Source organism: Specibacter sp. BI4 (assembly GCF_056680095.1).
Window position 1 is genome coordinate 4473788 of record NZ_CM155265.1, and the last position, 115343, is coordinate 4589130.

Here is a 115343-nt window from a genome sequence, read left to right on the forward strand (position 1 = left end):
CAACGACGAGGCCTGGAAATCCCTAGTGCGGGACGTGGCCGGGTACCGCGACCGCTGGGACATCGACAACCCTGCGCTGCACCTCGGGGCACCTCCCAGCGCTACCGAATGGGACCAATCCGACCAGCGAACCCGACTGGCGGCCCGCATCACCGCCGCCAAGACCAGCAACTCCGCGGCAAGCGAGACGCCCAAACCGGCAGCCACGATCCATGCACCCATGCCCGTTGTCGGCCCCTCGCTGTAAAATCGGTCTATAGGCGGAGGTCGAATCATGCGAACGAATCCGATGGTCAAACCCCAGACCGCATCCGGCTGGGCAGTCACACTCACCGTGATCAGCTGTGTCTGCCTCGTTATTGCTATTCGTGTGTTCCGGGTCCAAGCATCGGCCCCAGCAGCAGGACTGGTCTTCGTGGCTATCGCCTTAGTTCTGGCCGGAATCGCAACCGCCATTTGGTACTTCAGGATCCGTCGAACGAAGGCATGGATCGCCAATGCCGTCAAACAGTGGGAACATTTTTTCGCCGTGAAGAAAGGGCTCGGTGTTACGACTGAAGTCACAGTCCTAGACATCCACTCGACGGATCCACTTGGCGCGTGGGTGACCATTCGCTGGGATCATTTTGGCCACGTCCAGCGGGCTTGGGTGGAAGCACTCCCTGATGAAGTCTGGCGCGAGTCAGTTCTTCTGATTTCGCCTGATCCTGCCCAGATTCAGGTGCATGGACCGTGGCCTGAAACCTACTACCTGATGGTGGCGAATTATCACACCTACGCAGCGGCAGCGGCCCTCCCTTACATCACAGATCCAAAGTACCAACCACCCGTACGTGTCAACACGTCTAAAACCTAGCGAGCATTCGACCGATTGTTGCCGATCGCCAAACGGCAGGCATTATATGAGTCAGAGTGTTCCTGTCATCGTGCACCCTGACAAACGTAATGACTGGGTTCCGCAATCAAATTCCTCAATTGTCGTTACCTCGATATATGTTTGTGCATACTAACTAGGGGGAAATCTTGCACTTCGAAATCGTATCGCCAGGCCCACAACTAATGGAGTCCATGAGAGCGGTGGGCTACTCCCTAGAAACCGCTCTGGCCGACATCGTGGACAATTCGATTACAGCTGAGGCGTCTCATGTTGACATCAGATTTAACACCGAGCCGGGACATGCCTATGTGTCAATCAGCGACAACGGTTTTGGGATGGACGCCGCAGGCGTCCGTCACGCAATGAAACTAGCTGGCCACAACGCCCAGAACAGCCGCAAGACACACGACCTAGGTCGATTCGGTCTAGGCCTCAAGACTGCATCTCTATCCCAGTGCCGAAAGCTGACACTTTTCAGCAAAAAAGACAACCAAATTGTAGGTGTTCAATGGGACTTGGACTGCCTTGCAGCAACGGGTCAATGGCAGCTAAAGATCCTTGCAGAGAATGATTTAGCGGCATCTTCCCACGTGGCAGTTTTGGCTGACCAAGTATCCGGAACGGTTGTTCTGTGGGAGAACATCGATGTCTCCGACCCAGAGCATGAGAAATTTGCCGCAGATTTCACCGCTAAAATGGCGTCAGCGAAGAAACATCTTGCACTCATCTATCATCGTTTCTTGGAGGGCGAAGACGGCCGTAAGTTGACCATCAGCCTTAATCTCGATGCCATAAAGGCGATGGATCCGTTTTTGCGTCAAAATAGGGCACATCAACCTGGCCATAGGGAAACCATTCGGGTAGCCGGCGAGGAAATCACGCTTCGCCCTTACACCTTACCCTTTATCAACAAGATGACCCCCAAAGAGCGTGAACAAGCCCAGCTAACCGGTACTCTGCGCGATAGCCAAGGATTTTACATCTATCGAGCCAAACGGCTGGTCATCTGGGGGACCTGGTTTCGATTGGTACCGCGGAGCGAACTGGGCAAACTTGCTAGGGTGCAAGTCGATATTCCTAATACTTTGGATCATCTGTGGGCCTTGGATGTCAAAAAATCCGCGGCAAGTCCTCCTCCGGCAATTCGCCAGGCCCTCAGGCAAGTCGTCGATAGAATTCTGCAGCCAAGCGAACGCGCGTTTAAACATAAGGGCATAGTTGAAAACCCCAAACAGAGTCTGATTCGTACATGGTTGGGGCTGTCGAGCAGGGATGGATTCCACTATGAAATCAATCGTGATCACCCCCTGCTGGAGAACTTGACCGATCAGCTCAATTCCTCCCAACTACGATCTCTTGAAACCGCTTTGAAAGCCATCCAGTCTTCCTTCCCAGTTGCTGACGCGTATCTGAGAATGACAGGAGATCAACCCTTGCAATCACCTGAAACCGGAGAGGCAGCGTTGAAAGAACTGGCCTTTGGATACTGGCAACAATGGTCGGAAAGCAGCGGATCAGCAGAAGATTTCGTCAATGGTTTCAATGCAGCCGAGCAGTTCGCACAAAGCCGTGACGCCCGTGCGCTACTTACCGAAGTCACCCAGATGGAGCAATAACATGTCAACTATTGATGAAACTCGGGCATCCGAGGCTGGCCAGCTGGAGCGCATGCTGAAGGCCCAGCTGATGAGCATTCCCGTCGACGAAAAAACATTCATGAACAATCTGGGCCTTCTTGCCAGCGTTATCGGCAAGAGTCTTACGCCAGAGGATCTGACCTCCATTGCCGCGCGGATCCAAAAAGCGATGGGCATTCGGATGGACCGCGGAGATGTGCTCACCGCTAAAGGCCACGAGCCATGGGTAACCCAGCAGCGCGGACAAATTGACTGGCGGCGCTGGACTGCTTACCAAGACTGGCTAGTCAATAGCCAAGGCATTTCACCCCAAGTGGTAAAAGACATGGGAGTCCTGACCGATGACATCCTAGATCTAGTCGGGGACCCTCAACGTGAGGGCTCGTGGAATAGGGTCGGTCAAGTTCTGGGTGATGTTCAGTCAGGGAAGACCAGTACGTATCTAGGATTGTTCAACAAGGCCATTGACGCAGGATATCGCCTCATCATAGTTCTCGGTGGCCATACTGAACATCTACGTCGCCAGACCCAAAACCGCGTGGATGAGGGTGTGGTGGGAATGACCAAGAGAATGCCCGGATCCAAAATCGGCACCGAAGCTTCGCCGGACCTCAAGGTTGGCATCGGCGTCCAGAACATCGATCTAGTGGGGAAGGTGGCTTCCCGCACGAGTGTCTGGTCCGATTTCAGTTCCGCAACCCAGAAAACCACCAACATCCCACTGGGGCAATCACCCGATCAGACGTTCATTTTCGTGGTAAAGAAGAATAAGTCCATCCTCCAGAGTCTTCTTGCAGAGTTCGAGGAACAGGCGGGTCCTGAAGGAAAGCTCGCGCTGCCTATGATTCTGTTGGACGATGAGTCCGACTACGCCTCAGTGAATACCAAGGACGAGGACAACCCCACGGCTATCAATGACTTGATTCGCCAACTTCTCAAGAAATTCGAGCGCAGCTCCTACGCCGGTTTTTCGGCCACTCCCTTTGCCAATATCTTCATCGATAGCGACGTCGATGACGATCTTTTCCCCAAAGACTATATCTACGCCCTCCAGGCCCCAACCAACTACGTCGGGGCACACACGGTCTTCGGCTCTGACGAAGGTCAGCCGGGTGACCACGTCGTCGAGCTAACGGACGCGGAAGAATCCTTCCCGCCAAAACACAAAACCGGGTGGATAGTACCTGGAATCCCGGAAAGCCTGAACGAAGCAATCCAGGCTTACATGATCGCCAACGCAATTAGGGACATCAGAGGGGACCGAGATTCACGCCGCTCTATGCTCATCAATGTATCCAGGCTTATCAACGTCCAAGAACAAGTACTAACCCATGTCACAGCCGAACTGATACGCCTGCAGAATGCCATTGGTCTCCATGCCAAGACCTATGCGCTGGGAGAGCCCAATGGGGTTTTCGAGAAACTTCACGAAACGTTTACCAAGCACTTTTCGAAAGCCGGAGTCGCTTGGGAACAAGTTGTTAGGGCGCTTCCTGCAGCCGTCATCGATATCAACTCTCGAGTCGTCAACTCATCGTTAGATAAGAAGCTAGCCGCCGAACCCAACGCTGTGCGGCAACTGGATCGCCAAATAGTCGTCGGTGGTGACGTACTAAGCCGTGGACTCACCCTGGATGGGCTCATAGTCAGCTATTTTTATCGTCATGCCACGGCTACCGACACGCTCCTGCAGATGGCGCGCTGGTTCGGCTATCGGGAAGGATACCAAGACCTATGCAGAGTCTGGATTACCCCGGAACAGGCAGATAATTTCGCCTATATCGACCGGTCGATCAAGGAACTCCGTGCAGACTTAACTTCCATGCACAACGATCGCTACACGCCAAAAGATTTTGGTGTTGCCGTGCGTAAGCACCCTGGTGCCATGCTCATTACGGCTAGGAACAAGATGAAGTCTGCCACCGAGTGGAAGGTTAGGGTCTCATATTCTGGCCGCTCCCCAGAAACCACCAAACTCTCATCACGGGCCTCTCACATCAAGGGCAACTACGCAGCCCTGTTGGAGCTCGTAAAGTCCGTGGAGAACGATGAGATGGTTTCATATGTTCCACGGGAGAAATCATTCAGCCATCGCTGGATAAATGTTGACCGCTCGATCGTGGCCGACTTCCTGAGTAGCTTCACGGCCCACTCCCGCGATTTCCAATTCACACCTGCTCTGGAAAGGCATGTCCGCACCGGCTCGAAGCACGGTTTGTGGGATGTCGTGGTGATGGCAGGCAAGGGAAACGCCCCCGTCAAGTCGATAGAAGGAAAATCCGTCAAGCTGAATCAACGCAAGATCGTGCCCACCGATGATGCCTATGCAGTTGCAGGCAGCAATCGCCGGCTTGGCGGACGAAGTGACTTTCGTCTTGTGGCTGATCCGGAAGCTGTGGGACTGATGGAAAAAAACTACGCGGCCACGAATGTAGCGGATAATCCCCCCGAGGACCAATACATAAGGCTCCTAGACCGACCTGTTATTTTCCTTTATGGAATGGATCCAGAAAAGATTGAACCTGAGGGGGCGGATCCTAAGAAACCCAAAGACCCCATTGTTGCCATCAAGCTGGCGTTTCCTCACGCCTCCGATGACCCGGCAGATGAATCAGAGGACGTCGAGTACATGATCACCAAGTCAATGTTGCGCAAGTTGATGGGGCCGGAAGACTTGGACGGTACCTCGGATGAATAGCCAGATTCCTGAAACCGTGGTTTCTTCCTGGGAAGAATTGCTTCGCCGCAAAGAAGGCCATCAAAGACTACTCTCGGTGGCACACCCCCTAAAGATCCACTTCGGGGATGGAGAAAATGGCGAGCCAATTTTTTTCGTCAGATCACGGACACGCCCCAGAAAACCGGAAGTCTCAGCAGCCGTCCAAGTAGTTCTCGGCCAACGGCGCGACGGGGAGTGGGCCCTGACTTTCTCCTTGGCGGACTTGCGTTTTAAGAGGACCTTTATGAGCCTGTGCTGGGATCTTGCCCAGCGCAGCCACGACGCTTCCTCCGAGCAGGACGCCCTGTCCAAGTTCGTGGCTGCACTCGGGGAATGGAAAAGATTGTTGACTTTCCATGAAGGCGACACGTTGTCGGAGCAAGGCGTTCGTGGACTTCTGGCTGAGATCTGGTTCGGTTTCATCTCCGGTCATATCCAAGCACCGGCTGATCAAATCCAGGTCGCATGGCAGGGTCCCTTGGGCAGCGCCCAAGACTACAGCCTTCCCCAACATTCTTATGAGGTGAAGTCTGTCCATGCCGACTCCACCGCGGTGAAGATTTCTTCGGCCGAGCAGCTCGATGCCTCTTCCATGGATCTAATCCTAGTCACGCTCACGGAAGTTCCCGCCGCAGTCGAAGGGTCTTGGACATTGCGGTCCGTCATCGAACACGTGGAGAGTCTGCACGCAAGTGACCTGTCTAGCTTGGAAAATCTGGTCCGAAAGCTCGAACACGAATTGCGCGTGGACAAAACTAACCCCTATTACTCCGAGCATCACTATGTTCCGGTCTCTTACAGCGGGTACCGTGTAGTTGCTGATTTCCCTGCCATCCGGGCAAGCGACCTAAGCCCGGCCTTGACCAGTGTTTCCTACAACATCAAGATCCCTGCGCTGGCAGGGTTCCGACACTTTTCTTTCGATGCAAACCAATCTATTGACGTACCGAGCCAGGGACAAATCGCGTGATGAACATTGAAGAATTCTATGTAGATCTACAGTCGGATGTCCGTGCTCGCGCCGAGGTGGAGAGCGATTTCGCGGCCGGTGCATTTGCAAGCCTGATGGCAGACAGACTTTCGGACGTCGAGGAAGTCGACAATCTTCAGGTGTTTCACTATGAGGGGGTGGGTTCAAAAAGACAGAACCTAGCCGTTGACGGATTCGATTTGGACGACAGCGACGGGCAAATCTCGCTGGCCGTCGTTGACTGGCGCGGATCAGAGGATGTCGCGGTCCTTTCCACGCAGGATGCAAGGAAAAACCTTAAAGCGCTCGAATACTTCCTGACAGAATCGGTTCAGAACTCTTTAGAAGATGCACTGGAGGAAAGCTCCATTGCCTACCAGCTGGCACGTGACCTCCGTTCCCGGGCCCGCAATGTCAGTCGTTATCGCCTCTACCTCCTCACTGACGCCCGTACAAGTGACCGGATGAAAGACGTGATCAGTTCCGAGCTGAACGGTATTCCCATTGAATACCATATCTGGGACCTGCAACGTCTCCACCAAATACAGGAATCCAATAGCGGCCGCGCCGAAATCGAAATCGAACTCGGCCAGTGGCTTCCGCAAGGATTGCCCGTTCTGCGGACGGCCGGCAAGAGCGATGACTTCGTGACATTTTTGGCATCTGTGCCAGGCGAACTAGTCGCTGACCTGTATGGGGTTTACGGAAGTCGCTTACTGGAAAGCAACGTCCGCAGCTATTTGAGTGCCCGTGGCGCAGTCAACAAAGGCATCAAAACCACGGCACTCTCTAAACCTGAAATGTTTCTTGCATACAACAACGGCATCACGGCAACAGCAACGGATGTCGTGGTTGATACGTCTGGCGGCACACCGGTCCTGCGGGGAATCCGAAACCTTCAGATTGTCAACGGAGGACAGACGACAGCTTCGCTCTACAATCTCAGGAAAGAGACGTCCCCCAAGCCCGACCTGACAGATATTTTTGTTCAGATGAAACTTATTGTCGTCAACTCGGCCAAAGCAGAAGAGATCGTGCCCGACGTCTCTCGCTACGCGAATAGCCAAAACAAGGTCAGCACCGCCGACTTCTTCTCGAACAGTCCCTTCCACCGCCGCATTGAAGATCTGTCACGGCGAATAGTTGCCCCAGCGCTGGCTGGGAAGTCATACCAGACGTATTGGTTCTATGAGCGCACCCGGGGCCAATATCTCAATGAAAAGACACGCGGGACCACGGCACAGGCCAAGGCCTTCGAAGCCCGCAACCCGAAGGCGCAAGTCATTTCAAAGACCGACTTGGCAAAATTTGAGGTCTCGTGGATGCAGAAACCACACGTGGTTAGTCAAGGAGCCCAGAAGAACTTCATGGCCTTTGCGAACTCAGTGGCTGACAACTGGGAAAAATCAGAAGCCGACTTCAACGATCTCTATTTCAAGAATGCAGTAGCCCGGGCAATCATGTTCAAGGCAATCCATATGGATATTAGCGATGCGGACTGGTATCGGAGCGACCGAGGATATTTGGCCAACATTGTGACCTACACGATGGCCAAAATCGCTTACGAAATTGAACGGCATGGCCGCGGCCACCTGTTTGACTTCAACAAAGTGTGGACTACTCAGTCACTGCCCCGAGTCGTGCGGGAATTTGCTGTTCATGTGGGCGAGCTCGTTCGCGAGACCTTAACAGGCAACCGGCCGGTCACAAACGTTACGGAATGGGCCAAACGCGCCGAGTGCTGGGAGAGGGTCCAACAGATCAATGCTCCACTTCCGGACTCATTCATGGACGTCCTCGTCTCGCCCACCAAACAAATCAACCGTAGCAAAGAAGCCGCAGCGACCCAAAAAATCGATAACGGGATCAATGCCACCATGACGGTGCTCAGCATCGCGCCTGAAGACTGGGTCGAAGCCATAGCCTACAGTCAGCGACATCGTGTGCTGACGGAAAAAGAAACCAGTCTCCTCAGGCTGGTAGCTAAACCCACACCATCCGTACCCTCTGATCGGCAAAGCGGCATGATCCTCCTAGCCCTTCAAAAACTCTACGATATAGGTTTTACGAGAGTGTGATACGTAGTCTAGAACGAATCCACCACACTTGGATTGGCTTTCAACGATGGAAGACAGTGATGGAGTCGAGGGTGGAGCTATTTGCAAGGATCAGGCGGGACGCAAGAGTCAAGGGATGGTCGATCCGTACGCTTGCCAGGGAACATCATGTTTCCCGCAGGACGGTCCACCAAGTGATCGATCACGTCGTGCCGATCGCAAATTCTTCTGGCCTCTCATCGACAACACCCACGAAATTCAGGGTGTTGCACTCACCACCTGAACTCGCCACACATAGGTTATGAGACACAGCGTCGGATCCAGTAGAAATGTCGAAGGCACTGTCTCAATGGCGGTTAACGATCTGTTTTTGGGGCTGTGCCGCCGACCATGTTGTAGTGAATCTCTACCGCGAGGCTTCAACTGACCTAAATCTGATCACCTTTCCAAAATCAACCAGAGGAATAATCCTGCCTAATCTAGGAGATTAAATTCCTGACGCATGACTCTCGCTAATTTTGGTTCGACACTCATGAAATAATTAATTCTACCTAACATTTGACTTCTAAAATCCTCCTCGTCGAGATTCCTAAAACTCGCCTGAGCTGCAATACCAATTTTACTGCAATAATATAGGTCCTGACGCAAAATCTTCTTCTTTGGCTTTGGAAGTCGAATATGGTCGGAGTGAGCAACCGTGAACCCGGTAACAATTTGCCGGTGTCCCTTGCGTTGAAATCGCACCTTTTTAGTGTTAGTGCGAAATCCGTGCGCGGAAAGTATGGCGCTGATGGCCTCAAGATGTGCGTCGTTAACGCTCTCGCCAGAAAAAGTGAGGTCATCGGCGTACCGTGTATATCTAAGTTCATTGACATTTGCAAAATTTTCGAACTCGTCATCGAGTGGTCGAAACACTAAATTAGACAGCACAGGGCTTGTCGGAAACCCAGTGCAAGGGCACCATCGAAGGTAGTGATATTGGCGATCGCCGCGGCAATCGACTCCCCAGCACCATGCGCCTGGAGAGCAAGTTCGACCTGTTGCCGGTTTATGGACGGAAAAAAATCAGAGATGTCCACTGTCAACAGCGCCCTCGCGCCGAGGTGCGCGCCCGCATTGGTGACAGTTCCTCTGCCCCGGGTAAACCCATGCACGCTTGGGTGGGCAACCAAGATGTGTCGGTCGATAAACTCTTTAAGCCGCTTCTGAAGTCGGACCAATTTCTCATCATTGGCTTGACATACAACCCTGAATCCACCGTGTGACTTTCGCGTGGTGTGGACAAGGATGTCGCTGGGTTCAAGTGGTTTTACAAGCCAATCGATCGCGGAACTAGGCAGTGAAGCTACTACCGTCAGTTCATCCAAACTTCGTACTTTGGAAAGGATCGTCATGGGTGACCTCCACGGGCTCTAGGCAGGGGCGCCACCTCTACAGGACTCAGAGTTGCGGGGTACGGACATCACGCATGAAGGCAGTGCCGACTAGTATGCTTGCGTGTGCGAATCGCACACCCTTGAAATACCGCACCCCGCAGTTCAAGATTGTATCTTATGATCCGCTATTTGGCCACAGGAAGAAATATGGACGCCGGCCATTTCAAAAAAGCTGTGGTCTGACAGCCGGGTCGCCCTATTAGAAATACTCTTTTGAAGGTTGGCCGCAAAAAGTATTGAACATAGCGGTTCAATTGCGGCAAAATTCCGATATTGAAACATTTTGTTCAAAGAACTTGGCTTACAACATGCTTCCATCCATATCTTTGTTATTCCACTAGCGATGGCGATGCAATAGTCAGCAATCGATAGGATTCGATCAAGTTTTGACCCAACAGAAAATGTAACTAAGTCGGGAGATGTCCTCGCCGCAGCAACGGCTGATTGAATTATGACTGGATAATTCGCTTTTAATTTTTCATTTTGTTCAAATATAAATTTAATATTTCGCCCCGGATATTTTTGGAGAATTCCTGTAACAATCCAGCAAAATTGATCTGGCAATATTTCGTATGGATCGTGCCCTGCCCCGAGATTCGAGGAGCACCACCATTCAAAATCCAATTTTGGCAACAAAGATTTGAAGCGCTCCTTTGCGTAAAAATTGTCTTCCACATGGTGGAAACCAATTTCTTCGAACCGTGCGGCGCCGGGTTCAAGTCGGAATGCTGGCTCCAGCATTAGTTCGTGGATCAAGTTTTCTATTTGCTTTGTAACCGACGAGGCATCGCCTACAACCACTGCGCAAGCGGAGGGGAGACGCGCTTTGCCATCGAGGGCGCCCTCGTCTAAGTAGACTTCAAGTGGTTGCATCTAAGCATGCTAGCTGAAGTTTCTCCACCGTTTTGTCAGTGGAGAGTCTGTTCCTCTTGTCCTATTTTCGTTCGCACCACTATCAATGAATTTCAAGCCGACGCCGAGCGAGACTATGGTTTGAGATTGTCGAGCTATCGTTCAGGATGACAGTTCGTTGGTGCTGTGATCACCTTTGACCATCAGCCCGACAACTGAACCATCAACCACCGGTCACATTGAAGCGCAAAATTATTTAGGGTTTCGCCCGGTGGCCGCTCGATCACTCGACGTTCCAGGCATCTTCGATGACTCCTTAGTAATTGCCGGAACTTGTAAGACCCCAAAAATGGCTCGATAATCGCCTAGTAGCGGTGTGCCTGTTCCCGCCCAGTGCAGTCTCGTATCCCTAGGGATACGAGACGCCTCACCAATGAGGAGATCGCTACGGCGACAGCCCTCGAATATTAGCGGAGGCGTGCGAGTTCGTCTGCGACCGGCGATTCTCGTAACTAAGTCTCGAAACTCGCAGGCTGAATCAGCGGGCGATCCGCGGTTAGTTACAAGACACATCATAGCGATCCTTATTGTAGGCGGCAGGCTAATCCCATATTTCGACGAGCCACTAGTCCATTGCCGTTGCGGCGGCTAAGGCTGATGACGTGCAAGTTGTCTTACTACTGTCAGTCGAATAGCCACTGCCCATTTCGGAATCACATTTGCAGACCGTTGGAGCTGGCGCCACCCGCCAATGGAGATGTGGATGGCATTGTCGGTACCCAACCCGAACCATTTTCAATCCTAGGCTCGGATATGGCATGTTCCGGGTTTCCACTGGTTACCGTAGGGATCGGTTTGGGTGTCCGCTCGTAGGAGGTTGTCCCAAACCGCAGGTCTGGGCCGACGACTTCAGCAACAATGCGTCGGGCCTCGTGCTGGGCGCCGTCCTTCTCATAGGACCTGAATTCCAGGTCGCCGGTAACGGTGACAGGGTCTCCCTTCCTCATGGAACGTGAGACATTCTCGGCCAGTGCCCTGAATGCTGAGACGTTGTGGAAGACGGGGGTGCCGTCACGCCAACTGCCGTCGGCTGCTTGGAAGCGCTGGTTGACGGCGACGCGCAGCTTCGCGTGGGCGATGCCGGACTCCCCGTAGGAGAGTTCCGGATCGGCGACGAGGTTGCCGTGGATGCTGACTGGGATTCTGGTGCCCATTTTCTTTCCCTACCTTTCTTGGTCCCGGCCGGTATGCCCGGACGGGTGGCTTGCTTGGCTTATGACGCGTCGATCTTCGGAGAGGTACCTATAGTTCGGTGGCCGGCTACTGGACCTGTGAGGTCGCCTCGTTCGTTAGCGACGGCCACGCCGGGCGTGGCGGGTTTGCCGCCCATGTTGTGTGGCTGTGTGACTTCTAGGATGGAGCGGCTGGCAGATGTTACTCGGGCGAGGGTGGAGCGGGCGATCTCGAGCCTGCTGGCCGGTTTCTTCCCGTTCGGTGGACCCGACAGTTGGGAGTGTTCAACGGCCAAGACTTGGTCGGCCCATCCTGCGAGGTAGCTGCCTGATTGGGCGCTGTGATCGATGCCATGAGCTAGCAACACCGTGTAGGCGACGGATTCGGCTTCAACTTCGGCCAGGCCACGGTGCTCCAGACTGCTTCCGTAGAGCTTCCCGAGTTTGTCTTCGGGGCCGTGGAGGCAGACGTGGCCGAGTTCATGGGCTAGGACGGACAGTCGTTCTTCTCGGTCCAGCCAGACGCCAATGTGGATCTTGCGGCCAGCGAAGTCCGTGTATCCGCTCGCAAGGCCGTATTGACCCATCGATTGCTCAACAATGAATCCTTGGTTCCGCGCGAATTTCACCAACGCCTCCCACAGACCCTTGGGGGAAGTTCCAACATCCACCTTGGGCCGTGGAATGTAGATCGGTTGCCCTTCAGTTTGGGACACATCGAAGACTGCTTGGGCCCGCCATCCAACAATCTTGCGGCGTTCGGCGTCCTTGGAGTAGTCGTCGAGCTGTATTTTATGGGAAGGTGCAGGCTCAGCGTCGGTAGATTGGTCCGCATCCGTGTTTTTGGTTGCTGTCCGTGGCGCGAGGACCCACAGTGCGTGCTCGCCCTTGAGTACATAACGGCCGTGTCGTTCCCACTCGCGAAAACCTGCCACCAAGAGTGGCAACTGTTGCCCGCGTTCCGCCATTTGAGCTATGAGCAGGGCGATGTTGCCGCCGGAGTATCGCCACAGGGTCGCCGAGGTGTCCAGGAGCATGTGCCAGCGTCCTGGCGTGGATATGGCGTTCTCCAACTGGGTCTGCAGTTGCTGGGTCAGCCCGGCCAACCGGTCGTCATTACTCGGACGTGGGCCGGCATTGTGCTGGCCCACTTCCTCCTTGTTGTCCGGGTGTTCGCTTGTTGCAGGGGCCACGGCGGCCGCCTCCCTTACTTCTAAGAGTTATCTCCGTGTTTGCGGTGATACTTATCCATGGCCTGAACTGCCCTCAACTACATGACCGGCGTCGCCTGAATTTCCGGGTGGCATTTGGTGCGGTTCGGTGGTCCATGTCAGAAACTCCGGGGCATCGGTGGGCAGTAGCCGGAGGCGGGTTTCCCGGTGGACTTGGAGTCCCACGCAGCCAATGGTCCTGGTTTCCAGCCTCAGTCGTTCGATGGCCGGGGGCAGCCGTTCGTGGAACCCGAGCGGCCCGAATCCAGGATCTGTTGGCGTGTAGGAGGCCAGTTCAGCTTTTTGCAGGGCGTATAGCTCGGCGACGAGTTCCGGGTGCCGCCACCAGCAATCCGGGACGACCGAGGTCGTCAGCCGGTACGTGGCCACGAACCAGGACACCCACCCGCTCAATGCCCTCCACGCCTTGGGTGCGCTCACCCGGTCAAGATCCCGCCACCTGTAGGTGGGCTCCATCGAACCACCAGGTGGCCTTTCGAGGAGCTCGCCCGTGGCGAGGTCACCGAAGAGCCTGTCCGCGGCTTCGTCGTCATCAAACGGATTCATCACGGATCTCGACCTCCACGATTTGGTGGCGAACATGGCCCCTGGCGAGGGCGTCCTCTGCCTCAATCTTGGAGCGACCCAGTGCGGCCGCATCGCGGCGTTGGTGCCAGCCACGCAGGTCCAACAGGATCGGGCGCGTGCGGCGGCCCAGCATCAGTGCCGTCCCTGCGGGCAGGCGCCGAATTTCGTGCAGGGCAATGACGGGCAGATCGCGGATCTGCTCGCCTTCCTGCCGGCCCTGGGACGACCAGGAGTGGGTCCTGTAGGTATGCCGCCGCTCCCCCAGCAAGGACGCCAGATCACGCAGATCCCGCTCGTCCGAGCCACCGCCGAAAATGACCTTGATGATGGCCGATTCCCAAATGGTGGAGGCTTCCTCGATCGACCAGCCCGAGCGTGCCTGGGAGAGGGATTGGAGTACGACCATGGTGGATATCCCAATGCCGCCGCCGTCGGAGAGCACAATCGGAAGCCCGGGCCAGGGCGAGAGGTTCGCGATTTCATCCAGAATCAGGGACAGGGGCGGATCCAGCCTGCCGCCCGGGGCGGTGAAGGCCATGTCCCTGGCTGCAGCTTCAATGTCATCAATCAAAGCAGAGAGGTATGGTCCCGCGGCTGCCGCCCCTGACTTAGTGCCAATCAGGTACAGGGTCCCGCGGTCACGAATGAAGGCCTGAGGATCAAATTCGTCCCCACGGTTCACCGGGTCCAGGGCCGCGAGCACTCGCGGTGAGGACAGGGGTGCCACGGCAGCGGAAACACCGATCCAGGAGTTTGACGTGTTGCGAGGGTCGTCTTCAAGGATGCCCATCAGATCCGAATGCCAGCCCAACGCTGCCCGTGGCCCATGCAGGATGTCCAAGGCTTCGGTGGCCAAAGTGGGGTTCGATGACCATCGACGGAAGGCCTGGATACCTTCGCCTGAGAGGGCTGCGGCGTGCAGCAGGCATTGCAGGACGATTTGTGCCCGCTTCTGCCAGGCGGCGTTTTCGCCGCTCATTTTCGAATCCGCCGAAATGACCAGTGCCCGCCGGACAGCCACGTCCGGGTCCTCACAACCGCGTACCGGAGACCACCGCAGCGTGGATGTCAGTCCGGACATGCCTTGCGGGTCAAAGACCGTCACGGGGCGCCCGCCGGTGGCCCGGGCTTTCATGGTGACGGCCAGGTTGTCGGCACGGGTGGAGGTCGTCACCACCGCACCCGGTGCATCCAAGATGGCATTGATGACAACAAAGAGTCCCTTGCCGGAGCGCGGGGCACCTTGGATGACCATGGATTCCTCGGTCGAGACGTGAACCTTTGTGCCGCGCGAGGCGCCCAAGGTCCAGGACACGTCAGACAGGCTGGGGTGTTTCAGTCCAGGGCGGGTGATCCTGCCTCGTTTCAGTGCCGCGCGCCGGCCGAACTCGCGTACCACTTCGGCCCGCTGGGCCATGCCGTCTCGGCCGAGGATGTCTTGACGCAGCCACGCCCCTGATTGACGCCAGCTCCGCCATAGGAAAAAGGCAAACAAGACTGCCACCAGCAGCAGGACCAGCACCGGGCCGAGCAGTACCCAGACGGTACCGACGCCCAGCTCACAGCCCTGTGGCGCCTGTCCGATGTCGGAAAAATCCCCGGTGAATAATCCGACGGCGGCCACCGGACTGGGCGGGCCGCTCAACCCCTGCCCACACTTCCATTGGGAAACCACGTTCGCGGCCCCAGCTGTCAGGCCGCTAAATCCGACATACCCCGCCGCGCACAACAGGCCGACAGTGATCAGGGGTGTGGAGTCTGCGTGCACGATACTCATGGCATCATCCGGTGATCGGTACTGAAGACCTTGAGTTCATCGCTGGTGACCTCGTTGGCGACTATAAAGGAACGGTTGCCGACCTTCCACAACCCGACACCCTTGGGCAGTTCCTCCACCTGGCCGCATTCAGCCTCGGTAAGGCCGAGCGCGTCCTTGGTCAGGCTCATCGAGTCGTGCTTTTGACGGTAGATGATCCGGGTATCCGCTTCGGTAAGCAGGCCGAGCGCTTTTTGGCGGTGCCCGCTGGTGCTGTCGCCAATCTCATTCAGATCCGCGACCTTGTGCATGATCAACAAGTTCGAGATGCCATAGGTACGAGCCAGCCGCCACTGCTCGCTCATTTTCACCAACATGTAAGGGTCGGCCAGCATACGCCAGCCCTCGTCGTAGACCACGATGCGCTTCCCGCCGTCGGGATTGGTGATCGCCGCTTCCAGCCACGTAGCCCCGCAGGCGGCGGCCAGGGAGAGCGCCTGTTGCGAGGCGCCGATCAGGGCCGAGGTATCCATGACCATCATCGGCGCATCGGCGTCAAAGGCGACCGTCGAGGGTGCATCAAACATCCCCTCCAGGTCCCCTGACACGGTGCGCCGTAAGGAATGGGCGACGGCCCGGCCACCATCAGGCCCAACAAGTTCCCGAGTCTCCTTCGAGGGGTTAAGTAGGTATTCCAAGACCATGGGCAGTGTCGGTGTCTCATTGGCGGCAACCGCCTCGGTCAACGCCATATCTAGGGCAGTATGTTCGACCGGATGCATCGGTACCCCCTGTCGCATCAGGGAGACGAGGGCTACCAGCAGCTGCCGGCGTCGTTGCCGGACCACGGCCTGCCACTGCGCGTTCGACAGATCCCGGGAGCGTGGACCGGCGTCCAGCGGGTTGACTCTGGCGGACCGGCCAGGGCCTACGGATATGACCTTGCCGCCAACAGCGTTCGCCACCGACACCCATTCCCCTTTCGGATCGGAGGCGACGGCGGCTTTGCGTCCCAGCGTGATGGATCGGGCGACGAGGGACTTCGCGCACATAGATTTCCCGGTCCCCACGGTTCCGATGATCACGATGGAGGGGCCGCTGATGACGCCCTTGTCGTAGAGGACCCAGGGATCGTAGGAGAAGGCGCCGGAGCCGAAAACATCGCTTCCGATATAAGTCCCTTCGTGACCGAGCCCGGATTCGGTGATGAAGGGATAGGCAGCGGCGAAGGTCATGGTGGAGGCCCGATGAGGGGCCGGGTGCAGCCGGTGCGGGCCCTTGAGAGAATGCGGGCCAAACGGCTGCGGGTTTGGAGTGGCGGGTCCTTCCTCGTCGCCGGCCAACAGTCCCAGCTTCTTCCAGAAGGGGTCCTGTCGACCGGCGACGGCTTTCTCCTGCAGCGCCCGGCGTTCTCGCTTGGCGCTGCGGGACTCGTTGCTTGGTATGAAGGCGAAGGCCTGCTGGGTGGTTTTCATTTCAGTCCCCTTCCCAGAGGTAGTCCCCCGGCGATGAAGGCCGGCCATTGCTCACCCACGAGCAGCCGCAGATCGACAAAGGCGCTGGCGGCTGCTGATTCGAGTTCCTGCCGGTGGCTGGAGAGTTCTTCCAGCGAGTCCGCGGTGATGGTGACGTACGCGGAAGGGCGGACGTCACCGTGTCCTGAGACGATTTCTTCCTCGCGCTGGTGGACTTCTTCTTCCTCCGCCCGTTGCTCACGTGTGGTGGGGCGGTCAAACTTGCTGTTGATCCGCCGTCTGGTCTCATGGGCTTCCTGGGCCGATCGGATGTCCTTGAGTGCTTGGTCGGTGGGGATGGCCTTGATGATCTGGGTGACGGTGTGCCGGAAGCCGCCGACGTAGACCAGCGGGTGCAGGAATCCTGGGAAGACCTTTTGGCGGGGCCATTCCGCGATCCAGAAGGTCTGGTGGAAGCCACTGTCGGTGCGAATGTAGGACCAGTGTTCTTCCAAGGCCATGGGGCCGCTTTGGCTCGGGTCCACGCCCTTGAAGTCTCCCGACCTCTGGGAGGTGCGCATGACCGACGCCGGGTCAAACGCTCCGCGCAGGATCGCGGAGAACCTTCTGTCGCCGAGCCATTCCTCCACGATCACCCCGTGAGTTTTGAGCCCGGTACGCAGAGCATTGATTTCTGAACGCAACGTGTGTTCCAGTCCGAGGGCCCCGCCGCCGGCGTCGTGTATACGACGCCGAGCTTTGGCGGAGTTCAACACCAGTGTCAGGAGAATGTCATGGCTCGATGCAGTCCCGGCCGCAGCGATGAGGTCCTTGTAGGAGCTGTCACCCCAGCCGGTGGCGGGGGTTTCTCCGCCTCGGGAGGTCACTTGCTGGTCGTAATAGTCTTGGAGGGCAGTGGCAGGAAACTGGACCGTGTGGTCCTGGATGGCAATCCTGGCTACGACGGGCCGCTTGGCCAGGGCGGCCTGCACTCGGGACCAGCCCTGGACTGCGTAAGCCTTGTCGTCATCATCGAGCAGCGCGAAAGCTCCGGCACGGCAGCGCAGGACGGCGAAGGCCTCGTGGGCTTGGGCGTCCACAATGAAGCACTCACCGTAGACAGTTCGGTGGATGGCCAGGGACGCGAGCCCGCCGGGAAGAACCAGAGTACCGACCGGGATAGGTTCCTCGGTGGGCAGGAAATAGGTGGTTTGCCCGGTCAGCTTCCGGACAATGAACCGGGTCCCGGTCAGCGCCCAGAGGGGATACGGGGTTCTCGCATATTGCAGGACACCAAAGAGTAACAGGAAGATCCAGGCCGGGCTGGAGCCCAAGAATCCGGCTGGGCCACCGATGGCCGAGGACACGCCTGCGATAAGGACCCCTCCTCCGGCGAGGGCGAGTTGGTACCACTGCAACCCCACGATGACGCCGCGGCGTTCGTGCCGGGGAAAGCTCACCGGTTGCAGGGCGTTGCTGTTCTCAGTCATGATGTCCTCCAGTGTGGGGTGGTCTGATGGGTGGGTTGTTGGGCCGGGACGCCGGTGGCCGTGGCTTGGGCCCAGATGCTGGGCCAGGCCGTGTGGTGCCAGGACTCGGAGGGCTGGCTCCTGGGCGCGGCACGCCGGGACTGGTCTGCTGCGGTGGAGCCGGCGTGTTCTTTCCCGCCGGAGTGGGGTTCCCCGTCGGCGGTGGCTGGGGCGCGCGGGGCTGTCCAGATTTCGGTCCTCGCCCTGGAGTTGGGGTCGCCGACGTCTGGTCTGGACCCGGCGCGGAAGGAGATTGTGTGGTCGGAGCCTGCGGCGTCGCCGCCGCACCCGTGCGTTGCTGGATCTTGGGTTTCTCGGGCGAGGATGTCGACCCGGAATCGGCTGGCTTCTTCACTGGAAGCGTCTCCGGTTTGCCACTTGATGGCACCACCTTGGGGCTTTTCATGCTGCTGCCGGATGTGAGCATGTGGTGCCCGCGGAGCTGTTGCCCCAGCTGTCGCCCGGCAAAGTTTGCCCCGGTGTGAGCAAGGTGGCCTCCACCAGCAGTTTGTGCCGCTGCTGCTAGTTCACCACCGGCAAAGCCGACAAGTTTCAGAGCCATCAGCGGTGCCGCACAAGCCAGGGTCATGCCCACAGCGCCGGCAGCCATCCCGGCAAAGGAGGTGGAATTGGCGTACAGCTTGACGGCCACGGCCAGAACAGTCGCGGCTAGCGGTTTCGCGAGCAGCAGGGCAACGACGAGCTCGCACCACCGCCCTGCCCAGGACTTGGTCTTCTCCCACGGCATCAGCATCAGGGCGACCGGGGCGACCGCTGCCAGCACGATCAGGGCGAACGAGCGGAAAATCATCGAGCACATCAGGATGAACGCCAGGACCCAGACAATGAGGGTTGCCAAGACCGTCACGACGATGGTGCCGGTGACTTGGTCCCCTGTCGTGGCCTGCCCGCCTATCGGGCTGACAATCCACGCCTGACCGGACCCAGCCGGGCCTCGTTGGAAGCCAAAGAGTCGCATGAAGACCACGTACGGGTCAGATCCCATCGTGGCCAGCAGTGCTGTCGAGGCGCTGTCGCTGACATGGGTCAGGGCCTGCATCAGATACACGGCACCGCCGACGACGGGGACGGCAACGGCACCGCCGATCAGTGCCCGCCAGATCCGGCGTGGTTGTTGTGAGATGAGGCCCGAGACTAGTTGCAGGATCATGACGGCCACCAACGGTGTCATCATGACCACGATCCACCAGCTCGTCAGTCCTTGGACCGCTGTCCACTGGGAATCATCGACGTTGGAGACACCGAACGCTCCGGAGATGAAGGACCACAGCCAGGAGGCAATGCTCTCCAAGATTCCGGCAAAGAAGCCGTTAATGCTTGAAGTGACGGTGTCTTTGGCCGCGGACACGATGCCGCAGCCCAGGGGCCACCATCCCCCGAAGGTGCACTCCAGCGCTGGCATGACAACAGCTCAGAACCCGAGTTGGAAGGCGGTCTGTGACCACAGGATGTAGCCGTTGATCCCGCCTAGGATCGCGGCGATGGGGCCGGTCCACAGCAGGATCATCCCGCCCCCTGAGGCCAGCCGGGATGATTGGCTGAGTTTGCCGGCCAACAGCATGGCGGCACCGATGATGGCGACTATGGCGATGACGATGAAGGCGCCGACCAGGATTCCTCCACCGATCTGTTTGAGGGAGTCCAAGAAAGGGAAATCTCCGTTGGGGACGATTCCGGGGTCCACTGGCGCGAAATTCATGACACTACTCCATCCGGATGGTAGAGGCAGACCTTGCGTTTGCTTCTTCACTTCCATGGACCCCCGCAGCCAAGCCGTATGACCTGCGTTCGCCGTCGAACATTAGTCGGTCGGTACAGGTCCGAGAAGGGTGAAGTATTGTGATCCGGGATTCCAGCTCACGGGGTGGAGCAGCGTGCCCGTCGAGGGGTTCAAGGCGCTATACATCATCCCTGCCCCCGCGTAAATACCGACATGACCCCAGTGGTTCGGCCCATCCGGGTTCTGGACCACCAGATCTCCTGGCTGCGGCGCGGCCGTGGGCTGCCCTGCCAGCCACTGTTCCGTTCGGGGCAGCGCAATCCCTACCTGGGTGTAGATCCATTGCACGTAGCCTGAACAGTCCCACGCTTTGTACTCCGTGCCGCCCCACACATAACTGCCGCCCACGCCTTCCTGGGCATAGTGGAGAATGGCTTGCCGAGTCGCGCTCAAGTCCGCCGGTAGCGGCGGTGACGACGGGTCCTCCGACGGGGACGCTTGCAGGCAGGTTTGCGGGGTACCCGTCCCGTTGACGGACGCCATGACGGCCAGGGCCGTGGGCGCCCAGCGGTCATAGAGCTCCGGGAACGCGGACACCTGCACAGCCTGGGCTGCCTCGCCCAGACCCATCGACGTCCAACCCGGAATGTCCAGAAGCCCGCGAGGGGACCCCTGGTTGGGCCCCCGCGGACCACCAAAGAACGCTTCGGCATTGTAGGAGGCAGTCATGAGCTCCTGGACGGTCCCCCACCCTGCGCTGGCACGTTGCTGGGCTGACCCGAGGGAATCATGGTCATAACCCAGACCATCATGGGGCATGCTCAACGACTCAGGGACGGCAGGATTGGCCAGCATCCTGAGCCCGGACTCTTGGAGAGCGACCATGATGGCAATCTGGATCCCCCTCTCCGGAATGCTCAGGGATGCCCCCACCGACAGAAAGCTTCCGGCGATGCTTTGCTGCTCGGGGTCAAATGTCAGGGGAACGCCGTCGGGCCCCGGAACAGCCAGGCTCCCAACGCTGTTGCTCAGCGGCACTGCTGGTTGCAATGCCGGTCCGACGAACGCCGATTCCTGGGGTGCCGACGCGCAGGGCGTGCTTGTGCCCGCTATCTGGGCGACAAGGATGCTGGTGCCGCCGAGCAGAGCGGCCATCCCCACGGGGACGACCACGACCAGCGCAGCAAGTACTCGCTTGATAAGTCGCGCTTTCGCGATCGTGACCAGGGCTGCCGCGGGCATCAGTAGACGATTCTGCTGGCCGAGGTATAAAAGCCGGCCAGTGCGCAACGATCTGCCGGAGCCGTCGCCGCCGGCGGGCAGTTCACCATGACACTGACCGGAACACGGTAAGCCGTCTTGTGGGGATCCGCCGTGGAGCGGTCGGTGACGCTGACCGTCATGGTGCAGACATGCAGCCCAACCCACGGGGCCGGGTGGTCCCGAAATTGCGCGAGCGTCTTGTCGCAACTGGACTGGACTACTGCTGCCGTCCGGTACGCCCCATAAGCGGAGAGTTGAGCGAATGCCGCCGAGTTGATGCCGGTTCCCTCGAACTCCTGCGTATACACGGTGAGCGGGTTCGAACCATCAGGCAGGACGACCCACCAGCTGCGCACATGCGCATAGGCCTGTGTATAGCTTGAGGCCCGTGTGTCCCAGGTGTACAGCGCGCGGGCGGTGTCCTCGGCATACGCTTTGAAATCCAGTGTCTGCGGCTCCCCCGGCGACACCGCCACATCAAACGGCGCTATGATCCCTGCGACGGCAGGACCCGGCCCTGCTGCGCTCTGGTTTGCCTGGGGCGGGGATATCGGAACACTCGCGGCCCGTTGGGATGTGCTTGTGCCTGGTGGCAAAAACAACGCGATGACCACGGCCGCCAAGGCTCCCAGTAATGCGATTAGGAACCACTGCCGCCGGGAACGAGGTAGGTGGCTTTTCCATGCTGAAGCTCCATACATTGGAGACCTCCTTTCCCCGTCCATGCAGCCAAGGAGGCAACGGCATATGACCCAGCCGCACCGGATCTACGGCGGCGTCCCAAGCCAGTACACTCCGTCGTGCGCGTCCCAACCGCCTAGTGCTAGCTGTCCCGGTCTGTCCCGGATTGCCCGGTACGGCGCAGGAGCGCTGGGTGCAGCCACGTTCTTGGCTTTGGGACTATCGGGTCATGGCCTGCGTCGGTTGCGACATCCGAAGGACTCTCAGAGCCGCCTTGTACAGATCCCTGGCGCGTCCGGTCTGCACGGCGACGTACCGGGGCGTGACGTTGGTCTTGGCCGCTATGACGCGGAGGGCAGCAACCCTTTCCGCTCCGCCCAACCTGGGAACAACGAGTGTTTCTGCGATGGCGCGGTGCAGCTCGGTGGGCAGGCACTTCGAGGCGCTCATGGCCATCCCATCCCTATTTCCATCGTCCGAGTCCACCACGGCCAGCGCGTTTTTCACCGTGATGGCCATTTGGCGCACAAATTTCAAATCCCTGCGCACTCTGCGATAGGCCGGGGTGTCTGCACGGTCAACAACGGCGGTTGCTGTCCCGTCGCTGTCGTCATAATCATCCAAAAGTAGGAACATTGCTGAGCCCCAGGCTTCTTCGCCGGCACACAGCCGTGTCAGCTTCAGGACATTCAGGGCCCATTCCCGATCGGCAACCCCGGCAGGCTCGGCCACGACTTCCTGCGGCCGATCGAAGGAGGGATGGTCCTCGGATTCATCCGTGAACAGGGGAACGGTGTAGTGGGCGGATGCCTTGGCGATGTGAGCTGTGCAAACGTTTTTGGCAATGCCCTGGACCCAGGCCCCGAAACGGACGCCAGGCAGCGGCTGGTACCGTCCCCGCGACACGCCAGACCACACTGCAATGCGAATGTCCTGAAGTACGTCGTCCAGTTCGTTGGGGCACCCCGCCCGAGCCAGACGTGAACGAACAGACTGGGAGATATCGTCCACTGCGGTCATGACGTCCTCGCCGCGGATGACACCGTGATTGACTGCTAAGTCCGGCTTGAAATCCGCCGGGAGTTGGTCTGTGCGGTGGGCCGTTCGAGCTGATGCATAAGTGACCATCGTCGTCTTCGTTCAAGAAAAACTGCACACTATGGGGTCAGCCCCTGCGCCGCCCGAATGGAGCGACGGCGTTGCGGCCTAAATGGCTTCCAGCACGGGTGCCAGAATCCGAAAGATGATATTAACTAGTGTCATCACACGATTTGCTCATGTCAACGGGGTCTATGTAAATCTGTGGATAAGTGGGGCAGAATAGGGACATGCCTAAGATCACGCACCCGGTAGATTTGGCTTGGACAAACGACGTGGAAGCCTATGTTGAGGCTTTCGGCAATCGTGGGCGCAACGAAATCATTCGGTTCTTGGAGGAACACGGCCCAGTACCGCGTGGCGATATTGTGGACGCCGTCAGTGCCGGTGAAGCAAGCGTTGCCCAGCACCTGATCGCCCTCGAAAAGACCGGCGTCCTCATCGTGGACATCGTTCAGGGGCGCCGGCACGGCAGATCCCCCCGCTATTCCGTCGATGACCACCGGATCACGGTACTACTGGCGGCTCATCAGGACTATCTTCGCAATCACCAACGGTCTCTGCCCCAGGAGGCAAAGGACGAACTCGATTGAGATAGTCGGTGATGGACTCTATCGCCAGTGGTGAAACTTCCCCCAGCGTTTGATCTACGAATGACTTCACCGTGGCCGCCCGCAATGAATGGATAGATTCGCGCTGGTCCCACTCGACTTCGGGAGTTTCCATGTCCTCGACAAACAACAGGTAATCAGGGCGTACGTTGAAATAGTCAGCCAGGGCCGTCAGCAACGGCCTGTCCTGGATCAGCCGCCCCTTGCCATCCTTGATGTAAGACCACCGCGCCCTCGAGATCTTCACGCCCCGGGCTGCCAGTGCGCCACTGATTTCCCGAAAACTCACCCGCTGCCCACGCTCAGCGACAGCAGCGTCCAGAAGAAGCTCAAGCCTTCGGGAAAGCTCACTTTGCGGCGTGAGTCCTGGTCCCTGGGATGAGCTCGGGGTGTCCTGGTCCGCCATCTCTCTCCAATCCAAATCTTGTGGCTCTCTTAAGTATCGTCTCGGATATTGAGTGCGACAAGCCACCAGAGGGTTTGCTGCCTCTGCGAAACAGCAACTGCTCACGACCCAATGTGTAAGTGCATGCTCTGCATCTCCGTTGAGCGAGCTGTTGATAATCCCATCCGTCTTTGAACTGCAGTGACCCTATAGCCGCTGATCATCGGCCTGCCCATGGAAATCTTGGATCTATTGAGGCTCGTCAACGCTGCGCAACTGTAGCCCGAATCCGGATCAATCTACAGCAACAAGTTGACCCGGTCAGCTGAAAATCAGTCAATTGCGGATGCCGCTCAACGCTCAAACTCTCCTGAGTCCCCACCCATAGTCATGCAACTTTGATGGGTATATGCCATGGAATGATGAATGCCGCACAATTAAGGAGACCCCAATGAACGATCAGCCAGCTGATTCAATAACCACCCAAGGCTTCGCTGAAGAGTGGCTGTCCCCGACCGAGATCTGCCGTGAGCTGCAGATCCCGTTGCCAACCTTTTACCAGTGGCGTTCGCGGGGAATTGGTCCACACGCTTACAAGATTGGGCGGCATGTGCGCGTTAGCCGGGCGGATCTCAATGCCTGGATTTCACTCCAATCGGAGACTTGACTGCTATGACAAGGAGCCCATCAGATGAGTAGACAACCCCTCCCCCTCGGTGCATGGGGATCCATCCACACTAAACGCTCGTCAGCCAAGACGTGGCTCGCGGAGACCCGATACCGTGACATGGATGGAAAAGTCCGCCGGGTGCAGGCCCGGGGCCCATCCGCGGCTGCCGCCCGCCGAGAATTGCAACAAAAGCTTGCCAACCGCAAGACCCCACGATTCGGTTTGGTCACCAATACGGACAAGATCGACCGCCTCATTGAGATATTTCTCGTCGATCTGGAAGCGTCCGACAGGGCTGCACGGACCAAGGACAAATACGCCTATTGTGTGAAGAAGTACATCTCCCCCAGGATCGGCTCTGTCAGAATTGGTGAGGCAACCTCGGGCCTTATTGACCACTTCATTCGCTCGATTGTCGAGGACTCGGGGCCATCCACGGCCCGAACTTGTGGCGCCGTGCTCTCTTGGATGTTCAAGGTTGCCCTGCGCCACGACGCCGTCACCGTCAATCCGGTCCTTGGAGTATCAATACCCCGGCTTCGGACGAAGAAACCGCAGGCTCTGGATCCAGTGCAGTATCAGGACCTGCGGAAGAAGCTCATTGCGTGGGAAAAAACTCCGAGGCTCGGCCGGCCGCGTTCGCAGGAACTCCACGAATTCTCGGATGGCATGGTCGCTCTGGGTGTCCGGCCCGGTGAGCTCTTCTCACTGCTATGGGAAGACCTCGATCTGGAAGCCAGCCCGCCCATCATCTTCGTCCACACCACTGTCATCAGGACAACCGTTGGCGGAGTCAGAATCCAGGACCATCCAAAAACCAAGCACAGCATCCGCCAGCTCACGGTCCCCGACTTCCACGTCAAGCAGCTTCGCAAACGCCGCCTCCGACAAACAAAATCAGCAATGCCCAACCCGCTCGGACTGATCTATCCGTCCTCCACCGGCACCGTGATGGATGCAAACAACGTGGGAAAAATCTGGCGCGTGGCATCCGACGACATTGGCTACGACTGGGTGACACTGAAAACCTTCAGGAAAACCAATTCGACCATCATCGCCAGGACCATGGGCCCGGAGGCAGCCGCCTACCAGGCCGGCCATTCAAAGGTGGCCATGACGCAGGAACACTACATTGAAGAGCGCCGCGGGGCTTTGGACACCAGGGCCGCCATTGACGCGTTCAAGCCGAAACGCAAATCTCGAAAAGCCCAACCACCGCATGAACATTCCCAAACAGCTGACGGACCGGCTCCACACACGGAGGAACCAGTCCCCGAATCGGCAGCACCAGTCCCACAGCCGGAGACTGAGGAGTCTCCAGTTTCGAAGGAAACTGAGCCGCCTGAAGACCCTCCAAAAACAGCGGAAACTAGCGGCAAATAACGATAATGGAGAGTTAATCTGGAGAGTTTGTGGAGAGTTAAGGACGAATGGCCCCTTTCGGGGCCATTCTCACATCCAAAATCCCTGTAAATCCGGGCTTTTTGGGCCCCCTATCAGATTCGAACTGATGACCCCCGCTTTACAAGAGCGGTGCTCTGGCCAGCTGAGCTAAGGAGGCAAACGCAATCAAGCGCTAGACAAGGCTACCGTACCCCCCGCGGAAAATGAAAACCGGCCCCTCCCACCGCCACGCGGTGGGAGGGGCCGGCATCATCAGGGCAAATGCCTACTTCTTGGCATCCACCACGGTGTTTAGGAAGGTGCTGAAGTCCTTGACTTGCTCCGGCATCCACTGCTGCCCGTCAACAAAGACAGTGGGCGTGGCATTGACGCCGGCCGAGGAGCCTACGGCTCCCGTGTAGGCAACGTACGGGCGGTACGTCTTGGCATCAACACAGCTGCTGATGTCCGCCGCGCCAGCCTCGGTGGCCAGCTTCCCCAGCGTCGCATTGTCCAGGCCCTTGCTGTTTTCCGCAGGCTGGTTCTTGTACAGGGAGTCGACGAATGCCTTGTACTTCTCGGGTGACTGGTCCACCACGCAGGCAGCCGCGGCGGCCGACCGTGAGGAGTAGTTCGTCCCGGAGGAGAAGCGGTCAAGGAACGGCAGCGGACGGTACTCGACAGTGATCTTGTCTTCGTCGCGCAGCTTGTCCAGCGCGGGGCCGTAGTTCGTCTCAAAGGAGTTGCAGGCCGGGCACATGAAGTCCAGGTAAAGCACCACCTGGGCGGGCTCGCCGGACGCTGACGCCTTGACACCTATCTTGTCGGGCGCCGCCACCGAGGTGGGCGCCGCCGTCGGCATCGGCGGAACCGCGTTGATGTCCACTGTCGTTTCCGTGGTTGTCGGGGCAATTACGGCACCGCCCTTGCCCACCGTCACGCCGCCGTACGAGTTTGCATTGGCAGGCACCGCGCCGGTGTCGGCAATCGGCTCGTTGGCCTTCTGCGTGTTGATGACAATCAAGGCGATAATGACAACCACGGCCACGGCCGCAACCAAAACACCGCCGCGGATCAGCCAGCTGTTGCGCTTTTCCTTTTTCAGCTGGGCATCACGAATAATCTTTGCCTGTGCCCGGGCCTGTGCCGTGCGTTCAGCCTTGGTCAACCGCGGTTCGTTTGTGGGGCTCATAGTTCCTCGAGTCTTTGGACATGAAAAAAGGCCGTTTACCGGCAACTTCTTGACCATCCTAGGGGAGGAACCTTGGAGAACGCCCAAAGCTGGCCGCCGGCACCCCGCGCGCAATGCATTACCTCCACATGACACGGATTACACCCCGCAAGCTAAGCTGGCACAAAGCCGAGATCTACCCATGGGAGTTGCACGTGCCTAAAGAATCGACCGGTAAACCCGCCCTCCACCCTGGCAATTCAGACTTCATTGTCGTGTCCAACCGGCTTCCCGTGGACAGGGTCCCCAAGGAAGAGTCCGACGACGGCTGGCGGCGCTCCCCCGGAGGTCTCGTCACCGCTTTGGCCCCCGTCATGGCAAGCCGAGGCGGCGCCTGGGTTGGCTGGCACGGCGCCCCCGACGAAGTCCTGGAACCCTTCCACCTCGACAACATGGACCTTGTCCCCGTTGCCCTGTCCGAAGAAGAGGTGGCCTTGTACTACGAGGGCTTTTCCAACTCGACCCTCTGGCCGCTGTACCACGACGTCATTGCCCCGCCGGAATTCCACCGCACCTGGTGGGACGCCTACCGCACCGTCAACCAGCGCTTCGCCCAGGCCGCGGCCAACACCGCCGCCCAGGGCGCCACTGTCTGGGTGCAGGACTACCAGCTGCAGCTCGTTCCGCGCTACCTGCGCCAGCTGCGGCCCGACCTGCGGATCGGCTTCTTCAACCACATCCCCTTCCCGCCCCCGGAGATCTTTGCCCAGCTGCCCTGGCGCAAGGAGATCGTCTCCGGGTTGCTCGAAGCCGACCTGGTCGGCTTCCAGCGCGCCAGCGACACCGCCAACTTCCTGCGTTCGGCCCGCCGCTTTGTCGGCGCCGGCGTCAAGGCCTCCCAGGTCCAGACCAAGGACCCGGACGGCGACGTCATGCACATTTCCCGTGCCGCACCGTTCCCGATCTCCATCGACGTCGGCCAAATCCAGGAACTCGCGGGCAATCCGGATGTCATTGCCCGGGCCAGGCAAATCCGCGAGGACCTCGGCAACCCCAAGACCATCCTGCTCGGCGTGGACAGGCTCGACTACACCAAGGGCATCACCCACCGGCTCAAGGCCTACGGGGAACTCCTCACCGAAAAAACGATCAAGGTTGAAGACGCCGCCCTGATCCAGGTCGCCAGCCCCAGCCGCGAGCGCGTGGAAACGTACAAGCAGCTCCGCGAGGACGTTGAAGGCATCGTCGGGCGCATCAACGGCCAGCACGACACCATCCAAAACACGGCCGTGCGCTACCTGCACCACAGCTACCCGGTCGAGGAGATGGTGGCCCTGTACCTGGCCGCGGACGTCATGCTCGTCACCGCCCTGCGCGACGGCATGAACCTTGTCGCCAAGGAGTACGTCGCGGCCCGCGGCGACAACACCGGCGCCCTTGTCCTGAGCGAGTTTGCCGGTGCCGCCGACCAGCTCAAGTCCGCCCTCCTGGTCAACCCGCACGACATCGACGGCCTCAAGTCCACCATCGTGCGCGCCGTCAACCTCTCCCCGGCCGAATCCAGCCGCCGCATGCGCGCCATGCGCCGGCAGATCCTGACCCACGACGTCCAGCGCTGGAGCGAGGATTTCCTTTCCACCCTGCAAACGGAGGCCGAGCCGGTATGACCCTGCCCGCAGGGTTGCACGAGGCCATCCTCCGCATCGCCGGGACGCCGCATCTGCTGCTCGCCCTGGACTTTGACGGCACCATGGCCCCGCTCGTCAGCCGCGCCGAAGACGCCCGCCCGCTCCCCCGGTCCGCCGCGGCACTGGCAGCCCTGGCAACTTTGGAAGGCACGACGACGGCACTCGTGTCGGGGCGCGCGCTGGCCAGCCTGCGTGCAGTCGCCGCCCCTCCGGAACCGACATTGCTGGTGGGCAGCCACGGCGCAGAAACCTGGTGGGGGCCCGACTCCCCCGCGCTCGAACTGACCACAGCCCAACGGGACGCACTCACCCGAGCGCGTGCCGCCGTCGCCCGGGCAACCACGGCGTTCCCGGGGACGGTTGCGGAACAAAAGCCTGCCGGCGTCGTCCTGCACTACAGGTTGGCGGACGACGCTGACGGGCGTGCCGCCGTCGACCTTGTCAACCGGGAGCTGGCGGGAGACCCCGCGTTCCACATCACCACGGGCAAGATGGTGCTGGAAATTTCCGTGCTGAACGCCAACAAGGGCGAAAGCCTGGCCGCCCTGCGGACTTTCAGCGGCGCCACGGCAACGTTTTTTGCCGGTGACGACGTGACCGACGAACACGCCTTTGCCGCCCTCCTGCCCGGCGATCTGGGCGTCAAGGTGGGCCCGGGCGAGACGTCGGCCGCGTACCGCATCCCCGCCGAAAGTGCGCTGCCCGAGCTCCTGGAACTGCTGTTCGAAGCCCGCACAGCGCAGCCGCCCGCAATAATGTGACGCGAATCATGGTGAACATGCGCACCGCGGGGCAAATGTGTCATACTTCATATGACAGCCCACCAACCGCATTGGTGGTTTTTGGGCTGCTGCATTAACAACCATTCACTACGGATCGTTCGGCACGTACCTGCCGATGAAGGGATTTATTGCTGTGGCTACAGTAACTTTTGACAATGCAACCCGAATCTACCCGGGAACCACCAAGCCTGCTGTTGACAAGCTCAACATCGACATCGCCGATGGCGAATTCCTGGTTCTTGTCGGCCCCTCCGGTTGCGGCAAGTCCACCTCACTGCGCATGCTCGCCGGCCTCGAAGATGTCAACGCCGGCCGCATCCTGATCGGCGACCGCGACGTCACGGACGTTCCGCCGAAGGACCGCGACATCGCCATGGTTTTCCAGAACTATGCGCTGTACCCGCACATGTCCGTCGCCGACAACATGGGCTTCGCCCTGAAGATCGCCGGCATCCCCAAGGAAGAGCGCGCCACCCGCGTGAAGGAAGCCGCAAAGCTTCTCGACCTTGAGGCATACCTTGACCGCAAGCCGAAGGCACTCTCCGGTGGTCAGCGCCAGCGTGTTGCCATGGGCCGCGCCATCGTGCGCAACCCGCAGGTGTTCCTCATGGATGAACCCCTCTCCAACTTGGACGCCAAGCTCCGCGTGCAGACGCGTACGCAGATCGCATCCCTGACCCGCCGCCTGGGCGTCACCACCGTTTACGTGACCCACGACCAGGTCGAGGCCATGACCATGGGTGACCGCGTTGCGGTCCTCAAGGACGGCCTCCTGATGCAGGTTGACACCCCGCGCAACCTCTACGACGCCCCGCAGAACGTGTTCGTTGCCGGCTTCATCGGCTCCCCCGCCATGAACCTGCTGGAACTGCCCGTGGTCGACGGCGGTGTGAAGTTCGGTGGCTCGGTTTACCCCGTGCCCAGCGCCGTCCTCGGCGAAGCCGCAGGCAACACCGTCACCATCGGTGTCCGTCCCGAAGACCTCGAGATTGTCGGCACCGGTGAGGGCCTGGCTGTTGAGGCCGACGTCGTCGAGGAGCTGGGTGCCGACGCTTACGTGTACGGCCACTCCATCATCGACGGCAACGAGCGCGACATGGTTATCCGTGTCGACGGCCGCCGCCCACCGATGAAGGGCGACACCATCCACGTCCGCCCGCAGGTCGGCCACGTGCACCTCTTCGACGCCACCTCAGGCGCCCGACTGGGCGAGAAGTCGATCAACCGCGAGGTCTAGTCCCCAGCTCCTCCCTGAATGAATCCGCTGGCGCGTCTTCATTCAGGGGCCCTCGGAGCTGTGGGCCCAACTTTCGCGTGGGCCCAGCTTCAGTTTGGGTTCCCGGATTGTTTTTGTGGCGCGGCCGCTTGTTGGACATTTTCCAGCAGGCGGCCGCGCCGCTCCTTTTAAGAGAGAATTTGTACTATGACTGAGCAACCAGGCGCCAAGTGGAACAACGAGCCGACAGATTTTGAACAGATCGGCAAGCTGCCCCGGCAAAGCGCCCCGCCGCCGCAGGTGATGGGCTCGCTGAACATCACCGCCGCCACCGCCGACCCCGGCCTGCTTGACCTCCCCTGGCACATCACGCTCGAGGAATGGCCCGCCGCCAACCTGGCCGCCCTGCCCCGCGGCATCTCCCGGCACGTGGTCCGGTTCGCCCACATGGACGGCTCCGTCATTGCCATCAAGGAAACGTCCGAGCACGTGGCCCGGCACGAATACCACATGCTGCGCAAGCTGGCCCGCCTCGACGTGCCGTGCGTGGAGCCGGTCGCCGTGATCAGCGGCCGCACCACACCCTCCGGCGCGCCCCTGGACCCCGTGCTCGTCACCCGCCACCTGAAATTCTCGCTGCCCTACCGCGCCTTGTTTTCACAGAAGCTGCGCCGCGACACCCTGACCCGCCTGATCGACGCCCAGGCCCTGCTGCTGGTCCGCCTGCACCTGGTCGGCTTCTACTGGGGCGACGTGTCCCTGTCCAACACCTTGTTCCGCCGTGACGCCGGCGCCTTTGCCGCCTACCTGGTGGATGCCGAGACCGGCGAGCTGTATCCGGACCTGTCCACCGGGCAGCGCGAGTACGACCTGGAAATTGCCCGCGTCAACATCGCCGGTGAGCTCATGGACCTGCTCGAGGGCGGGCTCATTGAGGAAAAGGTGGATCCCGTGGCCACCAGCGAACTCATCATGGAAAGCTACCGCCGGCTCTGGACGGAGCTGACGGAAAAGGAGTCCTTCGAACTGGGTGAGCGCTGGCGTGTGGGTGCCCGCATCCGCCGCCTGAACGAGCTCGGCTTTGATGTTGAGGAATACGCCATCAAGACCACGCCCGACGGCTCCACCATCCAGCTCCAGCCCAAGGTCGTCGACGCCGGACACCATCAGCGCCGCCTGCTGCGCCTGACAGGTCTGGACGCCCAGGAAAACCAGGCCCGCCGCCTGTTGAACGACATGGACTCGTTCCGCAACGACGTGGCGCCGGACAAGGACGAGGAAATCAGCGCCCACCAATGGGTCAGCTCCATCTTTGAACCGATCGTGCGGTCCATTCCGCGCGAGCTCGGCGGCAAGCTGGAGCCGGCCGAGGTGGTCCACGAGGTCCTGGAGCACCGCTGGTACAAGTCCCAGCAGGAGGAACGCAATGTGCCCCTGGCGGAGGCCGTGCAGTCCTATGTGGACACCATCCTGCGCTACCGCAGGGATGAACATGCCATCATGCTCAGCACCGACACGGACACCATCAAGATGCTCGAAGGCGGAGTCCTCCCCGACGCCGCCTTCGAATAGCCCCTCCCCCACCAACCCTCTCGCAGCAATGGTCAGTTTTTTGGCGACGCTATCGCAGCAATTACAGCTTTATCCCAAACCCTCTCGCAGGCACCGTTGGACACACGGCAGTTGCTGCGAGAGCGTTCGCGTAAAAGTAGTCATTGCTGCGAGAGCGTCTAGGAAGCAGGCGGGATGGCCTTGCCCGGGTTCAGTATCCCCTGCGTGTCGAACAGTGCCTTGATGCTGCGCTGGAGGTCAAGCACCTGTTCCGCTTGTTCCAGCGGCAGCCAGCGCAGCTTGTACTGCCCGATCCCGTGTTCGCCGGTAATGGTGCCGCCCAGCTCAAGCGCCTTGTTAATGGACTCGTCCAGGGCGTCGTTAAGTGCCTTGATGCTGATGGCATCCATCCCCGGAACCGAAAACGTGGGGTGCAGGTTGCCGTCGCCGGCATGGGCAATCACCTGCAGGTTCACGCCGTGGCGGACGGCCATTTCCTCCAGCGCGGTGATGTAGTGGACAAGCTGCGACCGCGGAACGGCCACGTCCTCCCCCACCCGGTTTTCGGCGTCCACGTCCAGTCCGCGGTTGTTGCGCCGCAGATCCACCAGCCGTTGGGCTTCGGCCGGGTCCTCGCGGCTGACCTTGCCGCCAATCTCCGCCAGGGCGGCCGCGGCCAGGGTTTCCTCCTGCTCGGCGGCCAGGCCGTCGAATTGCATGAGCAGGAGCGCGCTGCCCCGCTCGGACAGCCTGCTGCCGTTGCGGAAGTCGAGTTCCCGCAACGCCTGCCCGTCCAGCAATTCCAGAATGCACGGCTGCACCCGCGCGGCACCCAGGGCCAGCACGCCGGCAGCGGCCGACTGCACATCCGGGAAGAACACCGCCAGGGTGCGCACGATGGCCGGCAGGTATTTCAGCCGCACCGTGGCACCCACGACAATGCCGAGCGTGCCCTCCGAGCCCACAAACAAGCTCGTCAGGTCGTAGCCCGCCACGCCCTTGAACGTCCTGTGGCCGGTGTGGATCAAGGAGCCGTCGGCCAGGACCACGTCCAGGGCTAGCACGGCGTCCCGGGTGACACCGTATTTGGCGCAGCGCAGCCCGCCCGCGTTGGTGGCAATGTTGCCGCCAATCGTTGAGATCTTGAAGCTTGCCGGGTCGGGGGCAAACATGAGCCCGTGTTCCGCCACGGCGTCATTCAGGTCCCCGTTGATGACGCCCGGTTCAACCCGGGCAATCTCATCGTCGGCGTTGATCTCCAGAATCTTGTTCATCCGGGTCAGCTCCAGCACCACGGAACCCGCCGTGGCGTGGGCGCCGCCGGAGACCCCCGTGCCAGCGCCGCGCGCCACCAGCGGAACGTGGTGGGCAGCCGCTGCCCGCACCACGGCCTGGACGTCGGCAATGCTTTCGGCCCAGACGACGGCGGCGGGTTCGTGATAGTCGGTCACCGGCCCCTGGTCGGTGGCATGGCTCCGCAGATCGTCGGCGCGGGCGCTGAGCTGGTCACCACGCAGGGACTTGCGCAGCTCCGCGGCGAATGTTTCGTAGAGCTCAGGCTCGTGTCCTGCCATGACCGTTGCAGACCTTCCGTCGTTCCCAGTGTGTGCCCCTCCAGTCTAGGAGGCGCACACCCGCAGCAGTCCCACTCCGGCACCACCCGGCCCGTGACCGCCCAGACCGGGGACAGCCCCCGGGCCCGGCAACGGGATCAGTCGGGAATGTCGATCCCGGGCAGCCGCCACACATAGGCGCCGGGCCCGGCCAGGGACAGTCCCGCCGTCGAACTTTTTAGCTCGCCTGTGCTGAATGCCGGTCCGGCGTTGACGGCGGCAATCCCGGCCGCATCAAGCCCCAGCCCGGCACCATCCAGCCCGCCAAGGCCAAGACCGGCAACATCGGCCCGCACGGCAATCACCAGCAGCGACTCCTGGGCCGACTCGCGCACAAAAGCCAGCACGTCGCCGTAGGCCATCAGCCAGCGCATGCCGCCGGCAGCGACGGCGGGGCTGTCATGCCGGAGCCGGGTCAGGGCCGCGTACGAGGCCCGCAAATCCGTGACAATACGCTCCGGCTCGTCCCACGGAATGGGCGTGCGCGAGTCCTCGCCGTTCCAGCCCTCCAGGCCAAACTCGTCGCCGGCAAAAATGACCGGAATTCCAGGCAGCAGCATGGACATGGCCGCGGCAACCACGGGCCCGCCGGGAATCATGACGCTTGCGGCGCGCGCCGTGTCATGGGTGTTGAGCGCATTCATGGTGGCATTGCGCACGGACCAGCTGAACGCGCTGGAGAGGTCCCTGTGCGTGGCAAGCACGACGTCGGCCGCCACCTTGTTGGGGCCCGCCAGCGGGGTGCCAAAAAAGTCCACGCGCGCGCTGGGGTCGCCCAGCCACTGCCACATCGGCCGGGTGAAGTTGGAGTACGTCATGGCGCCCTGCCAGCCGAAGCCGTCGACGTCGGTACCGGCGTCGGAGGTTTCCTCGCCCAGAAGCAGGGCATCCGGGTTGATCTCCAGGATCCGCCGCTGGATGAGGGCGGCGACTTCCTTATTGATGTCCTGTGCGCCCAGGCGGCCGGTCATGTTGCCGACGTCGATCCGCCAGCCGTCTAGATTGAACGGGGGCTTGAGCCAGTGCGCCACCACCGAGTCCTCACCGGTGACGAACGCTTCGCGCAGGGCGGGCGAGGCCCAGTTCAGCTTCGGGAGCGACTTCACGCCCCACCAGCTCTCGTAGTCGCTGTGGTCCTCGTTGAAGTAAAAGAAGCCGGCCTCAACACTGGCCGGGTCCGCCTGCGCCCGGGTGAACCACTCGTGGGCGTCACCGGTGTGGTTTGCCGTGAGGTCGCCCATGACCTTCATGCCGCGGGCGTGGACCGCCTCCACCAGCCTGACCAGTGCCTCGTCGCCGCCCAGCAGCGGGTCAACCTCCATGAACGTTGAGGCGTCGTAGCGGTGGTTGGAGCGACCGGGGAAGAACGGTGTCAGATAAACAATGTCGACGCCAAGCGCCGCCAGTTCGTCCAGCCTGCCGGTGACGCCGTCGAGGTCACCGCCGTAAAACTGCCGGGCCACATCCGGGCCGCTGCCCTCCACCGGCGTGTCCCAGGCGCAGGCCAGTGCCCATTCGGGGGTGGCCCTGTCCGCAGCCTGGGCGGAGCGGGCGAACCTGTCGGGGAACACCTGGTACATCACGGCGTCGCGCGACCACGCCGGGGCGTCGTTGGCCGTGGTGACCCGGAAGTCGTTGTAGTCGGAGGTGTCGCGGTTGTGCAGGCCTGCGTTGTTCAGGTGCCAGTAGCTGGGCCCGTCCGCCTCGGTACCGCCCACCTCGATGACAAATCTGTACAGCGCCACCGGATTGACGTGGAGCATGGTCGCCTCCCACCACACCCAGCCGTTGGTTGCGCCAACAACCTTCGCCTCGTCGTACCGGGGTTCGGCGTCCTGGACGCTGCGCACCCACACCCGCGAGGCAGTGCCCCATTCTTGCGGCACACGCAACCGCAGGGTGCAGCGTTCGCCAAGTTTCGGCGTCGAACTTCCCATGTATAGAGCTGAACCGTCGTGGTGGGGTTGCTGAAAAGCCATGTCTATCCTTTTACTCCGCCTTGAACCAATCCACTGACAATGTACCGTTGAAGGAACAGGAAGAGCGCCATGACAGGCACTGCGGCCAAAACTGCGCCGGCGGAGAAGATGCCCCAGTTCTTGGAACGGGTGTCGGCGACGAAGGAATACAGCCCCACGGCCAGGGTTTGCGAGTCGGGATCGGTGAGCACCACGGAGGCGATGACGAACTCGCTGGAGATGGCGATGAAGGAGAGCAACGCCACGACGGCCAGGATGGGGGTGACCAGGCGCAAGATGATGCCGAAGAAGATCTGCAGGTGGGAGGCACCGTCGATCTTGGCGGCCTCATCCAGCGACTGCGGGATCGTGTTGAAGAAGCCGTACATGAGGTAGGTGTTCACGCCGAGCGCACCGCCGAGATAGACCATGATCAAGCCCAGCTGGCTGCCCAGGCCGAGGGCGGGGATGACGTCGGAGATGCCGCTGAGCAGCAGGAAAATGGCGACGACGGCTAGCAGCTGCGGGAACATCTGCAGCAGGAGCAGGGAGAGCAGGCCCATCCGGCGGCCCTTGAAGCGCATGCGGGAAAAGGCGTAGGCGGCCATGGCCCCGAGGAAGACGGTGGCGGCCGAGGTGACTACTCCGATCACGAGGGTGTTGATGAACCAGCGGCCAAAGGGGCGTGCCGGGTCGTTGAACAGGTTTACGAAGTTGCCGAAGTCAATGCGGGTGAACAGGCCCTTCGTGCCGGCCAGGGTGCCGTTGGAGTTCAGCGCGGCGGAGAGCACATAAAGCAGCGGGAAGATGGCAAAGAGTGTGACGAGCACGCCCACCAGGTGGCGCCAGCCCTTGTCCTTGAACCAGACACCCAGGGGGCGGCGCTTGGCCCGCGGCGGCTCTGTTGCGGTTTGTACCGGAATGGTGGTGGTGCTCATCGGTTCACTTCCTCAAGTGCCTTGGTCTGCTTGAAGCTGATGGCCGAAACGGTGGCCACAATGATGAAGATGACGATTGCCAGGGCGCTTGCCAGGCCGTAGTCGCGCCCGGTGCCCTGCCCGAACGCCACCTTGTACACGAGCGTGATGAGGATGTCCGTGGAGCCGATGTCCCGGGTGGTGTCCTCAAAGCGCGGCCCGCCGCCGGTCAGCATGTAGATGACGTTGAAGTTGTTGAAGTTGAACGCGAAGGACGCAATCAGCAGCGGGGCGATCGAAACCAGCAGCAGCGGCAGCTTGATGGAGCGGAAGATCCGCCAGGCGCCGGCGCCGTCGACGCGTGCCGCCTCGTCGAGTTCGACGGGCAGCGATTGCAGGGCGCCCGTGCACACCAGGAACATATAGGGGAAGCCCAACCACAGGTTCACCACCAGGACGCTGATCTTGGCCAGCACCGGATCCGTCAGCCAGCCAATTTCCGCCCCTCCCAGCAACGTCTGGTTCAACCAGCCAAATTGGGGGTTCAGGATGCCCGACCACACCAGTCCGGACAGGAACGCCGGAAAGGCGTAGGGCAGGATCATCAACACCCGGTAGACTTTCTTGCCGCGCAGGTCGTCCCGGTTGAACGTGATGGCCAGGAACAAGCCCAGGCTGAAGGTCAGGATCACCGACACGATGGCGAAGGTGAACGTCCAGGCAATCACGTTCAACAGCGGTGCGCGCAGATTGGGGTCTGTGAACGCCCTGACAAAGTTGTCGAAGCCCACGTTGATCTTCCAACCCGTGGCCAGCCGCTCCCCGTTCGCACTCGCAAAGGCGCCCTCGCCGTTGTCCGTAAAGGTGGCGCCCGTTTCCGCATCGGTGAACGTGTCGGTGGCCGCGTCGTAGACCATGCTCGGCTTGAACGCGTAGGCGGTGCTGCCGTCGGCCGTGCGCAGGCTGCCCTGGGCCGGGTCTGCGGAGACCGGAACCGAGATGGCCAGAATGTCATTCTGGTTCGCCACAATTTGGGCAAAGTTCAGGGTGTCGTAGCCAGGCAGGGAAACGGCCTTGCCCGTGCCGTCAAGCGTTGCGTCGGTGACGGGCGTCAGCGGGTCCGTGGCGGAACCGACGGTGATGGTGCCGTCGGGGTTGGTGAACATCAGAACCAGCCCGCCATTTTGTTTAAGCACAGTTGTTTTAAATACAGGTGAATCGGGCACCCGCTGTTGCGCCGTCATCTGAATCGCCGAGATGGCGTCGTCCTTGCTGCTGTTGTGCCCGTCGCCGTAATTGGTGAACGCAATGTAGCCGGAGTAGAGGACGACGAAGACCTGGAAGACAACAAGGAAGAAGACGCCGGGGGCCAGGTATTTGGCCGGCAGCCCGCCCTTGCGCAGATAAATCCAGTTCACCACCAGCGTGACAACGGCGGCAATGGCCAGGATGGCCCACGATTCGTTCAGGAACAGCGTGATCATGACGAAGACGGCAAAGGCATCCACCAGGCCCAACAGCACCACCTTGGCCAGGGTGCCGCGCAGTGATTCCATACCGCGGGGCTTCTTCGTTGCGCGCCGTTGCGCCGGTTGCTGGTCGCCGCCGGCCCGGGGTGCGGGTCCGGCGTCGTGGGTGGATTTGGAAACTAACGTCACGTGGCTGTCCTCTTGCAGGGGTTCAAGCTGGTCAAAACGGTGCGTGGCCCGCGGGCTCCCGGCCCGTGCGCCACACACCGCTGCTGACAATGGCGCTTAGGCGCCGATCTTGCCAAAGGCCTCCACGATCGGGTCGGAGGCAGCCTTGTCGAAGGAGGCCTTCAATGCCGGCGGGCGCCCGCCTGCCGTGAACATCGAGTCCTGGGCCTCCTCGGTGGTCAGGTAGTTCGTGACAAACTCCGTCGTGGCCAGCGCATTGGCGCTCTTGGCGCTGATGAAGAAGCCGTTGACGCCGACAAACGGCTGTGCGGGCTTGCCGCCGGCGGTGGGCAGCGGGTCAACGGCCAGCTTGATGCCGGCCTTTTGCAGGTCCGGGACATTCCACGGGCCGGACAGGAAGTACGGGCTCTTGCCGTTCTTGAACTCTTCCTTGGCAATGTCGCCGGTGATGTTGGAGTTCAGGACCTTGGACCCGGAGTCGCCCCATTCCACCAGCTTCTTGGCAAATTCGACGCCGGCCGGCTCACCCAGGACGAGGTTCTTGGGGTCGTAGCCGCCCTCGGCGTCCAGGCCGAACACTGTCGAGCCCATCGAGGTCTGCAGCGGATACAGGTGGTAGGGATCGCCCTGCTTGGGGTCAAGGCCAACGAGGAAGGCGTACTTGGCGTTGCCCGCGTCAACCACGCCCTGACCGGCGGCGATCACCTCGTCAAAGGTGGTGACGGCGGCTGGCAGCAGCTCGGTGTTGCGCAACAGGGCAATGTTTTCAACCGAGTACGGGACGCCGTAAGTTGAGCCCTTGAACGTCATGGCCTTGACGGCCGTGGCGGAGAATGTCGCGGACTTCTCGCCCAGCTCGACAGGTGCGATGACACCGTTTTGCACAAACTTGCCCACCCAGTCGTGCGGGCCGACGATCAGGTCCGGGCCCTTGCCGGTGGGAACCTGGGTGATGAAGTCATCGCGCACAGCGGCGAAGTCCTTGATGACGAGCTTTACCTCGATGCCCGTGTCCGCCTTGAACTTGGCCGCGATGTCCTTCAGCGCCGGGGCGCGTTCGGCGTCCACCCACATGGTGATGGTGGAGGCGCCGTCAGCGGCCAGGTCCTGCGCGGCGGCCGAATCGGGACTTGAGGCCCTGGTGTCACCGCCGCAGGCGCTGAGCGCGAGGGCCCCCACTGCCGTCAGCGCGCCCACGGCAAAGACGCGGAGGCTGACAGGAGTGGCACTTGTATTAGGCAACTTCATTGGTGTCCCTTTCTGTAGCCCGGCGCCCGTGGGGCGCTGCAGGCAAAAAATTACATCAGTGGCTTACCTCACAGCGGGCAGGCATTTCCCAAGATAGATGTAAACGGTTCCAAAAAGAAGTGGCGGCATAGGGTGAAAAGGTTTCGGCTGCTCAAATTGCCGTAGATGCCGCGCCACTGGGCTGCTCCGACAACGGTGACCGCGGCCTGCAGTCGCTGGCAACTTTGTCTTGTCACGCAATTTCCAAGGTTTCTGATGACTTTTTGAAAACGTTTTCATTTTGTGATTCCGTCCAATAGAGTGGTTGTCATGCCTGTCATCTCTACGGACCTCGGTGTCCCCGCCCCCGCGGCTGCTTTCGCAACTTTTTCCGGCCGTTTGACGCCGGTTCATCAGGCCGCGCCCGACGGCGTGCAGCACTGGTCGGCGGACTCCGTGATCTATCAGGTCTACCCGCGTTCCTTCCGCGACAGCAACGGCGACGGGGTCGGGGATCTGGCCGGCATCACCCTTGAGCTGGGGCAGCTGGCCAAGCTCGGCGTCGACGCCGTGTGGCTCTCACCGTTCTACAGTTCCCCGCAACGCGACGCCGGCTATGACGTGTCCGACTACTGCGAAGTTGATCCGCTCTTTGGCACCCTGGCTGACTTCGACCGCCTCATGGACAAGGCAGCGGCCTTGCAGCTGCGCGTGATCATCGACCTGGTGCCGAACCACTGCTCGGATGAGCACGTCCTTTTCCAGGCCGCCCTGGCGGCAGCGCCCGGCAGCCCGGAGCGGGAGATGTTCATGTTCCGGGACGGCCTGGGTCCGGATGGATCGTTGCCGCCCAACAATTGGCAGTCGCACTTTGGCGGGCCTGCCTGGACGCGGATTGCTGCCCAGGACGGCACGGCCGACCAGTGGTACCTGCACCTCTTTGATTCAACCCAGCCGGATTTCAACTGGGACAACGCCGCCGTCCATGCAGAGTTTGAACGCGTCCTGCGGTTCTGGCTCGATCGCGGCGTCCACGGTTTCCGGGTGGACGTGGCCCACGCCCTGGTGAAGGCGGCCGGCCTGCCCGATTGGGGCGGCACGGCGTGGGGCGGCAGCACTGAGGGCTTCCCCGGACATCTTGCCCCCATGTTTGGCCAGCCGGATCTGCACGACATCTACCGCCGCTGGCGCGAGGTCCTGGCCGAATACGGTCCCGGGCGGATCCTCTGCGCCGAGGCCAATGTGGACCCGTTGGAGCGCATGGCCGATTGGGTGCGCCCCGACCAGATGCACCAGGCCTTCAACTTCCCGTACCTGACCACCGGCTTCTCCGCGACTGCGTTGCGCCACGTCGTCGAGGCCTCCCTCAACGCCTTTGATGCCGTCGGTGCCACCAGCACGTGGGTGCTCTCCAACCACGACGTCGTCCGGCACGCCACCCGCTTCGGGTACGACGACGGCGGTCCCCGCGACGGCGACGGCGTCGGTTCTGCCGACGCACAGCCCAACCTTCCGCTGGGGCGCCGACGTGCGGCTGCGGCGTCGTTGTTCATGCTGGCACTGCCGGGCGCCTGCTACCTCTACCAGGGCGAGGAACTGGGCCTCCCGGACCACACCACCCTGCCTGACGAGGCCCGCCAGGATCCGACCTTTGCCCGCACCGGCGGCGACCGGCTTGGCCGCGACGGCTGCCGCATCCCGCTGCCGTGGCGCGGCAGCAGCCAGGCGGCCGGCTTCAGTGACGGCGCCCCTGCCCCGGCCGCCCCCTGGCTCCCCCAACCCTTGGACTGGCAAAGCTACGCCCGCGACACCCAGGCCGGCGACCCGGCGTCGCACCTTTCCCTGTACCGCCAGGCGTTGCGGATCCGGCGCGAACTCAAGCTCGGCACGGGGTCGCTGCAGTGGGCCGAGGAATACTGCACGGGGCATTCGCTGGCGTTCCTCAACGGCAACACCTTGGTGCTCATCAACACCGGCAGCGATCCCCTGCCACTGCCCGCGGGCAGCGTCATCGCCCGATCCCTTCCCGAGCTTGGCGAAAGCTCTCAGCTAGAATCGTCCGAGGCCGTCTGGCTGAAACTCTGACACAAAATCCGAAGGGCAATAAAGTGGCCGGCATCAAAGAGGTTGCGGAACTTTCCGGGCTGTCCATAGCCACGGTTTCACGCGCACTGGGCGGCAGGGGAAGTGTCTCTGCCAAGAGCCGCAAACTCGCCCAGGACGCGGCCGCAGAGCTGGGGTTCGTGTTGTCCTATGCGGCCTCCAGCCTGGCCTCCGGCCGAAACCACAACATCGGCATCGTGGTCCCCGGCGTGAACCGCTGGTTCTACTCCTCCGTCATCGACGGCGCCGCCTCGGAACTCCTCGAGGCCGGCTACGACCTCACCCTGTACACCACCAGCCAAAATGAAAGCCACCGCGCCACCATCCTCACCGACTTCCTGCTGCGGAAAAGGCTCGACGCCGTCATCGCAGTTTCGTTGGAACTCACCGAGGCTGAGGTCGGCCAGCTGCTGGCCATACACCGCCCCGTGCTGGGCATTGGCGGGCCACTCCCGGGCGCAGACAGCCTGCGGGTGGACGATTTTCATCTGGCAAAAAGGGCCACTGAGCACTTGATCGGGCTCGGCCACACGCGTATCGCCCATATTGGCGGAGACCACGAGTACGACGCCGACTTCAAATTGCCCGGGACCCGGCGCAGCGGCTACCAAATGGCCATGCAGGAGGCTGGGCTGCCCACCTCAGAGGCATGGCAGCAGAGTTCCGACTTCACCGTGCAGGGCGCTTACGTGGTTGCGCGTGGTTTGTTGGGGGCTGGATTGGTGCGTCCTTCGGCGGTGTTTGCGGCGTCGGATGAGATGGCTATTGGGGCGATTCTGGCAGCGAGGGATTTTGGGTTGCGTGTTCCGGAGGAGCTTTCTGTGATTGGGATTGATGGTCATGAGCTGGGGCAGGTTTTCGGGCTGACGACCTTTGATCAGAATCCGCGGGGTCAGGGTGCCCTGGCGGCCCGGCGGATCTTGGCGCGGTTGGAGCAGTCTTCCCGGGATGGTGCCGGCGTGTATGTTCCTGTCGCGGAGGAATTCCCGACCCGGCTTGTGGTCCGCAGCAGTACGGCCATTCCGGTCCCGGAGTAAGCGGGTTTAAACAATGATGGCCGCCCGTGTGGGCGGCCGTGGTGTGCTGGTGCCGGCTCTGTGTGTGGTGCCGGCTGTGTGTGGTGCGGTCTGTTGGTTTGTTGGGTTGTTAAATGCAGGGAGGCCCCGCACCTGGTGGTGTGGGGCCTCGACCTGTTTTATGTGTTGTCCGGCGGTGTCCTACTCTCCCACATCCTCACGAATGCAGTACCATCGGCGCTGTGGGTCTTAGCTTCCGGGTTCGGAATGGGACCGGGCGTTTCCCCCACGCTATGACCACCGTAACTCGTTCCCCAGACCAGTCAGCGTGTTGCTGGTGGTTGGGTGGCTTGTTGGGTGTTCTTGTTTGGAACAACAGTATTTTATTATACAAGACATTTTCTACCAGGTGTTACCATTTGTGGTGGTAAAGATGGTGGTGGTGTCTTGCTTTTTTTGTTTCCGTGCAACATACCGGGTGGGTTTGTTGGTTGGGAACCACATAGTGAACGCGAGCATTAATTTTATAAAGTGTGTGTGGTGTAAGTTATCGGCCTATTAGTACCGGTCAGCTTCACGAGTCTTTAGTCCTCGCTTCCACGTCCGGCCTATCAACCCAGTGGTCTAGCTGGGGGCCTCTCACACATAACTGTGTATGGAAATCTCATCTTGAAGCGGGCTTCCCGCTTAGATGCTTTCAGCGGTTATCCCATCCGAACGTAGCTAATCAGCGATGCACTTGGCAGTACAACTGACACACCAGAGGTTCGTCCGTCCCGGTCCTCTCGTACTAAGGACAGCCCTTCTCAAATTTCCTGCGCGCGCAGCGGATAGGGACCGAACTGTCTCACGACGTTCTAAACCCAGCTCGCGTACCGCTTTAATGGGCGAACAGCCCAACCCTTGGGACCTACTCCAGCCCCAGGATGCGACGAGCCGACATCGAGGTGCCAAACCATGCCGTCGATATGGACTCTTGGGCAAGATCAGCCTGTTATCCCCGAGGTACCTTTTATCCGTTGAGCGACGGCCATTCCACAATGTGCCGCCGGATCACTAGTCCCGACTTTCGTCCCTGCTCGAGGTGTCCCTCTCACAGTCAAGCTCCCTTGTGCACTTACACTCGAAACCTGATTGCCAACCAGGCTGAGGGAACCTTTGGGCGCCTCCGTTACTTTTTAGGAGGCAACCGCCCCAGTTAAACTACCCATCAGGCACTGTCCCTGACCCGGATTACGGGCCGAAGTTAGATGTCCAAAGTGACCAGAGTGGTATTTCAACGATGACTCCACCGCAACTAGCGTTGCAGTTTCACAGTCTCCCACCTATCCTACACAAGCCACTCCGAACACCAATACCAAACTATAGTAAAGGTCTCGGGGTCTTTCCGTCCTGCTGCGCGTAACGAGCATCTTTACTCGTACTGCAATTTCGCCGAGTTTATGGTTGAGACAGCGGGGAAGTCGTTACTCCATTCGTGCAGGTCGGAACTTACCCGACAAGGAATTTCGCTACCTTAGGATGGTTATAGTTACCACCGCCGTTTACTGGGGCTTAAATTCTCAGCTTCGCCAACAAGTTGGCTAACCGGTCCTCTTAACCTTCCAGCACCGGGCAGGAGTCAGTCCGTATACATCGTCTTGCGACTTCGCACGGACCTGTGTTTTTAGTAAACAGTCGCTTCCCCCTGGTCTCTGCGGCCCACACCCGCTCATGAAGAGTAAATCTTCTTCACGGGGCAGGCCCCCCTTCTCCCGAAGTTACGGGGGCATTTTGCCGAGTTCCTTAACCATAATTCTCTCGATCGCCTTAGTATTCTCTACCTGATCACCTGTGTCGGTTTGGGGTACGGGCAGTTAGAACCTCACGTCGATGCTTTTCTAGGCAGCATAGGATCACCAAATTCCCCCGTACGGGGGTCCCATCAGATCTCAGAATCGTCATCAAAGACAACACAACGGATTTGCCTATCGTGTTTCCTACGTCCTTAGACCGGGACTACCATCGCCCGGCTTGGCTACCTTCCTGCGTCACACCTGTTAATACGCTTACCTCCCCGGTTCAGGTCCCACGCTCCCCACACACCCTGACCCCGAAGGGTACGCAGTGGTGGTTTGGGTGGTTAGTATCACCGGTTCAATATTGGCGGTTCTTCACCGGTACGGGAATATCAACCCGTTGTCCATCGACTACGCCTGTCGGCCTCGCCTTAGGTCCCGACTTACCCAGGGCAGATTAGCTTGACCCTGGAACCCTTGATCATTCGGCGGACGGGTTTCTCACCCGTCTTTCGCTACTCATGCCTGCATTCTCACTCGTGTAGGCTCCACCGCTAGTTCACACTGCGACTTCAATGCCCACACGACGCTCCCCTACCACTCCAAACCCCTGAACCAAGAAACAAGTCCTTGGTTTGGGTAGTGTTTGAAATCCACAACTTCGGCGGTGTACTTGAGCCCCGCTACATTGTCGGCGCGGGATCACTTGACCAGTGAGCTATTACGCACTCTTTTAAGGATGGCTGCTTCTAAGCCAACCTCCTGGTTGTCTAAGCAATCCCACATCCTTTCCCACTTAGCACACGCTTAGGGGCCTTAGTTGGTGGTCTGGGCTGTTTCCCTCTCGACTATGAAGCTTATCCCCCACAGTCTCACTGCTACGCTCTGACTTACCGGCATTCGGAGTTTGGCTGACGTCAGTAACCTTGTAGGGCCCATTAGCCATCCAGTAGCTCTACCTCCAGTAAGAAACACGCAACGCTGCACCTAAATGCATTTCGGGGAGAACCAGCTATCACGAAGTTTGATTGGCCTTTCACCCCTACCCACAGCTCATCCCCTCCATTTTCAACTGAAGTGGGTTCGGTCCTCCACGCGCTCTTACACACGCTTCAACCTGGCCATGGGTAGATCACTTCGCTTCGGGTCTAGATCACGCCACTAAACTCGCCCTATTCAGACTCGCTTTCGCTACGGCTTCCCCACACGGGTTAACCTCGCGACGTAACACTAACTCGCAGGCTCATTCTTCAAAAGGCACGCCATCACCACAACAACCACCCCACGAAGGGGCGCGGTGGCTCTGACGGATTGTAAGCACACGGTTTCAGGTACTATTTCACTCCCCTCCCGGGGTACTTTTCACCTTTCCCTCACGGTACTTGTCCGCTATCGGTCATTAGGTAGTATTTAGGCTTATCAGGTGGTCCTGACAGATTCACACGGGATTTCTCGGGCCCCGTGCTACTTGGGATACTCACCAGGGAGTGCACTGCATTTCAGTTACGGGACTCTCACCCTCTACGGTCGGCCATTCAAAACCGTTCACCTATACATGCACCATTCCCCTCACTGGTCCGGCAGAACCAATACGGTAAATCCCACAACCCCGCACCATGCAACGCCCGCCGGCTATCACACATGACACGGTTTAGCCTGTTCCGCGTTCGCTCGCCACTACTAACGGAATCACTGTTGTTTTCTCTTCCTGTGGGTACTGAGATGTTTCACTTCCCCACGTTCCCTCCACACACCCTATATATTCAGATGCGGGTCACCACCTCACCTTACGGCGGGTAGCGGGGTTCCCCCATTCGGACACCCTCGGATCAAAGTTTGGTTATCAACTCCCCGAGGCTTATCGCAGATTCCTACGTCCTTCTTCGGCTCCTAATGCCAAGGCATCCACCGTGCGCCCTTAAAAACTTGACCACACACATGCAGTCAACAACGCTATAAAACATTATCGAGAGAACCATGAAAACCAACACCACCAACACCCACCAAAAAGCAGGAATCAACAGCATCAGATCCAGGTTCAATTATCTCAAAGAAATTGCTTCTTTATAAAGATGCTCGCGTTCACTATGTAGTTCTCAAACAACAACCCCACCACACACCTACACCCAGACACGTTCAACACACAAACAAATTGTGTCTCACACCGTGACCGGTTCGGTTATGTGCGGGAAACCAGGCACAACACCACCACCAAACAAATGGTGGTCGTTGTTGCTCCAGGACCCAACAGTGTGCCAAACGCATAACAACCCACACACCCAACAACCCGTACGGCTCGTTCCCCACACCCACAAAGTCGGTGTTGTACTAAAACCAGGTCGCCAGATGCCGATCATCGGCTGTTTTATTGATATTCCACCCTTGAGCAACCCACCCAGGAACATGCGTCCTGGCAATGGGTCTTTACTCCTCACACCACCAACAAACAACTATGCAGTCACCGTTGTGGTGTTTGGTGCTCCTTAGAAAGGAGGTGATCCAGCCGCACCTTCCGGTACGGCTACCTTGTTACGACTTAGTCCCAATCGCCAGTCCCACCTTCGACAGCTCCCTCCCCACAAGGGGGTTAGGCCACCGGCTTCGGGTGTTACCAACTTTCGTGACTTGACGGGCGGTGTGTACAAGGCCCGGGAACGTATTCACCGCAGCGTTGCTGATCTGCGATTACTAGCGACTCCGACTTCATGGGGTCGAGTTGCAGACCCCAATCCGAACTGAGACCGGCTTTTTGGGATTAGCTCCACCTCACAGTATCGCAACCCATTGTACCGGCCATTGTAGCATGCGTGAAGCCCAAGACATAAGGGGCATGATGATTTGACGTCGTCCTCACCTTCCTCCGAGTTGACCCCGGCAGTCTCCTATGAGTCCCCACCATCACGTGCTGGCAACATAGAACGAGGGTTGCGCTCGTTGCGGGACTTAACCCAACATCTCACGACACGAGCTGACGACAACCATGCACCACCTGTAAACCGACCGCAAGCGGGGCACCTGTTTCCAGGTGTTTCCAGTTCATGTCAAGCCTTGGTAAGGTTCTTCGCGTTGCATCGAATTAATCCGCATGCTCCGCCGCTTGTGCGGGCCCCCGTCAATTCCTTTGAGTTTTAGCCTTGCGGCCGTACTCCCCAGGCGGGGCACTTAATGCGTTAGCTACGGCGCGGAAAACGTGGAATGTCCCCCACACCTAGTGCCCAACGTTTACGGCATGGACTACCAGGGTATCTAATCCTGTTCGCTCCCCATGCTTTCGCTCCTCAGCGTCAGTTAATGCCCAGAGACCTGCCTTCGCCATCGGTGTTCCTCCTGATATCTGCGCATTTCACCGCTACACCAGGAATTCCAGTCTCCCCTACATCACTCTAGTCTGCCCGTACCCACCGCAGATCCGGGGTTGAGCCCCGGACTTTCACGGCAGACGCGACAAACCGCCTACGAGCTCTTTACGCCCAATAATTCCGGATAACGCTTGCGCCCTACGTATTACCGCGGCTGCTGGCACGTAGTTAGCCGGCGCTTCTTCTGCAAGTACCCTCAACCAGACAACGTCTGGCCTTGTTCCCTACTGAAAGAGGTTTACAACCCGAAGGCCGTCATCCCTCACGCGGCGTCGCTGCATCAGGCTTTCGCCCATTGTGCAATATTCCCCACTGCTGCCTCCCGTAGGAGTCTGGGCCGTGTCTCAGTCCCAGTGTGGCCGGTCACCCTCTCAGGCCGGCTACCCGTCGTCGCCTTGGTGAGCCATTACCTCACCAACAAGCTGATAGGCCGCGAGTCCATCCAAAACCAATAAATCTTTCAACCAAACACCATGCGATGTAAAGTCAATATCCAGTATTAGACCCCGTTTCCAAGGCTTATCCCAGAGTTAAGGGCAGGTTACTCACGTGTTACTCACCCGTTCGCCACTAATCCCCGACGCAAGCGCCAGTTCATCGTTCGACTTGCATGTGTTAAGCACGCCGCCAGCGTTCATCCTGAGCCAGGATCAAACTCTCCGTTAATAACTAAACAGACACACACAATCACACCGGAAAAAGGTAAATGAAAGCATGCACTAAATTCGAAACCAGCTAAACGATCATGCATCACCACAGGGGCGGCAACACACAACCAAATAACCAATTCAATATAAATAAATTGGTATCAATAAAACTTGGCACACTATTGAGTTCTCAAACAACAACCACACCCAGCCAACACACCCAAACAAACCTTCTTGTCCACGATGATCAGTGCCGAGGCAACTTTTCAAGCTTACCCACAAAGCCCCAACAATGCAAATCCCTCAACCAGCGAACCACACCATCAAAACACGCCAAAACAACCGGCAAAACCGGCCACAAAAACTCAGGATTTCCGTCCCCCCACCACGTGGGGCAACTCGAAAAACAATACACACCTTTCCACGAACACGCAAATCCACGGCACCCACACCCCCACCACCGGCCACACCACGGGCCAACCCACCCAGCTGCAGGCCGCAAGCCGGCCGTGTGTCCGCCATCGCTTGCTGCTATCCGACCGGCATCTGCCACGTCGACCGCTCGGCGCCTGCTCCAGTATCAGAGTCCCAGCCAGCATCCCCTGCACACCTCCATCGTCCCGCTCGTCCCGCTCGTCCCGCCGGCACGGTAAGAGTCAGTGTCTGGCAGGAGCTGCGCGTGCCAGGCACTGGCGTATACGTTGCGCACGCACCGCTTTCCCACCTGACTGCCCGTGGCTTGTTGAGTGCCGGTGGCTCCCACCCCCGGAGGCACTGGCCCCCAACGGCAATATCAGTGGCCCTCAAGGCAAGGCAATAAACGGTGGTCCCAAAGCGTCGAATACTCAGCGAGGGATTTTGGGTTGCGTGTTCCGGAGGAGCTTTCTGTGATTGGGATTGATGGTCATGAGCTGGGGCAGGTTTTCGGGCTGACGACCTTTGATCAGAATCCGCGGGGTCAGCGTGCCCTGGCGGCCCGGCGGATCTTGGCGCGGTTGGAGCAGTCTTCCCGGGATGGTGCCGGCGTGTATGTTCCTGTCGCGGAGGAATTCCCGACCCGGCTTGTGGTCCGCAGCAGTACGGCCATTCCGGTCCCGGAGTAAGCCGGTTTAAACAATGATGGCCGCCCGTGTGGGCGGCCGTGGTGTGCTGGTGCCGGCTCTGTGTGTGGTGCCGGCTGTGTGTGGTGCGGTCTGTTGGTTTGTTGGGTTGTTAAATGCAGGGAGGCCCCGCACCTGGTGGTGTGGGGCCTCGACCTGTTTTATGTGTTGTCCGGCGGTGTCCTACTCTCCCACATCCTCACGAATGCAGTACCATCGGCGCTGTGGGTCTTAGCTTCCGGGTTCGGAATGGGACCGGGCGTTTCCCCCACGCTATGACCACCGTAACTCGTTCCCCAGACCAGTCAGCGTGTTGCTGGTGGTTGGGTGGCTTGTTGGGTGTTCTTGTTTGGAACAACAGTATTTTATTATACAAGACATTTTCTACCAGGTGTTACCATTTGTGGTGGTAAAGATGGTGGTGGTGTCTTGCTTTTTTTGTTTCCGTGCAACATACCGGGTGGGTTTGTTGGTTGGGAACCACATAGTGAACGCGAGCATTAATTTTATAAAGTGTGTGTGGTGTAAGTTATCGGCCTATTAGTACCGGTCAGCTTCACGAGTCTTTAGTCCTCGCTTCCACGTCCGGCCTATCAACCCAGTGGTCTAGCTGGGGGCCTCTCACACATAACTGTGTATGGAAATCTCATCTTGAAGCGGGCTTCCCGCTTAGATGCTTTCAGCGGTTATCCCATCCGAACGTAGCTAATCAGCGATGCACTTGGCAGTACAACTGACACACCAGAGGTTCGTCCGTCCCGGTCCTCTCGTACTAAGGACAGCCCTTCTCAAATTTCCTGCGCGCGCAGCGGATAGGGACCGAACTGTCTCACGACGTTCTAAACCCAGCTCGCGTACCGCTTTAATGGGCGAACAGCCCAACCCTTGGGACCTACTCCAGCCCCAGGATGCGACGAGCCGACATCGAGGTGCCAAACCATGCCGTCGATATGGACTCTTGGGCAAGATCAGCCTGTTATCCCCGAGGTACCTTTTATCCGTTGAGCGACGGCCATTCCACAATGTGCCGCCGGATCACTAGTCCCGACTTTCGTCCCTGCTCGAGGTGTCCCTCTCACAGTCAAGCTCCCTTGTGCACTTACACTCGAAACCTGATTGCCAACCAGGCTGAGGGAACCTTTGGGCGCCTCCGTTACTTTTTAGGAGGCAACCGCCCCAGTTAAACTACCCATCAGGCACTGTCCCTGACCCGGATTACGGGCCGAAGTTAGATGTCCAAAGTGACCAGAGTGGTATTTCAACGATGACTCCACCGCAACTAGCGTTGCAGTTTCACAGTCTCCCACCTATCCTACACAAGCCACTCCGAACACCAATACCAAACTATAGTAAAGGTCTCGGGGTCTTTCCGTCCTGCTGCGCGTAACGAGCATCTTTACTCGTACTGCAATTTCGCCGAGTTTATGGTTGAGACAGCGGGGAAGTCGTTACTCCATTCGTGCAGGTCGGAACTTACCCGACAAGGAATTTCGCTACCTTAGGATGGTTATAGTTACCACCGCCGTTTACTGGGGCTTAAATTCTCAGCTTCGCCAACAAGTTGGCTAACCGGTCCTCTTAACCTTCCAGCACCGGGCAGGAGTCAGTCCGTATACATCGTCTTGCGACTTCGCACGGACCTGTGTTTTTAGTAAACAGTCGCTTCCCCCTGGTCTCTGCGGCCCACACCCGCTCATGAAGAGTAAATCTTCTTCACGGGGCAGGCCCCCCTTCTCCCGAAGTTACGGGGGCATTTTGCCGAGTTCCTTAACCATAATTCTCTCGATCGCCTTAGTATTCTCTACCTGATCACCTGTGTCGGTTTGGGGTACGGGCAGTTAGAACCTCACGTCGATGCTTTTCTAGGCAGCATAGGATCACCAAATTCCCCCGTACGGGGGTCCCATCAGATCTCAGAATCGTCATCAAAGACAACACAACGGATTTGCCTATCGTGTTTCCTACGTCCTTAGACCGGGACTACCATCGCCCGGCTTGGCTACCTTCCTGCGTCACACCTGTTAATACGCTTACCTCCCCGGTTCAGGTCCCACGCTCCCCACACACCCTGACCCCGAAGGGTACGCAGTGGTGGTTTGGGTGGTTAGTATCACCGGTTCAATATTGGCGGTTCTTCACCGGTACGGGAATATCAACCCGTTGTCCATCGACTACGCCTGTCGGCCTCGCCTTAGGTCCCGACTTACCCAGGGCAGATTAGCTTGACCCTGGAACCCTTGATCATTCGGCGGACGGGTTTCTCACCCGTCTTTCGCTACTCATGCCTGCATTCTCACTCGTGTAGGCTCCACCGCTAGTTCACACTGCGACTTCAATGCCCACACGACGCTCCCCTACCACTCCAAACCCCTGAACCAAGAAACAAGTCCTTGGTTTGGGTAGTGTTTGAAATCCACAACTTCGGCGGTGTACTTGAGCCCCGCTACATTGTCGGCGCGGGATCACTTGACCAGTGAGCTATTACGCACTCTTTTAAGGATGGCTGCTTCTAAGCCAACCTCCTGGTTGTCTAAGCAATCCCACATCCTTTCCCACTTAGCACACGCTTAGGGGCCTTAGTTGGTGGTCTGGGCTGTTTCCCTCTCGACTATGAAGCTTATCCCCCACAGTCTCACTGCTACGCTCTGACTTACCGGCATTCGGAGTTTGGCTGACGTCAGTAACCTTGTAGGGCCCATTAGCCATCCAGTAGCTCTACCTCCAGTAAGAAACACGCAACGCTGCACCTAAATGCATTTCGGGGAGAACCAGCTATCACGAAGTTTGATTGGCCTTTCACCCCTACCCACAGCTCATCCCCTCCATTTTCAACTGAAGTGGGTTCGGTCCTCCACGCGCTCTTACACACGCTTCAACCTGGCCATGGGTAGATCACTTCGCTTCGGGTCTAGATCACGCCACTAAACTCGCCCTATTCAGACTCGCTTTCGCTACGGCTTCCCCACACGGGTTAACCTCGCGACGTAACACTAACTCGCAGGCTCATTCTTCAAAAGGCACGCCATCACCACAACAACCACCCCACGAAGGGGCGCGGTGGCTCTGACGGATTGTAAGCACACGGTTTCAGGTACTATTTCACTCCCCTCCCGGGGTACTTTTCACCTTTCCCTCACGGTACTTGTCCGCTATCGGTCATTAGGTAGTATTTAGGCTTATCAGGTGGTCCTGACAGATTCACACGGGATTTCTCGGGCCCCGTGCTACTTGGGATACTCACCAGGGAGTGCACTGCATTTCAGTTACGGGACTCTCACCCTCTACGGTCGGCCATTCAAAACCGTTCACCTATACATGCACCATTCCCCTCACTGGTCCGGCAGAACCAATACGGTAAATCCCACAACCCCGCACCATGCAACGCCCGCCGGCTATCACACATGACACGGTTTAGCCTGTTCCGCGTTCGCTCGCCACTACTAACGGAATCACTGTTGTTTTCTCTTCCTGTGGGTACTGAGATGTTTCACTTCCCCACGTTCCCTCCACACACCCTATATATTCAGATGCGGGTCACCACCTCACCTTACGGCGGGTAGCGGGGTTCCCCCATTCGGACACCCTCGGATCAAAGTTTGGTTATCAACTCCCCGAGGCTTATCGCAGATTCCTACGTCCTTCTTCGGCTCCTAATGCCAAGGCATCCACCGTGCGCCCTTAAAAACTTGACCACACACATGCAGTCAACAACGCTATAAAACATTATCGAGAGAACCATGAAAACCAACACCACCAACACCCACCAAAAAGCAGGAATCAACAGCATCAGATCCAGGTTCAATTATCTCAAAGAAATTGCTTCTTTATAAAGATGCTCGCGTTCACTATGTAGTTCTCAAACAACAACCCCACCACACACCTACACCCAGACACGTTCAACACACAAACAAATTGTGTCTCACACCGTGACCGGTTCGGTTATGTGCGGGAAACCAGGCACAACACCACCACCAAACAAATGGTGGTCGTTGTTGCTCCAGGACCCAACAGTGTGCCAAACGCATAACAACCCACACACCCAACAACCCGTACGGCTCGTTCCCCACACCCACAAAGTCGGTGTTGTACTAAAACCAGGTCGCCAGATGCCGATCATCGGCTGTTTTATTGATATTCCACCCTTGAGCAACCCACCCAGGAACATGCGTCCTGGCAATGGGTCTTTACTCCTCACACCACCAACAAACAACTATGCAGTCACCGTTGTGGTGTTTGGTGCTCCTTAGAAAGGAGGTGATCCAGCCGCACCTTCCGGTACGGCTACCTTGTTACGACTTAGTCCCAATCGCCAGTCCCACCTTCGACAGCTCCCTCCCCACAAGGGGGTTAGGCCACCGGCTTCGGGTGTTACCAACTTTCGTGACTTGACGGGCGGTGTGTACAAGGCCCGGGAACGTATTCACCGCAGCGTTGCTGATCTGCGATTACTAGCGACTCCGACTTCATGGGGTCGAGTTGCAGACCCCAATCCGAACTGAGACCGGCTTTTTGGGATTAGCTCCACCTCACAGTATCGCAACCCATTGTACCGGCCATTGTAGCATGCGTGAAGCCCAAGACATAAGGGGCATGATGATTTGACGTCGTCCTCACCTTCCTCCGAGTTGACCCCGGCAGTCTCCTATGAGTCCCCACCATCACGTGCTGGCAACATAGAACGAGGGTTGCGCTCGTTGCGGGACTTAACCCAACATCTCACGACACGAGCTGACGACAACCATGCACCACCTGTAAACCGACCGCAAGCGGGGCACCTGTTTCCAGGTGTTTCCAGTTCATGTCAAGCCTTGGTAAGGTTCTTCGCGTTGCATCGAATTAATCCGCATGCTCCGCCGCTTGTGCGGGCCCCCGTCAATTCCTTTGAGTTTTAGCCTTGCGGCCGTACTCCCCAGGCGGGGCACTTAATGCGTTAGCTACGGCGCGGAAAACGTGGAATGTCCCCCACACCTAGTGCCCAACGTTTACGGCATGGACTACCAGGGTATCTAATCCTGTTCGCTCCCCATGCTTTCGCTCCTCAGCGTCAGTTAATGCCCAGAGACCTGCCTTCGCCATCGGTGTTCCTCCTGATATCTGCGCATTTCACCGCTACACCAGGAATTCCAGTCTCCCCTACATCACTCTAGTCTGCCCGTACCCACCGCAGATCCGGGGTTGAGCCCCGGACTTTCACGGCAGACGCGACAAACCGCCTACGAGCTCTTTACGCCCAATAATTCCGGATAACGCTTGCGCCCTACGTATTACCGCGGCTGCTGGCACGTAGTTAGCCGGCGCTTCTTCTGCAAGTACCCTCAACCAGACAACGTCTGGCCTTGTTCCCTACTGAAAGAGGTTTACAACCCGAAGGCCGTCATCCCTCACGCGGCGTCGCTGCATCAGGCTTTCGCCCATTGTGCAATATTCCCCACTGCTGCCTCCCGTAGGAGTCTGGGCCGTGTCTCAGTCCCAGTGTGGCCGGTCACCCTCTCAGGCCGGCTACCCGTCGTCGCCTTGGTGAGCCATTACCTCACCAACAAGCTGATAGGCCGCGAGTCCATCCAAAACCAATAAATCTTTCAACCAAACACCATGCGATGTAAAGTCAATATCCAGTATTAGACCCCGTTTCCAAGGCTTATCCCAGAGTTAAGGGCAGGTTACTCACGTGTTACTCACCCGTTCGCCACTAATCCCCGACGCAAGCGCCAGTTCATCGTTCGACTTGCATGTGTTAAGCACGCCGCCAGCGTTCATCCTGAGCCAGGATCAAACTCTCCGTTAATAACTAAACAGACACACACAATCACACCGGAAAAAGGTAAATGAAAGCATGCACTAAATTCGAAACCAGCTAAACGATCATGCATCACCACAGGGGCGGCAACACACAACCAAATAACCAATTCAATATAAATAAATTGGTATCAATAAAACTTGGCACACTATTGAGTTCTCAAACAACAACCACACCCAGCCAACACACCCAAACAAACCTTCTTGTCCACGATGATCAGTGCCGAGGCAACTTTTCAAGCTTACCCACAAAGCCCCAACAATGCAAATCCCTCAACCAGCGAACCACACCATCAAAACACGCCAAAACAACCGGCAAAACCGGCCACAAAAACTCAGGATTTCCGTCCCCCCACCACGTGGGGCAACTCGAAAAACAATACACACCTTTCCACGAACACGCAAATCCACGGCACCCACACCCCCACCACCGGCCACACCACGGGCCAACCCACCCAGCTGCAGGCCGCAAGCCGGCCGTGTGTCCGCCATCGCTTGCTGCTATCCGACCGGCATCTGCCACGTCGACCGCTCGGCGCCTGCTCCAGTATCAGAGTCCCAGCCAGCATCCCCTGCACACCTCCATCGTCCCGCTCGTCCCGCTCGTCCCGCCGGCACGGTAAGAGTCAGTGTCTGGCAGGAGCTGCGCGTGCCAGGCACTGGCGTATACGTTGCGCACGCACCGCTTTCCCACCTGACTGCCCGTGGCTTGTTGAGTGCCGGTGGCTCCCACCCCCGGAGGCACTGGCCCCCAACGGCAATATCAGTGGCCCTCAAGGCAAGGCAATAAACGGTGGTCCCAAAGCGTCGAATACTCAGCGAGGGATTTTGGGTTGCGTGTTCCGGAGGAGCTTTCTGTGATTGGGATTGATGGTCATGAGCTGGGGCAGGTTTTCGGGCTGACGACCTTTGATCAGAATCCGCGGGGTCAGCGTGCCCTGGCGGCCCGGCGGATCTTGGCGCGGTTGGAGCAGTCTTCCCGGGATGGTGCCGGCGTGTATGTTCCTGTCGCGGAGGAATTCCCGACCCGGCTTGTGGTCCGCAGCAGTACGGCCATTCCGGTCCCGGAGTAAGCCGGTTTAAACAATGATGGCCGCCCGTGTGGGCGGCCGTGGTGTGCTGGTGCCGGCTCTGTGTGTGGTGCCGGCTGTGTGTGGTGCGGTCTGTTGGTTTGTTGGGTTGTTAAATGCAGGGAGGCCCCGCACCTGGTGGTGTGGGGCCTCGACCTGTTTTATGTGTTGTCCGGCGGTGTCCTACTCTCCCACATCCTCACGAATGCAGTACCATCGGCGCTGTGGGTCTTAGCTTCCGGGTTCGGAATGGGACCGGGCGTTTCCCCCACGCTATGACCACCGTAACTCGTTCCCCAGACCAGTCAGCGTGTTGCTGGTGGTTGGGTGGCTTGTTGGGTGTTCTTGTTTGGAACAACAGTATTTTATTATACAAGACATTTTCTACCAGGTGTTACCATTTGTGGTGGTAAAGATGGTGGTGGTGTCTTGCTTTTTTTGTTTCCGTGCAACATACCGGGTGGGTTTGTTGGTTGGGAACCACATAGTGAACGCGAGCATTAATTTTATAAAGTGTGTGTGGTGTAAGTTATCGGCCTATTAGTACCGGTCAGCTTCACGAGTCTTTAGTCCTCGCTTCCACGTCCGGCCTATCAACCCAGTGGTCTAGCTGGGGGCCTCTCACACATAACTGTGTATGGAAATCTCATCTTGAAGCGGGCTTCCCGCTTAGATGCTTTCAGCGGTTATCCCATCCGAACGTAGCTAATCAGCGATGCACTTGGCAGTACAACTGACACACCAGAGGTTCGTCCGTCCCGGTCCTCTCGTACTAAGGACAGCCCTTCTCAAATTTCCTGCGCGCGCAGCGGATAGGGACCGAACTGTCTCACGACGTTCTAAACCCAGCTCGCGTACCGCTTTAATGGGCGAACAGCCCAACCCTTGGGACCTACTCCAGCCCCAGGATGCGACGAGCCGACATCGAGGTGCCAAACCATGCCGTCGATATGGACTCTTGGGCAAGATCAGCCTGTTATCCCCGAGGTACCTTTTATCCGTTGAGCGACGGCCATTCCACAATGTGCCGCCGGATCACTAGTCCCGACTTTCGTCCCTGCTCGAGGTGTCCCTCTCACAGTCAAGCTCCCTTGTGCACTTACACTCGAAACCTGATTGCCAACCAGGCTGAGGGAACCTTTGGGCGCCTCCGTTACTTTTTAGGAGGCAACCGCCCCAGTTAAACTACCCATCAGGCACTGTCCCTGACCCGGATTACGGGCCGAAGTTAGATGTCCAAAGTGACCAGAGTGGTATTTCAACGATGACTCCACCGCAACTAGCGTTGCAGTTTCACAGTCTCCCACCTATCCTACACAAGCCACTCCGAACACCAATACCAAACTATAGTAAAGGTCTCGGGGTCTTTCCGTCCTGCTGCGCGTAACGAGCATCTTTACTCGTACTGCAATTTCGCCGAGTTTATGGTTGAGACAGCGGGGAAGTCGTTACTCCATTCGTGCAGGTCGGAACTTACCCGACAAGGAATTTCGCTACCTTAGGATGGTTATAGTTACCACCGCCGTTTACTGGGGCTTAAATTCTCAGCTTCGCCAACAAGTTGGCTAACCGGTCCTCTTAACCTTCCAGCACCGGGCAGGAGTCAGTCCGTATACATCGTCTTGCGACTTCGCACGGACCTGTGTTTTTAGTAAACAGTCGCTTCCCCCTGGTCTCTGCGGCCCACACCCGCTCATGAAGAGTAAATCTTCTTCACGGGGCAGGCCCCCCTTCTCCCGAAGTTACGGGGGCATTTTGCCGAGTTCCTTAACCATAATTCTCTCGATCGCCTTAGTATTCTCTACCTGATCACCTGTGTCGGTTTGGGGTACGGGCAGTTAGAACCTCACGTCGATGCTTTTCTAGGCAGCATAGGATCACCAAATTCCCCCGTACGGGGGTCCCATCAGATCTCAGAATCGTCATCAAAGACAACACAACGGATTTGCCTATCGTGTTTCCTACGTCCTTAGACCGGGACTACCATCGCCCGGCTTGGCTACCTTCCTGCGTCACACCTGTTAATACGCTTACCTCCCCGGTTCAGGTCCCACGCTCCCCACACACCCTGACCCCGAAGGGTACGCAGTGGTGGTTTGGGTGGTTAGTATCACCGGTTCAATATTGGCGGTTCTTCACCGGTACGGGAATATCAACCCGTTGTCCATCGACTACGCCTGTCGGCCTCGCCTTAGGTCCCGACTTACCCAGGGCAGATTAGCTTGACCCTGGAACCCTTGATCATTCGGCGGACGGGTTTCTCACCCGTCTTTCGCTACTCATGCCTGCATTCTCACTCGTGTAGGCTCCACCGCTAGTTCACACTGCGACTTCAATGCCCACACGACGCTCCCCTACCACTCCAAACCCCTGAACCAAGAAACAAGTCCTTGGTTTGGGTAGTGTTTGAAATCCACAACTTCGGCGGTGTACTTGAGCCCCGCTACATTGTCGGCGCGGGATCACTTGACCAGTGAGCTATTACGCACTCTTTTAAGGATGGCTGCTTCTAAGCCAACCTCCTGGTTGTCTAAGCAATCCCACATCCTTTCCCACTTAGCACACGCTTAGGGGCCTTAGTTGGTGGTCTGGGCTGTTTCCCTCTCGACTATGAAGCTTATCCCCCACAGTCTCACTGCTACGCTCTGACTTACCGGCATTCGGAGTTTGGCTGACGTCAGTAACCTTGTAGGGCCCATTAGCCATCCAGTAGCTCTACCTCCAGTAAGAAACACGCAACGCTGCACCTAAATGCATTTCGGGGAGAACCAGCTATCACGAAGTTTGATTGGCCTTTCACCCCTACCCACAGCTCATCCCCTCCATTTTCAACTGAAGTGGGTTCGGTCCTCCACGCGCTCTTACACACGCTTCAACCTGGCCATGGGTAGATCACTTCGCTTCGGGTCTAGATCACGCCACTAAACTCGCCCTATTCAGACTCGCTTTCGCTACGGCTTCCCCACACGGGTTAACCTCGCGACGTAACACTAACTCGCAGGCTCATTCTTCAAAAGGCACGCCATCACCACAACAACCACCCCACGAAGGGGCGCGGTGGCTCTGACGGATTGTAAGCACACGGTTTCAGGTACTATTTCACTCCCCTCCCGGGGTACTTTTCACCTTTCCCTCACGGTACTTGTCCGCTATCGGTCATTAGGTAGTATTTAGGCTTATCAGGTGGTCCTGACAGATTCACACGGGATTTCTCGGGCCCCGTGCTACTTGGGATACTCACCAGGGAGTGCACTGCATTTCAGTTACGGGACTCTCACCCTCTACGGTCGGCCATTCAAAACCGTTCACCTATACATGCACCATTCCCCTCACTGGTCCGGCAGAACCAATACGGTAAATCCCACAACCCCGCACCATGCAACGCCCGCCGGCTATCACACATGACACGGTTTAGCCTGTTCCGCGTTCGCTCGCCACTACTAACGGAATCACTGTTGTTTTCTCTTCCTGTGGGTACTGAGATGTTTCACTTCCCCACGTTCCCTCCACACACCCTATATATTCAGATGCGGGTCACCACCTCACCTTACGGCGGGTAGCGGGGTTCCCCCATTCGGACACCCTCGGATCAAAGTTTGGTTATCAACTCCCCGAGGCTTATCGCAGATTCCTACGTCCTTCTTCGGCTCCTAATGCCAAGGCATCCACCGTGCGCCCTTAAAAACTTGACCACACACATGCAGTCAACAACGCTATAAAACATTATCGAGAGAACCATGAAAACCAACACCACCAACACCCACCAAAAAGCAGGAATCAACAGCATCAGATCCAGGTTCAATTATCTCAAAGAAATTGCTTCTTTATAAAGATGCTCGCGTTCACTATGTAGTTCTCAAACAACAACCCCACCACACACCTACACCCAGACACGTTCAACACACAAACAAATTGTGTCTCACACCGTGACCGGTTCGGTTATGTGCGGGAAACCAGGCACAACACCACCACCAAACAAATGGTGGTCGTTGTTGCTCCAGGACCCAACAGTGTGCCAAACGCATAACAACCCACACACCCAACAACCCGTACGGCTCGTTCCCCACACCCACAAAGTCGGTGTTGTACTAAAACCAGGTCGCCAGATGCCGATCATCGGCTGTTTTATTGATATTCCACCCTTGAGCAACCCACCCAGGAACATGCGTCCTGGCAATGGGTCTTTACTCCTCACACCACCAACCAGCAACTATGCAGTCACCGTTGTGGTGTTTGGTGCTCCTTAGAAAGGAGGTGATCCAGCCGCACCTTCCGGTACGGCTACCTTGTTACGACTTAGTCCCAATCGCCAGTCCCACCTTCGACAGCTCCCTCCCCACAAGGGGGTTAGGCCACCGGCTTCGGGTGTTACCAACTTTCGTGACTTGACGGGCGGTGTGTACAAGGCCCGGGAACGTATTCACCGCAGCGTTGCTGATCTGCGATTACTAGCGACTCCGACTTCATGGGGTCGAGTTGCAGACCCCAATCCGAACTGAGACCGGCTTTTTGGGATTAGCTCCACCTCACAGTATCGCAACCCATTGTACCGGCCATTGTAGCATGCGTGAAGCCCAAGACATAAGGGGCATGATGATTTGACGTCGTCCTCACCTTCCTCCGAGTTGACCCCGGCAGTCTCCTATGAGTCCCCACCATCACGTGCTGGCAACATAGAACGAGGGTTGCGCTCGTTGCGGGACTTAACCCAACATCTCACGACACGAGCTGACGACAACCATGCACCACCTGTAAACCGACCGCAAGCGGGGCACCTGTTTCCAGGTGTTTCCAGTTCATGTCAAGCCTTGGTAAGGTTCTTCGCGTTGCATCGAATTAATCCGCATGCTCCGCCGCTTGTGCGGGCCCCCGTCAATTCCTTTGAGTTTTAGCCTTGCGGCCGTACTCCCCAGGCGGGGCACTTAATGCGTTAGCTACGGCGCGGAAAACGTGGAATGTCCCCCACACCTAGTGCCCAACGTTTACGGCATGGACTACCAGGGTATCTAATCCTGTTCGCTCCCCATGCTTTCGCTCCTCAGCGTCAGTTAATGCCCAGAGACCTGCCTTCGCCATCGGTGTTCCTCCTGATATCTGCGCATTTCACCGCTACACCAGGAATTCCAGTCTCCCCTACATCACTCTAGTCTGCCCGTACCCACCGCAGATCCGGGGTTGAGCCCCGGACTTTCACGGCAGACGCGACAAACCGCCTACGAGCTCTTTACGCCCAATAATTCCGGATAACGCTTGCGCCCTACGTATTACCGCGGCTGCTGGCACGTAGTTAGCCGGCGCTTCTTCTGCAAGTACCCTCAACCAGACAACGTCTGGCCTTGTTCCCTACTGAAAGAGGTTTACAACCCGAAGGCCGTCATCCCTCACGCGGCGTCGCTGCATCAGGCTTTCGCCCATTGTGCAATATTCCCCACTGCTGCCTCCCGTAGGAGTCTGGGCCGTGTCTCAGTCCCAGTGTGGCCGGTCACCCTCTCAGGCCGGCTACCCGTCGTCGCCTTGGTGAGCCATTACCTCACCAACAAGCTGATAGGCCGCGAGTCCATCCAAAACCAATAAATCTTTCAACCAAACACCATGCGATGTAAAGTCAATATCCAGTATTAGACCCCGTTTCCAAGGCTTATCCCAGAGTTAAGGGCAGGTTACTCACGTGTTACTCACCCGTTCGCCACTAATCCCCGACGCAAGCGCCAGTTCATCGTTCGACTTGCATGTGTTAAGCACGCCGCCAGCGTTCATCCTGAGCCAGGATCAAACTCTCCGTTAATAACTAAACAGACACACACAATCACACCGGAAAAAGGTAAATGAAAGCATGCACTAAATTCGAAACCAGCTAAACGATCATGCATCACCACAGGGGCGGCAACACACAACCAAATAACCAATTCAATATAAATAAATTGGTATCAATAAAACTTGGCACACTATTGAGTTCTCAAACAACAACCACACCCAGCCAACACACCCAAACAAACCTTCTTGTCCACGACGATCAGTGCCGAGGCAACTTATATATCTTACCCGCTTGAATTCCAGCAAGTCAAATCCTTGATTTCAACTGAAGTTCAAACTTTACATTTGAACACAACCCATTGAGCCTGTTTTCGAGGCCACTTGGTTTGGTCTAGTCCGGATCTGAACCGTTCGTTCAGCGGAGTACTAACAATAGCACCTGCCGACCGTGAACACAAAACGGCGGGCAGGTGAATTCCAGCTCCCGGTTCCTAGCGGGCCACAGGCGTCAAATACAGTGCACCAAGCGGCGGCACCCGCAGCCTCAGCGAGGCTTCCTGGCCGTCCCAGGCCAGGTCCTCTGCCTGCAGTACCCCGGTGTTTTTCACGTCAGAGCCACCGTAAATGGCAAGGTCCGTATTGAGCGTTTCCTGCCACTGGCCGGCCACCGGCAGACCGACCCTGTATCCCTCGTAAGCAACTCCGGCGAAGTTGATGATGCACACCAGGGGGTTGCGGTTCTTGTCCCAGCGGACAAAGGAGACGATGTTGTTGGCCGTGTCCCCGCCGTTGAGCCACGAAAAGCCCTCAGATACATTGTCCAGCTCATACAGGGCAGGAGTGCCTGAATAGGATTCATTCAAGTCCTTGACCAGCGACTGAATGGCACTGTGTCCCGGGTTGTCGGCCAACCACCAGTCGAGGCCGTGCTGTTCACTCCATTCGGCTTCCTGGCCGAACTCTGTGCCCATGAAGATCAGCTGCTTTCCCGGATGGGCCCACTGGAATGCCAAATAGGCCCGCAGGTTGGCCAGCTGCTGCCACCTGTCGCCTGGCATTTTGCGCAGCAGGGAGCCCTTGCCATGCACCACTTCGTCATGGCTGATCGGCAGCAGGAAACTTTCGGTAAATGCGTAGACCATGGAGAACGTGATCTGGTTGTGGTGCCAGCCCCGGTTGACGGGATCCTCAGCCATGTAGGTCAGCGAGTCATGCATCCAGCCCATGTTCCATTTGATGCCGAAGCCGAGTCCGCCTCCGCTGGTGGGCGCGGTGACGCCGGGGAACGCGGTTGATTCTTCGGCGATGGTGACAATGCCGGGGTTGCGCCGGTAGGCGGTGGCATTCATTTCCTGCAGGAAACTGATGGCCTCGAGGTTCTCCCGGCCGCCAAAACGGTTCGGGCTCCACTGGCCTTCCTCGCGCGAGTAGTCCAGGTACAGCATGGACGCCACGGCGTCCACCCGCAGCCCGTCAATGTGGAACTCCTCAAACCAGTAGAGGGCGTTTGCCACCAGGAAGTTCCTGACCTCATTGCGGCCAAAGTCAAAGATCAACGTCCCCCAGTCTGGGTGCTCGCCCAGCTGCGGGTTGGAGTGTTCGTACTGTGCGCCGCCATTGAAATTGGCCAGCGCCCATTCGTCCTTGGGGAAGTGAGCCGGCACCCAGTCCATGATGACGCCGATGCCGGCCTGGTGCAGTGAGTCAACCAGCAACCGGAACTCATCAGGGTGCCCAAAACGCGCAGTCGGCGCATAGTACGAGGTCACCTGGTAGCCCCACGAACCGCCAAAAGGATGCTCCGACACGGGCATGAGTTCAACATGGGTGAATCCAAGCCCCTGGACGTAGTCCACCAGCTCCTTGGCCAGGTCCACGTAGCTCAAACCCAGCCGCCAGGAGCCTAAATGGACTTCATAGACGCTCATCGGAGCATTGTGCGGGTCGGTCTTGGCACGTTGGGCCATCCAGTCGCCGTCCTGGAAGGAATACGTTGACTCAACTACCCGTGAGGCTGTCAGGGGCGGCACCTCGGTTCCGTATGCCATGGGGTCTGCCTTTTGCAGCCACTCTCCCTGTTCGGTGAGGATTTCAAACTTGTAGCGGTCCCCGGCGGCAACGTCAGGAATGAACAATTCCCAAATTCCGCTGTTGCCAAGGCTTCGCATGGCGTGGCCGCGCCCGTCCCAGCCATTGAACTCGCCAATGACCCGAACAGCCTGCACGGCTGGCACCCACACGGCGAAACTCACGCCTGTCACCTGGCCCAATGCGGAGTGGTAGCGCTGCACGTGTGCACCCAAGACTGTCCACAGTGTCTCGTGCCTGCCCTCGGCCATGAGGTGCATGTCCAGTTCGCCCACAGTGGGCAGGTAGCGATAGGGATCATCGGTGCGGTGCACGCCGTCGCCGTAGTTGACGTCCAGCCGGTAGTCGGGCGCGTGTCCTGGCTCCTCGACCGGAACCACCGCGACCCAGACACCACCGTGTTCATGGGTCATCGGGAACTCCCCGCTGCCTGTGACCAGCTGCACCGACGTGGCCAGGTGCCGCAGCGCCCGAACAGTGGCGAAACCGTCGCCGTCAAGGTGCGCGCCCAGCACCGAGTGGGGTGCGTAGTAGGTCCCCTCGGAAATTCGTGCCAAGACTCCTGCATTCACCGCAAGAGGGGCCATTTTATTCAGTCCCATGTCCACACCGCTTTCCCTTGATTCAAACAATTCCCGCACAGCACTTATCGGCACCCAAGCCCAGTCGGGCCGATTTTGTAATTCATAAACCACTTCGTAAAGAGCCTTGTCCAGCCACAATGCCACGAATAGGGCACTATTGCGTGCAACCGCCTCCCCCGACGCGCTTTCATAACCCTCCACAAAAGCGTCGGCACCAGTTCTTGCCCACACGCCGCCTTGCTTCGCCGTGACCGCACCGGTGGCGGCAGCCTGTGCTCCGGCATAGTCAAATGACCGCAGCATGCCGGCAATGTCCCGCAGCGCCACGTCCGGTCGGCCGCGCTCGGCCAGTGCCCGCAGCGGCTCACCCTCAAAGTCCAGGATGTACCAGCTGCCCGTCCCGGCTGAGTCCTTGCGCAGGAGCTGGCCCAGGTGCAGGTCCCCGTGGATGCGTTGCACAGGCGGCAGGACTTTTATTTCGTCCAGTTGTGTTAATACTGTCTGGAAACCATCCCCATAGGGCCCGACGGCGGCCCCCACCAGGTTCCACGCCCACTTTAGCCGCGCAGCGACCGCCCGGGTGAAGTCCGCCGTCTCGGCAGTTCCAGGGCTGCTCGCCCCCAGGGTTTCCCGCAGGCTGGAATGAACCCGGGCGAGCGCCACGCCAATGGCACGGGCGTCGTCCGAAAAGTCGTTCCGTCCACCGGCAGATTTAAGCGCGAAGGCCCATCCGTCAGCCGCCTCGGTGATGAAATCGTGTATGACAAACAGTGTTGTGTTTGCTTCCCCATATCCCACAGCGACTTGCAGCCGCGGAACGGTCAATTCCCTGTCCGGACCGGCAAGTGCGCTGCCAATCTCCACTTCCGGGTGCACTCCGGCATGGATGACCCTGAAGAATTTGGCAATGAGCGGCCGCCTCCCGAGCCGGAAAATGACTGAACTGTTGGATTGTTCGGACTCCACCAGTCGAATGCCGGTTGCCGGCACAGCACCGGTGTCGCCCAAACCGGGGTTCCGCCAGACGTGCACCCGTCCCGAAGCGCTAGGCAGCACCCGGCCGTGGCCGAGAGCTTCCACAAGCCATGCCTGCATGAAGGCCGGATCGGCCAAACCTTCATAAACACGCCCGCCCGGCCAGGGCCCGCTGGCTTCGGCGTCTCCCAGCGGGACTCCGCGCCAGCTTCCGGTGGCAGAGTGCCCGTGCCCACCGCCAACGTCAGGGTTATTTAGCACAGCTGCACCATGATGGTGGATGCTCAGGGGAACCTGCAGCGTGAGGCCGGTTCCGGCGTCGGGCGTACCAGTGGGCGCGCCAGCGGACGTGCCAAGGGGGGTACCGGGAGTGGCTAGCACCGGAAAATCCACTGTGACCAGCAGGACGAGCAGGGACACGGCCGGGTCGGGCGAGGTCAGCTCAAAACTGTCCGCGATGCCAAGCCGCGCACCAACACCGGCGTCGCCCTTGCGGGGATACCAGCGTTGCTGCGGCAACCAGTCCGCCAGCAGGTCAAGGAGTGCGGCCATCAGTATCCATGCACCGATCCGTCAATCACGGGCAGCGCCTGTGTTTGCGAGGAGAGCACATTGGAGGACCGCGAACGCACGCGCAGCCAGAAGAAATCGTAGGAGCCAAGGGTCAAGGTGAGCTTGCCGTCGTCGTCGATGCCGGGGAAGACGTCGCTGCCAAACACATCTCGCAGTCCGCGACCGGCGAGGCCGGGCACATGAATGGTGGCGGCCGACGGGTGCTGGGACAGGTTGAAAACACACAGGATCGATTCGGGCGTCTCCCCTTCCTCGTTGCCCACGGGCAGTACGCGCAGGAACGCAAGCACCGAGTCATGCGAGGTGGGCACGTTTTCGTAACGGCCCAGGCCGAAGGCGGGGTGGGCCCTGCGGACTCGCAGGATTTGCTTGTTCCAGTGCAGCAGCGAACTGGAGTGCGACGTCTGCGCCTCAACGTTGACGTGGTTGTAGTGGTACACCAGCGACTGCACCACCGGCAGGAAGAGCTTGCCCGGATCGGCGTTGGAGAACCCTGCGTTGCGGTCGGGGTTCCACTGCATGGGCGTACGTGAGGCGTCCCTGTCGTCGAGCCAAATGTTGTCCCCCATGCCTATTTCGTCGCCGTAATACAGGAACGGGCTGCCGGGCAGGGCCAGCAGCAGCGCATTGATGAGCTCAATTTCGGCCCGTGAGTTGTCCAGCAGCGGTGCCAGCCGACGTCGGATGCCAATGTTTGCCTGCATGCGCGAGTCAGGCGCGTACCAACCAAGCATCGCTTCGCGTTCCGTCGGCGTCACCATCTCAAGGGTCAGTTCGTCGTGGTTTCGCAGGAACGTCCCCCATTGGGCGCCGCGGGGAATGCTGGGGGTGTTGGCCATGGTGTCGATGATGGGGGCGGCCTTCTGGTCGCGCAGGGCGTAGTAGAGCCTGGGCATGATGGGGAAGTGGAAGGCCATGTGGCATTCGGGGTCCTCTTCGGTACCAAAGTAGTCCACCACTTCGTCGGGCATCTGGTTGGCCTCGGCGACGATGATCCGCCCGGGGAACTCGGCGTCAACCATGGCACGCAACTGCTGCAGGAACTGGTGCGTTTCGGGCAGGTTTTCACAGTTGGTGCCGTCTTCGGCGAAAAGATAGGGAATGGCATCGGCCCGGAATCCGTCAATGCCCTGTTGGAGCCAAAAACGCACCACGTCAAAAATGGCTTCCCCGACGGCCGGGTTCCTGAAGTTCAGGTCAGGCTGGTGGCTGAAGAACCTGTGCCAGAAGAATTGGCGGCGGATGGGATCAAAGGACCAGTTGGATTCTTCCGTGTCGACAAAGATGATCCTGGCGTCCTCGTACAGCTCGGTGGTGTCGCTCCACATGTAAAAATCGCCGAATGGCCCGTCCGGCTCTTCCCTCGAGGCCTTAAACCAGGCGTGTTGGTCCGAGGTGTGGTTGATGGGCAGGTCAATGATGATCCGCATGCCCCGTTCGTGGGCCTGTGTCACCAGTGACTTGAAGTCTGAAATGGTGCCGTAGGTTTCCATGACGGCCGTGAAATCGCGGACGTCGTAACCACCGTCGAGCAGTGGCGAGTCAAAAAACGGGGGCAGCCACAGGCAGTCGACGCCCAGCCACTGCAGGTAATCGAGGCGCGAGATCAGCCCGGAGAAGTCGCCCGCCCCGTCACCGTTGGCATCGGCAAAACTCTGCACGAGCACCTCGTAAAAGACGGCCTTCCGGTACCAGTGCGGGTCATGGGCCAGCCCCGGCGCGTTCAAGTTGAACTGCGGTGCACTGTTCGACGACTGGAAGGCCATGGGTCAGCGCCTGATGTGCAGGATGTGGGCTGGTTCCAGGTGGGCATCCAGCCGGAAGTAATTCTTCTTGCCCCAGTTCCAGGTGGCTCCCGTGATGAGCTCTTCCACAAGGAACGTCCCATCCGGGGACAGCCCGTCGAGCTCCAAGGCGTCAAGGTCCAACGTCACTTCGCCTTCGCGCATGCTGTGCGGGTCAACGTTGATCACCACGATGATGGTGTCCTTGCGGGCCGGCTCCGCCGCGGTGGCGGCAATGAATTTATGCTTGCTGAACACCAGCGTGGCCGGGTCTGAGCTTTCGTGCAGGCTCAGGTTTTGCAGATCCAGCAGTGCCGGGTGCGCCCGGCGGATCGTGTTCAGCAGCGTGACAAACGGTGCCAGCGATTTGCCCTGCGCCTCTGCGGCAGCATGGTTGCGGTCCTTGAATTCGTATTTTTCATTGTCGATGTTTTCTTCGGACCCGGGCCTAGCCACGTGTTCAAACAGTTCGTACCCTGCGTACATCCCCCACAAGGGGCTGCCCATCGCGGCCAGGATGGCGCGGATCTTGAAGGCCGCAGGCCCGCCGTATTGCAGGTACTCGGTCAGGATGTCAGGGGTGTTCACGAAGAAATTGGGACGGAAGTAGCCGGCCGACTCGCGGCTCACCTGCACCAGGTACTCCTCCAGCTCTTCCTTGGTGTTGCGCCACGTAAAGTAGCTGTACGACTGCTGGAATCCGGCCCGTCCCAGGGCCGCCATCATTGCCGGGCGGGTAAAGGCCTCGGCCAGGAACACAATGTCGGGCCGTTCCGCGTTGATCGTGCCAATGAGCCATTCCCAGAACCAGACGGGCTTTGTGTGCGGGTTGTCCACCCGAAAAATGCGCACGCCGTGGTCAATCCACAACCGCACAATCCGCAAAATCTCCACAGCCAACCCCTCGGGGTCATTGTCAAAGTTCAGCGGGTAGATGTCCTGGTATTTTTTGGGCGGGTTTTCGGCGTAGGCAATCGTGCCGTCAACCCGCGTGGTGAACCATTCCGGGTGTGCCGTGGCCCATGGGTGGTCCGGGGCGCACTGCAGGGCCAAATCCAAGGCAACTTCCAGATTCAGCTCCCGGGCTGCTGCCACAAAGGCGTCAAAATCGGCAAAAGTCCCCAACTCCGGGTGGATGGCGTCATGCCCGCCCGCCGCCGAACCAATGGCCCAGGGCGAGCCGGGATCCGACGGCCCGGCCAGCAACGAATTGTTGGGTCCCTTGCGGTTGAGGGTGCCGATCGGGTGGATGGGCGGCAGGTAAATCACATCGAAGCCCATTTTCGCGACTGCCGGCAGCCGGTGCACGGCGGTGCGGAAATTTCCGCTAGTCCATTCGCCGGTCTCGGGATGGCGCATGGCACCTTCGGACCGTGGAAAGAACTCATACCAGGCGCCGCGGCCCGCAGCGTCGCGTTCAACCAGGAGCGGGAAAGTCCCGGTGGACGTCACCATGTCCCGCAGCGGGAAATGGACGACGGCGGCACGCACCTCCGCGCCGGTGCCGGCGGCCAGGCGGTCGTTGACGTTCAGGGACGGATCGGCCAGTGCGCGGGCGGCCTCCTTGAAAGCCTTGGCAGCCCCGGGCGCCGTGTCCTTGGCTGATTTGGCTGCCTCACCCAACAGCAGCGCACCTTCGGCCAGCATGACGTCCACGTCGACGTCCGCGTTGATTTTCACCTGGGCGTTGTGGGACCAGGTGGCATACAGGTCGCTCCAGCCTTCGATGGCAAAGCTCCAGTTGCCTTCATGGGCCGGTGTGAGCACGCCTTCCCACGAATCGGTGCCCTTGGCACCCGGATGGAGCCTGGCGCGCTGGGCTTCGCTGCCGTCCGGGGCGAAGAGCACTACTGTGGCGCCCAAAAGGTCGTGGCCCTCACGGAACACCACTGCGCTGACCCTGACATCGCCGCCGCGGACCGCCTTGGCCGGGAACTTGCCGGCTTCCAGGACGGGCTGGACATTGGTGATGGGAATCCTGCCGAAGCGCAGGCCCGCACGGATGCCAGCGCCGGTGGAGGCGGTTGCCGGCGTGGGCTCGGCCGCGGCAAACGGGGCGGCGGTTGCGGAGGCAGCTGCCGCTGCGGCTGGCACATTGCGCGAAGGCTTGAAAGTACTCACAAACTAGACGTTAGCGACTCCCCGCGCAGATTGCTAAGGTCTTCCGCCACATCGGCGCGTTCGGACGTCACACGGGGGCCATATTCCGGCCGGACCTGCCGCTTGACGTAATGAACTGACGATTTACCGGACACCGCTGTAGTGAACGGCCAATTCTGGGCTATCGTGACCGGCATGAAGGCAATCCGCAGATTTACAGTTCGCACCGTCGTCCCTGCGCAGATTTCCGCGCTGACCCGGTTGGCCACCAATCTCCGCTGGTCCTGGCACCTGCCGACCCGCGCCCTGTTTGAATCCCTGAACCCCGAAATTTGGGAAGAATCCCGCCACGACCCCTTGGCCATGCTCGCGGCACTGTCCCGCGAACAGTTGCAGGAGCTGGCCGGCCACCCGGACGTCGTGGCCGCCGTGACCGCCACCGAAGCCAGCCTGGACAGCTACCTCAACGAACCGCGGTGGTACCAGGGACTCAGCGGCTCCGACACCTCCGGCGCCCAGCCGCCCGCCTGCATCGCCTACTTCTCCCCCGAATTCGGCATCACCGAAGTCCTCCCCCAGTACTCAGGCGGGCTGGGCATTCTCGCCGGTGACCACCTCAAGTCCGCCTCCGACCTCGGGGTGCCGCTGATCGGCGTCGGACTTCTCTACCAGGCAGGCTACTTCAAGCAGTCGCTGTCCCAAGACGCGTGGCAGCAGGAGAGCTACCCGCTGCTTGACCCGGATGCGCTGCCGCTGACGCTGCTGCGCGAAGACGACGGCACACCCATCCAGATTCATCTGCCGCTGCCCGACCACAGGGTGCTCCGGGCGCACATTTGGCGTGCGGATGTGGGCCGGGTGCCGCTGCTGCTGCTGGATTCCAATGTGGCCGAAAACGACGACGCGGCCCGCGGTGTCACCGACAGGCTGTACGGCGGCGGCGGCGACCACCGCCTGACCCAGGAACTGCTCCTGGGCATGGGCGGCGTCAAGGCCCTGCGCGTCCACGCCCGCCTGACCGGCACCCCCGCGCCGGAAGTTTTCCACACCAACGAAGGCCACGCCGGCTTCCTGGGCATCGAACGCATCCGCGAACTCATGGACCCTGCGGTCACCGAACACCCGCTCTCGTGGAGTGAGGCGCTGGCGGCCGGCCGCGCGTCGACCGTCTTCACCACCCACACCCCGGTCCCGGCCGGCATCGACCGCTTCCCCCGCGGCATGATCGAGCACTTCTTTGCCGGACAGCTTGCCCCCGGCGTCCCCGTGGACCAGATCCTCTCCCTAGGGGCGGAAAATTACGACGGCGGCGACTCCGAGGTGTTCAACATGGCCGTCATGGGGCTTCGCCTGGCCCAGCGCGCCAACGGTGTGGCCAAGCTGCACGGCGTCGTCTCCCGCGGCATGTTCGCAGGCCTGTGGCCGGGCTTCGACCAGCAGGACGTCCCCATCACCTCCGTCACGAACGGCGTGCATGTGCCCACCTGGGTTGACCCCCAGATGGCCGCGCTGGCACGGGAACGCTTCGGCGCCGAGGTCCTGGACGGGCCCGACTGGTCCAAGGTTTACGAGGTGAGCGACGAGGACGTTTGGGCACTTCGCCGTCGCCTGCGTTCTGCACTGGTGGACGACGCCCGCCGCCGGCTGCGCTCCTCCTGGAAGAAGCGCGGTGCCGCCGACGCCCAGCTGGCCTGGACCGATTCCGCGCTGGATCCGGACGTGCTCACGATTGGTTTCGCCCGCCGCGTCCCCACCTACAAGCGGCTGACGCTGATGCTGCGCGACCCCGCCCGGCTCAAGGCGCTGCTGTTGCACCCCGAGCACCCGATCCAGATCATCATCGCCGGCAAGTCGCACCCGGCCGATGACGCCGGCAAGAAGATGATCCAGGACCTGGTCCAGTTCACTGACGACCCCGACGTCCGCCACCGGATCATTTTCCTGCCCAACTACGACATCGCCATGGCCCGCACGCTCTTCCCCGGCTGCGACGTGTGGCTGAACAACCCGCTGCGCCCGCTGGAGGCTTGCGGCACATCCGGCATGAAGGCAGCCATCAACGGCTCGCTGAACCTGTCGGTCATGGATGGCTGGTGGGATGAAATGTACGACGGCGAAAATGGCTGGGCGATCCCGACGGCAAATACCGGCACCAGTGACGAGGAACGCGACGACATTGAATCCGCGGCCCTGTACGAACTGCTGGAAACACAGGTGGCCCCCACGTTCTACGGCGAAGTCGTGGCCGCGGGCGCCGGCGCTGCCGGGCCGTCACAGCCGCACGACGGCGGCCTGCCGGCGCACTGGATCTCCATGATCAAGCACACGCTGGCCGAACTGGGCCCGCAGGTCTCGGCGAACCGGATGGTGGCCGAATATGTGCAGCGTTTGTACCAGCCGGCAGCCGAATCCGGCCGGCTGGCCCGCGCCAACGACTTTGCCGCCACCAAGGAGCTCGCAGCCTGGATCGACCATGTCCGGCATGCGTGGCACGGGGTGCACATTGAGCATGTGGAGTCGCACGGACTCAGGGATGAACCCCAAATCGGTGAATCACTGCAGGTCCGGGCCCACGTCTACCTCGGCCAGCTGCGTCCCGACGACGTGCAGGTCAGCGTCGTCTACGGAACGGCAGGGGAAACCGACGACCTCGCCGACACCCGGAGCATCACCCTGGACGCCGTGCAGGACAAGGGCGACGGACGCTACCAGTTCTCCGCCGAGCTGTTCATTGACCGCTCGGGGAACTTTGGCTACGGCGTCAAGGTGCTGCCCCGGCACGCAGCACTGGCCAACCCCGCCGAGCTGGCGTTGATCGCCACCGCGTAGCAGCCAGCGCTCCCCGCCGCGCCGCTGCTCCGCTGCCCCGCACCAACCCGCACCAACAACTGAGCCGCAGTTGTGCTTGCTGAATCAACTTATAAACGTTGATTCAGCAACCACAACTGCGGCTCAGTTCGTAGTTCGCGGTGGTTCGTGGTTCGTGGTGCGGGGTGGTTCGTGGTTCGTGGTGCGGGGCGGTGCGGGTCAGGGCTGTGTCAGGTCGTTGCGGAAGATCTGGACGGTGTTGGCATTCGCCCGGACGGTGTCGCCTGCGTCGACCAGCGGAAAGGAGCGGGGCAGGCGGAAGGTGGGTTCGCCGTCGTCCGTATGGGTGGGAGCCTCCGTTGTCATCCGCAGCATGTAGGGCCGCGGCGCGACGGCCTCAAGCTGTTCTTCCGCCTGGTCGGCTGCCGGTTCCACCGCTTCAGCACCCTCGTCGCCGTCGTCGTCGTCGCTGCCCTCTTCGAGGGCAGGCTCGGCGTCAAAGCGCGGATTGGCGGGAAGCACCACGTCCTCGTCGGTGACGCCGGTGTTGAACAAGACCAGCCCGTCAACCTTGCCGTCCGGGGAACCCATGAGCATGGTGAGCACGCGCTCGTGCGGATTCTTCCACCGGTCAGGCGTCATGGGCAGCCCGTCGGCACCAAACCAGTGGATGAACGACTGCCCTCCGCGCGTGGGATAGGTGCTGGGCTGGGCGGCCAGGAAGTCCTTGCGGATCTGCACCATGCGGGTCGTCGCGGCCAGCATGGCCTTGGCTTCCCCGTCCATTGTCCAGTCAACCCAGGAGATTTCGTTGTCCTGGCAGTAGACATTGTTGTTGCCGCCCTGGCTGCGCCCCAGCTCATCGCCGGCGGTGATCATGGGCACGCCCATGGCAAGGAGCATGGTGGCCATAAGGTTGCGGGCCGTCCTGGCGCGCTGGGCCTGCGTGTCAGGGTTGTTGGTGATGCCCTCAATGCCGTGGTTCCAGCTGCGGTTCTCGCCCGTGCCGTCGCGGTTGTCTTCCTGGTTGTCCTCGTTGTGTTTCTCGTTGTACGCGGTGAGGTCGGCCAGCGTGAAGCCGTCGTGGGCGGTGATTAAGTTGATCGAGGCCATGCTGCTGCGCCCCGATGCGGCAAACAGCTCAACCGAACCGCCCAGTGCATCGCCAAAGGTGGCCAGTCCGTTGTGGTGGTTGCCGGACAGCATTGCGGACCGATCTGTCAGCCACACTTCACGGACGGTGTCGCGGAAGGAGTCGTTCCAATCGGCCCAGCCGGTGGGGAAATTACCCGTCTGCCAGCCGCCGTAACCAACATCCCACGGCTCGGAAATCAGCTTCGTGGAGGCCAGCACACCGTCGGTGGCGGCCGCCAGCAGGAACGGGTGCTGGTTGGTGAATTCGTGGATGCCGTTGCGTGCCAGCGACACGGCCAGGTCAAAGCGGAAACCGTCAATGTGGAATTCCTGCACCCAGTAGCGCAGCGAATCCATGGCCATTTTAATGACGTGCGGATTGCCGAAATTCAAGGTGTTTCCACAGCCGGTGGTGTCGTAGTACTCGCCGTCGCGCAGGCGGTAGTACTGCTCCTCAGCCAACCCGCGCCAGCTGTACGCGGGCCCGCCGCGGCCGCCCTCGGCAGTGTGGTTGTACACGACGTCAAGGATCACTTCGATGCCTGCCTCGTGCAGCAGTTTGATCAGGCCCTTGAGCTCGGCCTGCACAGCTTGCGGCCCGGCTGCGCGCGCTGCGGCGCTGGCGTACTTCACGTGCGGGGCAAAGAATCCCAGCGTGTTGTAGCCCCAGTAATTGCTCATCCCGGTGCCGTGCAGGTGTGGTTCATCAATGTGAAAATGCACAGGCAAAAGTTCGACGGCGGTCACGCCCATGTCCTGCAGGTGCTTGATCACGGCGGGGTTGGCCATGCCGGCGTAGCTCCCCCGATCTCCCTCGGGCACATCCGGGTGCAGCATTGTCTGCCCGCGCACGTGTGCCTCATAAATCACGGTTTCGCGCCACGGAGTGTTTGGCCGGGTGACAGTGCCCCAGTCAAAGTCCGAACCCATCCGCACCGACAGGTATCGGGTGACGCCGTCGGGTCCGACGGCCTCGTCAATGTAGTGGCCGTAGGGATCCAGCAGCAGCTGCACAGCTTCCGGGTCGATCAGGAGCATGTCCTCCTGCGTGGCTGCAAAGTCGGTGTAGAAGCCGTAGCGGCTGCCAACTGGCATGTCCTCCACCAAGGCGTGGTGGACGCCGTCGGTCTTGTCGGGCAGCAGCACCGCCTTCCAGGAGCCACCGGGAGGCTGGAAGCACAGCACGACATCGTGGTAGGCCGGTGAATACACCGCCACGTTGGCCGCCGTCGCACCATGCTCGTTCGGAATCACGCTGACACCCAGGGGAAAATGGCGCGACAAGGCCGCCCCCAGGTTGCTGATGGCCTCTACGACGGTCTCCGGCATGGTTAGGCCTTGACCGCGCGTTGCCTCGAGATCTCGTACAGGCTGATGCCGACTGCCATGGAGGCGTTCAGGGATTCCATGGCGGAGTTGATCGGGATGGAGACGATCTGGTCGCAGTTTTCGCGCACCAGCCGGGACAGGCCCTTGCCCTCGGAGCCAACCACGATGCACACGGGCTCCTGCGCCAAGGTGAGGTCGGGCAGCGAAACGTCGCCGTCGCCGTCGAGCCCCAACACGAAGTAGCCCATCTTCTGGAACGCACCGATGGCGCGGTTCAGGTTGGGGGCCTTGGCCACGGGCACGCGCACGGCGGCACCGGCACTGGTCTTCCAGGCGGCGGCAGTCACACCCGCGCTGCGGCGCTCGGGGATGATCACGGCGTGGCCGGAGAAGGCCGAGACGCTGCGGATGATCGCGCCGAGGTTGCGTGTGTCGGTGATCCCGTCAAGGGCCACGATCAGCGGGGCGTTGGCGATGTGCCCCTTCCTCCACTTGGCGATGATCTCGCCGGCCGTATCAACGGCGTCCTCGTAGTCGTACGGGGGAATCTGCAGCACCAGGCCCTGGTGGATGGCGTCCTCCGTGAGACGGTCCAGCTCGGGCTTGTGGGCTTCCAGCAGCGGGATCCCGCGCTCGGTGGCCAGCTTGATGGACTCGCGGACGCGCTCGTCCATGTCGACGCGGACGCCAACGTACAGTGCCTTCGCGGGGATGCCGGCGCGCAGCGCCTCGACAACCGAGTTGCGGCCCGTGACGAGCTCCTCGGTGGCCTTGCCCTTGGGGCCGCTGTTGCGGCGCGGGGAGGCGCTGGTGCCGGTGCGCTTGGCAGCCGAACGCTCGGCAAGGTCCTTGCTCTTGAACGCCTTGTGGTACGTGCGTTCGTCAGCCTTGGGGGTCGGCCCCTTGCCCTCGAGTGCCTTGCGGCCCAGCCCGCCTGTGCCCTTGACGGGGCCCTTCTTGAGCTTGCGGACGGCGCCGGAACGGGAACTGCTGGCCATGGTGAAACCCTTACGATTGGTGCGGCGCCTAAGTGCTGGGCCCCGAAGTTCGTCAAACAAATCTGTCAGCGGGCACATTTTTGGCACGCCTCATAACGGGAAACAACAAACCCGTAACTATTAGCTTACGGCCTCAAAGCAAATCCGGTAGTGATCGGGGCAAAAAGTGCGCAGTCTCACCGTGCAGGGGGTGGCCCGGGGCATAGTCGAATCCTCCCCCTTTGAACGCTCCTGCACTGACGCAGCGTTTGGAAAAAGTGCCCCGTATATGCGCGAGGGTTGTTGAAAAACGCCCCATACGTGAAGGAACGTCTGCAGTGGGGGCGGGGGCTACTGCTTCAGGGACCAGGTGGAGCCTGTTGCCGAATCGGCCACGTCCACGCCAGCTGCTGCGAGCAGGTCACGAATCCGGTCCGACTCGGCCCAGTTTTTTTCCGTCCGGGCCTGGGTGCGGGACTCGAGCTGGGCCTTGATGAGCACGTCGAGCGCGTTTTGCTCTGCTTCTGAGCCGCCCCCGCCCTGCCACTTGGCATCCATCGGGTTGATGCCCAGCGCCTCCGTCATGCCAATGGCAGCCCCGAAAGCGGCCTCCACGCCGGCGTCGTCGCCCGAGGCCAGCGCGGTGTTGCCGGCGCGCACCGTCTCGTGCAGCACGGCAAGGGCGGCGGGGATGTTGAGGTCGTCGTCCATGGCGGACCGGAAGGCCGCCGGGATGTTGGAAATGAAGCCAAAGTCGCCGCCGGGGAAGAGCCTGGCACTGGCGGCGCCGACGAACGTCTCAATACGGTCGACGGCGGCCGCGGCCTCCGTGAGCGAGCCTGGGCGATAGTCCAGCACCGAGCGGTAGTGGGCCTGGCCCAGGTAGTAGCGGACCACGAGGGGCCGGGCGATTTCGAGCATTTCGCGCGGGTTGATGGTGTTGCCGATGGACTTGGACATCTTTTCACCCTGATAGGTGACCATGCCGTTGTGCATCCAGAAGTTGGCAAAGCCGTGGCCGGCCGCCTGCGACTGGGCCATCTCGTTTTCGTGGTGCGGGAAGCGCAGATCCAGCCCGCCGCCGTGGATGTCGAATTCGGTGCCCAGGTATTTGGTGACCATGGCGGAGCACTCAAGGTGCCAGCCCGGGCGGCCGGCGCCCCACGGGGACTCCCAGCGGGCGGTCTCGGGTTCGCCCTCCTTGTAACCCTTCCACAGCGCAAAGTCGCGTGGATCGCGCTTGCCCCGGGGGTCGGCGTCGGGCGCGGCCTGCATGTCGTCAATGTTCTGGTGCGTCAGGGAACCGTACTGCTTCCAGGAACGGACATCGAAATAGACGTCACCTGAATCGTCAGTGGCCGGGTAGGCGTGGCCGCGCTCGATCAGCGTGGCGATGAGCGCGTGCATTTCCGGGATATGGCCGGTGGCGCGGGGCTCGTACGTGGGCTTGAGGATGCCGAGTGAGTCATAGGCGTCCGCGAAGGCCTGCTCAAAACGGTAGGCAAGTGCCCACCAGGGCTCGTTGTTTTCGGCGGCCTTGACGAGAATTTTGTCATCAATGTCAGTCACGTTGCGCACCACCGTGACGTCGTAGCCGGTGGTTCGCAGCCAGCGGGTCAGCTGGTCGAAGGCGAGGGCGGAACGGACGTGGCCGATGTGCGGCTCGCCCTGGACGGTGGCGCCGCAATAGTACAGCGAAACCTGCCCCTCTTTGAGCGGGACGAAGTCGCGGGTGGCGGCGGTGGCGGAGTCATGGAATCGCAGGGTCACGGCTCTAGGGTATCCCGTCGGGTGGACTGGAGGTGTTCAGGGCGGCCAGGTTGGCGGCCGGTGCTGACGACCAATGCCGTGGCGACGGCCGTGATGCCTTCATTGCGGCCGGGAAATCCCAGTCCGTCGGAGGTGGTGGCACTCACCGACACGGTGGCTCCCGCAGCCGCACTCAGGGCAGCCTCGGCTTCGTGGCGGCGGGGGGAAAATTTGGGTCTGTTGCCGACCAACTGCACGGCGATGTTGCCGATCTCAAAGCCGGCTTCGCGCACAATCCGGGCTGCCTCGGCCAACAACGTCACGCCTGAGGCGCCCTTGTATTCAGGGCGGTCGGTGCCAAAGTGTGTGCCAAGGTCCCCGACGCCGGCGGCTGAAAACAAGGCGTCGGCCGCGGCATGGGCGACTGCGTCGCCGTCGGAATGGCCGCTGAGTCCGCGTTCACCTTCCCACAGCAGCCCTGCCAGCCACAGGGGCGCGGGGCTGTCCTCGGGTGCAAAGGCGTGAATGTCGACACCAATTCCGGTGCGGGGCAACAGCATGGGGCTATCCTTCAATCCAGCGGGGCCGCAGCGGGCCTTCCAGCATGGCCTCTGCCAGCAGCAGGTCCATGGGGGTTGTGATCTTGAAACTGTGGGTTGAGCCCTGGACGACATAGACGTCCTCGCCCAAGGCTTCCACGAGCATGGCGTCGTCAGTGATGCGGGAGGCGGCTTCGTCGTCAAGCGTCAAGGCATGGGCGTAGGCGCGGCGGAGGGTCTCCAGCTCAAAGCCCTGTGGCGTCTGCACTGCACGCAGCTGATTTCTGGCCGGTGTGCCGGTAACTTTTTCAAGCCCGGCACCCGTGGCGGGGAGGCTGGCCGGCACAACAGTTTTGACGGTGTCGGACACGGCCAGCGCCGGGATCACGGCTTTTGCACCGTCCCTCAGGGCTCCTGCGACACGGTTGAATACGCCCGAGGGCACCAGCGGCCTGGCGGCGTCGTGGATCATCACGGTGGTCACGCCGTCGGCGACTTCGGCCAACGCCGCGTACACCGAATCCGATCTCTGCGTACCGCCTTCAACGACGCTGAACACCAACCCGGCAGTGGCAGCCTCGGCCCCCAGCCTCTCGCACATGGCAGAGAGCTCCTGGTCGCCTGCCGGGATGGCCACACAAATTTGTGCGGCAATCCCGGACTTCAACACGCCACGGACGGCATGGACAAGCAGGGCTTCACCGCCAAGCGGCACCCGAGCCTTGGGCACACCACGGCCCAGGCGCTGCCCGGACCCTGCTGCAACCACCACGACGGCACACGAACCAGCCTTCACCTCAGTCATAGTCCCTACAATAGTCCGGCGCACCGGAATTGTTCCGGTGATCGTGCCGGGGGTGCGCCACGGGTGGGCACCGTGGCGGGTGCCGGGCAGGCGCCGTGTGGCGCCCGTGGGTGGGCACCGGCCCATGCGCCCAATGGCTCCGGCCCACGAAAAAGCCCCTGCACCGTTGGGTGCAGGGGCTTTCGCAATTTCGTTGAAAACTACGAAGCCAAAACCTCGTCAAGAACTTCGGCTGCCTTGTCTTCATCAGTCTTTTCCGCCAGGGCAAGCTCGGAAATCAAGATCTGACGTGCCTTGGCGAGCATGCGCTTCTCACCGGCAGACAAACCGCGGTCATTGTCCCGGCGCCACAGGTCGCGAACGACCTCTGCAACCTTGATGACATCACCGGACGCAAGCTTTTCCAAGTTTGCCTTGTAACGGCGGGACCAGTTGGTGGGTTCCTCCGTAAACTCAGCGCGCAGCACTTCAAAAACGTGCAGCAACCCTTCCTTGCCTACAACATCGCGAACCCCAACAAGGTCTACGTTCTCCGCGGGAACTTCAATTGTCAGATCCCCCTGCGCAACCTTGAGCTTGAGATACATTTTCTCTTCACCCCGGACGGTGCGCATTTTGATCTCTTCGATCTTTGCCGCACCGTGGTGTGGGTAAACTACTGTCTCGCCGACCTCAAAAAGCATGTGGATTCTCCCTTTCCAATGCTTCTAGTTTACCACGGTTAACCAGTCACTCCCTTGAGTTTCCGCAGGTTAGGGCCCGCCATCGCTACGCTGACCGCGCAATTGCTCCAACAATTGGAGAATGGTCGTCCCCTTGACTATCGGTCACCGAAGTGCTGTCTGGGGCTAGGGGGTTCCCCACCGGAGTTGGGCCGGGATGGCGGAAGAGAACATTTACCCTAATTACGGATAAGCTGGGCAAAGATATTTTGTCTTTTCCCTGAGGAGTTACTGACGTGAGAATCGTTGCCGGCATCCGCGGTACCAAACGAGCGCAACGCTTGAGCCTGATTGCAGCCATCGGCATTGGTGCCATGGCATTCACCGGCTGCAGCGCCATCAACCAGCAAAGCACCGCCATGGAGGTCACCGTATCCGACGGCGTACAGCTGAATATGGGCCAGTTGAAACTGCGCAACGTGTTGATCATCTCTGAAGCAGCCGGCGCTCCCGGCCGTGTCATTGGCGCGTTCTACAACGACGCCGACTCGGACATCACCCTGACTATCAGCGGCGCGCAGGGCGCCCAGACTGAAATCACCGTCCAGCCGGGCGTGCCGCTTATCCTCGACGATCAGGCTGACAAGGCCATTCTCAGCACCGTGGCCGAACGCCCGGGCAGCGTTGAGCCGCTCGAGCTGCGCCAGTCCGGCGCCGGAACTGAAACGGCCACGTTGCAGGTCCCCGTACTTGACGGCACCTTGAGCGAGTACAAGAACCTGGTGCCCACAGTTGAACCGACGTTGGATCCGGCCACCGAGCCCAGCATCGCCCCTCAGGATGAAGCAACTGAAGCAGCCGCAGAACCCACCGCTGCACCGTAGCGGCAGTTTCTGGCAGGACAGTATTTAGCAGGACAGTGGGGCCGGTTGCCTTGAAGCGACCGGCCCCACTTTTTGTGTCCGGGGTGGCCCGCTGCGCTGTGCACATGGACCACAGGGGCAACCAAAATCTATCTTTTTAGCGCAGATTGCACATTTATGACAAGAGGGTGTACATAATGCGGGCGGCTTGCGGACCGAAAAGTCCTACGACTCGAACTTGTAGCCCAGCCCGCGCACCGTGACGAGGAATTTTGGTGCGGCCGGATCGGGCTCGATCCGGCTGCGCAGCCGCTTGATGTGCACGTCGAGGGTCTTGGTGTCACCCACATAGTCCGAGCCCCAGACCCTGTCGATCAGCTGCCCGCGGGTGAGGACCTTGCCGGCATTGCGCAGCAGCATCTCCAGCAGTTCAAATTCCTTCAACGGAAAAGCCACAGTCTCACCGTGCACGCTGACCACGTGCCGTTCCACGTCCATGCGCACCGGACCCGCGTGCACCGTGGAATCCATCAATTCTTCGGGCTCGGCCTGGCGCCGCAGCACGGCCCGGATCCTGGCGATCAGCTCGCGGGAGGAATAGGGCTTGGTGACGTAGTCGTCGGCGCCCAGCTCCAGCCCTACAACCTTGTCAATCTCCGAGTCCTTGGCTGTGAGCATGATGATGGGGACGGTGGAACGCTGGCGCAGGTGCTTGCACACCTCCGTGCCGCTCATGCCCGGCAGCTGCAGGTCAAGCAGCACCAGCTCGGCTCCGTTGCGCTCAAATTCAACCAGCGCGTCCAGGCCGTTGTCGACCACCTGAACCTCATACCCTTCCTTGGACAGCAGGAACGACAAGGGGTCACTGATGGAATCCTCGTCTTCAACAATCAAAATTCTGCTCACGCTTGTTGCGCTCCTTTAGATCAAGCCGGGGTGCCGGTCGGCGCGGTGTTGCGTGCCGCCGTCGGACGTTGGATTGGAAAGTTGGGGCAGCCGCACGGTGAACGTGGAGCCCATCTTCGGCGACGACCACAGTGTCACCTCGCCACCGTGGTTGCCGATGATGTGCTTGACGATGCTCAGGCCCAGGCCGGTGCCGCCCGTATGCCGGGAGCGGGCGGTGTCGACGCGGTAAAAGCGCTCGAAGATCCTGTCCTGCTCCTGTGGCGAGAGTCCGTCGCCCTGGTCCGAGATGCTGACGGAGACGACGTCGTCACGCACCGACAGTCCGATGCCCACCTGGGTGTTGTCGGGCGAATAGCGCACGGCGTTGTCGATCAGGTTGCGCAGCGCGGTGACGAGCTGGGGCTGGTCGCCGTAGACCAGCGCCGGGACTTGCGCCCCCACGGCAAGGGTGATGTTTTTGCTCTGGGCGGGCAGGCGGGTCCTGTCGACGGCCTCGGCGATCACGGCGTTCATGTCGACATTGGTGCCGGCGCTGGCCACATCCTTGCCCTGCAGCCGGGACAGTTCGATGATGTCCTGGACCAGCACCGCCAGCCGCGCCGACTCCGTCATCATCCGCGAGGCGAAGCGGCGGACGGTGGCCTGGTCCTCGGGGGCGGATTCGATCGCCTCGGCCAGCAGCGAGATGGCCCCAACGGGGGTCTTCAATTCATGTGAAACGTTGGCCACGAAGTCGTTGCGGACAGCCTCGGTGCGGGCAATTTCCGTGCGGTCGTCGGCGAGCAGGAGAATGTACTCTTCGCCCAGGGGCGCCACCCTGACCTGGATCACCAGGGTCCCCTGGCCCGGCGCACCGTGGGCGCTCATGGAATCCGGGATGGTGCGGGGCTGCTCGGTTGCGGCAGGCGCGGCGGCCGGCAGCACCACCCGGGGAAGGATCAAGTCGCGTTCCTCGATGACACCTCCGCGCCGGACCCTGTGGGCCAGCTCAAGGAGCTCCTTGTGCACCACCGTGTGGCCACGGACGAGCCCGAAGGCGTAGGCGCCGGGGCTGGCGCGCACCACGCCGTCGACAGTGTCAATGACAATGTAGGCCTTGCCCACCACCGACAGGACCTCTGCTGCGCCGTCGGGCAGTGTCGGCTCACCAATGTCGGGGATGAGCCGGCGGGAACGTTCGCTCATGCTGAACGCGAACATGCCAAAGATGCCCAAGGCCAGGCCTATGAGCCCGGCTACTAGTCCAACTACCATGGGATCCACCTGTCCAGCCTATGCTGTGGCGGGCCCACTTTAGCTAAAACTACGTCTTGGCACCACCCGTTCAACAAACGTTCACCTGACTGTGCCGACTTGTTCACATACAGGTGGCATGCTGGAGCCTAATGAGGGCCTTGCTGCCCTGCCCATGAAAGGACACACGCGTGCGTAAAGTTTTCCAGGCCGAGCTTCACCAGATTGGCGAGGGACTCATCGAGATTTCCGCCCTGGTTGGCGAGGCCATCACCAAGGGCTCGACAGCCTTTGCCGCGGCCGATCTGCAAGCGGCCCAGGAAGTCATCGCCGCGGATGCCCGCATCGACTTCCTGCAGAATGACCTGGACGAGCGTGCCATCGACGTTTTGGCACTGCAGGGTCCGGTTGCCAGCGACCTGCGCATGATCGTAGGCTCGCTGCGGATGAGCGCCTCGCTTGAGCGCATGGGCGATTTGGCCCGCCACATTGGCCAGCTCACGCGCCTGCGCTTCCCCAACCACGTCATCCCGGCCTCCCTGACGGAGACGTTTGCCGAGTTGGCCCGCTTGGACATTGTCATTGCCGAAAAGGTGACTGAATTGCTGGAGAGCCGCGATTTGGAACTAGTGGGCGATATTTCCGCCGCCAAAACCCAGATCAACAAGCTCCACAAGAGCGTCTTCACCACCATGGGCGCTCCGGAATGGAACGAAACCTCCGCAACGACTGTGGACGTGACGCTGGCCAGCCGGTACTTCGAGCGCTTCGGCGACCACGGCGTCTCCGTGGCCCGCAAGGTTTCCTACCTGGTCACCGGCGAATGGCAGCCCGAGGACTTCCTGGCCGTCTAGATTTCCCGACGGCCCCACAGCCGGTCCGCGCCGCAGCTGCCGCTATTTATGGGCCGGCTCCGGCGCAGGCCGGCTGTTTTGCTTTAAGGTCTTTGGCTTTAAAGTCCGACGGCGTGAGCCACCTTTTCAGCAAAGGTGCCTCACGCCGTCGTACTTGTAGGGATGCGTTACTTTTTGCCCTGGTTGGCGACTGCCTGGATCGCGGTGGCTGCGGCGTCGGGGTCCAGGTACTTGCCGCCGGGGGTGATCGGGGCGAAGTTCTCGTCGAGTTCGTAGACCAGCGGGATGCCCGTGGGGATGTTCAGGGAGGCGATGGCGTCGTCGGAGATGCCGTCGAGGTGCTTGACCAGGGCGCGCAGCGAGTTGCCGTGTGCCGTGACCAGAACGGTCTTGCCGGCCTTGAGGTCAACCTTGATGTCGGATTCCCAGTACGGCAGGAGGCGGACGAGGACGTCCTTGAGGCACTCGGTGCGCGGCAGGGCGTCGCCCAAGTCTGCGTAGCGGGGGTCGTGGGCCTGGGAGAATTCGCTGTCATCGGAAAGGGCCGGCGGCGGGGTGTCGTAGCTGCGGCGCCAGGTCATGAACTGCTCTTCACCGAACTCGGCCAGTGTCTGGGCCTTGTCCTTGCCCTGCAGTGCGCCGTAGTGGCGTTCGTTCAGTCGCCAGTCGCGCTTGACGTCGATCCAGCCGCGGTCGGCCGTGTCGAGGGCCAGGTTGGCGGTGTTGATGGCTCGCTTGAGGAGCGAGGTGTAGAGCACGTCCGGCAGAATGTTGTTCTCCACCAGCAGCTCACCGCCGCGGGCGGCCTCGGTGCGGCCCTGGTCATTCAGGTCTACGTCCACCCATCCGGTGAACAGGTTCTTGGCGTTCCACTCACTGTGGCCATGGCGAAGCAAAATCAACGTATAAGTCATGATTTCATCCTACCGGGCGGGGTGCGTGGACCAGAATTGCTACGCCGCGTTGATCGCAGGGGCCTTTTGATGCTGCACAGCCCGCGGCCGTCCCATTCTGCGCACTGCCAGGTGCTGGCGTGCCGCATGTCAGTGCTATGCGGCACGCCAGCCGCCAGCTATGCGCAGATTGGGACAAATGCCGGGCGGATCCGGGCTGTGGCGGCCGGGTTGCGCCGGATGGGGCGACGGCGGACAGCCTGGTTGCGCCGGATGGGGCCGGAGGCAGTGGGCGGAGCTGAGCAGTGGGCGCCGGGGGCCGGGAAATGTGTCCCGTTCCATAGCGGCAAAGAGCCCAAATCGGCAGGATCGGCAGTGGCCGGCAAATAAAATTACTAGGTGGTTCAACGTGCTCAGCGGGTCAGAGGCGCCTCCGCCGACCCCTCAAGCCGAACGCCAAACGCAGCCTCAAGGGCCACGACGCGGCAACGCAGCAAGCCCTTTGGCAACGTCACCCGCGGCACCACCAACCCCAACCGCCTGCGCAGGGTCGACCGCTGGTTGGCTGGCCCGCAGGCGTGGCGGCTGGGCCGCGACAGCGCTCCGCTCGTCGTCGACCTTGGCTACGGCGGCTCCCCCGCCACCGCCGTTGAACTCTACTCGCGCATCCACGCCGTCTGCCCCGGCGCCCACGTCACCGGCATCGAAATTGAGCCCGAACGCGTGCGCATTGCCAAGGACCTCGAGCACGCAGGCCTCGATTTCCGCGTGGGCGGCTTTGAAATCCCCGTCCCCGGCAACGCCACCATGGTGCGCGCCTTCAACGTGCTGCGCCAATATGACGAGGCCGACGTCCGCCTGATCTGGGACACGGTCTGTTCCCGCCTGACCCCGCACGGCATCTTTGTCGACGGCACGTGCGATGAAATCGGGCGGCGCAGCACCTGGGTGGCCCTGGACGCCGCCGGCCCGCAATCGCTGACAATTTCGCTGCGCTTCGGCGGCTTCGAGCTGCCCTCCGACGTCGCCGAACGGCTGCCCAAGGCACTGATCCACCACAATTTTCCCGGCGAAAGAATCCACGACTTCCTGCAGGCCCTGGACAAGCATTGGCTCGCCGGGGCACCCCTGGCATCCTTCGGCAACAGGCAGCGCTGGCTGCTCATGTGCCAGAAAATGTACGACGACGGCTGGCCCGTTGTGCGGGCGCCGTCCCGATGGCGTTTGGGTGAGCTCACGGTGGCGTGGTCTGCCGTTGACCCGGCAACCGTGAACTCATGCGCGGAACTCGCCGGCAGTGGTGCGTAGAAGCGCTTATACGCTCCACTGACACTCAGTGCTGCGCATGAGTTAACATCTGGGCGGTGTCTGGCTGCCCATCTGGCTGTGTGGCTGCCTGGAAGGCGTGGCTACCAGGAGGAGCCGCGGTTTTGCTGTCCCTTGCCGCGGCCGCGAATCTCGGCCAACACCGGGCGGACGTCTGCCAAGTAGACGCCGGCCGCGGTAAGCCCGGCCAGGCTGAGGATCAAGCTCATGCCCAGTGGCGGCACGGTGAGGCTCATCAGCGGCGGCAGCACGTAAATGATGCCGAAGAAGAAGGCGCCGCCCGTCAGCGCAGTCCAAAAGGTCTTGCTCCGCTTGTCAACGCGCTCAAAGTCGGATGCGGGCGTGCGCAGGCAGTCGCTCAGGGCCCAGCCTTGAACGCCCAGAGCCACCAGGCCCAAAGCCACCAGAATGAGAAACTGCACAAAGTTCAAGAAAATGACCACGGTTCAAGCTTACAGGCCGACGCCGGAGTTGGAAGTGCCCGAATCTGGAAAGCAGCTGTGGCCGCCGGGGCCGGCCGGACGGCCAGTCCAGCGAAGGGCCCGGCCGGTGCCGGGGCAGCCGTCCAGCGAAGGGCCCGGCCGGACGGCTACTCGCCCGGCGCGGCCGGGGCCGCCGGGGCCGCCGGGGCCGCCGGGGCCGCGTGTGCGAAGGCTTGCTCCAGATCGCTCCAGAGGTCTTCCACGTTTTCGATGCCGACGCTTAGGCGCAGGAGGTTCTCAGGAACCGTGTTGGGTTCATTGGCGTGGCGGCGGCGGCGCTCGATGAGCGATTCCACCCCGCCCAGCGATGTGGCCGGCGTCCACAGGCGCAGCGCCCCAACAAGCGCGTCTGCCACCTTGGCACCACCGGCAACTTCAACGCACAGGATGGACCCAAAGCCGCTCATCTGTGCCTTGGCCCGCACGTGACCCGGGTCCGAAGGCAGGCCGGGAAACAAAACTTTCGTGACGCCGTCGTGCGAGTCAAGACGGTTGGCCAGCACCAGTGCACTGGCCTGCGAGCGCTCAACCCGCAACGCCAGGGTCCGCAAGCCGCGCAGTGCCAGCCAGGCTTCGAAGGGGCCGGCAATGGCGCCGTGGATGGAGCGGTGGTGCAGCAGCGTGGCGCGCAGTTCCGGGTTGGACGTGGCCAGAGCGCCCAGGATGACGTCCGAGTGGCCGGCCAGGTATTTGGTCACCGAGTGCAGCACAATGTCGGCGCCCAGCTCCAGCGGTTTCTGCACCAGCGGCGTGGAGAAGGTGTTGTCGGTGACGACGACGGCGCCCACGGCCTGGGCGGCACGGCACAGGACATGGATGTCGGCGACCTCCAGCATGGGGTTGGTGGGGCTCTCCAGCCACAGCATATCGGCGGCCTTCTCCCCTGCACCGGTGAGCGCTGCGATGACCTCGTCGTTGTTGGCAATGTCCACGGTCCGCAGCGTGAAGAGCCCCTTCGCCGCCTGCTCCTGCGCCATGACCAGCGCGCCCTGGTAGGAGTGCGTGGGCATGACCAGCACACCGCCGGTGGGAACGAGGGAAAGGGCTGCGGAGGCTGCCGCCAGGCCCGAACTGAAGATCAGCGCCGGCAGTGTGGCACCTTCCAGCAGGGCCAGGGCGTCCTCCAACGGATCCCAGGTGGGGTTGGAGTAGCGTCCGTAGGCCCTGTCGCCGTCCACCACCTGGCCCGTGCCCACATAGGTGGAGGACAGCACGAGGGGCGGGTTCACTGGGGCGTCGTGCTCGCGGGCGGGCCGGCCTGCCGCAACAACAACTGTGTCGGGGCTCAGTTCATCCGGATGCCCGGCAGCTTGGTTCGTCATGCTTTCCAGATTAGACCGCCAATTCCCGGCCGGGGTCCAATATGACACCGTGCGGCAAAATTGTGGAAAACCGCCTCCTGTGGACAAGCCGGCGCGCAGCGGGGAACCATTCAGCTTGGGCCGGTAGGCTGGTGGGGTGACTGATTCCTCTGCCCCGCTGCCGGGCCTTTTCATAGCTTTTGAGGGTGGCGACGGTGCGGGAAAATCCACCCAGGCCGCGCTGCTCACCAAGTCCCTGTCCGACGCCGGACGCACAGTGGTGCGGACCCGCGAACCAGGTGGCACTCCCGTGGGCGAAAAACTGCGCTCCCTGGTGCTTGAGAACGGGCAGGGCGAGATTGATGCCAAGACCGAGGCGCTCATCTTCGCCGCGGCCCGGGCCGCGCACGCCACCCAGGTGATCAGCCCCGCCATTGCACGCGGCGAGATTGTCATCAGTGACAGGTACGCCGACTCCTCCATCGCCTACCAGGGCGCAGGCCGCGGGCTGGGCGCCTCGGCGATCCTGCAGCTCAACGACTGGGCCACGAGCGGCCTCTGGCCGGATCTGACAGTGCTGCTGGATGTGACTCCCGCCGACGGCCGCGAGCGGCGCACTGCCGGCGATGCCGCCGAAGACAGGATGGAATCCGAGCCGGACGACTTCCACGCAACCATCCGCTCGGCTTTCCTGGCCCTGGCCGAGGCGCACCCGGAGCGCTATCTAGTGCTGCCGGCCCGGGGCGCCATCGCAGACCTGGCACTGGCCATCGAGCAACGGGTCCACAGCCTTCTTGCGGCACCCGGCAATTCCACCGAACACAGTTCCACACCCCAGGGTGCCGGCAGCGCATGAGTGTCTGGGTGGATCTTCAGGGCCAGGAATCAGTGGTGGCGCAGCTGCGCCGTGCCGCCCAGTCAAGCAGCCCCACCCATGCGTGGCTGCTCACGGGCCCGCCGGGGTCCGGCCGGTCCAACGCGGCGCTGGCGTTTGCCGCGGCGCTGGTGTGCGAACGCCCGGAATTGGCGGCCCGCGGCTGCGGCATTTGCAAGGCCTGCCACACCACCATGAACGGCACCAATGCCGATGTCACCTTCATCGCCACGGAAAAAACCACTATCGCCATCGAGGAAGCCCGCAACCTGGTGCGCAAGGCCCACGACAGTCCGTCGTCTGCCCGCTGGCGCGTCATGATCGTGGGCGACGCCGACCGCATGGCCGAGCGCACCACCAACGTGCTGCTGAAAGCCATCGAGGAGCCGCCGCCGCGGACCATCTGGATCCTGTGCGCACCCAGCCCGGCGGATGTGCTTGTCACCATCCGCTCCCGCTGCCGCACCCTGACGCTGCGCCTGCCGCCGGTGGCCGACGTCGCCGCCCTGCTCGTGCGCCGCGACGGCATCGACCCCGAGCTGGCGCTCACCGCCGCCCGCGCGGCCCAGAGCCACATCGGCATCGCCCGCCGGCTGGCCACCGATTCCGGCGCCCGGGAACGGCGCGACGCCACGGTGCGCCTGCCCCTGAACCTGCGCGACGTCACAACCGCCGTCATGGCCGCCGCATCCGTGCTGGAACTGGCCCAGGCCGAAGCCGCCTCCTCCAACGAAGAGCGCGACGCCGCCGAGAAGGCCACGCTGCTGCGCAATCTCGGCGCACCCGAGACCGGGACGCTGCCGCCGCCCATTCGCAGCCAGGTGCGGGCGCTGGAAGAGGACCAGAAGCGCCGCGCCAAGCGGTCGGTGACAGACCATCTTGACCGCACGCTCACGGATCTGTTGTCCTTCTACCGGGATGTGCTGGTGCTGCAGCTGGACGCCCGGGGCGGCACCGGCGTCGAACGTGAAAATGTGGAACTTGTCAACGAACCCCTGCGCGGGGCGCTGCAGGACTTTGCTGCCCGCGCCCGGCCCGAAGCCACGCTCGAACGCATGGACGCCATCAACGCCGCGCGACGGCGCCTGACCACCACCAATGTTGCCCCGCTGCTGGCCCTTGAAGCCATGGCAGTCAGCCTGCTCTAACCTGTGAAGGACTCCTGTATGCCTGCCGGAAACACCCGCCACCAGCACAACCGCCGCTCCCGCCTGCTCATCGCCGCTGCCGCGGTGGCTGCGATGCTGCTGAGCTCGTGCTCGGTGCTGGCGCCCGACCAGCCGGTGGAGACGTCGGCCTCCGCGGATGTGGTGGGTGACGTGCCCGCCGAACTGCGGGATTTTTACACCCAGGCGGTGACGTGGACGTCGTGCAATGGCGGTTTCCAATGCGCCGAGGTTGAGGTTCCGATGGACTACGCCAAGCCCGGCGGGGAGTCAATCAAGCTCGCGGTGAACCGGCTGCCGGCAAGCGGAAAACGGCTGGGCGCCATGCTCGTCAACCCGGGCGGACCCGGCAGTTCCGGCGTGGACATGGTCACGGACGGGGCACAGACAATGTTCTCGCCGAAGCTGCGCGGCGCCTATGACGTGGTGGGTTTTGATCCGCGCGGGGTGCAGCGTTCGGCAGGGGTGAAGTGCCTCGATGATGCGCAGATGGATGCGGGGCGGCAGCAGGATTTTGATCTTTCCACCGACGCCGGATTTGCCGCTGCCGAGGCCGAGACGAAGGCCCAGACTGAACTGTGCGAAAAGAACTCCGGCCCCGCACTGACCCACATTGACACCGTCAGCTCTGCCCGCGACTTGGACGTTTTGCGGGCAGTGGTCGGTGACAAGGACCTGAACTACATGGGCTTCTCCTACGGCACCAAGTTGGGCGCCACCTATGCCGGACTGTTCCCGGAGCGGGTCGGAAAATTCTCCCTGGACGGGGCAATGGATCCCTCACTGGACATTGATGAGGTCTCCATGGGCCAGGCCATGGGCTTTGAACAGGCCATGCGGGCGTGGGTCGAGGATTGCCTGACGGCCGACGACTGCCCCGTCTCCGGAAGCGTCGACGACGCCCTGGGCCAGATCCGCGAGCTGAATGCCGTGTACGCGGCAACTCCCCAGCAAACTCCCGAGGGCCGGGTGGTGACGGGCACCGAGTTCACCGGCGCGCTGGCCTTCGGCATGTACTCCACGGACCTCTGGGAACCCTTGACGGGTGCCTTGAGCCAGGCTTTTGCCGGTGACGCCTCTGGCATGTTGATGTTGGCCGACTTCTCTGCCGACCGCGACTCCGACGGCAAATACAACTCCAACACCTCCGCCGCTTTCACCGCCATCAACTGCCTTGACTACCCAATGAACTGGGACACCGCGCACATGCGCGAGCAGGCGGAGCTGCTGAAAAAGGCGTCCCCCACTTTCGGGGAGATGCTGGCCTACTCCGGCCTGTCCTGCAAATACTGGCCCGTCCCGGCCACGGGCGACCCGGCACCAATCTCGGCAACCGGCGCCGGACCCATCCTGGTTGTTGGCACGACGGGCGACCCGGCAACACCCTATGCGTGGGCGGAGGCACTGGCCAAGCAGCTTGATTCGGGCGTCCTGGTGTCGTGGAAGGGCAACGGCCACACGGCCTATGGTCGGGCCAACGAATGCATCACCTCCACGGTTGACGCGTACTTCGTGGACGGCAAGGTGCCTTCGGAGGGCACCGCCTGCTAGACGCCTTGCGCCCACCCCGGAGCCCGTCCGACCACTTTGGTATGGCTCTGCCGAGGGGCCGGATTTTGTACATCCGCCCCGCGCATATTAGAGTTGATTCTTGTGTTCAGCTGACCACTCCAATCGGAGTCTGGCTAGCACAGGCCTCCATAGCTCAGTTGGTAGAGCGTCTCACTCGTAATGAGAAGGTCAACAGTTCGATTCTGTTTGGAGGCCCCGACAAAACCCCTGAAATCCGCGGATTTCAGGGGTTTTTTGTGCCCTCAAGGCTCCGAGGTGGGGCCAGTGGCGTGGCCGAACAGTTTCGCGTACATCCCCACCGGCCGGGTGCGCCACGCACCCGGCGCTATTTCGTCCCTGCGGAGCCGCACCGGCATCCCTCCCGGGCCGGCGTTGTGATCTGCGCCCGCCTCACCAACCCAGGGGGGCAAGTCTTGCGGCTTGCCCCCCTGCCGACCGGGATCCAAACACAACGCCCCCGACGGTTCGGGCGGGTCTACGATTGGCGCATGGACGGAATATCCCGGCCGGCTCGCGAACCAGGCCGAGTCCACTGGATGGAGCTGTTTTTCGACCTGGTGTTTGTGGCCTTCGTGGGGCAGCTGGCCCATGGCATCCACGGCGATCCCGGCTGGCTTGAATTCGGCACCTTTGTCCTGCTGTTCTTTCCAGCCTGGTGGGCCTGGGCCAACATCGTCTCCGTCATCAACCTGCTGCCCGGGCTGACCGCACGCTCACTGGGGCTCGCCATGCTGGCAGCCATGGCGGCGTCCGCGCTCATGGCCGCGGCGGCACCCGAGGCCTTTGGCGAACGGGCCTGGGCCTTCTCCCTGGCCAACGCGGCCATGCGCATCCTGTTGCTGGTGCTGTGGCTGTGGCTGTACCAGCACCGCGAACATTCCGCCGACTCGCCCTGGCGGATCTGGGTCTACAACGGCGGCACGGCCGTGCTCTGGCTCGTCGCCGCCACACTGCCCCTGCCCGCCGCCGTCGTGCTCTGGGCACTGTCCATCGCCGTGGAGGTGGGCATGGTCGCCAACAGCAACCGCATCGGGGCCGAACGCAGCATGGCCGGCATCAACATTGAGCACGCCTCCGAGCGCCTGGGCTTGTTCGTCATCATCGTTCTGGGCGAGTCGGTCTTCACGATCGTCACCGAGGCTTCCCAGGATTGGGGCCCGGGCGCCGGGTTGGCCGCAGCGCTGGGCTTCGTCATCGTTGCACTGCTTGGCTGGGCATTCTTCCAATACGGCATGGGCACGCTCACCACGGGCCTGCAGGCGCTGCGGGCGCGCGCGGACTTTACCGGCATCCTACAAACGACCCTGTTCCTGCCGTTTGTCTTGATTGTCGGGGTGACCTCGGTGGCCGCGGGCATCGCCACCGCCATCCCCGATCCCTTCACGCGGCTGCCGCTGGGCGCGGGCATCGCCCTGGGCGGCGGGCTTGCCCTCTTCTACGCCGCCAACGCCGCGGTGTCGCTGCGTTATGGCCAGGCCTGGCGCGACGTCCTGGCGTGGGCCATCCCCACAGTGGTGCTGGCGCTGGTGCTGGCCTTCGTCAGCGCAACGGTTCCGGCCGCCGTCGCCCTTGGCATGGCCGTGGCCCTGCTGCTGCTTGCCACCGCCTATGTTGAAATCAAGGCACGACGGCGACGCGTCCTGGCACCCTGAGGCTGCGGGTCAGCCTCCCCAGGGGAAGACGACGCCCTCCCCCACCACCTTCAGCGACAGTTCGGTGCCGGGCCGTGCCAGCATGGCGTTCCAGTGCCGGATGTTGATGACCTCCCCGCCGACGGGCTGATGCGGATCCAGCGGGTGCTTCGCGTCGACGGCGATGGGCTCCAGTCTGATGCGGACTGTGGTTTCGGGGCCGAAGTAGTCGGTGTCGACCACGCGCCCGCGGATGGGCCCGCCGCTGGCAATGCGGATCTGTTCGGGGCGCAACATCAGATGGACCTTGCCCTGTGCAGGTGGGCGGCGGACAGGAATGCCGCCCAGCGAACACAGCGCCAGCGAGCCTTCCATCCACGCTTCAAGGATGACGGCGTCGCCGAGGAACTCGGCCGTGGCCCTGTCGGCCGGGCGCGTGTAAACAACGAACGGGCTGCCGATTTGGGCCAGCCTGCCGTCGCGCATGACGGCCACCTGGTCGGCAAAGCTCAGGGCCTCGGCCTGGTCGTGGGTGACCAAAATGGTTGTCACGCCGGCTTGTTCGAGGGTCTTGGACACTGCCCGGCGGGTTGCGACCCGCAGGCCGGCATCCAGCGCGCTGAAGGGCTCGTCCAGCAGCATGAGTTCGGGTTGGCGGGCAAGCGCCCTGGCCAGCGCGACGCGCTGCTGCTGACCGCCTGAAAGCTGGTGGGGGCGGCGCTTGGCGTAGGACCTGTCCATGGAGACCATTTCCAGCAGTTCCCCCACCCGCAGGGCCGCGGCCTTGCCGCGCAGCGACAGCCCGAAGGCAATGTTGGCGCCAACGCTCAAATGCGGGAACAACGCACCGTCCTGGGCCACGTAGCCGACACTGCGCTTGTGCGCCGGAACCCACTTTGAGGGGCCGGCAACCTCGGCGCCGGCGAGGGCGATCCGGCCGGAGTCGGGCGCGGAGAAACCGGCAATCAAGCGCAGCAGCGTGGTCTTGCCGGAGCCGGACGGGCCCACAATGGCGGTGGTGCGGCCCTGGGCCACTGCGAGATCCACACCCTTGAGGACGGCGGTGCCGCCAAAACTCTTGCGGACACCTGCAACCTGCAAGTGGTCGGCGGCGTTGCTCGAGTCGTGGACGAAGGTCCGGCTGTCAGCGCCGCCGGACACAGACACGGGTCCGCCGGAATGCCTGCCGGGATGCTTGCTGCCCGCGGCACTCTCGCCCTCGGGTTCGGTGCCGGGATCGTTGGGCTGGGTGGTCATTGGCCGGCCGCTTTCTTGGATTGCACGAAGAGTAAGTAGGTCATGGGGGCGGAGAGCACAATCATCACCAAGGCATACGGGGCCGCACCCATGTAGTCAATTTCGCTGCTCAACGACCAAAATTGGGTGGCCAGGGTTCTGGTGCCGTTGGGTGCCAGCAGCAGCGTGGCTGTCAGTTCATTGACGATGCCGAGGAAGACCAGTGCCGCACCGCCGGCCGCCGCCGGGGCGGCCAACCGCAGGGTCACGCGCAGGAAGGCCAGTAGCGGGGGTTTGCCCAACGCCTGGGCAGCCTCGTCCAGCTCATGCGGCACCTGTGCCAGGCCGGCCCGGAGGTTGACCAACGCCCGGGGCATGAACAGCAGCGCATAGGCGGCCACGAGCACGACGGAACTTTGGTAGATGGCGGGCACGTTGTGGACAGTGATTGTGACCAGGGCCAGCGCCACCACAATGCCCGGCATTGAACTGGAAAGATAGTTGACGGCCTCAAGGACCTTGCTGGCGGGCCCGGGATGCCGGACCACCAAGTAGGCCAACGGGAAGGCCAGCACAGTTGTCAGCACAGCCCCCGCCAAACCGTAGCCGAGCGTTTGCAGCAACGCCTCAACGAGGGCGTCGCGCTTCCAGATTTCGCTGCCCCCGGCAACCAGCCAACGGCCCACATGCCACAGCGGCACACCCAGTGCCAGCACGGTGACAGCAAGCAATCCCAGCTGGCCCGGTACCTGGTGGAAACCCAGTTTCAGCCGTCCGGGACTCGCCTGCACGCCTGCTCCGACCCGTGCGTAGCGGGCGCTGCCGCGGGACTTGGACTCGGCCAGAAGGAGCAGCAAACAAAACAGCACCAGGACGCTGGCAAGCATGTTGGCCGCGGCCCCGTTGAAGGTGGACCGGAATTGGTCGTAAATGGCTGTCGTGAACGTGTCGAAGGTGATCATGGCAAACGCACCGTATTCTGCCAGCAGGTGCAGCGACACAAGGAGCGCACCGCCGGCTGTTGCCAGACGTAATTGCGGCAGCACGACCCGGAAGAACACTTTCCACGGCCCCAGACCGAGCGAGGCCGCAGACTGTTCCAGGGCCGGATCCAGCCGGCTCAGCACGGCTGCCACGGGAATATAGACCAGCGGAAAATAGGAAAGCACCGAGATCAGCACACCGCCGAAGATCCCGCCCAGGGATGGAATGGCGCTGACCCAGGCGTAGCTGTTCACGAAAGCCGGAATGGCCAGGGGCGCGGCAAACAGCACAGCCCATGCCTTGTGACCGGCCAGCGCAGTGCGCTCAATGAGCCAAGCCCCCGCGACTCCAATCACAACACACAGCGGCACCGTGATCAGCACCAGGGAAAGGGTGTTCAGCAGCAGTTCGCCAACGCGCGGACGGAACACCAACGCAACGATCGAGTCCCAACCGGTGTTGGCTGTGGCGACAACCACGAACCCCAGCGGCAGCAGGGAGAACGCGGCGATCAGCAAGCACAGGACGACGACGGGCCAGGGGCCGAGGCGTGAACCCCGGCCCCCAGCCTGCTTCGGTGAGATTTTGGCACCCGGCCCACCTGCCGCCGTCGTGCCGCGTTGAACAGTCATTGGAACTAGAGCAGACCGGCCTGCGTCATCAGATCGGTGACCTTGGCCGAGTTCAGCTTGGCCGGGTCGATCTTCGGCGCCTGCAAGTCAGCCAGCGGGGTCAGCTTGTCGTTCGGGGTGACGCCACTGCCCACGGGGTATTCAAAGCTGGTGCCGGTTTGCAAGACGGTCTGGCCGGCCTTGCCCGTGACGAATTCAAGGAACTTCGAGGCGTTGTCCTGGTGCTGGCTGGAGGCCAACACGCCACCACCGGAAACGGAGACAAAGGCGCCCGGATCTTCGTTCTTGAAGTAGTGCAGGGCCACGTTGTTGGAGTTCTCGCCGGTCTTGGCCTGGTCCCCGAACCAGTAGTAGTGGTAGATGACGGCACCCTCAATTTCGCCGGCATTGACTGCCTTCATCGCGGTGCTGTTGCCCTTGTAGGCCTTGGAATTTTCCTTCATGGCCTTCAACCAGGACAGGGTGTCATCCTCGCCCTTGAGTTCCAGCATGGCCGAGACGATGGCCTGGAAATCCGCACCGGACGGTGAAGCAGCCCAGCGGTCCTTCCACGAGGGGTCGGCCAGGTCCATGATGGACTTGGGCAGCTTGTCTTCGGTCAGCTTCGTCTTGTCATAGGCGAAGACAGTGCTGCGCGCGGCAATGCCGGCCCACTTGTTCGTGGAGGGACGGTATTCGGCCGGGACCTGTTCCTGAACCTTGGCGCTGGTGTCGGCAAAGAGTCCTGCGTTCTCGACCTGTGTCATTGCCGGGGAGTTTTCGGTCAGGAAAACATCGGCGGGCGACTTGGCGCCTTCTGCGATGATCTGGTTGCTCAGTTCCAGGTCGCTGCCCTGGCGCATCGTGACCTTGATGCCTGTTTCCTTGGTGAACTCGTCAACCCACGCCTGTGTGAGTGATTCGTGCTGGGCGTTGTAAACGGTGATGGCGTCTTCCGCACCGCCGGCAGAGCCGCTGCTGCCAGCCGGAGCCGGTGCCCCACCACAGGCTGCGAGCGTCAATACGGATAGTCCAGCCAACGCCGTCAACGCGGTTTTACTGAACTGCTTCTTGGTGAACAAGGGCTTCATGGGGGCCTCTCGGCGGTAGAAATAATTAGCGTACGCCAGTTAATCGTATTCGATGAAAGGGCAGGCTCGCCTCACTGGGGATCCACTGTGAGGCAGCTCTCACCCATTTTCTGACTTTTTTGACTTTTTTGACCTTTTACCTGCTACTCGACAGTAGGTGACCGCTTGGCGAGAAGCGCCCCGGCACGGGTGACGTGCTGGCGCACGATGTCGGCCTTGAGTTCGCCGCCGGACACGGCTCCCACGCCGAGCCTCAGCAGGGCCAGGGCCTCCGCCTAGGAAACCGGGGCGAGTGACCGAAGATACGCAAGATTGTTCGCGGTCCGTTCGGCAAGGGGCAATTCCGTGGAGAAGTCTTCAACCGTCACCCAGCCGTCGTAACCTACAGCTGCCAAAGACTTGAAATAACGTGGCACGTCGGCGATGCCGCCTCGCAGGGTTGACCACTCGTGCTTCCAAACCGCGTCCGCTCCACTGACAGATTGTCGACGCCACACAGCATTTTTCACGTGGACGTGGGCCAGATACGCGCCCAGAAGCTGCAGCCCTGCCAGGTTTTCCTCCCCTCCTTCGACAATGAGGTTTCCCAGGTCGTGGATGACACCTACATGGTCCGGGTTCAGTCCCTCCACCAGACGCAGAGCGGATGACGGAGAGGAGGTCACCGTCTGGTGGTGGAGCTCAACGAGTGCCTTCACGCCATGGAACGCCGCCCTCTCAGCCACCCAGGAAAAATGCTCACGGGACTCTGCAAAGAGGTCCCGGTAGTCACGCCCTGTGGGTTCCCCTCCCATGGTTGCCGTCCCCAGGGGCAACGCCACAACACGAGCTTGTCCTGCGCCCAGTTGGGCCGTCGCCGCCAAGATGCGCTCCACGTCCACATGGTTGTCACACCGCGCGTATCCTCCGAGGCCGGAATACTTGAGGCCGGCGGTTGAGGTAATGTCCGCGATTCGGCCGAGGTTCTGTTCCAGTCCGGTGAGAGGCCAGTTGGACTTGTTACCGGCCCAAAAGCCCGGTTCAGCGGCGTCTTTCTGGTCCGTAATTCGCCATTCGATGCCATCCCAGCCTTGCGCGGCAAGGGTGGTGGCGGCTTCCTCAGGGGTCCAGTCCGGAGTGGATGCGGTGAATACAGAGAATTTCATGGTGTGCGCTCTTTTCGTTGTCCAGGTTCGGGAAGTGGCGGCAGGTTTAGTCTGGGCAGGAGGACGGTCGATCCGCGCACCTGGTACGGATCCCCAGGTGCGCGGACCTTGACTGGCTGGTCGCTCCAGTCATTGTTCGGTGCCCGGCCTGCCGATTTCGATCTGACCGTGCCGGGGTGGGCGTCAGACGTTTTTGAGTTGCAGGAACGCCTGTTCATACTCCAAGCGCATTTTGTTCCCTGCCTTGCTCTGCCATTCCTTCACGCCTGCATCCCAATCCGACACTGCCTTTCGGCCTTGCACGATGTCATTTTGCAGCGCCTCCATTGCAGTGAGTTGCTGTGCTCCTGACCGTGAGGCCGTCGCAGAGTACAGCCCGTTGCTCGCATCTTTGACGGCGAGGGGAACCAGCGCTTCTTCTGCCTCGTGGCGGGCACGGACTGCTTCCTCATCCTGTGAAATGTAGAGCGTTCCTGGCGCCCCTGTGAGGTAGACGGGATTTGCCTTGATTTCAAGATTTCCCTGGTCTGTCATGATGGGGTCGCTGCCGCTGAGCTCATAGTCGATGCCGTCTATCCCATATTGCCTGAGCAAGTTTTCTTCGGTGCCGAACGGTGAGGACAGCCAGTTGAAGACGTTCAAGATGGTCTCCACCCTGTCTTTGGCCTTCTTATTGATGGCGGTGATGGAGTGGTTGGGGGCCCCGAGCCAAAAGCCACCCTTGCCGCCCTCGGCGCCGGGGGCGGGATGTGCAGCCATCTTGAATCCCGGGATGGTGACGCCACGGCGCTGGAATCCCTGCCAGGCGCTCAGGCTGTCTTCCACCATGACCGCAGTGCCGGCGTCAAACCACTTTTTGTACTGCGCCTGGGCCGACGCAAATGCGTCTGGGTTGACAACTTTTGCCGCCACCAGCTGCCGGCCGGCTTCCAATGCGTCCTTCATGTTTGCATGTTCAAAGAGGTGGCTGAAGGCACCGTCATTTTCAGCCCAGTAGTTGGGCAACTGGTACATTTCCTGGACGAAAGTCATGGGCAGGCTGGCCAGTGCCCAACGGTTTTTGGAGGGTTCGGTCACGGCCTTGCAGAGCTCCATGAATTCAGCAAAGTTCGCTGGCACGGCTGCGGCCCCCAGTGACTCAAGAATGTCTTCCCGTCGGTAGAGGACTCGGGATGTGGTGATGCCGCGGGGAATGGGCAGGCCAAAGATCTTGCCGTTGAACATCGCACCACGCCAGCTGTCTGTGGGAATGTTGGCCAGTGCGGGGTACTTTTTGACCGCGTCGCCCGCCAAGTACGGGGTCAGGTCGAGAGCCTTCGCCTCCAACATTGCCGGGAAATCAGGTGTTTCATTCTGAAGGTTGAAAACATCAGGCAGTTGATCGCCGGCAATGGTTGTGGCCAGCTTTTGGGACCAGTCCGCAGCGGGCGTCCATGCCACCTTCAGCTCAGACCCCAACCGTTTGTTGAGTTCTTGTGCGTAGGCGTTCTGGTCCGTCGCTGGCGGGATGGCGTTGGCCGCGGGCATCATGACGGTGATGGGATTTCCATCACCAGGTGTCCCCTCGGTTATTTTCGGTGGGTTGGCGGGGTAAGTGAAGTATGCGTCCGTGACGCCCGCAGTGTTGCCGGGCAAGTCAGCAGGTGCGCCAGGGAATTTGACGAAGGTCGGGAGTGCAGCGTTGCCAGCATTGGCCTCTACAGGCACCCCTCCGTCGCCACAGGCGGTGAGAACCGGTGCTCCGATGACTGCGATTACGCTCATCGCAAGGGTGCCGCGAAGCATTCCGCGGCGGGACAGTTCTGATTTCTTGTAAGTCTTCATGATGATATCTCTCAGCTGGTTTCGAAGTCAGTTAATGGGAATTGGGTACTGCCTAGCCCTTGACGGCGCCGGTAAGCACCCCTTTGGCGAAGTGTTTTTGCAGGAACGGGTACACCAGCAGAATTGGCACGATGGCAATGACCAGGATGGCCATTTGAATCGATGGCTCCGGTGGAAGCACTGCCTCCACCGCGCCCAGATCGGCTTCTCCGAGCTGGGTGCCATTGACCACGTAGGTCCGCAAGACAAGTTGCAGTGGCCATTTGGCAGAATCGCTGAGGTACAACATGGCGTTGAAGAAGGAGTTCCAATAGCCAACGGCGTAGAACAAACCAATGACAGCCATGACTGCTCTGGACAATGGCAGTGCTATCCGCCGGAAAATTTGCCATTCGCCGGCACCGTCTATCCGGGCGGCATCGATGAGTTCGGCGGGAATTCCCGAGAAGAATGACCGCATGACGATGACGTTAAACCCGCTGACCATGGTGGGGACAATCAAGGCCCAGTATGAGTCGAGCATGCCCAGCTGTTTGACCATCAGGTACGTGGGAATCATCCCGGGTGTGAAGAGCAGGCTGAAGAGCACCAGCATGATCATGAATTTGTTGCCAACCATGCTGCGCCGGCTCAGCGCCCAACCCAGCATGCTGGTAACGGTGAGGCTGAGCAGTGTTCCAACAACTGTTATTCCGGCACTGACGAACAAGGAGCGAGTGACAACTCCGCCGGAGAGCACTGAGGCATAGGCGGACCACTGCACCGAGTCAGGGAACAGGACGAATCCGCCGGCTTTGGTCACCTGGTCCGGAGAGGCCACCGATGTCGAGATGATGCCAATGAACGGGACAATGACCACTGTGCAGATCAGGAGAAGGATGAGCCCCTTGAGCAGCCTGGTGCCCAGGGCCGGAGCTGGCATTCCGTCAATTATTTTCCGGCTCATGATTTGTAGACTCCTTCTTCTCCGAAGAAATGGGCTAGTTTGTTGGCCAGAAGGACCAGGACCACACCGACCACGCCCTTGACGAGCCCGACGGCGGCCGCGACTCCCCAAGCCCCGCCGATTATGCCGTTGTTGAAGACATAGGTGTCCAGGACTTCTGAAACTCCAAGCCCTACCGCCTGCTGCTGGAGGACCAATTGTTCGAAGCCAACGGTGAGGGAGTCCCCAAGTTTCAAGATGAACAACAAGATGATGATCGATCGCAATCCGGGCAGGGTGATGTGCCAGGTCTGCCGCCAGCGGCTGGCTCCATCAACTGCCGATGCTTCATAGAGGGAGCGGTCAATTTGGGCCAGTGCGGCCAGGAAAAGAATTGTGGCCCACCCCGTGTCCTTCCAAATCACCTGGCTCGTGATCACGGTGGTGAACAGTTCCGAGTTTCCAATGATGGAGAGCGTGTCATGTCCGTTTGCCCGCAAGTAATTGTTGATCATGCCGGAGCCGCCCAGAATCTGTTGGAAGACGGCCACGACTATGACCCAGGAAAGAAAGTGCGGAAGGTACAGGATCGATTGAACGGTCTGCCTGATCCTGTTGGACAGCAGGCTGTTCAACAGGAGTGCGATCAGGATTGGCGCAGGAAAAACAAAAACTGCCTGCAGGGCAGTGATGATCAGAGTGTTTTTAAGGGCGTTGAGAAATGCCGGATCGCCGTTGAATATGACGGAAAAGTTGTCAAAGCCCGACCATCGGGAGTGCATGATGCCCAAAAACGGCTGGTAGTCCTGGAAGGCAATCACATTTCCGAGCAACGGAATATATTGAAATGTCAGGAGCAGAACTATGCCCGGGAGCGCAAAGAGAAGCAGCAGTTTATCGCGCTTGATCCGTGCCCACAATGCAAGCTTGGGCCTGGTGGGCGGGTCCTTCTTCATTTCCAGGGGCGGCGGTGATGGCCGAATTTTGGTCAGGCTCATGGACAGTTCCTTTCGTGGGGATATTCGGTCAATGTGTCAGTGCCGCGTGGTTCAGTGCCGCCGCAGCAGGGTTGCCTGGTTTTAATATGAATTTGCCGGATTCCGGAATTTGAATGGTGTGGACAACTTCCAGGTTTAAGGACCGGGCTGAGGAGGCTGGCAGCCGCAGCTGGACCAGCTGAAGTGGGCTGCCGTCGAGTTCAAGGCGGGAAACCACGCCGTTTTCCCAATGGATGGCTGCAACCAGGCCGTTTCTGGCCCGCAGGCCGCGGACGCTTCCGCGCGGCCATTCCGGGGGCAGTGCCGGGAGTATTTTCACTTCTCCGCTGTGGCTCTGCAACAACATTTCCGCCACGGCTGCGGCAACCCCAAAGTTTCCGTCGATCTGGAAGATCCGTGGCGGGTGGAGGTCCAACAGGTTGTCGGCCACGGAATCTGACAGGAGCGAGTTGATGCTTCGCAAGGCGGCCGAGCCGTCCCCGAGCCTGGCCCACAGGCACGCCACCCAGGCTTGGCTCCATCCTGTTCCGCCGCCACCCGCGTCGAGCCGTCGTTCCAGTGCCGCCCGGGCCTCTGCAGCCATGCGGGGAGTCTGTTGAAGATCGATCAGATTGGAGGGGTACAGTCCGTACAGGTGGGACAGATGGCGGTGGCCCGGGTCCTCGTCCCGGCAGGGTTTCTCCCATTCATTGATGCCGCCACCATGCAGCACGCCGATCTGCGGCACCTTGTCGAGGGCCGCCTCGAGACGTTCTGTAAATTCGTCCGCCCCCACCTCTGCGAACGGGCCTTCGGTGGTTGCCAGGCGCAGGCAGGATCCGAAGAGCTCCCTGATCAGCCAGTTGTCCATAGTGGTCATGACGCCCAGCGCCGTCACCTTTCCCCCTGGCCCGATGAATGAGGCTTCCGGTGATGTTGAGGGAACTGTCACCAGGGCGCCTGCTGCTGCCGTTGATCGTGGATCCGGCACCAGGAAATCGAGCAGGAATTCGGCGGCTCCGCGGATTATTGGCCATGCATGCTGCAGAAATGCCGGGTCCGGGGAAAAATCGTTGTGTTCAACAAGGTGGCGGCACAGCCATGCTGCCGACAGCGGCCACATGGACCACCGCGGCTGCCCCTCGCCCCCTCCCACTGGCCAGGTCGTTCCCCAAATGTCGAGATTGTGGTGAGCGGTCCATCCGCCGGCGCAGTAGAGTTCGGCCGCCGTTTTGCCGCCGGATGCCGCGAGTTCGGCGATAAACTCCAGTAGCGGTTCATGGCACTCCGCCAGCCCAGTTGTTTCCGCAGCCCAGTAGTTCATTTGCACGTTGATGTTCGCGGTCCAGTTCGAGCGCCAGGGCGGCCGGACGTCCGCGTTCCAAATCCCTTGCAGGTTGGCCGGCTTGGACCCGGGCCTGGAGGACGCGATCAAAAGGTATCTGCCAAAATTAAACAGCAGCTCAACCAGGCTGGCGTCTGTTGTTCCGGCCCGCACGTCCGCTAGCCGTTCGTCTGTGGGCGGTGCTTCCCCCGATTCAGCACCGCCGAGGGCCAGCTGAACTCGATTGAACAACCGTGCGTGGTCGTCCCGATGGCGATTCAACAATTCGTCATGACCGAATTCGCCCGCGGCCGTCAAGTTCGCCTCGTTGTAGGCGCGAAGATGGTCCGGGCGTTCATGCGGTGCCGTTGCCCAGCCGGTGTAGGAGTCGGCGGCGCTGAGCAGGATTGACACCGCAGTCGCGCCACGGACTTCCACCGATCCGTCGGCAAGGAGCGAGATTTGACCTTCATCTGCAGTCACCCTTGCGGCAACATCGAACAGCATGCCCTGCCGGCGGCTGTACGAGACTCCGTCGCGGGCACCGGCTCCCATCCCGGGGATGGAATCCGGTGCCCGGCCCGACAAGCCAATGGTTTGTTCGCGTTGAAGTCCGGCAGAGCCCGGGCACGCTTCAGTTTCATGGACGCTCTGCAGTGAGATGCGCAGATTCAACCCTCCCTTGGTCGTCGCCACCTGCCGCACCGCCAGCACCTTGTCCGGGTGGGAGCAGAATGCCTCCCTGGAGAATCCGCCACGCGGGTGGGAGAAGTGGGTGGTGGCAACTGCGGTGGCGAGATCAAGGCCCCTGACATAGACATTGGATGTTTCACCGGTGTCCGGAGCTTCGATCTCCTCGATAATCAAGTCACCCAGGGGCTGGAATGATTCGGTGGGCGGGCCTTGCATTTGCCGGGCCAGTGCGTCCACATCGGCAGGGTCACTGTTGCCATCAAGGATCAGTTTCTGCATGGCGCGGAGGATGTCCGGACCGTCGATGACACCGTGGCCCCGCGGGCCGCCGGACCATAGTGTGTCCAGGTTCAGTGCAATGCGTTCACGATGAACTGCACCATGGACCATGGCACCAAGGCGGCCGTTGCCAATGGGGAGCGCGTGAAGCCATTCTCCCGCCGGACTCGTGAATGACAGGCGGTTTGCGCGCTTGTTTCGCGGCAGTTGGCTGGTGCTTGCGGCTTCAGCGCAGTCATTCATTAATACTCCTTTGTATCGTGTTGACCATTGCTTGGATCCTTTTCGGGGGCCGGCGTCAAGCTGACGCCGTAGTCCAGTAATCACAGTCGGGACCCTGACCGCAACATCGCGTTCAGCGCCACGGACATTTCCACGCCCGAGGTGAAATATTCAGGCTTTTGCAGCTCGGAAATGCTAGGCTTGGAAAGCGGTTGCCGAGCTGTAGCCACAAAGATATCGCATGACCCGAATCACGTCAAACATCCGATGTTAAATACCGAAACCGGAAGGATCACCATGGCTCCGCGGCTCCGTGCACTGCTGGTAATGAACGAGGACCGCCTTGCGGATGTGTACCCTCGCAAGGTCTTGGACCGGCTGGCGCAATCAGTTGATCTGTGCCACCCACCGCTGAATCGAAGTCAGTTGGCCAGCTCGCCCGAGCTGATGAACGACGTCGATGTACTCCTGACAAGTTGGGGAGCGCCGACGCTGGACGCAGAATTCCTGGCTTCAGCTCCCAAGCTGAAAGCAGTGTTTCTTGCTGCCGGATCGATCAAGGGGATCGTCACGGACGCGTTCTGGTCCATGGAAATTCCCATAGTTTCCGCGGCTGCAGCGAATGCCATTCCCGTAGCAGAATTCACTCTGGCTCAAATCCTGCTTTGTCTAAAGCGCGTGCCAGGCCTGGCACGTGAGACGGCACGGAATGGATCACTTGCCGCCCGCCCACCGCTGGCAGGGGCGTACGGCAGTAGAGTTGGACTGCTGTCGTTGGGGGAGATCGGGCTTCATGTGGCCAGGCTCCTGCAGGCATTCAGCCTCGAGGTTGTTGTGCACGATCCGTATATTTCTGCCGAGCGGGCGGCAGCCGCTGGTGTGGAGCTGGTGACGCTCCCAGAATTGTTCGGGAGCTCTCACGTGGTCAGCATCCACAGTCCTCTTTTGCCGGCGACCCGGGGCATGGTGAACAAGGCGCTGCTCGAATTAATGCAACCGGATGCCGTCCTGATCAACACTGCCCGCGGGGCCTTGATCAATGAGCCGGACCTGGTCGAAGTTTTGACCAACCGCCCCGATTTGACGGCCATGTTGGATGTGACATGGCCGGAGCCTCCGATGCCGGATTCGCCGCTGTATGCGCTGCCGAACGTGTTTCTCACACCCCATGTTGCCGGCTCACTCGGATCCGAGTGTGCCCGTCTCGGGGATTTGGTCGCTGACGAGTGTCAGCGCTTTGTCGGCAATCAGGACCTGCTCCACGAAGTTGGCCGGGCCACGGAGCACACCCGGGCCTAGCGACAACGAAACGGCTGCCGATCAGCTCGTTTATCTTTCGGCCAGCAGCGCCCCGGCACGGGTGACGTGCTGGCGCACGATGTCGGCCTTGAGTTCGACGCCGGACACGGCCCCCACGCCGAGCCTCAGCAGGGCCAGGGCCTCCGCCGTCGCCGCGAGGGCATTGCCCGCGCGGGATAGTTCACGGTGCACGTCATTGAGGTAGCCGCCTGTCCCCGTGGGGATTTCCATCCCATCACTGGGCCCTGCGGCTTGGGCCTGCGCGGCAAGGCTGCGCACCTCAGGCAGGAGGTCGGCGAGACTGTCGGCCACCTGCACCATGGCCTCGTAGTTTTGGGCTGTTTGTGCCAGCGTTTGTGTTTGCGACGGCTGCGCCTCGGCCAGGCCCTCGAGCATCTGGTGGAAACGGTCGAGACCGCGGCGGAATCGGTCGTGGGTGCGGCGCCAAACACCCTTGCCGAGTTCAACGTCGTCGTGCTTTGCCTGCCGTGCGGCACCAAAAAGACCCTTGAACATGGGCATCAGAGGTACTGTCCGGGACCGCCGGAATCCGGCCCGCCCATTTCGCTTTGGCCGGGCATGCCCTGGTGCTGGTTTCCACCCTGGTTTGCCGAGGCACGCTGGGGCTCGCCGTTTTCGCCGACCACCACGCCGGGGGCAATCATCGTCCCGGGCGGCAGCTGGTGCATGGCCAGGCGGGCCGCTGTTTGCTGGCTGGCCATGGCTTGGGCGGCCATGGCGGTCTGGATGCCGTGGAACAAACCCTCCAGCCAGCCCACCAGTTGGGCCTGTGCGATGCGCAGTTCGGCATCCGACGGCGCACTGGTGTCCGTGAAGGGCAGGCTTAGGCGGTGCAGTTCCGCCACGAGCTCGGGGGCCAGCCCGTCTTCGAGCTCAGCAATCGAGGCCTGGTGGATCTCGGCCAGCCGGGCCCGGGCGGCGTCATCCAGCGGTGCGCTTTTCACCTCGTCGAGCAGCTGCTTGACCATGGTGCCGATGCGCATCACCTTGGCCGGCTGGTCGACCATCTCGGCCACATTGGCCGGCTTCTTGGCTTTCTTTCCGCCCGTGGAATCCCCCACAGCCGGGTCCGCCGCACCGCCTGCCCCGTTGTCCAAAATTGTGCCTTCAGCCGCTTCGTCAGTGGCCGGGATCTGCGCCTTTTCACTCATGGTGCCAGTCTCTCACGACCCGTCAACAGTTTCCCGGGATCCCATGCACCGCCCGGGCGCCGGCCGGTTGAGAGGCCCGTGCCGCCGTCGTCCATGAATTCAAGCACCGGCGACGTGGAAACCCGGCGGGCGTAGGGGAAAGTTCCCCTGCGCTCGCCAGCTTGCCATGTCATGAAAGCCGGGTCAGCAGCAGCGGCCCTCCGGGTTGGCGTCCTGGCGGTCGGTTTTGTCGCGCCAGAACTCCTTGACCGTCATGGGCGCCGTTGCGCAGCCGGTGGCCCGGTGGTGGTCAAGGTACTTGTCGTAGGAGTCCTCGCCGAGGACGCCCTTGAGGTACCTGTTCACGGCCCCGAGACCAGTGGCCGCACCGCGCAGCAGATCCATGGCTAGTGCCCGGACCGCGCTGATTGCTTGCCGGAATCGGCCCATTCCTTCATCAGGACCTTTTCAGCTGCCGTCGGCACGATGGATGCCGGCGCGAAGATCCGCGATGCCACGGCCGGGTCCTCCATGCTGGTGCCGCCGCCTGCCTTGATGGAACGGAGGGTGACGATGACCGCCGTCGCAATCACAATCAGGGACAGGACCACAAAGATGATGGACAAGCTGCCCTGCACGAAGGTGTTGCGGACAACGGCCTCCATGGCCTCAACCGTCTTGGCGGTGCCGTGGCTGGTCTCGCCGTCGGCCAGTGCCTGCTTGAACGCGTTGTGCTGCGCCCAGTAGCCCACTGCCGGAACGGTGGAGAAGATCTTCTGGAAGGAAGCGACCACGGTGACGACAGTGACGAAGACCAGCGGCAGAGCCACCATCCACAGGTACTTGACATGCGTGTTCTTGGAAACGATGACCAGGCAGACAGCCAGGGCGATGGCCGCCAGGAGCTGATTGGCGATGCCGAACAGCGGGAACAAGGTGTTGATGCCGCCCAGGGGGTCGGTGACGCCCATGATCAGGATCGCGCCCCAGCCTGCCACCATGATGGCAGTCGTGATCCACGAACCCAGGCGCCAGGAGGTGTCCTTGAACTTCGGCACAAAGTTGCCGATGGAATCCTGCAGCATGAAGCGGGCCACACGGGTTCCTGCGTCGACGGCGGTGAGGATGAACAAGGCCTCGAACATGATCGCAAAGTGGTACCAGAAGCTCATCATGGCCTGCCCGCCGGCCACCTGCTGCATGATGTGGGCCAGGCCCACGGCAAGGGTCGGTGCGCCGCCGGTGCGCGAGACGATGGACTCTTCGCCGACGTCGGCCGCGGTTTGGGCCAGTGTGGCGGGGTCAACGTGCACGCCTGTCAGGCCCAGCGAGTTCACGAATGCGGCGGCGCCCTCGATGGTGCCGCCAGTGGCTGCCCCGGAGGAGTTCATGGCGAAGTAGATGCCGCGGTCGATGGACAGTGCCGCAACGAGGGCCATGATGGCCACGAAGGACTCCATGAGCATGCCGCCGTAGCCGATAAAGCGGGCCTGGCGTTCCTTTTCGATCAGCTTCGGCGTGGTGCCGGAGGCGATCAGGGCATGGAAGCCGGAGAGCGCGCCGCAGGCGATCGTGACGAACAGGAACGGGAAAAGGGCACCGGAGAAGACGGGGCCGTCGGAGCGGCCGGCGAATTCGCTGAACGCGGGGACGTTGATTGTGGGACGGACCAGCACTATCGAGCCGGCCAGCATCACGATGGTGCCGATCTTCATGAACGTGGAGAGGTAGTCGCGCGGGGCCAGCAGCAGCCAGACGGGCAGGATGGCGGCGACGAAACCGTAGATGATGATGGCCCAGGCCAGGGTGGTCCGGTCCAGGTGGAAGAAGGTGGAGCCCCATTCGGTGGCCGCGACCATGCCGCCGCCAACAATCGCTGCCAGCAGAAGCACGACGCCGATCAGGGAAACTTCCATGACCTTGCCGGGGCGCAGGTAGCGCAGGTAGACGCCCATGAACAGCGCAATCGGGATGGTCATCGACACGGAGAACACGCCCCACGGCGATTCGCCCAGCGCGTTGACAACGACGAGCGCCAGGATGGCGACGATGATGATCATGATCAGCAGCGTCGCGATCAGCGCGGCGGTGCCGCCGATGACGCCCAGTTCCTCGCGGGCCATCTGGCCCAGCGAGCGGCCGCCGCGGCGCATGGAGAAGTGCAGGACCAGGTAGTCCTGCACGGCACCGGCAAGCACGACGCCGACGATGATCCAGATGGTGCCAGGCAGGTAACCCATTTGGGCTGCCAGGATCGGGCCCACCAGGGGTCCGGCGCCGGCGATGGCGGCAAAGTGGTGTCCGAAGAGGACGTTGCGGTCGGTGGGGACAAAGTCCTTGCCGTCGGCCTTGTATTCGGCCGGGGTGGCGCGCTTGTCGTTGGGCTTGAGCAGGAACTTCTCGATGACCTTCGAGTAGAAGCGGTAGCCGATCAGGTAGGTGCAGACTGCGGCGAAGACAAACCAGATGGCGTTGACGGTTTCCCCGCGGACCACGGCCAGCACAACCCAGGCCACACCGCCCAGCAGTGCAATGGCCGCCCAGATCGCAATCTTCAGAGGCGTCCACTTGTGTGTTTCTGCGTCGGCTTCCAGGTCGACGGCGACCGGTGGCAGATCCGGGTCTTGGACCAGGACATCGCCTTGATCGGCGGCCCCGCTTGACGGCATTGTCATGTTCTTCCCTACGCTAAGTCTTCATTACGGCCTTTTGAGGGTAGTCACAGCTTCTGGATTTCCTGCGCGGTGTGGCCCGGATCATGGCGAAATATCTGCCAACGGTAGCGTCTTTGCGATGAGCGGTGCGGGAGGCCAGGAAAGCACGACGGCGGGAGGCCACCTTTTCGGGGAAGGTGGCCTCCGGGCGTCGTACGTGCTGAGATGTGCTCGGCTGACATGTCAGGTGCGGTTGCCTCCCGAGGCACCTGGCAAGGCACCGGCGCGGCTCAGGCCAGGGTTTGGCGCTTGGTCATGGGCAGCTTGCCCTTCGTCAGCACCCAGGCGGCGGCCGCGCCAAAGAGCGGGACCAGGATCATCAACGCACCCATTTGCAGCCAGGGAATGACAATCGGGAAGCCGCGCTGCAGCGACAGCACCACGATCACCGGAATGGCTCCGGCCACGATGCCCAGCACTGTGCCGAGCATGGCTGTCATGAGTGTTTGGGATCCGGAAATGGCCTTGCGCAGTTTGGTGTCGGCACCAACACTGGCCAGGGTGGCGTGGTCGTTGCGCCCGTCCGCGAGCGCCAGACCGGCAGTGATGCCTGCAGCGCTCAAGGTGATCAATGCGCCGCCAATGACGATGAGCCAGAGCATGATGCCGATGTTGGTGGCCGGCCCACTTTCAAATCGGACTGAGCTGAAGGGGCCCAGCATCGGGGACAGCACTGACTGGACCTGGTCGGCCTCGGCTTGGCTGATTTTCCGTGGCGCCGTGACCAACAGCAGTTGCTCAGTGACAGGCATATTCATGGCTGCTGCCGTTGCCGGAGAGACAACGCCATAGAAGTTCAAGCCCTTCTCCGGGGCGTCCACCACCTCCGGCAGCGACGTCGAAGTCAACGGGGTCAGTTGGGAGCGCAGATACCGTTGACCCTCACTGGTTGAATCGTTGCGCCCCCAGTTTTCCGACGAGGACGGGTCGAAGGTGATGACCTCAGCCGACCCGTCCGGATGGAGGTAAATCCTGTTGCTGAGGACCATGCCGCCGTCGCGCAATGTTTGCAACGCTTCGGAACTCGGCACCCGTCCCAGCAGGGCAGTCAGCTCGGGCTCGCCGCCGGCAACAATGGCGGGCAGGTCCGTTCCATAGTTGATGTTGCTCATGGAGCCTGTGCAACGCCAGTCGCCAATCTCGGCGGGCTTCCAGTCCGGCTTAAGTTCACAGCGGTTTTCGCTTGGTTCGGCCAGGGCATATTTGGGGCACACAGTGGCAGGAGGCGCCTCGTGCCCACTGTCTGCCCCGACCTGCTCCCGCTGATCCAGATCACACTGGGTGTCGCTGGGTGTTCCGTTCAGGACCTGGGTCTGCACATCGGATCCCAGGGCATCTGTCAGGAGCGTGGTCATCGCGGCAGGGTCAAGCGTGACCAGTCCCTGCGCTTCCGAACGCTGCGCCCCGCCGCCCATGTCCGTGATCTTGTGGTCCACAAATTCAAGGCGAACGCCGGCCTGGTTGAGGTTGTGCTGCCACATATGGTTGTCGCTGCTGTTCTGCATGATGCTGGCCGTTCCCACCATCAGGGCACCGGACAGCGTGGCCGCCGCCAATACTGCGGCGACCGCCGGCACCGTCCTCCCCCGGTTCCTCGCGGAATCTCGGGCCGCCAAGCGCAGGGGCACCGGCAGCCACGACGTTTTGGCCGTGAGCAGGTCGATAATGCGCCCGGTCAGGCAAATCAGCCCAATCACCAACGCGACGGCCCCGCCAATGATGAGTCCGGAGCTCAGCGGAACCCACATATGGGAATCGGTCCTGTCGCGCACCATGAAGCTGACGACGACGGCGCCCACCATGGCGAGAGCGGCAAGCACCACAAACCCGAGTCCCACGAGCTGGATCCGCTTGGCGGGCGCATCAGCCGTGCGGCCGGACTTCAACGCTGACAACGTGGCTTGTTTGGCCACCGCACGGGCAGGAACCATGGCCGCGACGAGGCCTGCTGCCACACCCAGGAGGATGAGGCCCAGCGACGGCAGCCACATGATGTGGAGCCCCGGAAACTGGTTCAGGCCCAATGAACGAACCACGACAACGCCAATGGCCGCCGCCAGGCTGCCCAGCACCGCACCGACAACACCACCGGCCAGCCCCAGCCACAGGCCCCCGGCCGTGACAGTGGCCCGGACCATGGACCTCTCAGCTCCCGAGGCTGCCAGGAGCGCCAAGTCCCGTTGTTGCTTTCTGGCACCCACGGCAAAGGCAGCTCCAGCCAGCAAACCGACTTCCATGAGTGCCAAAACCCCGACAAGCACTGCCATGAGCAACAACGGCATTATGGAGGCGTACCGTCCATCGACTTGCATCGACTGGGCATCAGCCCCCAACTCGGTCTTGCTGGGTGGATGCAGGATCAAGCTGCGCGAGGTCACGGTGATGCCCTGGGCATTGAATCCCTTCGCATCAGCCCACGTCAGTGCCGCATCGCCAGCGAGGTAAACGGTGGCCGGTCCCAGTTTCGCTGCCAGCTCCGCCGGGAACTGCTCCGGAGTCAGAAACAGGAATGATTCACGGTCCCCCTGTCCCTCCGGGCGAATGGTGCCGACAATCGCGAAGGTGCCGGCCGCCGTCGTGAGTTCATCGCCAAGATTCAGGCCAAAGCGGTCCAGGAGTCCGCGCGTCCCCAGAGCCTCGGTCGCCACGGCGGGGGCACTGCCGTCGATCAGCGTGTACTTGCCCTCGAAAGCCGGGCTCAGCACGTCCGTCACGGTGACGCCCACTTCGACCTGTGCATTGCCCACGACGGTGTAAACACTGGTGGCCCACCACGGAATTGCCGTGAATCCGGCCGGAACGGCATCGGCGGGAACCGTGGGAACAAAGTCAGGGTCGGGCGCGCCCCCGGGCGCCCCCAGGCCGAAGGCCACATCGCCTTGAATGGCTTGGATCGAAGTGCCATTTTGCGCATGCATGTCCGAAAGCCGCCCCTGGGTTTGGCCCAACTCCATGGCAACAGTTTCCGCAGGTGTTGCGACGGCGCTCATGCCCACCGTGGCGGCGGCCGACATGGCAAAAATGGGCAGCGCAATCAACGCAATGATGAGCGCCGAGCGGCCCTTGTGGCGGAGGATGTCGCGCCACGCCATCTTCAAGGCAAGGCGAAACCGGTGCTGCCCGCCACCCTTGACGGGGCTCAGGTCGAGCGCCACCTCAGCGCGCAATGCCGGAGAGCAGCACGGAGGGATCATTCTGCGAGGCCGCTTCATCAACAATGCGGCCATCCTTCAGGAACACCACACGGTCGGCCCAGCCTGCATGCCTTGCCTCGTGCGTGACCATGACGACGGCGGCCCCGGCCTCGGCGCGGTTCCGCAGCACCTCGAGAATGCCGTCACCCGTCGCCGAGTCCAACGCACCCGTCGGCTCATCGGCCAGAATCAGCCGGCGCTGGCCCACAATGGCGCGGGCAATCGCCACACGCTGCTGCTGCCCGCCGGACATTTGGTCCATGAAACGGTCTGCGAGCTGTTCAATGCCAACAAGACGCAGCGCGTCCTTGGCCTGGCGGCGTGCCTTCCTGGCCGGAATGCCGTCCAACTCCCGCGGCAGGGCCACGTTTTCGGCGGCGGTCAGCGTGGGCACCAGATTAAAGTCCTGGAAGACGTAGCCCACGGCACGGCGGCGCAGCCTGGCCAGCTCGTTGATGCTGAGGCCGCCCAGCGGCGTCCCCTCAACAAAGACCTCTCCCCTGGTGGCCTTGTCGAGACCGCCGGCGAGTGTGAGCAGTGACGACTTGCCCGAGCCTGACGGTCCCATGACTGCCACAAATTCACCCGCATGGATGGTCAGGTTGACGCTGCGCAGCGCCGCCACCGACGTGGCGCCTTCACCGTAGGTCCTGCTGACGCTCTCAAGCTGCAGGATTTCGTTGCTCATTTTGCGACCGCCGGATCCGTCGAGGCGAACGTTTTGGTGGCGGCGGCCGGTGCTGCCCCCTTCAAACGCGTGGCGGCCGCCGCCCGCTGGGCCATCCAGCCCTCGCAGTGGTCGAGCCAGCGAACCTCGGCCTCAGTGGTGAAGATCAGCGAGTCCAGCACCAGCAGCCAAGCAGCGTCGTTGGCACTTCCCATGCCGGAATCCTGGTTCAGCTGGGTGCCCGCATTGGTGGCGGCCGCCCGGCGCTGGCGCGTGTAGTCCTGCAGCAATCTCATGGATGCCGTTCGCTGGGCCTGCACGACGGCGGCCACGTCCACCTCATCGATGGTCAGGGCGAGCGCAAGCTTGATGGCGAGCTCATTGCGCGGCGGGTTGCTTGCCGCGACAGGTTGGGCGAACCAGCCCAGCACTTCGGCGCGGCCTGCGTCAGTGATGCTGTAGATGACGTGGCCCTCACCGTCGTCCCCGTCCTTTTCCACCAGCTCGTCGCGCTCCAGCCGGTCAAGGGTGGTGTAGACCTGCCCGATGTTCAACGGCCAGGTGGAGCCGGTGCGCTCCTCGAACTCGCCGCGCAGCTGATAGCCGTAGCGCGGGCTTTCCTGCAACAGCGCCAGCAGGGAATGTTTGATGGACATGGGAGTCCCCTTCGGATCGGCGCGAAAGCCCCCAACGAACCATCGCGACAACGGTATACATACCGCGTATGGTTAACCTACCTACTGAGTATGGTCGACGCAAGTCTTCGGCGGCATTCCCGCCAAAAATTCCGGGCACCGGGTGCTTGTTGCCGCTGAGGATCCGGAAAGGACCCGTCCACTCTGCGACCCGATTTCTCCGGTGCGATGGACGGCCCCGTGCCGCTGCGCCCCTTAGATCGTCAGCAGGACCTTGCCCACGTGCTCGCCCGAATCAAAGTATTCGTGCGCGGCGGCGACCTGGGCCAGCGGGAAGGTCTTGTCCACCATCGGCTTGACGGCGCCATTGGAAACCAGCGGCCAGACGTGTTCGCGCACGCCCGCCATGATGGTCGACTTTTCGTCAATGGAGCGGGCCCGCAGCGTCGTGCCAATGATGGCTGCGCGCTTGGTGAGCAGCGCACCCAGGTTGAGTTCCGCCGTCGCACCTCCCTGCAGGCCAATGACAACCAGCCGGCCGTAGGTGGCCAGTGTTTCCACGTTCCGGGCCAGGTACTTGGCACCGACGACGTCGAGAATCACGTTG

77 protein-coding genes, 2 tRNA genes and 9 rRNA genes (2 of these 88 running past the window's edge) are annotated in these 115343 nt (G+C 60.9%); 28 read left to right on the top strand and 60 right to left on the bottom strand.

Annotation, left to right across the window (positions count from 1 at the left end):
• The 6 genes from mobF to AC1L6K_RS20200 all read left to right on the top strand — a co-directional run.
• Positions 1 to 247, top strand: partial view of a MobF family relaxase gene (gene mobF / locus AC1L6K_RS20175; RefSeq protein ID WP_480950602.1) — the 3' portion only. 3332 nt of this gene lie to the left of the window's left edge; the window shows 247 of its 3579 coding nt (coding positions 3333-3579); the start codon falls outside the window, past its left edge; the stop codon is at positions 245 to 247.
• 27 nt (positions 248 to 274) lie between these two features.
• On the top strand, positions 275 to 856 hold the full coding sequence (locus tag AC1L6K_RS20180; protein WP_480950603.1) for a hypothetical protein: 582 nt from the start codon (positions 275 to 277) through the stop codon (positions 854 to 856).
• Between the two features lie 221 nt (positions 857 to 1077).
• Positions 1078 to 2493, top strand: coding sequence for an ATP-binding protein (locus AC1L6K_RS20185; protein ID WP_480950604.1), 1416 nt, complete (start codon positions 1078 to 1080; stop codon positions 2491 to 2493).
• A 1-nt stretch (position 2494) separates the two neighbouring features.
• Entirely contained in the window at positions 2495 to 5212 is a 2718-nt protein-coding gene (locus AC1L6K_RS20190; RefSeq protein ID WP_480950605.1) for a Z1 domain-containing protein, read from the top strand.
• A complete protein-coding gene (locus AC1L6K_RS20195; protein ID WP_480950606.1) occupies positions 5205 to 6203 on the top strand; it encodes a PD-(D/E)XK motif protein in 999 nt (332 codons plus the stop codon). The genes AC1L6K_RS20190 and AC1L6K_RS20195 overlap by 8 nt, the downstream gene beginning before the upstream one ends.
• Positions 6203 to 8281, top strand: a complete 2079-nt coding sequence (locus AC1L6K_RS20200) for an AIPR family protein (protein ID WP_480950607.1) — start codon at positions 6203 to 6205, stop codon at positions 8279 to 8281. Before AC1L6K_RS20195 ends, AC1L6K_RS20200 begins: the two co-directional genes overlap by 1 nt.
• A 453-nt stretch (positions 8282 to 8734) precedes the next feature.
• Here the strand turns inward: AC1L6K_RS20200 and AC1L6K_RS20205 are convergent, their stop codons facing one another.
• Complete coding sequence (locus tag AC1L6K_RS20205) at positions 8735 to 9190, bottom strand: RNA-dependent RNA polymerase family protein (RefSeq protein WP_480950608.1); 456 nt, start codon at positions 9188 to 9190, stop codon at positions 8735 to 8737.
• 5 nt (positions 9191 to 9195) lie between these two features.
• Between AC1L6K_RS20205 and AC1L6K_RS20210 the strand changes: the two genes are divergently transcribed.
• Complete coding sequence (locus AC1L6K_RS20210) at positions 9196 to 9525, top strand: hypothetical protein (protein ID WP_480950609.1); 330 nt, start codon at positions 9196 to 9198, stop codon at positions 9523 to 9525.
• 273 nt (positions 9526 to 9798) lie between these two features.
• Here the strand turns inward: AC1L6K_RS20210 and AC1L6K_RS20215 are convergent, their stop codons facing one another.
• From AC1L6K_RS20215 to AC1L6K_RS20270, 12 genes are all read right to left on the bottom strand, one after another.
• Positions 9799 to 10569, bottom strand: a complete 771-nt coding sequence (locus AC1L6K_RS20215) for a hypothetical protein (protein WP_480950610.1) — start codon at positions 10567 to 10569, stop codon at positions 9799 to 9801.
• Positions 10570 to 11261: 692 nt separating this feature from the next.
• A complete protein-coding gene (locus AC1L6K_RS20220) occupies positions 11262 to 11762 on the bottom strand; it encodes a single-stranded DNA-binding protein (protein ID WP_480950611.1) in 501 nt (166 codons plus the stop codon).
• A 59-nt stretch (positions 11763 to 11821) separates the two neighbouring features.
• Positions 11822 to 12931, bottom strand: a complete 1110-nt coding sequence (locus tag AC1L6K_RS20225; protein WP_480950612.1) for an ArdC-like ssDNA-binding domain-containing protein — start codon at positions 12929 to 12931, stop codon at positions 11822 to 11824.
• Between the two features lie 93 nt (positions 12932 to 13024).
• Positions 13025 to 13558: a hypothetical protein gene (locus AC1L6K_RS20230; RefSeq protein ID WP_480950613.1), complete on the bottom strand. Its 534-nt coding sequence runs from the start codon at positions 13556 to 13558 to the stop codon at positions 13025 to 13027.
• The gene (locus AC1L6K_RS20235; protein ID WP_480950614.1) at positions 13545 to 15356 is read right to left on the bottom strand and encodes a type IV secretory system conjugative DNA transfer family protein; all 1812 of its coding nucleotides are present in this window, start codon (positions 15354 to 15356) and stop codon (positions 13545 to 13547) included. Before AC1L6K_RS20235 ends, AC1L6K_RS20230 begins: the two co-directional genes overlap by 14 nt.
• Complete coding sequence (locus AC1L6K_RS20240) at positions 15353 to 16810, bottom strand: ATP-binding protein (protein WP_480950615.1); 1458 nt, start codon at positions 16808 to 16810, stop codon at positions 15353 to 15355. The genes AC1L6K_RS20235 and AC1L6K_RS20240 overlap by 4 nt, the downstream gene beginning before the upstream one ends.
• Entirely contained in the window at positions 16807 to 18279 is a 1473-nt protein-coding gene (locus AC1L6K_RS20245) for an SCO6880 family protein (RefSeq protein WP_480950616.1), read from the bottom strand. The genes AC1L6K_RS20240 and AC1L6K_RS20245 overlap by 4 nt, the downstream gene beginning before the upstream one ends.
• Positions 18272 to 19741 carry a type IV secretion system protein gene (locus AC1L6K_RS20250; RefSeq protein ID WP_480950617.1) on the bottom strand — a complete coding sequence of 490 codons (1470 nt, stop codon included), beginning with the start codon at positions 19739 to 19741 and terminating at the stop codon, positions 18272 to 18274. The genes AC1L6K_RS20245 and AC1L6K_RS20250 overlap by 8 nt, the downstream gene beginning before the upstream one ends.
• A 9-nt stretch (positions 19742 to 19750) precedes the next feature.
• The gene (locus AC1L6K_RS20255; protein ID WP_343317534.1) at positions 19751 to 20038 is read right to left on the bottom strand and encodes a hypothetical protein; all 288 of its coding nucleotides are present in this window, start codon (positions 20036 to 20038) and stop codon (positions 19751 to 19753) included.
• A gap of 102 nt (positions 20039 to 20140) precedes the next feature.
• The gene (locus AC1L6K_RS20260; protein ID WP_480950618.1) at positions 20141 to 21301 is read right to left on the bottom strand and encodes a C40 family peptidase; all 1161 of its coding nucleotides are present in this window, start codon (positions 21299 to 21301) and stop codon (positions 20141 to 20143) included.
• A complete protein-coding gene (locus tag AC1L6K_RS20265) occupies positions 21301 to 21792 on the bottom strand; it encodes a hypothetical protein (RefSeq protein WP_480950619.1) in 492 nt (163 codons plus the stop codon). The genes AC1L6K_RS20260 and AC1L6K_RS20265 overlap by 1 nt, the downstream gene beginning before the upstream one ends.
• 430 nt (positions 21793 to 22222) lie before the next feature.
• Positions 22223 to 23023 (bottom strand): sigma factor, encoded by an 801-nt coding sequence (locus AC1L6K_RS20270; RefSeq protein ID WP_480950620.1) that lies wholly within the window; start codon positions 23021 to 23023, stop codon positions 22223 to 22225.
• 308 nt (positions 23024 to 23331) lie between these two features.
• On the opposite strand from AC1L6K_RS20270, the gene AC1L6K_RS20275 reads away from it, so the two are divergent.
• The 3 genes from AC1L6K_RS20275 to AC1L6K_RS20285 all read left to right on the top strand — a co-directional run bounded on the left by AC1L6K_RS20275 (position 23332) and on the right by AC1L6K_RS20285 (position 26150).
• Positions 23332 to 23694, top strand: coding sequence for an ArsR/SmtB family transcription factor (locus AC1L6K_RS20275; RefSeq protein ID WP_480950621.1), 363 nt, complete (start codon positions 23332 to 23334; stop codon positions 23692 to 23694).
• An 854-nt stretch (positions 23695 to 24548) separates the two neighbouring features.
• Positions 24549 to 24764, top strand: a complete 216-nt coding sequence (locus AC1L6K_RS20280; RefSeq protein ID WP_480950622.1) for a helix-turn-helix domain-containing protein — start codon at positions 24549 to 24551, stop codon at positions 24762 to 24764.
• 24 nt (positions 24765 to 24788) lie between these two features.
• A complete protein-coding gene (locus AC1L6K_RS20285) occupies positions 24789 to 26150 on the top strand; it encodes a tyrosine-type recombinase/integrase (protein ID WP_480950623.1) in 1362 nt (453 codons plus the stop codon).
• Positions 26151 to 26254: 104 nt separating this feature from the next.
• Here AC1L6K_RS20285 and AC1L6K_RS20290 read toward each other — a convergent pair.
• Both AC1L6K_RS20290 and AC1L6K_RS20295 read right to left on the bottom strand, forming a co-directional pair.
• Positions 26255 to 26328 (bottom strand) — tRNA-Thr (locus AC1L6K_RS20290).
• A 108-nt stretch (positions 26329 to 26436) separates the two neighbouring features.
• A complete protein-coding gene (locus tag AC1L6K_RS20295; RefSeq protein WP_480950624.1) occupies positions 26437 to 27342 on the bottom strand; it encodes a DsbA family protein in 906 nt (301 codons plus the stop codon).
• Positions 27343 to 27536: 194 nt separating this feature from the next.
• Here AC1L6K_RS20295 and AC1L6K_RS20300 point away from each other — a divergent pair, with 194 nt between their 5' ends.
• From AC1L6K_RS20300 to AC1L6K_RS20315, 4 genes are all read left to right on the top strand, one after another.
• A complete protein-coding gene (locus AC1L6K_RS20300) occupies positions 27537 to 28988 on the top strand; it encodes an alpha,alpha-trehalose-phosphate synthase (UDP-forming) (protein WP_480950625.1) in 1452 nt (483 codons plus the stop codon).
• A complete protein-coding gene (gene otsB, locus AC1L6K_RS20305) occupies positions 28985 to 29770 on the top strand; it encodes a trehalose-phosphatase (protein ID WP_480950626.1) in 786 nt (261 codons plus the stop codon). The genes AC1L6K_RS20300 and otsB overlap by 4 nt, the downstream gene beginning before the upstream one ends.
• A gap of 154 nt (positions 29771 to 29924) precedes the next feature.
• A complete protein-coding gene (locus tag AC1L6K_RS20310; RefSeq protein ID WP_480950627.1) occupies positions 29925 to 31028 on the top strand; it encodes an ABC transporter ATP-binding protein in 1104 nt (367 codons plus the stop codon).
• A 186-nt stretch (positions 31029 to 31214) separates the two neighbouring features.
• Positions 31215 to 32579, top strand: coding sequence for a DUF4032 domain-containing protein (locus AC1L6K_RS20315; protein ID WP_480950628.1), 1365 nt, complete (start codon positions 31215 to 31217; stop codon positions 32577 to 32579).
• Positions 32580 to 32737: 158 nt separating this feature from the next.
• Here the strand turns inward: AC1L6K_RS20315 and AC1L6K_RS20320 are convergent, their stop codons facing one another.
• From AC1L6K_RS20320 to AC1L6K_RS20340, 5 genes are all read right to left on the bottom strand, one after another.
• Positions 32738 to 34132: an FAD-binding oxidoreductase gene (locus tag AC1L6K_RS20320; protein ID WP_480950629.1), complete on the bottom strand. Its 1395-nt coding sequence runs from the start codon at positions 34130 to 34132 to the stop codon at positions 32738 to 32740.
• Between the two features lie 137 nt (positions 34133 to 34269).
• Positions 34270 to 36150 (bottom strand): glycoside hydrolase family 13 protein, encoded by a 1881-nt coding sequence (locus AC1L6K_RS20325; protein ID WP_480950630.1) that lies wholly within the window; start codon positions 36148 to 36150, stop codon positions 34270 to 34272.
• A 2-nt stretch (positions 36151 to 36152) separates the two neighbouring features.
• The gene (locus tag AC1L6K_RS20330; RefSeq protein ID WP_480950631.1) at positions 36153 to 37067 is read right to left on the bottom strand and encodes a sugar ABC transporter permease; all 915 of its coding nucleotides are present in this window, start codon (positions 37065 to 37067) and stop codon (positions 36153 to 36155) included.
• Positions 37064 to 38602, bottom strand: a complete 1539-nt coding sequence (locus tag AC1L6K_RS20335; protein ID WP_480952835.1) for an ABC transporter permease subunit — start codon at positions 38600 to 38602, stop codon at positions 37064 to 37066. Before AC1L6K_RS20335 ends, AC1L6K_RS20330 begins: the two co-directional genes overlap by 4 nt.
• Before the next feature lie 198 nt (positions 38603 to 38800).
• Positions 38801 to 39952, bottom strand: coding sequence for a sugar ABC transporter substrate-binding protein (locus AC1L6K_RS20340; protein ID WP_480950632.1), 1152 nt, complete (start codon positions 39950 to 39952; stop codon positions 38801 to 38803).
• Positions 39953 to 40261: 309 nt separating this feature from the next.
• Between AC1L6K_RS20340 and AC1L6K_RS20345 the strand changes: the two genes are divergently transcribed.
• Together AC1L6K_RS20345 and AC1L6K_RS20350 are read left to right on the top strand one after the other, a co-directional pair.
• On the top strand, positions 40262 to 42016 hold the full coding sequence (locus tag AC1L6K_RS20345) for a glycoside hydrolase family 13 protein (protein WP_480950633.1): 1755 nt from the start codon (positions 40262 to 40264) through the stop codon (positions 42014 to 42016).
• A 23-nt stretch (positions 42017 to 42039) separates the two neighbouring features.
• Complete coding sequence (locus AC1L6K_RS20350; protein WP_480950634.1) at positions 42040 to 43071, top strand: LacI family DNA-binding transcriptional regulator; 1032 nt, start codon at positions 42040 to 42042, stop codon at positions 43069 to 43071.
• Between the two features lie 167 nt (positions 43072 to 43238).
• On the opposite strand, the gene rrf (AC1L6K_RS20355) is transcribed toward AC1L6K_RS20350, so the two are convergent.
• The 3 genes from rrf (AC1L6K_RS20355) to AC1L6K_RS20365 all read right to left on the bottom strand — a co-directional run bounded on the left by rrf (AC1L6K_RS20355) (position 43239) and on the right by AC1L6K_RS20365 (position 48853).
• Positions 43239 to 43355, bottom strand: a 5S ribosomal RNA gene (rrf, locus tag AC1L6K_RS20355).
• A gap of 232 nt (positions 43356 to 43587) precedes the next feature.
• A 23S ribosomal RNA gene (locus tag AC1L6K_RS20360) occupies positions 43588 to 46760 on the bottom strand.
• A gap of 555 nt (positions 46761 to 47315) precedes the next feature.
• Positions 47316 to 48853 (bottom strand): 16S ribosomal RNA (locus AC1L6K_RS20365).
• An 868-nt stretch (positions 48854 to 49721) separates the two neighbouring features.
• Between AC1L6K_RS20365 and AC1L6K_RS20370 the strand changes: the two genes are divergently transcribed.
• Positions 49722 to 49937: a hypothetical protein gene (locus AC1L6K_RS20370; RefSeq protein WP_480950635.1), complete on the top strand. Its 216-nt coding sequence runs from the start codon at positions 49722 to 49724 to the stop codon at positions 49935 to 49937.
• 167 nt (positions 49938 to 50104) lie between these two features.
• On the opposite strand, the gene rrf (AC1L6K_RS20375) is transcribed toward AC1L6K_RS20370, so the two are convergent.
• From rrf (AC1L6K_RS20375) to AC1L6K_RS20385, 3 genes are all read right to left on the bottom strand, one after another.
• Positions 50105 to 50221 (bottom strand): 5S ribosomal RNA (gene rrf / locus AC1L6K_RS20375).
• 232 nt (positions 50222 to 50453) lie between these two features.
• Positions 50454 to 53626 (bottom strand): 23S ribosomal RNA (locus tag AC1L6K_RS20380).
• Positions 53627 to 54181: 555 nt separating this feature from the next.
• Positions 54182 to 55719 (bottom strand): 16S ribosomal RNA (locus AC1L6K_RS20385).
• Between the two features lie 868 nt (positions 55720 to 56587).
• On the opposite strand from AC1L6K_RS20385, the gene AC1L6K_RS20390 reads away from it, so the two are divergent.
• Positions 56588 to 56803 (top strand): hypothetical protein, encoded by a 216-nt coding sequence (locus AC1L6K_RS20390; protein ID WP_480950635.1) that lies wholly within the window; start codon positions 56588 to 56590, stop codon positions 56801 to 56803.
• A 167-nt stretch (positions 56804 to 56970) separates the two neighbouring features.
• Here the strand turns inward: AC1L6K_RS20390 and rrf (AC1L6K_RS20395) are convergent.
• From rrf (AC1L6K_RS20395) to AC1L6K_RS20420, 6 genes are all read right to left on the bottom strand, one after another.
• Positions 56971 to 57087: ribosomal RNA gene (gene rrf / locus AC1L6K_RS20395) — 5S ribosomal RNA — on the bottom strand.
• Positions 57088 to 57319: 232 nt separating this feature from the next.
• Positions 57320 to 60492, bottom strand: a 23S ribosomal RNA gene (locus AC1L6K_RS20400).
• A 555-nt stretch (positions 60493 to 61047) separates the two neighbouring features.
• Positions 61048 to 62585: ribosomal RNA gene (locus AC1L6K_RS20405) — 16S ribosomal RNA — on the bottom strand.
• Together the 16S, 23S and 5S rRNA genes form the textbook arrangement of a ribosomal RNA operon.
• Positions 62586 to 63045: 460 nt before the next feature.
• The gene (gene glgB / locus AC1L6K_RS20410; protein WP_480950636.1) at positions 63046 to 66753 is read right to left on the bottom strand and encodes a 1,4-alpha-glucan branching protein GlgB; all 3708 of its coding nucleotides are present in this window, start codon (positions 66751 to 66753) and stop codon (positions 63046 to 63048) included.
• Positions 66753 to 68540: a maltose alpha-D-glucosyltransferase gene (gene treS / locus AC1L6K_RS20415; protein ID WP_480950637.1), complete on the bottom strand. Its 1788-nt coding sequence runs from the start codon at positions 68538 to 68540 to the stop codon at positions 66753 to 66755. Before treS ends, glgB begins: the two co-directional genes overlap by 1 nt.
• Positions 68541 to 68543: 3 nt before the next feature.
• A complete protein-coding gene (locus tag AC1L6K_RS20420; RefSeq protein ID WP_480950638.1) occupies positions 68544 to 70679 on the bottom strand; it encodes an alpha-1,4-glucan--maltose-1-phosphate maltosyltransferase in 2136 nt (711 codons plus the stop codon).
• A 174-nt stretch (positions 70680 to 70853) separates the two neighbouring features.
• Here AC1L6K_RS20420 and glgP point away from each other — a divergent pair, with 174 nt between their 5' ends.
• Positions 70854 to 73487, top strand: coding sequence for an alpha-glucan family phosphorylase (gene glgP, locus AC1L6K_RS20425; protein WP_480950639.1), 2634 nt, complete (start codon positions 70854 to 70856; stop codon positions 73485 to 73487).
• Positions 73488 to 73685: 198 nt separating this feature from the next.
• On the opposite strand, the gene glgX is transcribed toward glgP, so the two are convergent.
• From glgX to AC1L6K_RS20455, 6 genes are all read right to left on the bottom strand, one after another.
• A complete protein-coding gene (gene glgX / locus AC1L6K_RS20430) occupies positions 73686 to 75929 on the bottom strand; it encodes a glycogen debranching protein GlgX (RefSeq protein WP_480950640.1) in 2244 nt (747 codons plus the stop codon).
• Positions 75930 to 75931: 2 nt separating this feature from the next.
• A complete protein-coding gene (rlmB, locus tag AC1L6K_RS20435) occupies positions 75932 to 76927 on the bottom strand; it encodes a 23S rRNA (guanosine(2251)-2'-O)-methyltransferase RlmB (protein ID WP_480950641.1) in 996 nt (331 codons plus the stop codon).
• A 330-nt stretch (positions 76928 to 77257) separates the two neighbouring features.
• Positions 77258 to 78676, bottom strand: coding sequence for a cysteine--tRNA ligase (gene cysS / locus AC1L6K_RS20440; protein ID WP_480950642.1), 1419 nt, complete (start codon positions 78674 to 78676; stop codon positions 77258 to 77260).
• Positions 78673 to 79215, bottom strand: coding sequence for a 2-C-methyl-D-erythritol 2,4-cyclodiphosphate synthase (ispF, locus tag AC1L6K_RS20445; protein ID WP_480950643.1), 543 nt, complete (start codon positions 79213 to 79215; stop codon positions 78673 to 78675). The genes cysS and ispF overlap by 4 nt, the downstream gene beginning before the upstream one ends.
• Before the next feature lie 4 nt (positions 79216 to 79219).
• Positions 79220 to 79999, bottom strand: a complete 780-nt coding sequence (gene ispD, locus AC1L6K_RS20450) for a 2-C-methyl-D-erythritol 4-phosphate cytidylyltransferase (protein ID WP_480950644.1) — start codon at positions 79997 to 79999, stop codon at positions 79220 to 79222.
• 200 nt (positions 80000 to 80199) lie between these two features.
• Positions 80200 to 80682, bottom strand: coding sequence for a CarD family transcriptional regulator (locus tag AC1L6K_RS20455; RefSeq protein WP_283531423.1), 483 nt, complete (start codon positions 80680 to 80682; stop codon positions 80200 to 80202).
• A gap of 275 nt (positions 80683 to 80957) precedes the next feature.
• Here AC1L6K_RS20455 and AC1L6K_RS20460 point away from each other — a divergent pair, with 275 nt between their 5' ends.
• Positions 80958 to 81545: a hypothetical protein gene (locus tag AC1L6K_RS20460; RefSeq protein WP_480950645.1), complete on the top strand. Its 588-nt coding sequence runs from the start codon at positions 80958 to 80960 to the stop codon at positions 81543 to 81545.
• Between the two features lie 204 nt (positions 81546 to 81749).
• Here the strand turns inward: AC1L6K_RS20460 and AC1L6K_RS20465 are convergent, their stop codons facing one another.
• Both AC1L6K_RS20465 and AC1L6K_RS20470 read right to left on the bottom strand, forming a co-directional pair.
• Entirely contained in the window at positions 81750 to 82430 is a 681-nt protein-coding gene (locus tag AC1L6K_RS20465; RefSeq protein WP_480950646.1) for a response regulator, read from the bottom strand.
• Positions 82431 to 82445: 15 nt separating this feature from the next.
• Positions 82446 to 83687 carry a sensor histidine kinase gene (locus AC1L6K_RS20470; RefSeq protein WP_480950647.1) on the bottom strand — a complete coding sequence of 414 codons (1242 nt, stop codon included), beginning with the start codon at positions 83685 to 83687 and terminating at the stop codon, positions 82446 to 82448.
• Between the two features lie 170 nt (positions 83688 to 83857).
• Here AC1L6K_RS20470 and phoU point away from each other — a divergent pair, with 170 nt between their 5' ends.
• The gene (gene phoU / locus AC1L6K_RS20475) at positions 83858 to 84520 is read left to right on the top strand and encodes a phosphate signaling complex protein PhoU (protein ID WP_480950648.1); all 663 of its coding nucleotides are present in this window, start codon (positions 83858 to 83860) and stop codon (positions 84518 to 84520) included.
• 167 nt (positions 84521 to 84687) lie between these two features.
• Here the strand turns inward: phoU and AC1L6K_RS20480 are convergent, their stop codons facing one another.
• Positions 84688 to 85434, bottom strand: coding sequence for a phosphoglyceromutase (locus AC1L6K_RS20480; RefSeq protein WP_480950649.1), 747 nt, complete (start codon positions 85432 to 85434; stop codon positions 84688 to 84690).
• Positions 85435 to 85812: 378 nt separating this feature from the next.
• Between AC1L6K_RS20480 and AC1L6K_RS20485 the strand changes: the two genes are divergently transcribed.
• A complete protein-coding gene (locus tag AC1L6K_RS20485) occupies positions 85813 to 86721 on the top strand; it encodes an O-methyltransferase (RefSeq protein WP_480950650.1) in 909 nt (302 codons plus the stop codon).
• 101 nt (positions 86722 to 86822) lie between these two features.
• On the opposite strand, the gene AC1L6K_RS20490 is transcribed toward AC1L6K_RS20485, so the two are convergent.
• A complete protein-coding gene (locus AC1L6K_RS20490) occupies positions 86823 to 87182 on the bottom strand; it encodes a DUF2516 family protein (protein ID WP_480950651.1) in 360 nt (119 codons plus the stop codon).
• A gap of 146 nt (positions 87183 to 87328) precedes the next feature.
• Entirely contained in the window at positions 87329 to 88543 is a 1215-nt protein-coding gene (locus AC1L6K_RS20495; RefSeq protein WP_480950652.1) for a trans-sulfuration enzyme family protein, read from the bottom strand.
• Positions 88544 to 88679: 136 nt separating this feature from the next.
• Between AC1L6K_RS20495 and tmk the strand changes: the two genes are divergently transcribed.
• From tmk to AC1L6K_RS20520, 5 genes are all read left to right on the top strand, one after another.
• Positions 88680 to 89378, top strand: a complete 699-nt coding sequence (tmk, locus tag AC1L6K_RS20500; RefSeq protein WP_480950653.1) for a dTMP kinase — start codon at positions 88680 to 88682, stop codon at positions 89376 to 89378.
• Positions 89375 to 90544, top strand: coding sequence for a DNA polymerase III subunit delta' (locus tag AC1L6K_RS20505; protein WP_480950654.1), 1170 nt, complete (start codon positions 89375 to 89377; stop codon positions 90542 to 90544). The genes tmk and AC1L6K_RS20505 overlap by 4 nt, the downstream gene beginning before the upstream one ends.
• Before the next feature lie 18 nt (positions 90545 to 90562).
• Positions 90563 to 92113 (top strand): alpha/beta hydrolase, encoded by a 1551-nt coding sequence (locus AC1L6K_RS20510; protein ID WP_480950655.1) that lies wholly within the window; start codon positions 90563 to 90565, stop codon positions 92111 to 92113.
• A 143-nt stretch (positions 92114 to 92256) separates the two neighbouring features.
• A tRNA-Thr gene (locus tag AC1L6K_RS20515) sits at positions 92257 to 92329 on the top strand.
• Between the two features lie 293 nt (positions 92330 to 92622).
• Positions 92623 to 93786, top strand: a complete 1164-nt coding sequence (locus AC1L6K_RS20520; RefSeq protein WP_480950656.1) for a low temperature requirement protein A — start codon at positions 92623 to 92625, stop codon at positions 93784 to 93786.
• A gap of 9 nt (positions 93787 to 93795) precedes the next feature.
• Here the strand turns inward: AC1L6K_RS20520 and AC1L6K_RS20525 are convergent, their stop codons facing one another.
• The 8 genes from AC1L6K_RS20525 to AC1L6K_RS20560 all read right to left on the bottom strand — a co-directional run bounded on the left by AC1L6K_RS20525 (position 93796) and on the right by AC1L6K_RS20560 (position 105097).
• Positions 93796 to 95022 carry an ABC transporter ATP-binding protein gene (locus tag AC1L6K_RS20525; RefSeq protein WP_480950657.1) on the bottom strand — a complete coding sequence of 409 codons (1227 nt, stop codon included), beginning with the start codon at positions 95020 to 95022 and terminating at the stop codon, positions 93796 to 93798.
• Positions 95019 to 96617 (bottom strand): ABC transporter permease, encoded by a 1599-nt coding sequence (locus AC1L6K_RS20530; protein ID WP_480950658.1) that lies wholly within the window; start codon positions 96615 to 96617, stop codon positions 95019 to 95021. Before AC1L6K_RS20530 ends, AC1L6K_RS20525 begins: the two co-directional genes overlap by 4 nt.
• Positions 96618 to 96622: 5 nt before the next feature.
• The gene (locus tag AC1L6K_RS20535; RefSeq protein WP_480950659.1) at positions 96623 to 97687 is read right to left on the bottom strand and encodes an iron ABC transporter substrate-binding protein; all 1065 of its coding nucleotides are present in this window, start codon (positions 97685 to 97687) and stop codon (positions 96623 to 96625) included.
• 275 nt (positions 97688 to 97962) lie between these two features.
• The gene (locus AC1L6K_RS20540; RefSeq protein ID WP_480950660.1) at positions 97963 to 98832 is read right to left on the bottom strand and encodes a sugar phosphate isomerase/epimerase family protein; all 870 of its coding nucleotides are present in this window, start codon (positions 98830 to 98832) and stop codon (positions 97963 to 97965) included.
• Positions 98833 to 99015: 183 nt separating this feature from the next.
• Positions 99016 to 100656, bottom strand: coding sequence for an extracellular solute-binding protein (locus tag AC1L6K_RS20545; RefSeq protein ID WP_480950661.1), 1641 nt, complete (start codon positions 100654 to 100656; stop codon positions 99016 to 99018).
• A gap of 52 nt (positions 100657 to 100708) precedes the next feature.
• Positions 100709 to 101602, bottom strand: coding sequence for a carbohydrate ABC transporter permease (locus AC1L6K_RS20550; RefSeq protein WP_480950662.1), 894 nt, complete (start codon positions 101600 to 101602; stop codon positions 100709 to 100711).
• Positions 101599 to 102579, bottom strand: coding sequence for an ABC transporter permease (locus AC1L6K_RS20555; protein WP_480950663.1), 981 nt, complete (start codon positions 102577 to 102579; stop codon positions 101599 to 101601). The genes AC1L6K_RS20550 and AC1L6K_RS20555 overlap by 4 nt, the downstream gene beginning before the upstream one ends.
• Before the next feature lie 28 nt (positions 102580 to 102607).
• Entirely contained in the window at positions 102608 to 105097 is a 2490-nt protein-coding gene (locus AC1L6K_RS20560; RefSeq protein WP_480950664.1) for a glycoside hydrolase family 95 protein, read from the bottom strand.
• Between the two features lie 276 nt (positions 105098 to 105373).
• Between AC1L6K_RS20560 and AC1L6K_RS20565 the strand changes: the two genes are divergently transcribed.
• Entirely contained in the window at positions 105374 to 106375 is a 1002-nt protein-coding gene (locus tag AC1L6K_RS20565; RefSeq protein WP_480950665.1) for a hydroxyacid dehydrogenase, read from the top strand.
• A gap of 30 nt (positions 106376 to 106405) precedes the next feature.
• Here AC1L6K_RS20565 and AC1L6K_RS20570 read toward each other — a convergent pair whose 3' ends face one another.
• The 9 genes from AC1L6K_RS20570 to AC1L6K_RS20610 form a co-directional block, all read right to left on the bottom strand.
• On the bottom strand, positions 106406 to 106897 hold the full coding sequence (locus tag AC1L6K_RS20570; RefSeq protein ID WP_480950666.1) for a hypothetical protein: 492 nt from the start codon (positions 106895 to 106897) through the stop codon (positions 106406 to 106408).
• Positions 106897 to 107547, bottom strand: a complete 651-nt coding sequence (locus tag AC1L6K_RS20575) for a bacterial proteasome activator family protein (protein ID WP_480950667.1) — start codon at positions 107545 to 107547, stop codon at positions 106897 to 106899. The genes AC1L6K_RS20570 and AC1L6K_RS20575 overlap by 1 nt, the downstream gene beginning before the upstream one ends.
• Positions 107544 to 107720, bottom strand: a complete 177-nt coding sequence (locus tag AC1L6K_RS20580; protein ID WP_480950668.1) for a hypothetical protein — start codon at positions 107718 to 107720, stop codon at positions 107544 to 107546. The genes AC1L6K_RS20575 and AC1L6K_RS20580 overlap by 4 nt, the downstream gene beginning before the upstream one ends.
• A 10-nt stretch (positions 107721 to 107730) precedes the next feature.
• On the bottom strand, positions 107731 to 107931 hold the full coding sequence (locus AC1L6K_RS20585; RefSeq protein WP_480950669.1) for a YbdD/YjiX family protein: 201 nt from the start codon (positions 107929 to 107931) through the stop codon (positions 107731 to 107733).
• 2 nt (positions 107932 to 107933) lie between these two features.
• A complete protein-coding gene (locus AC1L6K_RS20590) occupies positions 107934 to 110201 on the bottom strand; it encodes a carbon starvation CstA family protein (protein ID WP_480950670.1) in 2268 nt (755 codons plus the stop codon).
• 269 nt (positions 110202 to 110470) lie between these two features.
• Entirely contained in the window at positions 110471 to 113407 is a 2937-nt protein-coding gene (locus AC1L6K_RS20595) for a hypothetical protein (protein WP_480950671.1), read from the bottom strand.
• Positions 113397 to 114122, bottom strand: a complete 726-nt coding sequence (locus AC1L6K_RS20600) for an ABC transporter ATP-binding protein (RefSeq protein ID WP_480950672.1) — start codon at positions 114120 to 114122, stop codon at positions 113397 to 113399. Before AC1L6K_RS20600 ends, AC1L6K_RS20595 begins: the two co-directional genes overlap by 11 nt.
• Positions 114119 to 114757, bottom strand: a complete 639-nt coding sequence (locus tag AC1L6K_RS20605; protein WP_480950673.1) for a PadR family transcriptional regulator — start codon at positions 114755 to 114757, stop codon at positions 114119 to 114121. The genes AC1L6K_RS20600 and AC1L6K_RS20605 overlap by 4 nt, the downstream gene beginning before the upstream one ends.
• Before the next feature lie 234 nt (positions 114758 to 114991).
• Positions 114992 to 115343, bottom strand: the 3' portion of a protein-coding gene (locus tag AC1L6K_RS20610; protein WP_480950674.1) for an NAD(P)H-quinone oxidoreductase. Its footprint extends 632 nt past the window's final position; only the last 352 of its 984 coding nucleotides appear in the window; its start codon lies beyond the right edge, outside the window; it ends in the stop codon at positions 114992 to 114994.

Excerpts from the sequence above, each read along its gene's own strand:
- AC1L6K_RS20180 (WP_480950603.1), top strand. The coding sequence starts at position 275 with ATGCGAACGAATCCGATGGTCAAACCCCAGACCGCATCCGGCTGGGCA.
- AC1L6K_RS20190 (WP_480950605.1), top strand. The coding sequence starts at position 2,495 with ATGTCAACTATTGATGAAACTCGGGCATCCGAGGCTGGCCAGCTGGAG.
- AC1L6K_RS20195 (WP_480950606.1), top strand. The coding sequence starts at position 5,205 with ATGAATAGCCAGATTCCTGAAACCGTGGTTTCTTCCTGGGAAGAATTG.
- AC1L6K_RS20200 (WP_480950607.1), top strand. The coding sequence starts at position 6,203 with ATGAACATTGAAGAATTCTATGTAGATCTACAGTCGGATGTCCGTGCT.
- AC1L6K_RS20215 (WP_480950610.1), bottom strand. The coding sequence starts at position 10,569 with ATGCAACCACTTGAAGTCTACTTAGACGAGGGCGCCCTCGATGGCAAA.
- AC1L6K_RS20220 (WP_480950611.1), bottom strand. The coding sequence starts at position 11,762 with ATGGGCACCAGAATCCCAGTCAGCATCCACGGCAACCTCGTCGCCGAT.
- AC1L6K_RS20230 (WP_480950613.1), bottom strand. The coding sequence starts at position 13,558 with ATGAATCCGTTTGATGACGACGAAGCCGCGGACAGGCTCTTCGGTGAC.
- AC1L6K_RS20235 (WP_480950614.1), bottom strand. The coding sequence starts at position 15,356 with ATGAGTATCGTGCACGCAGACTCCACACCCCTGATCACTGTCGGCCTG.
- AC1L6K_RS20240 (WP_480950615.1), bottom strand. The coding sequence starts at position 16,810 with ATGAAAACCACCCAGCAGGCCTTCGCCTTCATACCAAGCAACGAGTCC.
- AC1L6K_RS20245 (WP_480950616.1), bottom strand. The coding sequence starts at position 18,279 with ATGACTGAGAACAGCAACGCCCTGCAACCGGTGAGCTTTCCCCGGCAC.
- AC1L6K_RS20250 (WP_480950617.1), bottom strand. The coding sequence starts at position 19,741 with ATGCCAGCGCTGGAGTGCACCTTCGGGGGATGGTGGCCCCTGGGCTGC.
- AC1L6K_RS20255 (WP_343317534.1), bottom strand. The coding sequence starts at position 20,038 with ATGAATTTCGCGCCAGTGGACCCCGGAATCGTCCCCAACGGAGATTTC.
- AC1L6K_RS20260 (WP_480950618.1), bottom strand. The coding sequence starts at position 21,301 with ATGCCCGCGGCAGCCCTGGTCACGATCGCGAAAGCGCGACTTATCAAG.
- AC1L6K_RS20270 (WP_480950620.1), bottom strand. The coding sequence starts at position 23,023 with ATGACCGCAGTGGACGATATCTCCCAGTCTGTTCGTTCACGTCTGGCT.
- AC1L6K_RS20275 (WP_480950621.1), top strand. The coding sequence starts at position 23,332 with ATGCCTAAGATCACGCACCCGGTAGATTTGGCTTGGACAAACGACGTG.
- AC1L6K_RS20280 (WP_480950622.1), top strand. The coding sequence starts at position 24,549 with ATGAACGATCAGCCAGCTGATTCAATAACCACCCAAGGCTTCGCTGAA.
- AC1L6K_RS20285 (WP_480950623.1), top strand. The coding sequence starts at position 24,789 with ATGAGTAGACAACCCCTCCCCCTCGGTGCATGGGGATCCATCCACACT.
- AC1L6K_RS20295 (WP_480950624.1), bottom strand. The coding sequence starts at position 27,342 with ATGAGCCCCACAAACGAACCGCGGTTGACCAAGGCTGAACGCACGGCA.
- otsB (WP_480950626.1), top strand. The coding sequence starts at position 28,985 with ATGACCCTGCCCGCAGGGTTGCACGAGGCCATCCTCCGCATCGCCGGG.
- AC1L6K_RS20315 (WP_480950628.1), top strand. The coding sequence starts at position 31,215 with ATGACTGAGCAACCAGGCGCCAAGTGGAACAACGAGCCGACAGATTTT.
- AC1L6K_RS20320 (WP_480950629.1), bottom strand. The coding sequence starts at position 34,132 with ATGGCAGGACACGAGCCTGAGCTCTACGAAACATTCGCCGCGGAGCTG.
- AC1L6K_RS20325 (WP_480950630.1), bottom strand. The coding sequence starts at position 36,150 with ATGGCTTTTCAGCAACCCCACCACGACGGTTCAGCTCTATACATGGGA.
- AC1L6K_RS20330 (WP_480950631.1), bottom strand. The coding sequence starts at position 37,067 with ATGAGCACCACCACCATTCCGGTACAAACCGCAACAGAGCCGCCGCGG.
- AC1L6K_RS20335 (WP_480952835.1), bottom strand. The coding sequence starts at position 38,602 with ATGGAATCACTGCGCGGCACCCTGGCCAAGGTGGTGCTGTTGGGCCTG.
- AC1L6K_RS20340 (WP_480950632.1), bottom strand. The coding sequence starts at position 39,952 with ATGAAGTTGCCTAATACAAGTGCCACTCCTGTCAGCCTCCGCGTCTTT.
- AC1L6K_RS20345 (WP_480950633.1), top strand. The coding sequence starts at position 40,262 with ATGCCTGTCATCTCTACGGACCTCGGTGTCCCCGCCCCCGCGGCTGCT.
- glgB (WP_480950636.1), bottom strand. The coding sequence starts at position 66,753 with ATGGCCGCACTCCTTGACCTGCTGGCGGACTGGTTGCCGCAGCAACGC.
- treS (WP_480950637.1), bottom strand. The coding sequence starts at position 68,540 with ATGGCCTTCCAGTCGTCGAACAGTGCACCGCAGTTCAACTTGAACGCG.
- glgP (WP_480950639.1), top strand. The coding sequence starts at position 70,854 with ATGAAGGCAATCCGCAGATTTACAGTTCGCACCGTCGTCCCTGCGCAG.
- glgX (WP_480950640.1), bottom strand. The coding sequence starts at position 75,929 with ATGCCGGAGACCGTCGTAGAGGCCATCAGCAACCTGGGGGCGGCCTTG.
- rlmB (WP_480950641.1), bottom strand. The coding sequence starts at position 76,927 with ATGGCCAGCAGTTCCCGTTCCGGCGCCGTCCGCAAGCTCAAGAAGGGC.
- ispF (WP_480950643.1), bottom strand. The coding sequence starts at position 79,215 with ATGCTGTTGCCCCGCACCGGAATTGGTGTCGACATTCACGCCTTTGCA.
- ispD (WP_480950644.1), bottom strand. The coding sequence starts at position 79,999 with ATGACTGAGGTGAAGGCTGGTTCGTGTGCCGTCGTGGTGGTTGCAGCA.
- AC1L6K_RS20455 (WP_283531423.1), bottom strand. The coding sequence starts at position 80,682 with ATGCTTTTTGAGGTCGGCGAGACAGTAGTTTACCCACACCACGGTGCG.
- AC1L6K_RS20470 (WP_480950647.1), bottom strand. The coding sequence starts at position 83,687 with ATGGTAGTTGGACTAGTAGCCGGGCTCATAGGCCTGGCCTTGGGCATC.
- AC1L6K_RS20480 (WP_480950649.1), bottom strand. The coding sequence starts at position 85,434 with ATGACTTATACGTTGATTTTGCTTCGCCATGGCCACAGTGAGTGGAAC.
- AC1L6K_RS20495 (WP_480950652.1), bottom strand. The coding sequence starts at position 88,543 with ATGACGAACCAAGCTGCCGGGCATCCGGATGAACTGAGCCCCGACACA.
- AC1L6K_RS20505 (WP_480950654.1), top strand. The coding sequence starts at position 89,375 with ATGAGTGTCTGGGTGGATCTTCAGGGCCAGGAATCAGTGGTGGCGCAG.
- AC1L6K_RS20510 (WP_480950655.1), top strand. The coding sequence starts at position 90,563 with ATGCCTGCCGGAAACACCCGCCACCAGCACAACCGCCGCTCCCGCCTG.
- AC1L6K_RS20520 (WP_480950656.1), top strand. The coding sequence starts at position 92,623 with ATGGACGGAATATCCCGGCCGGCTCGCGAACCAGGCCGAGTCCACTGG.
- AC1L6K_RS20525 (WP_480950657.1), bottom strand. The coding sequence starts at position 95,022 with ATGACCACCCAGCCCAACGATCCCGGCACCGAACCCGAGGGCGAGAGT.
- AC1L6K_RS20530 (WP_480950658.1), bottom strand. The coding sequence starts at position 96,617 with ATGACTGTTCAACGCGGCACGACGGCGGCAGGTGGGCCGGGTGCCAAA.
- AC1L6K_RS20535 (WP_480950659.1), bottom strand. The coding sequence starts at position 97,687 with ATGAAGCCCTTGTTCACCAAGAAGCAGTTCAGTAAAACCGCGTTGACG.
- AC1L6K_RS20540 (WP_480950660.1), bottom strand. The coding sequence starts at position 98,832 with ATGAAATTCTCTGTATTCACCGCATCCACTCCGGACTGGACCCCTGAG.
- AC1L6K_RS20545 (WP_480950661.1), bottom strand. The coding sequence starts at position 100,656 with ATGAAGACTTACAAGAAATCAGAACTGTCCCGCCGCGGAATGCTTCGC.
- AC1L6K_RS20550 (WP_480950662.1), bottom strand. The coding sequence starts at position 101,602 with ATGAGCCGGAAAATAATTGACGGAATGCCAGCTCCGGCCCTGGGCACC.
- AC1L6K_RS20555 (WP_480950663.1), bottom strand. The coding sequence starts at position 102,579 with ATGAGCCTGACCAAAATTCGGCCATCACCGCCGCCCCTGGAAATGAAG.
- AC1L6K_RS20560 (WP_480950664.1), bottom strand. The coding sequence starts at position 105,097 with ATGAATGACTGCGCTGAAGCCGCAAGCACCAGCCAACTGCCGCGAAAC.
- AC1L6K_RS20565 (WP_480950665.1), top strand. The coding sequence starts at position 105,374 with ATGGCTCCGCGGCTCCGTGCACTGCTGGTAATGAACGAGGACCGCCTT.
- AC1L6K_RS20570 (WP_480950666.1), bottom strand. The coding sequence starts at position 106,897 with ATGCCCATGTTCAAGGGTCTTTTTGGTGCCGCACGGCAGGCAAAGCAC.
- AC1L6K_RS20575 (WP_480950667.1), bottom strand. The coding sequence starts at position 107,547 with ATGAGTGAAAAGGCGCAGATCCCGGCCACTGACGAAGCGGCTGAAGGC.
- AC1L6K_RS20580 (WP_480950668.1), bottom strand. The coding sequence starts at position 107,720 with ATGACATGGCAAGCTGGCGAGCGCAGGGGAACTTTCCCCTACGCCCGC.
- AC1L6K_RS20585 (WP_480950669.1), bottom strand. The coding sequence starts at position 107,931 with ATGGATCTGCTGCGCGGTGCGGCCACTGGTCTCGGGGCCGTGAACAGG.
- AC1L6K_RS20590 (WP_480950670.1), bottom strand. The coding sequence starts at position 110,201 with ATGACAATGCCGTCAAGCGGGGCCGCCGATCAAGGCGATGTCCTGGTC.
- AC1L6K_RS20600 (WP_480950672.1), bottom strand. The coding sequence starts at position 114,122 with ATGAGCAACGAAATCCTGCAGCTTGAGAGCGTCAGCAGGACCTACGGT.
- AC1L6K_RS20605 (WP_480950673.1), bottom strand. The coding sequence starts at position 114,757 with ATGTCCATCAAACATTCCCTGCTGGCGCTGTTGCAGGAAAGCCCGCGC.